The 115,343-nt window shown below is 73.1% G+C and carries 99 protein-coding genes and 3 pseudogenes (1 of these 102 running past the window's edge); 36 read left to right on the top strand and 66 right to left on the bottom strand.

Features of this window, described 5'->3' with window-relative positions; all coding sequences use genetic code 11:
- From R4Z63_RS32140 to hemA, 4 genes and pseudogenes are all read right to left on the bottom strand, one after another.
- Positions 1-453, bottom strand: the 5' portion of a protein-coding gene (locus R4Z63_RS32140; protein ID WP_491522643.1) for an acyl carrier protein. Its footprint begins 309 nt before the window's first position; the window shows 453 of its 762 coding nt (coding positions 1-453); its start codon is at positions 451-453; its stop codon lies beyond the left edge, outside the window.
- A 56-nt stretch (positions 454-509) separates the two neighbouring features.
- Positions 510-12,377, bottom strand: a pseudogene (locus R4Z63_RS32135) (type I polyketide synthase); the annotation flags it as partial.
- A gap of 159 nt (positions 12,378-12,536) precedes the next feature.
- Positions 12,537-13,811, bottom strand: a pseudogene (locus R4Z63_RS32130) (acyltransferase domain-containing protein); the annotation flags it as partial.
- Positions 13,812-14,433: 622 nt separating this feature from the next.
- The gene (gene hemA, locus R4Z63_RS32125; protein ID WP_384446407.1) at positions 14,434-15,678 is read right to left on the bottom strand and encodes a 5-aminolevulinate synthase; all 1,245 of its coding nucleotides are present in this window, start codon (positions 15,676-15,678) and stop codon (positions 14,434-14,436) included.
- Positions 15,679-15,888: 210 nt separating this feature from the next.
- Here hemA and R4Z63_RS32120 point away from each other — a divergent pair, with 210 nt between their 5' ends.
- The 7 genes from R4Z63_RS32120 (at position 15,889) to R4Z63_RS32090 (ending at position 23,291) form a co-directional block, all read left to right on the top strand.
- Positions 15,889-17,448, top strand: coding sequence for a class I adenylate-forming enzyme family protein (locus R4Z63_RS32120; protein ID WP_384446409.1), 1,560 nt, complete (start codon positions 15,889-15,891; stop codon positions 17,446-17,448).
- A gap of 7 nt (positions 17,449-17,455) precedes the next feature.
- On the top strand, positions 17,456-19,039 hold the full coding sequence (locus tag R4Z63_RS32115; RefSeq protein WP_384446411.1) for a long-chain-fatty-acid--CoA ligase: 1,584 nt from the start codon (positions 17,456-17,458) through the stop codon (positions 19,037-19,039).
- A 629-nt stretch (positions 19,040-19,668) separates the two neighbouring features.
- Positions 19,669-20,160, top strand: coding sequence for a dioxygenase family protein (locus R4Z63_RS32110; protein WP_491522623.1), 492 nt, complete (start codon positions 19,669-19,671; stop codon positions 20,158-20,160).
- Positions 20,161-20,299: 139 nt separating this feature from the next.
- Positions 20,300-20,803, top strand: a complete 504-nt coding sequence (locus R4Z63_RS32105) for a hypothetical protein (protein ID WP_384446415.1) — start codon at positions 20,300-20,302, stop codon at positions 20,801-20,803.
- A 1,129-nt stretch (positions 20,804-21,932) separates the two neighbouring features.
- A complete protein-coding gene (locus R4Z63_RS32100; protein ID WP_037917606.1) occupies positions 21,933-22,148 on the top strand; it encodes a response regulator transcription factor in 216 nt (71 codons plus the stop codon).
- A 608-nt stretch (positions 22,149-22,756) separates the two neighbouring features.
- Positions 22,757-23,047, top strand: coding sequence for a DUF6400 family protein (locus tag R4Z63_RS32095; protein ID WP_384446418.1), 291 nt, complete (start codon positions 22,757-22,759; stop codon positions 23,045-23,047).
- Positions 23,034-23,291, top strand: coding sequence for a hypothetical protein (locus tag R4Z63_RS32090; RefSeq protein ID WP_384446420.1), 258 nt, complete (start codon positions 23,034-23,036; stop codon positions 23,289-23,291). Before R4Z63_RS32095 ends, R4Z63_RS32090 begins: the two co-directional genes overlap by 14 nt.
- Before the next feature lie 290 nt (positions 23,292-23,581).
- Here R4Z63_RS32090 and R4Z63_RS32085 read toward each other — a convergent pair whose 3' ends face one another.
- From R4Z63_RS32085 to R4Z63_RS32075, 3 genes are all read right to left on the bottom strand, one after another.
- On the bottom strand, positions 23,582-24,166 hold the full coding sequence (locus R4Z63_RS32085) for a DUF4232 domain-containing protein (RefSeq protein WP_384682577.1): 585 nt from the start codon (positions 24,164-24,166) through the stop codon (positions 23,582-23,584).
- Between the two features lie 240 nt (positions 24,167-24,406).
- Positions 24,407-25,825 (bottom strand): hypothetical protein, encoded by a 1,419-nt coding sequence (locus R4Z63_RS32080; protein WP_384446424.1) that lies wholly within the window; start codon positions 25,823-25,825, stop codon positions 24,407-24,409.
- A 234-nt stretch (positions 25,826-26,059) separates the two neighbouring features.
- Complete coding sequence (locus R4Z63_RS32075; RefSeq protein ID WP_037917596.1) at positions 26,060-26,368, bottom strand: hypothetical protein; 309 nt, start codon at positions 26,366-26,368, stop codon at positions 26,060-26,062.
- Positions 26,369-26,765: 397 nt separating this feature from the next.
- On the opposite strand from R4Z63_RS32075, the gene R4Z63_RS32070 reads away from it, so the two are divergent.
- The gene (locus R4Z63_RS32070) at positions 26,766-27,470 is read left to right on the top strand and encodes a 4'-phosphopantetheinyl transferase family protein (RefSeq protein ID WP_384446427.1); all 705 of its coding nucleotides are present in this window, start codon (positions 26,766-26,768) and stop codon (positions 27,468-27,470) included.
- A gap of 281 nt (positions 27,471-27,751) precedes the next feature.
- On the opposite strand, the gene R4Z63_RS32065 is transcribed toward R4Z63_RS32070, so the two are convergent.
- On the bottom strand, positions 27,752-28,018 hold the full coding sequence (locus tag R4Z63_RS32065) for a metal-sensitive transcriptional regulator (RefSeq protein WP_384446429.1): 267 nt from the start codon (positions 28,016-28,018) through the stop codon (positions 27,752-27,754).
- 523 nt (positions 28,019-28,541) lie between these two features.
- Between R4Z63_RS32065 and R4Z63_RS32060 the strand changes: the two genes are divergently transcribed.
- A complete protein-coding gene (locus tag R4Z63_RS32060; protein ID WP_384446431.1) occupies positions 28,542-28,925 on the top strand; it encodes a hypothetical protein in 384 nt (127 codons plus the stop codon).
- Positions 28,926-28,938: 13 nt separating this feature from the next.
- Here the strand turns inward: R4Z63_RS32060 and R4Z63_RS32055 are convergent, their stop codons facing one another.
- A complete protein-coding gene (locus R4Z63_RS32055) occupies positions 28,939-29,463 on the bottom strand; it encodes a DoxX family protein (protein ID WP_037918600.1) in 525 nt (174 codons plus the stop codon).
- A gap of 328 nt (positions 29,464-29,791) precedes the next feature.
- Here R4Z63_RS32055 and R4Z63_RS32050 point away from each other — a divergent pair, with 328 nt between their 5' ends.
- Positions 29,792-30,082, top strand: a complete 291-nt coding sequence (locus R4Z63_RS32050; RefSeq protein ID WP_384446433.1) for a hypothetical protein — start codon at positions 29,792-29,794, stop codon at positions 30,080-30,082.
- A 44-nt stretch (positions 30,083-30,126) separates the two neighbouring features.
- On the opposite strand, the gene R4Z63_RS32045 is transcribed toward R4Z63_RS32050, so the two are convergent.
- The 25 genes from R4Z63_RS32045 to R4Z63_RS31925 form a co-directional block, all read right to left on the bottom strand.
- A complete protein-coding gene (locus R4Z63_RS32045; RefSeq protein WP_384446436.1) occupies positions 30,127-30,420 on the bottom strand; it encodes a WhiB family transcriptional regulator in 294 nt (97 codons plus the stop codon).
- A 166-nt stretch (positions 30,421-30,586) separates the two neighbouring features.
- The gene (locus R4Z63_RS32040) at positions 30,587-31,351 is read right to left on the bottom strand and encodes a class F sortase (protein WP_384446438.1); all 765 of its coding nucleotides are present in this window, start codon (positions 31,349-31,351) and stop codon (positions 30,587-30,589) included.
- Complete coding sequence (locus R4Z63_RS32035; protein WP_384446440.1) at positions 31,348-32,193, bottom strand: hypothetical protein; 846 nt, start codon at positions 32,191-32,193, stop codon at positions 31,348-31,350. The genes R4Z63_RS32040 and R4Z63_RS32035 overlap by 4 nt, the downstream gene beginning before the upstream one ends.
- Positions 32,190-32,738, bottom strand: a complete 549-nt coding sequence (locus tag R4Z63_RS32030; protein ID WP_236647499.1) for a ribosome-inactivating family protein — start codon at positions 32,736-32,738, stop codon at positions 32,190-32,192. The genes R4Z63_RS32035 and R4Z63_RS32030 overlap by 4 nt, the downstream gene beginning before the upstream one ends.
- A 435-nt stretch (positions 32,739-33,173) precedes the next feature.
- Entirely contained in the window at positions 33,174-34,157 is a 984-nt protein-coding gene (locus tag R4Z63_RS32025; protein ID WP_384446443.1) for an FAD binding domain-containing protein, read from the bottom strand.
- Positions 34,154-36,718, bottom strand: a complete 2,565-nt coding sequence (locus R4Z63_RS32020) for a molybdopterin-dependent oxidoreductase (RefSeq protein WP_384446445.1) — start codon at positions 36,716-36,718, stop codon at positions 34,154-34,156. The genes R4Z63_RS32025 and R4Z63_RS32020 overlap by 4 nt, the downstream gene beginning before the upstream one ends.
- Positions 36,719-37,012: 294 nt before the next feature.
- Complete coding sequence (locus tag R4Z63_RS32015) at positions 37,013-37,555, bottom strand: MOSC domain-containing protein (RefSeq protein WP_384446447.1); 543 nt, start codon at positions 37,553-37,555, stop codon at positions 37,013-37,015.
- A 153-nt stretch (positions 37,556-37,708) separates the two neighbouring features.
- Positions 37,709-38,128, bottom strand: a complete 420-nt coding sequence (locus R4Z63_RS32010; protein WP_491522622.1) for a hypothetical protein — start codon at positions 38,126-38,128, stop codon at positions 37,709-37,711.
- Positions 38,125-38,340, bottom strand: a complete 216-nt coding sequence (locus R4Z63_RS32005) for a hypothetical protein (protein WP_491522621.1) — start codon at positions 38,338-38,340, stop codon at positions 38,125-38,127. The genes R4Z63_RS32010 and R4Z63_RS32005 overlap by 4 nt, the downstream gene beginning before the upstream one ends.
- 128 nt (positions 38,341-38,468) lie before the next feature.
- Positions 38,469-38,909 (bottom strand): SRPBCC family protein, encoded by a 441-nt coding sequence (locus tag R4Z63_RS32000; RefSeq protein WP_384446451.1) that lies wholly within the window; start codon positions 38,907-38,909, stop codon positions 38,469-38,471.
- Positions 38,910-38,978: 69 nt separating this feature from the next.
- Positions 38,979-40,490: an MFS transporter gene (locus tag R4Z63_RS31995; RefSeq protein ID WP_384446453.1), complete on the bottom strand. Its 1,512-nt coding sequence runs from the start codon at positions 40,488-40,490 to the stop codon at positions 38,979-38,981.
- 230 nt (positions 40,491-40,720) lie between these two features.
- Positions 40,721-41,434: a hypothetical protein gene (locus tag R4Z63_RS31990; RefSeq protein ID WP_037917566.1), complete on the bottom strand. Its 714-nt coding sequence runs from the start codon at positions 41,432-41,434 to the stop codon at positions 40,721-40,723.
- 135 nt (positions 41,435-41,569) lie between these two features.
- Positions 41,570-42,175, bottom strand: a complete 606-nt coding sequence (locus R4Z63_RS31985; RefSeq protein WP_384446455.1) for a hypothetical protein — start codon at positions 42,173-42,175, stop codon at positions 41,570-41,572.
- 347 nt (positions 42,176-42,522) lie between these two features.
- Entirely contained in the window at positions 42,523-43,518 is a 996-nt protein-coding gene (locus R4Z63_RS31980) for an ABC transporter substrate-binding protein (RefSeq protein ID WP_384446457.1), read from the bottom strand.
- A gap of 1 nt (position 43,519) precedes the next feature.
- Entirely contained in the window at positions 43,520-45,406 is a 1,887-nt protein-coding gene (locus tag R4Z63_RS31975; protein ID WP_384446589.1) for an ABC transporter permease, read from the bottom strand.
- Positions 45,407-45,653: 247 nt separating this feature from the next.
- Positions 45,654-46,775, bottom strand: coding sequence for a quaternary amine ABC transporter ATP-binding protein (locus R4Z63_RS31970; RefSeq protein WP_384582244.1), 1,122 nt, complete (start codon positions 46,773-46,775; stop codon positions 45,654-45,656).
- Positions 46,772-48,343, bottom strand: coding sequence for a GMC family oxidoreductase (locus tag R4Z63_RS31965; protein WP_384446461.1), 1,572 nt, complete (start codon positions 48,341-48,343; stop codon positions 46,772-46,774). Before R4Z63_RS31965 ends, R4Z63_RS31970 begins: the two co-directional genes overlap by 4 nt.
- A 15-nt stretch (positions 48,344-48,358) precedes the next feature.
- The gene (locus R4Z63_RS31960; RefSeq protein ID WP_384446463.1) at positions 48,359-49,843 is read right to left on the bottom strand and encodes an aldehyde dehydrogenase family protein; all 1,485 of its coding nucleotides are present in this window, start codon (positions 49,841-49,843) and stop codon (positions 48,359-48,361) included.
- Positions 49,844-50,554: 711 nt separating this feature from the next.
- The gene (locus R4Z63_RS31955; protein WP_384446465.1) at positions 50,555-51,316 is read right to left on the bottom strand and encodes a GNAT family N-acetyltransferase; all 762 of its coding nucleotides are present in this window, start codon (positions 51,314-51,316) and stop codon (positions 50,555-50,557) included.
- 295 nt (positions 51,317-51,611) lie between these two features.
- Positions 51,612-52,214: a TetR/AcrR family transcriptional regulator gene (locus R4Z63_RS31950; protein ID WP_384446467.1), complete on the bottom strand. Its 603-nt coding sequence runs from the start codon at positions 52,212-52,214 to the stop codon at positions 51,612-51,614.
- Between the two features lie 58 nt (positions 52,215-52,272).
- Positions 52,273-53,127: an NmrA family NAD(P)-binding protein gene (locus R4Z63_RS31945; protein ID WP_384446469.1), complete on the bottom strand. Its 855-nt coding sequence runs from the start codon at positions 53,125-53,127 to the stop codon at positions 52,273-52,275.
- Complete coding sequence (locus tag R4Z63_RS31940; protein WP_384446471.1) at positions 53,124-53,549, bottom strand: nuclear transport factor 2 family protein; 426 nt, start codon at positions 53,547-53,549, stop codon at positions 53,124-53,126. Before R4Z63_RS31940 ends, R4Z63_RS31945 begins: the two co-directional genes overlap by 4 nt.
- Before the next feature lie 245 nt (positions 53,550-53,794).
- Positions 53,795-54,322: a GtrA domain-containing protein gene (locus R4Z63_RS31935; protein ID WP_384446473.1), complete on the bottom strand. Its 528-nt coding sequence runs from the start codon at positions 54,320-54,322 to the stop codon at positions 53,795-53,797.
- 271 nt (positions 54,323-54,593) lie between these two features.
- Entirely contained in the window at positions 54,594-56,072 is a 1,479-nt protein-coding gene (locus R4Z63_RS31930; RefSeq protein WP_037917546.1) for an RNB domain-containing ribonuclease, read from the bottom strand.
- Between the two features lie 178 nt (positions 56,073-56,250).
- Positions 56,251-56,496, bottom strand: coding sequence for a protealysin inhibitor emfourin (locus R4Z63_RS31925; RefSeq protein ID WP_037917544.1), 246 nt, complete (start codon positions 56,494-56,496; stop codon positions 56,251-56,253).
- Positions 56,497-56,878: 382 nt separating this feature from the next.
- On the opposite strand from R4Z63_RS31925, the gene R4Z63_RS31920 reads away from it, so the two are divergent.
- The gene (locus R4Z63_RS31920) at positions 56,879-58,000 is read left to right on the top strand and encodes a nucleotide disphospho-sugar-binding domain-containing protein (RefSeq protein WP_037917541.1); all 1,122 of its coding nucleotides are present in this window, start codon (positions 56,879-56,881) and stop codon (positions 57,998-58,000) included.
- A 409-nt stretch (positions 58,001-58,409) separates the two neighbouring features.
- Here the strand turns inward: R4Z63_RS31920 and R4Z63_RS31915 are convergent, their stop codons facing one another.
- Genes R4Z63_RS31915 through R4Z63_RS31905 form a run of 3 tightly spaced genes read right to left on the bottom strand, consistent with a single transcriptional unit; the run spans position 58,410 to position 60,115 of the window.
- Entirely contained in the window at positions 58,410-58,826 is a 417-nt protein-coding gene (locus tag R4Z63_RS31915) for a response regulator (protein ID WP_157840185.1), read from the bottom strand.
- A 48-nt stretch (positions 58,827-58,874) separates the two neighbouring features.
- Positions 58,875-59,405, bottom strand: a complete 531-nt coding sequence (locus tag R4Z63_RS31910) for a DUF3291 domain-containing protein (protein ID WP_384446477.1) — start codon at positions 59,403-59,405, stop codon at positions 58,875-58,877.
- Positions 59,406-59,437: 32 nt separating this feature from the next.
- Complete coding sequence (locus tag R4Z63_RS31905) at positions 59,438-60,115, bottom strand: helix-turn-helix transcriptional regulator (RefSeq protein WP_384446479.1); 678 nt, start codon at positions 60,113-60,115, stop codon at positions 59,438-59,440.
- A gap of 107 nt (positions 60,116-60,222) precedes the next feature.
- On the opposite strand from R4Z63_RS31905, the gene R4Z63_RS31900 reads away from it, so the two are divergent.
- From R4Z63_RS31900 to R4Z63_RS31880, 5 genes are all read left to right on the top strand, one after another.
- Positions 60,223-60,630, top strand: coding sequence for a hypothetical protein (locus R4Z63_RS31900; protein ID WP_491522620.1), 408 nt, complete (start codon positions 60,223-60,225; stop codon positions 60,628-60,630).
- Positions 60,627-61,037: a hypothetical protein gene (locus R4Z63_RS31895; protein ID WP_384446483.1), complete on the top strand. Its 411-nt coding sequence runs from the start codon at positions 60,627-60,629 to the stop codon at positions 61,035-61,037. Before R4Z63_RS31900 ends, R4Z63_RS31895 begins: the two co-directional genes overlap by 4 nt.
- Positions 61,038-61,230: 193 nt before the next feature.
- Positions 61,231-61,479 (top strand): DUF8825 domain-containing protein, encoded by a 249-nt coding sequence (locus tag R4Z63_RS31890; protein ID WP_384446485.1) that lies wholly within the window; start codon positions 61,231-61,233, stop codon positions 61,477-61,479.
- A gap of 138 nt (positions 61,480-61,617) precedes the next feature.
- A complete protein-coding gene (locus R4Z63_RS31885) occupies positions 61,618-62,421 on the top strand; it encodes a peptidoglycan recognition protein family protein (RefSeq protein ID WP_384446487.1) in 804 nt (267 codons plus the stop codon).
- A 344-nt stretch (positions 62,422-62,765) separates the two neighbouring features.
- Entirely contained in the window at positions 62,766-63,134 is a 369-nt protein-coding gene (locus tag R4Z63_RS31880; protein ID WP_037917530.1) for an STAS domain-containing protein, read from the top strand.
- A 22-nt stretch (positions 63,135-63,156) separates the two neighbouring features.
- On the opposite strand, the gene R4Z63_RS31875 is transcribed toward R4Z63_RS31880, so the two are convergent.
- Entirely contained in the window at positions 63,157-64,110 is a 954-nt protein-coding gene (locus R4Z63_RS31875; RefSeq protein WP_384446489.1) for a helix-turn-helix transcriptional regulator, read from the bottom strand.
- 86 nt (positions 64,111-64,196) lie between these two features.
- Positions 64,197-65,417, bottom strand: coding sequence for a cytochrome P450 family protein (locus R4Z63_RS31870; RefSeq protein ID WP_384446491.1), 1,221 nt, complete (start codon positions 65,415-65,417; stop codon positions 64,197-64,199).
- Positions 65,418-65,648: 231 nt separating this feature from the next.
- Here R4Z63_RS31870 and R4Z63_RS31865 point away from each other — a divergent pair, with 231 nt between their 5' ends.
- Entirely contained in the window at positions 65,649-66,176 is a 528-nt protein-coding gene (locus R4Z63_RS31865; RefSeq protein WP_037917524.1) for an NUDIX hydrolase family protein, read from the top strand.
- Positions 66,177-66,184: 8 nt separating this feature from the next.
- On the opposite strand, the gene R4Z63_RS31860 is transcribed toward R4Z63_RS31865, so the two are convergent.
- Entirely contained in the window at positions 66,185-67,252 is a 1,068-nt protein-coding gene (locus R4Z63_RS31860) for an MBL fold metallo-hydrolase (RefSeq protein WP_384446493.1), read from the bottom strand.
- Positions 67,253-67,537: 285 nt separating this feature from the next.
- Here R4Z63_RS31860 and R4Z63_RS31855 point away from each other — a divergent pair, with 285 nt between their 5' ends.
- From R4Z63_RS31855 to R4Z63_RS31845, 3 genes are all read left to right on the top strand, one after another.
- Positions 67,538-68,083: a hypothetical protein gene (locus R4Z63_RS31855; protein ID WP_236647498.1), complete on the top strand. Its 546-nt coding sequence runs from the start codon at positions 67,538-67,540 to the stop codon at positions 68,081-68,083.
- Between the two features lie 397 nt (positions 68,084-68,480).
- Positions 68,481-69,011, top strand: a complete 531-nt coding sequence (locus tag R4Z63_RS31850; RefSeq protein ID WP_384446495.1) for a hypothetical protein — start codon at positions 68,481-68,483, stop codon at positions 69,009-69,011.
- 56 nt (positions 69,012-69,067) lie between these two features.
- Positions 69,068-72,235, top strand: coding sequence for a tetratricopeptide repeat protein (locus tag R4Z63_RS31845; RefSeq protein ID WP_384446497.1), 3,168 nt, complete (start codon positions 69,068-69,070; stop codon positions 72,233-72,235).
- Positions 72,236-72,269: 34 nt separating this feature from the next.
- On the opposite strand, the gene R4Z63_RS31840 is transcribed toward R4Z63_RS31845, so the two are convergent.
- The 3 genes from R4Z63_RS31840 to R4Z63_RS31830 form a co-directional block, all read right to left on the bottom strand.
- Complete coding sequence (locus tag R4Z63_RS31840) at positions 72,270-72,785, bottom strand: SRPBCC family protein (RefSeq protein ID WP_384446499.1); 516 nt, start codon at positions 72,783-72,785, stop codon at positions 72,270-72,272.
- Between the two features lie 85 nt (positions 72,786-72,870).
- Positions 72,871-74,154: a ClC family H(+)/Cl(-) exchange transporter gene (locus R4Z63_RS31835; RefSeq protein ID WP_384446501.1), complete on the bottom strand. Its 1,284-nt coding sequence runs from the start codon at positions 74,152-74,154 to the stop codon at positions 72,871-72,873.
- Positions 74,155-74,157: 3 nt separating this feature from the next.
- Positions 74,158-74,772, bottom strand: a complete 615-nt coding sequence (locus tag R4Z63_RS31830; RefSeq protein ID WP_384446503.1) for a dihydrofolate reductase family protein — start codon at positions 74,770-74,772, stop codon at positions 74,158-74,160.
- Between the two features lie 268 nt (positions 74,773-75,040).
- Here R4Z63_RS31830 and R4Z63_RS31825 point away from each other — a divergent pair, with 268 nt between their 5' ends.
- The gene (locus tag R4Z63_RS31825; protein ID WP_384446505.1) at positions 75,041-77,179 is read left to right on the top strand and encodes an MMPL family transporter; all 2,139 of its coding nucleotides are present in this window, start codon (positions 75,041-75,043) and stop codon (positions 77,177-77,179) included.
- Here R4Z63_RS31825 and R4Z63_RS31820 read toward each other — a convergent pair whose 3' ends face one another.
- From R4Z63_RS31820 to R4Z63_RS31780, 9 genes are all read right to left on the bottom strand, one after another.
- Positions 77,180-77,887, bottom strand: coding sequence for an alpha/beta hydrolase (locus tag R4Z63_RS31820; RefSeq protein WP_052030247.1), 708 nt, complete (start codon positions 77,885-77,887; stop codon positions 77,180-77,182). It lies immediately after the preceding gene.
- A gap of 75 nt (positions 77,888-77,962) precedes the next feature.
- A complete protein-coding gene (locus R4Z63_RS31815) occupies positions 77,963-78,784 on the bottom strand; it encodes a DUF1295 domain-containing protein (RefSeq protein WP_384446507.1) in 822 nt (273 codons plus the stop codon).
- Between the two features lie 43 nt (positions 78,785-78,827).
- Positions 78,828-80,159 carry a class I SAM-dependent methyltransferase gene (locus R4Z63_RS31810; protein WP_384446509.1) on the bottom strand — a complete coding sequence of 444 codons (1,332 nt, stop codon included), beginning with the start codon at positions 80,157-80,159 and terminating at the stop codon, positions 78,828-78,830.
- The gene (locus tag R4Z63_RS31805; RefSeq protein WP_384446591.1) at positions 80,156-80,905 is read right to left on the bottom strand and encodes a DUF1365 domain-containing protein; all 750 of its coding nucleotides are present in this window, start codon (positions 80,903-80,905) and stop codon (positions 80,156-80,158) included. Before R4Z63_RS31805 ends, R4Z63_RS31810 begins: the two co-directional genes overlap by 4 nt.
- Positions 80,899-82,164 (bottom strand): NAD(P)/FAD-dependent oxidoreductase, encoded by a 1,266-nt coding sequence (locus R4Z63_RS31800; protein WP_037917500.1) that lies wholly within the window; start codon positions 82,162-82,164, stop codon positions 80,899-80,901. The genes R4Z63_RS31805 and R4Z63_RS31800 overlap by 7 nt, the downstream gene beginning before the upstream one ends.
- Positions 82,165-82,287: 123 nt before the next feature.
- The gene (locus tag R4Z63_RS31795) at positions 82,288-83,040 is read right to left on the bottom strand and encodes an anti-sigma factor (protein WP_384446511.1); all 753 of its coding nucleotides are present in this window, start codon (positions 83,038-83,040) and stop codon (positions 82,288-82,290) included.
- Positions 83,037-83,639 carry an ECF RNA polymerase sigma factor SigK gene (gene sigK / locus R4Z63_RS31790; protein WP_037917494.1) on the bottom strand — a complete coding sequence of 201 codons (603 nt, stop codon included), beginning with the start codon at positions 83,637-83,639 and terminating at the stop codon, positions 83,037-83,039. The genes R4Z63_RS31795 and sigK overlap by 4 nt, the downstream gene beginning before the upstream one ends.
- Positions 83,640-83,914: 275 nt before the next feature.
- Positions 83,915-84,379 carry a hypothetical protein gene (locus R4Z63_RS31785; protein ID WP_384446514.1) on the bottom strand — a complete coding sequence of 155 codons (465 nt, stop codon included), beginning with the start codon at positions 84,377-84,379 and terminating at the stop codon, positions 83,915-83,917.
- Positions 84,380-84,561: 182 nt separating this feature from the next.
- Positions 84,562-86,331: a DUF6777 domain-containing protein gene (locus R4Z63_RS31780; protein WP_384446516.1), complete on the bottom strand. Its 1,770-nt coding sequence runs from the start codon at positions 86,329-86,331 to the stop codon at positions 84,562-84,564.
- Here R4Z63_RS31780 and R4Z63_RS31775 point away from each other — a divergent pair.
- The 9 genes from R4Z63_RS31775 to gap all read left to right on the top strand — a co-directional run bounded on the left by R4Z63_RS31775 (position 86,330) and on the right by gap (position 95,881).
- Positions 86,330-86,569, top strand: coding sequence for a hypothetical protein (locus tag R4Z63_RS31775; protein ID WP_384446518.1), 240 nt, complete (start codon positions 86,330-86,332; stop codon positions 86,567-86,569). The two genes, R4Z63_RS31780 and R4Z63_RS31775, sit on opposite strands and share 2 nt — an antisense overlap.
- 305 nt (positions 86,570-86,874) lie before the next feature.
- Positions 86,875-87,441 carry a TetR/AcrR family transcriptional regulator gene (locus tag R4Z63_RS31770; protein ID WP_037917491.1) on the top strand — a complete coding sequence of 189 codons (567 nt, stop codon included), beginning with the start codon at positions 86,875-86,877 and terminating at the stop codon, positions 87,439-87,441.
- Between the two features lie 86 nt (positions 87,442-87,527).
- Positions 87,528-89,075 (top strand): MFS transporter, encoded by a 1,548-nt coding sequence (locus tag R4Z63_RS31765; RefSeq protein ID WP_491522619.1) that lies wholly within the window; start codon positions 87,528-87,530, stop codon positions 89,073-89,075.
- Between the two features lie 39 nt (positions 89,076-89,114).
- Entirely contained in the window at positions 89,115-89,585 is a 471-nt protein-coding gene (locus tag R4Z63_RS31760) for an SRPBCC family protein (RefSeq protein ID WP_384446523.1), read from the top strand.
- Positions 89,586-89,676: 91 nt separating this feature from the next.
- Positions 89,677-91,050, top strand: coding sequence for a carotenoid oxygenase family protein (locus R4Z63_RS31755; protein ID WP_491522618.1), 1,374 nt, complete (start codon positions 89,677-89,679; stop codon positions 91,048-91,050).
- 179 nt (positions 91,051-91,229) lie between these two features.
- Positions 91,230-91,805: a PadR family transcriptional regulator gene (locus R4Z63_RS31750; RefSeq protein WP_037917485.1), complete on the top strand. Its 576-nt coding sequence runs from the start codon at positions 91,230-91,232 to the stop codon at positions 91,803-91,805.
- 113 nt (positions 91,806-91,918) lie between these two features.
- Positions 91,919-93,643 carry an acyl-CoA dehydrogenase family protein gene (locus R4Z63_RS31745; RefSeq protein WP_384446528.1) on the top strand — a complete coding sequence of 575 codons (1,725 nt, stop codon included), beginning with the start codon at positions 91,919-91,921 and terminating at the stop codon, positions 93,641-93,643.
- A gap of 146 nt (positions 93,644-93,789) precedes the next feature.
- Entirely contained in the window at positions 93,790-94,746 is a 957-nt protein-coding gene (locus R4Z63_RS31740) for a GlxA family transcriptional regulator (protein WP_037917479.1), read from the top strand.
- A gap of 136 nt (positions 94,747-94,882) precedes the next feature.
- Positions 94,883-95,881, top strand: a complete 999-nt coding sequence (gene gap / locus R4Z63_RS31735) for a type I glyceraldehyde-3-phosphate dehydrogenase (RefSeq protein ID WP_037917477.1) — start codon at positions 94,883-94,885, stop codon at positions 95,879-95,881.
- Positions 95,882-95,948: 67 nt separating this feature from the next.
- Here the strand turns inward: gap and R4Z63_RS31730 are convergent, their stop codons facing one another.
- On the bottom strand, positions 95,949-97,493 hold the full coding sequence (locus R4Z63_RS31730; protein ID WP_384446531.1) for a glutamate synthase subunit beta: 1,545 nt from the start codon (positions 97,491-97,493) through the stop codon (positions 95,949-95,951).
- A gap of 144 nt (positions 97,494-97,637) precedes the next feature.
- Complete coding sequence (locus R4Z63_RS31725; protein WP_384446533.1) at positions 97,638-98,834, bottom strand: serine hydrolase domain-containing protein; 1,197 nt, start codon at positions 98,832-98,834, stop codon at positions 97,638-97,640.
- Between the two features lie 230 nt (positions 98,835-99,064).
- On the opposite strand from R4Z63_RS31725, the gene R4Z63_RS31720 reads away from it, so the two are divergent.
- Positions 99,065-99,565: a hemerythrin domain-containing protein gene (locus R4Z63_RS31720; RefSeq protein WP_384446535.1), complete on the top strand. Its 501-nt coding sequence runs from the start codon at positions 99,065-99,067 to the stop codon at positions 99,563-99,565.
- A gap of 122 nt (positions 99,566-99,687) precedes the next feature.
- On the opposite strand, the gene R4Z63_RS31715 is transcribed toward R4Z63_RS31720, so the two are convergent.
- Both R4Z63_RS31715 and R4Z63_RS31710 read right to left on the bottom strand, forming a co-directional pair.
- Entirely contained in the window at positions 99,688-100,896 is a 1,209-nt protein-coding gene (locus R4Z63_RS31715) for an anhydro-N-acetylmuramic acid kinase (RefSeq protein ID WP_384446537.1), read from the bottom strand.
- Positions 100,893-102,224 (bottom strand): MFS transporter, encoded by a 1,332-nt coding sequence (locus R4Z63_RS31710; RefSeq protein ID WP_384446539.1) that lies wholly within the window; start codon positions 102,222-102,224, stop codon positions 100,893-100,895. The genes R4Z63_RS31715 and R4Z63_RS31710 overlap by 4 nt, the downstream gene beginning before the upstream one ends.
- Positions 102,225-102,577: 353 nt before the next feature.
- Here R4Z63_RS31710 and R4Z63_RS31705 point away from each other — a divergent pair, with 353 nt between their 5' ends.
- Positions 102,578-103,006, top strand: a complete 429-nt coding sequence (locus R4Z63_RS31705) for a C40 family peptidase (RefSeq protein WP_384446541.1) — start codon at positions 102,578-102,580, stop codon at positions 103,004-103,006.
- Between the two features lie 164 nt (positions 103,007-103,170).
- Here the strand turns inward: R4Z63_RS31705 and R4Z63_RS31700 are convergent, their stop codons facing one another.
- The gene (locus tag R4Z63_RS31700; RefSeq protein WP_037917462.1) at positions 103,171-103,407 is read right to left on the bottom strand and encodes a hypothetical protein; all 237 of its coding nucleotides are present in this window, start codon (positions 103,405-103,407) and stop codon (positions 103,171-103,173) included.
- A gap of 269 nt (positions 103,408-103,676) precedes the next feature.
- On the opposite strand from R4Z63_RS31700, the gene R4Z63_RS31695 reads away from it, so the two are divergent.
- Complete coding sequence (locus tag R4Z63_RS31695; RefSeq protein ID WP_037917458.1) at positions 103,677-103,868, top strand: antitoxin; 192 nt, start codon at positions 103,677-103,679, stop codon at positions 103,866-103,868.
- A 123-nt stretch (positions 103,869-103,991) separates the two neighbouring features.
- Here R4Z63_RS31695 and R4Z63_RS31690 read toward each other — a convergent pair whose 3' ends face one another.
- Positions 103,992-104,597 carry a 2'-5' RNA ligase family protein gene (locus tag R4Z63_RS31690; RefSeq protein ID WP_384446543.1) on the bottom strand — a complete coding sequence of 202 codons (606 nt, stop codon included), beginning with the start codon at positions 104,595-104,597 and terminating at the stop codon, positions 103,992-103,994.
- 73 nt (positions 104,598-104,670) lie between these two features.
- Positions 104,671-105,426: a crotonase/enoyl-CoA hydratase family protein gene (locus R4Z63_RS31685; protein WP_384446593.1), complete on the bottom strand. Its 756-nt coding sequence runs from the start codon at positions 105,424-105,426 to the stop codon at positions 104,671-104,673.
- 268 nt (positions 105,427-105,694) lie between these two features.
- On the opposite strand from R4Z63_RS31685, the gene R4Z63_RS31680 reads away from it, so the two are divergent.
- The gene (locus R4Z63_RS31680) at positions 105,695-105,916 is read left to right on the top strand and encodes a hypothetical protein (RefSeq protein WP_037917453.1); all 222 of its coding nucleotides are present in this window, start codon (positions 105,695-105,697) and stop codon (positions 105,914-105,916) included.
- A gap of 81 nt (positions 105,917-105,997) precedes the next feature.
- Here the strand turns inward: R4Z63_RS31680 and R4Z63_RS31675 are convergent, their stop codons facing one another.
- On the bottom strand, positions 105,998-106,426 hold the full coding sequence (locus tag R4Z63_RS31675; RefSeq protein WP_384446545.1) for a Fur family transcriptional regulator: 429 nt from the start codon (positions 106,424-106,426) through the stop codon (positions 105,998-106,000).
- 313 nt (positions 106,427-106,739) lie between these two features.
- Between R4Z63_RS31675 and katG the strand changes: the two genes are divergently transcribed.
- Entirely contained in the window at positions 106,740-108,926 is a 2,187-nt protein-coding gene (katG, locus tag R4Z63_RS31670) for a catalase/peroxidase HPI (protein WP_384446547.1), read from the top strand.
- Between the two features lie 67 nt (positions 108,927-108,993).
- Here the strand turns inward: katG and R4Z63_RS31665 are convergent, their stop codons facing one another.
- From R4Z63_RS31665 to R4Z63_RS31655, 3 genes are all read right to left on the bottom strand, one after another.
- Positions 108,994-109,524 (bottom strand): hypothetical protein, encoded by a 531-nt coding sequence (locus R4Z63_RS31665; protein WP_037917445.1) that lies wholly within the window; start codon positions 109,522-109,524, stop codon positions 108,994-108,996.
- Between the two features lie 126 nt (positions 109,525-109,650).
- Entirely contained in the window at positions 109,651-110,277 is a 627-nt protein-coding gene (locus R4Z63_RS31660; RefSeq protein WP_384446549.1) for a nucleoside/nucleotide kinase family protein, read from the bottom strand.
- A 77-nt stretch (positions 110,278-110,354) separates the two neighbouring features.
- Positions 110,355-111,185: a class I SAM-dependent methyltransferase gene (locus R4Z63_RS31655; RefSeq protein ID WP_384446551.1), complete on the bottom strand. Its 831-nt coding sequence runs from the start codon at positions 111,183-111,185 to the stop codon at positions 110,355-110,357.
- Between the two features lie 313 nt (positions 111,186-111,498).
- On the opposite strand from R4Z63_RS31655, the pseudogene R4Z63_RS31650 reads away from it, so the two are divergent.
- Positions 111,499-112,227: pseudogene (locus tag R4Z63_RS31650) on the top strand (endonuclease/exonuclease/phosphatase family protein); the annotation flags it as partial.
- A 58-nt stretch (positions 112,228-112,285) separates the two neighbouring features.
- On the opposite strand, the gene R4Z63_RS31645 reads toward R4Z63_RS31650, so the two are convergent.
- The 3 genes from R4Z63_RS31645 to R4Z63_RS31635 all read right to left on the bottom strand — a co-directional run bounded on the left by R4Z63_RS31645 (position 112,286) and on the right by R4Z63_RS31635 (position 114,988).
- Positions 112,286-113,440, bottom strand: coding sequence for a hypothetical protein (locus tag R4Z63_RS31645; RefSeq protein ID WP_384446553.1), 1,155 nt, complete (start codon positions 113,438-113,440; stop codon positions 112,286-112,288).
- Positions 113,441-113,611: 171 nt separating this feature from the next.
- A complete protein-coding gene (locus tag R4Z63_RS31640; protein ID WP_384446555.1) occupies positions 113,612-114,295 on the bottom strand; it encodes a DUF4360 domain-containing protein in 684 nt (227 codons plus the stop codon).
- Between the two features lie 48 nt (positions 114,296-114,343).
- Positions 114,344-114,988 carry a DUF4360 domain-containing protein gene (locus R4Z63_RS31635; RefSeq protein ID WP_037917436.1) on the bottom strand — a complete coding sequence of 215 codons (645 nt, stop codon included), beginning with the start codon at positions 114,986-114,988 and terminating at the stop codon, positions 114,344-114,346.
- Between the last annotated feature and the right edge of the window lie 355 nt (positions 114,989-115,343).

The raw sequence follows: 115,343 nt of genomic DNA, 5'->3' as shown, positions 1-115,343 counted from the left end.
GACCGTCGGCGGTACGGGCAGCCCGGTCGCCTCGACCAGTACGTTCCGGAACCGCACCGCGAGCATCGAGTCGAAGCCGACCTCGGAGAAGGAGCGCTCCGCGCGGACCGGACCGGTGCCGGGATGGCCCAGGACCGCGGCGGCGTGCCGGATGACCAGGTCGAGTACGGCCTGACGGCGGGCCTGCCGGTCCAGCGGGGCCAGCCGGGCGGCCAGGAGGACGGCGGGGGTGTCCGCGTCGTCGCCCGCGGCCGCGCCCGACTCGACGGGCTCGACAGGCTCGACGGGCTCCGTTGGGGTACGGGGGACCGTGGCGGCCGTCCGGCCGCGGGGGTGGGCAGCCAGTACCGGTCGCGCTGGAAGGGGTAGGTGGGCAGCAGGAAGGGTGTGGCGTCCGGGTCGGCGGTTCCCGTCCAGGGCGTCCAGTCCACCGGGCCGCCGCCGCTCGCCCACGCTTCGGTCAGGGAGGCCAGCAGGCGGTCCCGGCCGCCGTCGCCGCGGCGCAGCGTGCCGACCGCCGCCACCTCCCGGCCGGCGTCGCCGGCCACCGCCTCGATCCCGGCGAGCAGCACCGGATGCGGGCCGACCTCCACGAACAGGGTGTGGCCCGCGTCCACCAGGGTGCGGGTCGCGCCGACGAAGTCGACCGGCTCGCGCAGGTTGCGGTACCAGTAGGCGGCGTCGAGCGATTCTCCGGCGACCGGTTCGCCGGTCACCGTCGAGTAGAGCGGGACGGCCGAGGCCCGCGGGCGGATCCCGGCGAGGGCTTCGCGCAGTTCGTCCTCGATCTCGGCGACCTGGGCCGAGTGCGCCGCGTAGTCCACCGGGATCGCCCGGGCTCGTACGCCTTCCCGCTCGCAGGCTTCGAGCAGGGCGGCCAGCTCCTGCGGCTCTCCGGCGACGACCACGGCCGCCGGGCCGTTGACCGCGGCCACGCCCACGCGTCCGCCGTCGGGCAGCAGGCGGGCGGTCCGCTCGGCGGAGGCGGCGACCGACACCATGCCGCCGCGCCCGGCCAGCCGCAGCAGCGCCCGGCTGCGCCGTGCCACCACGAGGGCCGCGTCGTCGAGCGAGAGCGCTCCGGCGACGCAGGCGGCGGCGATCTCGCCCTGGCTGTGTCCGACGACCGCGTCGGGGGTGACCCCGGTGGCCCGCCAGTGCGCGGCGAGCGCCACCATCACGGCGAACAGCACCGGCTGGACGACGTCCACGCGGTCGAGCGAGGGCGCGCCGGGCGCGCCGCGGAGCACCTCGGTCAAGGACCAGTCGGTGTGCGGGGCGAGGGCGCGTTCGCAGGCGGCGATCGTGGCGGCGAACGCCTCGGAGGTGTCGAGCGCGGCCACGGCCATCCCGGCCCACTGCGCGCCCTGGCCGGGGAAGACGAAGGCGGTACGGCCGCCGCGCGCCCGGTCCTGCACGGCGTGGGGCGCGGGTTCGCCGGCGGCGAGGGCGTCCAGCCAGCCGAGGAGCGCGTCGCGGTCGCGGCCGGTGGCGGCGGCCCGGAACGGCAGGGCGGGGCGGGTGGTGGCGAGCGCGCGGGCCGCTCCGGCGGCGTCCCGGCCGCCGTCGGCGCGCAGGTGCTCGGCCAGCCGGCGGGCCTGGCGGCGCAGGGCCGCGGGGGTCATGGCGGACAGCAGCCACGGCACGGTTTCCGCGGTGGCCCCCGTGGCTTCGGTGTCCGCGACGTCGCCGGACCGTTCGTCGGGCGCGCCTTCGGCCGGCGGGGCGCTGTCGGCGGGGGCTTCCTCAAGGATGGCGTGCGCGTTGGTGCCGCTCATGCCGAAGGCAGAGACCCCGGCCCGGCGCGGCCGGTTCCCGTCCGGGGCGTCCCAGGGACGGGCCTGCGCGAGCAGCCGCACCGCGCCGGCCGACCAGTCGACCCGGCTCGACGCCTCCTGGGCGTGCAGGGTGCGGGGCAGGACGCCGTGGCGGAGGGCGAGGACGGTCTTGATGACCCCGGCGACCCCTGCGGCGGCCTGGGTGTGCCCGATGTTCGACTTCAGCGACCCCAGCCACAGCGGCCGCCCCTCGGGCCGGTCCTGGCCGTACGTGGCCAGCAGGGCCTGGGCCTCGATGGGGTCGCCGAGTACGGTGCCGGTGCCGTGGGCCTCGACCAGGTCGATGTCGGTACCGGCCAGTCCGGCGGTGGCGAGCGCGGCCTTGATGACCCGCTGCTGTGCGAGACCGCTGGGGGCGGTCAGGCCGTTGCTGGCGCCGTCCTGGTTGACCGCGGTGCTGCGGACGAGGGCGAGGACCGGGTGCCCGAGGCGGCGCGCGTCGGAGAGGCGTTCCACGAGCAGCACGCCCACGCCCTCGCCCCAGCCGGTGCCGTTCGCGCCTTCGGCGAAGGAGCGGCAGCGGCCGTCGGGCGAGAGCCCCTGCTGACGGCTGAACTCGACGAAGACGTCCGGGCTCGCCATCACCGCGGCGCCGCCGACCAGAGCGAACGAGCAGTCCCCGGCGCGCAGCGCCTGCCCGGCCAGGTGCAGGGCCACCAGCGAGGACGAGCAGGCCGTCTCGACGGTCACGGCGGGGCCGCCGAGTCCGAGGGTGTAGGAGATGCGACCGGACGCGACGCTGGTGACGGTGCCGCTCAGCAGGTGCCCCTCGACCTCGTCGGACGGGTTCTGCGGGCCGGTTCCGTAGCCCTGGGTCGCGACGCCGACGTAGACGCCGCCCTCGCTGCCGCGTACCGACGCGGGGTCGAGTCCGGCCCGCTCCAGCGCCTCCCAGCTGGTCTCCAGCAGCAGCCGCTGCTGCGGGTCCATGGCCAGGGCTTCGCGCGGCGAGACGCCGAAGAACTCCGCGTCGAACTCGGCCGCCCCGTCCAGGAATCCGCCTCCGGTGGTGTAGAAGGTCCCGGGGTGCAGGGGGTCGGGGTCGTAGAGGGTGTCCAGCGACCAGCCGCGGTCGGCGGGCAGCGCGGCGACCGCGTCCACCCCGTCGTCCACCAGCCGCCACAGGTCCTCGGGCGAGCGGACGCCGCCGGGGAAGCGGCAGGCCATCGAGACGATGGCCAGCGGCTCGTCGTCCACTGCGGGTCCGGCCGGGCCGCCGACGGCCGCGGCTTCGGCTTCGGTGTCGCTCAGTCCGTCGAAGAGGTGCGCGGCGAGGGCGGCTGCCGTCGGGTGGTCGAAGACGGAGGTGAGGGCCAGCGGCAGGCCGGTGACCTCGACCAGCCGGTTGCGGAGTTCGACGGCGGTGAGCGAATCGAAACCCGCCTCCCGGAAGGGGCGTTCGGCCGCGAACTCGCCCGCCGACTCGTGGCCCAGCACCGCCGCCGCCTCGCTGCGGACCAGTTCCGTCAGCAGCTTGCGGCCCTCCGGCCCGGACAGCCGCTCCAGCCGCTGCCGCCACGACGGGTCGCCGCCCGTACCGGCTCCGGCGGGGGCGTCCGCGGCGGGGCCGCCGTCCGGCGGCGGGGTCTCCGCGGCGGCCGGCAGTCCGCGCAGCAGCGCACTGGCGCGCACGGATCCGAAGGTGGGAGCGAAGCGGCTCCAGTCGACCTCGGCGACCACCGCTTCGGTCTCGTCCAGGTCCAGTGCCAGCCCGAGCGCGGCGAGGGCCGCCGCGGGGTCCATCGGCACCAGGCCGTGGCGGCGCAGGCCGTCCCCGGTGGCGCCGTCGGCCATGCCCGCGCCGAACCAGGGGCCCCAAGCCACCGAGGCCGCCGTCAGGCCGCGGCCGCGGCGCGCCGCGGCCAGGCCGTCCAGGTAGGCGTTGGCCGCCGCGTACGCGCCCTGACCGCCGCTGCCCCAGGTGGCCGAGATCGAGGAGAACAGCACGAACGCGTCGAGTCCGACGCCCTCGAACAGGGCGTCCAGGTGCGCCGCGCCCCGCGTCTTGGCCGCCGTGTCCGCGGCCAGCTCCTCCGGGGTGCAGTCGGCGAGCGGGGTGTCGGAGGTCAGTCCCGCGGTGTGCACCACGGCCCGTACGGTGTCGTCCTCGGCGCGCAGTCGCGCCAGGACCCCTTCCAGTGCGGTCCGGTCGGCGACGTCGCAGGCCAGTACGGTGCTCCGGGCCCCGAGCTCCGCCAGCGCGGCGACGAGGGCGTCGACTCCCGGCGCCTCGGGCCCGCGCCGGCTCAGCAGTACGAGGTGCTCCGCGCCGCGCTCCGCCAGCCAGCGCGCCACCTGGGCGCCGAGGCCTCCGGTGCCTCCGGTGACGAGGACCGTGCCGCGCGGGGTCCACGGTGCGGGCCCGGGCGCCGCGGGTCCCGGTGCGGGGACGAGGCGGCGGCCCAGGAGTCCCGGCGCGCGTACGGCCACCTGGTCCTCGCCGTCGTGTCCGGCCAGCACCGCGCACAGCCCTTCCAGCACGGGTCCGTCCAGCAGCTCCGGCAGGTCGACCAGGCCGCCCCAGCGCCGCGGGTGCTCCAGCGCCGCAACCCGGCCCAGGCCCCACACCTGGGCCTGCTCGGGGCGGACCGGTGTGGTGCCGTCGACCGCCACCGCACCGCGGGTGGCGCACCACAGGGGTGCGTCGATGCCGCTTTCGCCCAGGGCCTGGAGCAGCAGCAGGGTCCCGGTCAGGCAGGCGTCCAGCGTGCGCAGCCGCGGATGGGTTCCCTCGGCCAGGCCCAGCAGCGACAGGACGCCATCCAGGGCGCCGAACTCCGGTAACAGTGCGGCCAGTTCCGTCCGTTCGACGGTAGCCCCGACCCGGATCACGACCACGTCGGCGCCGTGTCCGGCGAGGGCCTGTTCGCAGGCGAGCGCGGTGTCCTCGGCGCCGGGTCCGTCCGGGGTGACGAGCAGCCAGCGGCCGGAGAGCCGGGCCTCGGCGGGCGCAGTGAGCGGCTGCCACGCGATGCGGTAGCGCTGCGGTCCGGCCGGGGCCTCGATCGCCCGGCGGGAGCGCCAGGCTGCGGGGGCCGGGTCGAGGGCGGCTTCCGGCCAGAAGCGCCTGCGCTGGAAGGCGTAGGTGGGCAGGTCGACCCGTCGTACGTCGGTGCCGCTCCAACCCGCCGACCAGTCCACCGGTACGCCGTGCAGGTGCAGCGAGGCGAGTGCGGTGCGGACCGCGTCGGTCTCGGCCCGGCCGTCGCGCAGCAGCGGCACCGTCCGGTGGGCGCTGGAAGCGGAGGCGGAAGCGGTATCGGTGCCAGGGGCGGCTTCTTCGGGACCGGCTTCGGGGTCGGCGAGGCAGGTGTGCAGCATGCCGGACAGCACGCCGCCGGGGCCGAGTTCGAGGAACGTCGTCGCACCCTCGGCCCGCAGCCGGCGGGCCCCCGCCAGGAAGCGGACGGTGTCCCGTACGTGGCGCACCCAGTGGTCCGGGGAGCGGAGTTCGGCGGCCGTGGCCGTCCGGCCGGTCAGGTTGGAGATGATCTCGATGCCGGGCGCGTGGTAGGTCAGCGACTCGGCCACGTCCCGGAACGCGTCGAGCATCCCGTCCATCCGGGCGGAGTGGAAGGCGTGGCTCACGCTGAGGCGCCGGGTGCGCCGGCCGCGGGAGCGGAACACCCCGGCCAGCCGCCTTACCGCGTCCTCGTCGCCGGACAGGACTACGGAGAAGGGCCCGTTGACGGCAGCGACGTCCACCGCGCCCCGCTCCGGGTCCTGCCCGGCGCGGGCCGCGAGGCCGTCGTGCAGGGCCTGGCGCACTTCCTCCTCCGTGGCCTCCACGGCCACCATCGCTCCGCCCGCGGGCAGCGCGTCCATCAGCCGGCCCCGGGCCGCGACCAGCGCGCAGGCGTCGGCGAGGTCCAGTACGCCCGCGGCGTGGGCGGCGGCGAGCTCGCCGATGGAGTGCCCCATCAGCAGGTCGGGCCGCACGCCCCAGTGCCGGACGAGCCGGAACAGGGCCGTTTCCAGGGCGAACAGCGCGGGCTGGGTGTACCGGGTGCGGTCGAGGAGCTCCGCCCCGGGGGTTCCGGGCGCGGCGAACAGGATGTCGCGCAGGGGCAGGTCGAGGTGCGGGTCGAGCCCGGTCAGCACCTCGTCGAGGGCATCGGCGAACACCGGGTCGTCGCGGTAGAGCCCGGCGCCGGCCCCGGCCCGCTGGCTGCCCTGTCCCGGGAAGAGGAAGGCGGTCCGGCCGGAGTGCCCGGCGCGGCCGGTGAGCAGCCGGCCCGCCGTGGTGCCCCGCGCGAGGGCGGTCAGTGAGCGCCGGACGGACGCCCGGTCCTGCCCCAGGACGGCGGCCCGGTGTTCGAGCGGGGCGCGGCCGGTGACCAGCGAGTAGGCGACGTCGGCCAGTTCGAGGTCCGGGTCGGCGTCGAGCCGGCCCACCAGCCGGTCCGCCTGCGCCCGCAGCGCCTCCGGCGTCCTGGCCGACAGCAGCAGCGGCACGGGCGGGCCGGTCCGGCGGGCGGTGGGCGTGGTCGCGGTGACCGCGGCGACGGCCGCGGTGGCAGTGGCGCCATGGGTGCCGGTCTCGTCCGCGGTGCCGGTGTCGGCCGGGTCCGGGGCAGGCACGACCGCGATGACGGGCGCCTGCTCGATGATCGCGTGCGCGTTGGTCCCGCTGATGCCGAACGACGACACGCCCGCCCGGCGCGGGCCCCCGGTCCGCGGCCACGGGGTGTGCCCGGTGAGCAGCCGGATCGCGCCACCGGACCAGTCGACGTGCGGGTTCGGCGCATCCGCGTGGAGGGTGCCCGGGAGTTCGCCGTGGCAGATGGCCAGCACCATCTTCATCACCCCGGCCACCCCGGCCGCGGCCTGGGTGTGCCCGATGTTCGACTTCACCGAGCCGAGCCACAGCGGCCGGTCCGCGGGGCGGTCGGGCCCGTGCACGGCTTGGAGGGCCTGCGCTTCAATCGGGTCGCCGAGCCGGGTCCCGGTGCCGTGGGCCTCGACCGCGTCGATCTGGTCGGCACGCAGCGCCGCGTCGGCGAGCGCGGCCCGGATGACCTGCTGCTGGGAGGGTCCGTTGGGGGCGGTGAGCCCGTTGCTGGCGCCGTCCTGGTTCACGGCGGTGCCGCTGATCAGCGCGAGGACCGGGTGGCCGTGGCGCAGGGCGTCGCTGTGGCGCTCCAGCAGCAGGACGCCGGCGCCCTCACCCCAGCCGGTGCCGTCCGCCTCGGCGGAGAACGCCTTGCAGCGTCCGTCGGCGGCGAGTCCGCGCTGACGGCTGAACTCGACGAAAAGCTTCGGTGTGCTCATCACCGTCACCCCGCCCGCGAGGGCCTGTTCGCAGTCGCCGCGGCGCAGGGCCTGGACGGCCAGGTGCAGCGCCACCAGGGACGACGAGCACGCGGTGTCCACGGTGAGCGAGGGCCCCTGGAGGCCGAGGACGTAGGAGAGCCGTCCGGACAGCACGCTGGCCGTGTTGCCGGTCAGCAGGTGGCCTTCGGAGATGCCCTCGGCGCCCTCCAGCAGGGCGGAGTAGTCCTGGCCATTGGTGCCGATGTAGACCCCGACCTGGCGGTCCTTCAGTGCGGTCGGGTCCTGTCCGGCGCGCTCGACAGCCTCCCAGGTGGTCTCCAGGAGCAGCCGCTGCTGCGGGTCCATGGCCAGGGCTTCGCGGGGCGAGATGCCGAAGAACTCGGCGTCGAACTCGGGGACGTCGTGCAGGAAACCGCCCTGCCTGCTGTACGTGGTGCCGGCCCGGTCGGGGTCCGGGTCGTACAGGCCGTCGGTGTCCCAGCCCCGGTTCGAGGGCCAGTCGCCGACGGCGTCGGTGCCTTCGGACAGCAGCTGCCAGAAGTCCTCGGGCCGGGTGACTCCGCCGGGGAAGCGGCAGCCCATGCCGACGATCGCGATCGGCTCGCTGCGGCCGGTCTCCGCGGTGCGGTGCGCCCCGGTCGCGACGGGAGCGGCGGTCTCCTCCGGCGCGTCCGGGAGGCCGAGTTCGGCGAGCAGCCGGTCGGCGAGGGCCGACGGGGTGGGGTGGTCGAAGAGGACGGTGGCGGGCAGGGCGAGTCCGGTGGCGGTGGCGAGGCGGTTGCGCAGTTCCACGGCGGTCAGTGAGTCGAAGCCGAGCGCGGAGAACGCCTTGGCGGGCTGGACCGTGTTCACGTCGGGGTGGCGTAGGACCGCCGCGGCGTGGGCGCGTACCAGCTCGGTGAGGGTCCGGACTCGGTCCTCGTGGCGAGGCAGTACGGCGACCTGCTGCCGCAGGGTGTCGGCGTCGTGGGCTCCGTCGGCGGAGCCGCCGTCCCGGGCCGGCGGTGCGCCGGTGTCGGGGGCGGCCGGGGCCCCGGCCGGGTCCGGCAGCGCGTCCAGCAGGGCGGTGGAGCGCAGCCCCATGCCCGCGGTGAAGCGCCGCCAGTCGATGTCAGCGACCATCACCAGCGCGTCGTCCTCGGCAAGGGCCCGACCGATCGCGGTGACGGCCGTTTCGGGTTCCATCACCGGCATGCCGAAGTCCCGCAGCCGCGCGGCGACGTCGTCCGCGAGCATGCCCGGCCCGGCCCAGGCGCCCCAGGCCACGGAGGTGCCGGGCAGTCCGGCGGCCCGGCGGGCGGCGACAAGCGCGTCCACGGCGGCGTTGGCGGCGGCGTAGTTGCCCTGCCCGGCGTTGCCCAGGACGCCCATCACGGACGAGAACACCACGAAGGCCGAGAGGTTCAGGCCCGCGGTGGCCTCGTGCAGGTTCCGCGCGGCGGTCAGTTTGGCGCGCAGCACCACGGCGAGCCGGGCCGGGTCGAGGGCGTCGACCACGCCGTCGTCCAGGACGCCCGCCGCGTGGATGACGGCGGACAGCGGGTACTGCACCGGGATGGCGTCGATCAGCGCCGCCAGGGCGACCGGGTCGGCTACATCGCAGGCGGCGAAGGCCACCTCGGCGCCCAGCGCCGTCAGTTCCGCCCGCAGGGCGTCCGTACCGGGTGCGTCGGCGCCGCGGCGGCTGACCAGCAGCAGCCGCTCCGCGCCCTGGCCCGCGAGCCAGCGCGCCGTGTGCGAGCCGACGCCACCGGTGCCACCGGTCACGAGGACCGTGCCCTGCCACTTCGGACCGGACCGCACCGGGACGGCCGGGCCGTCCGCACGGCCCTCCGACGGCGCGGCGAGAGGGGCAGCGGAGGAAGCGGAAGGGGCGGGGCGCAGGCGCCGTCCGTGGATGCCGGTGGACCTCACCGCCACCTGCTCCTCGTCGGCTACGGCTCCCGCGAGCACCGCGCACAGGCGGCGGGCGGCGCGCGCGTCCAGCACCTCGGGCAGGTCGACCAGGCCGCCCCGGCGGTGCGGGTGTTCCAGGGCCGCGGTCCGGCCCAGGGCCGCGGACGCGGCCTGCCCGACGGTTCCGGGCCGCTCCGCGCCGCCCAGGGCCGCCGTTCCGGTGGTCAGCGTCCAGAGGCGGGCGTCGATGCCCGCATCCTCCAGCGCCTGGGCCAGCGCGAGGGTCAGCGCCGGGCCGCCGGGGAGGTCGGGGTGCTGGGGATGGGTGCGCTCCTCCCAGGACAGCAGCGACAGCACTCCGGCGATCGGCTGTCCCCCGACGGCATCCGTGAGCAGCACGGCCAGTTCCCCACGGGTGGTGCCCGGACCGGCGACGACGCACGGAATCAGGTCGGCTCCGGCATCGCGGAGCGCGTCGAGGACGGCCGCCGCGGCATCGCTCTCGGGGCGCAGGGCAAGCCAGCGGCCGGCGAGTCCGTCCGCCGGGGCGACCGACAGGGGCGTCCAGGTGACGCGGTAGCGCCAGGATTCGGCCCGCCGTTCACGGGTCCGGGCGGAGCGCCAGGCGGCCAGGGCGGGCAGCACCTCGTCCAGGGCGTCACGGCCGACGCCCAGGGTCTCGGCGAGCCGGGCCGGGTCCTGCCCTTCCAGGTCGTCCCAGCGGTCCTCGGCGGCCGGAGCGGGTACGGGGGCGGGTGCCGTCAGCCAGTAGCGGCTGCGCTGGAAGGCGTACGTCGGCAGCTCGACCCGCCGCGCCCCCGGAAACGCCCCCGACCAGTCCACGCCCACACCGCGTTCCCAGGCCCGGCCCACCGCACGCAGCACCTGATCGAGACCACCCTCACCACGACGCAGAGTGCCGAGCACCGCGGCGTCCACACCCGCGGCCTCCACCGACTCCGCCACGGCCACGCCCAGCACCGGGTGGGCGCTGGCCTCGATGAAGACGCGGTGCCCGCTGTCCAGCAGCGCACGGGTCGCCTCCTCGAAGCAGACCGTCTCCCGCAGGTTGCGGTACCAGTACTCCGCATCCAGAGCCTTCGTATCCAGCCAGCCACCCGTCACCGTCGAGAAGAACGGCACCGAACCCGAGCCCGGCGCCACCCCGGCCAGATCCGCGAGCAACTGCTCACGGATCTCCTCCACATGCGAAGAATGCGAGGCGTAATCGACCTCGATCAGGCGCGCCCGCACCCCCTCCTCCACGAACTCCGCCACCAGTTCCGCGACCGCGTCCGCATCACCCGACACCACCGTGGACGAAGGTCCGTTCACCGCCGCCACCGACAGACGACCATCCCACCCGGCGATCCGCTCCCGTACCGCGTCCACCGGCAGCGGCACCGACGCCATCCCACCCCGACCCGCCAACACCCCCACCGCACGCGAACGCAACGCCACCACCCGAGCCCCATCCTCCAGGCTCAAACCACCCGCCACACACGCAGCCGCGATCTCACCCTGCGAATGCCCCACCACCGCATCCGGAACAACACCGAACGACCGCCACACCTCCGCCAACGACACCATCACAGCCCACAACACCGGCTGCACCACATCAACCCGCCCCAGCAACTCCCCCGACCCCAACGCCTCCACCAACGACCAATCCACAAACGGCGACAAAGCCCGCTCACACTCCGCCATCCGCCCCGCAAACACCACCGACCCAGCCAGCAGCTCCACAGCCATCCCCACCCACTGCGAACCCTGACCCGGAAACACCAACACCGTGGCGTCGGTCGGCAATACACCCTCCCCGCGCACCGGGCCCGGCTCCGCGCCGCCATCGGCCAACTGCTGCAGCAGCGCCCGCAGTTCGTCGCCGTCACCGACCAGCGCCCTGCGGTGTCCCCAGACCGCGCGGCCCGTGGCCAGCGAGAAGCCCACGTCGGCGGCCTCGGCGCCCGACCCGTCGCCGACCCGGGCCGACAGCGCCGCCGCCTGCGCGCGCAGCGCCTCCGGGGTGCGTGCCGACAGGGGCCACACCACCGTCCCGCCCGGCTGCACGGACGGCCCGTCGCCCGGTTCCCCGGCCGGTTCGTCGGCCGGCGCCGCCTCCACGATCACATGGGCGTTGGTGCCGCTGATCCCGAAGGAGGACACGCCCGCCCGTCGCGGACGGCCCGTGTCGTCCCACGTACGGGCCTCCGTCAGCAGCCGTCCGGCCCCCGCCGACCAGTCCACCTCGGGCGTCGGGCCGTCCACGTGCAGCGTCTTCGGCATCACTCCGTGCCGCAGGGCCAGCACCGATTTGATGACCCCGCCCACGCCCGCCGCGGCCTGGGCGTGTCCGATGTTGGACTTGAGCGAGCCGATCCACACAGGCCGGTCCGCCGGACGCCCCTGCCCGTACGTCGCCAGCAACGCCTGCGCCTCGATCGGGTCACCCAGCCGGGTCCCCGTACCGTGCGCCTCCACCACGTCCACCTCGGCAGCCGACAACCCCGCGTCCGCCAACGCCGCCCGGATCACCCGCTGCTGCGACGGACCGTTCGGCGCCGTCAACCCATTGCTCGCACCGTCCTGGTTCACCGCAGAACCACGGATCACCGCCAGCACCGGATGCCCGTTCCGCCGCGCGTCCGACAACCGCTCCACCAGCAGCATGCCCACGCCCTCGGCCAGGCCGAAGCCGTCGGCCGCTGCCGCGAACGCTTTGCAGCGGCCGTCGGGGGCCAGGCCGCCCTGCCGGCTGAACTCGACGAGCATGCCGACCGTGGACATCACGGTGGCGCCTCCGGCGAGCGCCAGCGAGCATTCCCCCGACCGCACCGCACGTACCGCGAGGTGCAGGGCGACCAGCGAGGAGGAGCAGGCCGTGTCGACGGTGACCGCCGCTCCCTCCAGCCCGAGGATGTAGGCCAGCCGGCCCGAGGCGACGCTTCCGGTGTTGCCGGTCAGCAGGTGGCCGCCCGCGTCGGCACCCTGTTCGAGGGAGGGCCCGTAGTCCATGGTCATCGCGCCGACGAAGACGCCCGTCCGGGTGCGGCGCAGGGTGGACGGTTCGATCCCGGTCCGCTCCAGCACCTCCCAGGTGGTCTCCAGCAGGAGCCGCTGCTGCGGGTCCATGGCCAGCGCCTCGCGCGGCGAGATGCCGAAGAACTCCGCGTCGAAGTCGGCCGCGTCGTACAGCAACCCGGCCTCGCGCTGGTAGTAGCGGCCCGGTGTCCCCGGCGCGGGGTCGTAGCGCCCGGCGAGGTCCCAGCCGCGGTTGTCGGGCAGCGCGGAGACCGCGTCGACGCCGTTCGACACCAGCTCCCACAGGTCGTCCGGGCTGCCGACGCCCCCGGGGTAGCGGCAGCCCATGCCGACGATCACCACGGGGTCGTCGTCCGCGGCCCGCACCGGCACAGGCGCGTCCGCGTCGGCGTCCTCACCGGGCCGTTCACCGGAGAGCGCAGCGCACAGGTACGCGGTCAGGTCGTCCGGGGTCGGGCAGTCGAAGACGACCGTCGCGGGGATGCGCAGCGTCGTCGCCGCGCTCAGCCGGTTGCGCAGCTCCACCGCGGTGACGGAGTCGAATCCGAGGTCGAGGAAGGCCAGTCGGCCGGGGACCGGGTCGGACCGCCCGGTCAGCGCGGCGGTCTCCGCTGCCACCAGCCGGGCCAGCGCGGCGCGTCGCTCCGCCGGGTCCATGGCGGCCAGCTCCGCGCGGAACGCGGCGCCGTCGTCCCGCTGCCCGTCGCCGTCCGCCGTCCCGTGCCCGTCCGCCGCTCCGGACGCGCCCGCCGGGACGGCCTCCGTGAGGGCCGCCAGCGGGAGTTCGGGTACGAGGGTGCCCGGCCCGGCGGAACGCGCCTGCGGGTCGGGGCCCGGCGCGGCACCGCGTACGTACAGTTCACCGAGCGAGGTCAGGAACCGGCCCGGCCCGTCCTGGTTGCGGCGCAGCGTGCCGAGGACGGCGGCCTGTGTGCCGCGCTCCTGCGCGGTGTCCGTGAGGGCGGAAGTGAGCACGGTGTGCGGGCTGACCTCCAGCAGGACGTCGTGGCCGTCCCGCAGCAGGGCTCCGGCGGCCTGCCGGAAGAGGACCGTGCCGCGCAGGTTGCGGCACCAGTAGTCGGCGTCCAGGATCGGGACGTCCAGCCGTCCGCCGGTCAGCCCGGAGTAGTAGGGCAGGTGCGGGGTGCGGGGGCGGACCGGGGCGAGGTCGGCGCGCATCCGGGGGACGATCTCGTCGATGTGCGGGGAATGGGCGGCCAGGCCCACCGCGATCCGCCGTGCGTGCACCCCGTCGGCCGCGAGTCCGTCGAGGAGTTCGGCCGCGGCGTCGCGGTCGCCGGAGACGATCACGGACCGCGGGCCGTTGTGCGCGGCGACGACGAGGCGGCCGTCCCAGCGGCCCAGCCGCGGTTCGACCTCGCCGGCCGGGGCCATCACGGAGACCATGTCCCCGCGCCCGGCCAGCGTGGCCTGGGCCTGGCTCCACAAAGCCACCACGCGCGCGGAGTCGTCCAGGGACAGCGCGCCGGAGACCTCGGCGGCGGTGACCTCGCCGACACTGTGGCCGAGCACCGCGTCCGGCCGTACCCCGTGTGAGCGCCACAGCGCGGCCAGGGACACCGTCACGGCGAACAGCACGGGCTGCACCACGTCGGCCCGGTCGGCCGCGGGGGCGCCGGGCGCGTCCGGGTCGCGGAGCACGTCCATCAGTGACCAGTCGATGAAGGGTTCCAGGGCCTGCGCGCACGCGTCCATCCGGTCGCGGAACACCGGGGAGGCGTCCAGCAGGTCGACCGCCATCCGAGGCCACTGCGCGCCCTGTCCGGGAAACACGAAGGCGACCCGCCGGGCGGACCCGGCGGCCGACCCCTCCACCAGGCCGGGCATGGTCCGGCCGTCGGCGAGCGCGTCCAGCCGCTCCAGGAAGCCGTCGCGCCCGTCCGCGACCAGTGCCGCCCGCCGGCTCCCTCCGGACGCGGTGCGCGCGAGGGTGAACGCGACGTCCTGCGGACTCCAGTCGTCACGGCCGGCCAGGTGCGCGTGCAGCTCGCGTGCTCCGGTCGCCAGCGCGTCCTTGCCGTTGCCGGCCAGTGTCCACAGCAGCGGTGCTTCCGTACCGTCGGGGTGCGCCATCGTGTTTTCGGACTCCTTCACGGCGAGCAGGACCTTCCGTCACCGGACCTGGGCGGGCGCCCGCTCCCGCGGGTCCCGCGCCGGCCGGGGCGCCTTCGTCATGCCCGGCGCGTACCTCCGCCGGACCTGCGACGCCGATCTTTCCTAAGCCGCATAGCAGCCCGATAGCGCAGGCCGCGACACGGACAGGGGTACGCGTACGGGCACGTGTACGGCGTGTGTACGGGTACGGGTACGGGGGCGGGCGGGTCGCGGAGTGCGGGAGGGCCGCGCGCACCTCGGGGGCGGGTCAGCCGTGCGTCACGGCGGACCGGCGCCAGCCCGGTGCGCGCGTCACGCCCAGCTCCTCCCAGATGCCGTCCAGGGCCGCGACGAACTCCGCAACCGCGGCGGGTTCGTGGACGGCACCGGGCGCGCTCCGGAGGATCTCCTGACCGGCCCGCACGCTCGGCGCGTTGATCGACTGCACATAGATGCCGTGGCGCTCCAGCAGCAGGCCGGAGATCCGCTGGGCGAGCGCGTCGTCCCCGACGAAGATCGAGACGATGTGGGATTCGTCGGAGACGAAGGGGATGCCGTGTTCGGTGAGCAGCCGGTGCGTCAGCCGGGCGTTCTCGCGGAGCCGGTCGCGTTCCTCGTCGGAGGCGCGCAGGTGCCGGACGGCGGCGAGCGCGCCCGCCACGACCGAGGGGGGCAGGGCCGTGGTGAAGATGAAGGAGCGGGACAGACCGCGTACCGCGTCGACCAGTTCGGCGGGGCCGGCGATGTAGCCGCCGGTAGTGCCGAAGCCCTTGGCCAAGGTGCCCATGATGACGGTGAACTCGTCGGCCAGGCCCAGGCTCGCGGCGATGCCTGCTCCCTGCGGCCCGTACATGCCGACCGCGTGGACCTCGTCGAGGAAGGTCATCGCGCCGTGCCTGCGGGCGATGGCGGCGATCTCGGCGAGCGGGGCAACGTCACCGCCCATCGAGTAGACCGACTCCATGACGATCATCTTCGGCCGGTCGGAATCGGTGGCGGATATCAGCTCTTCGAGATGCGCGGTGTCGTTGTGGCGGAAAATGCGCTTCTCGGCGCCGCTGTGGCGGAGTCCGTCGATGATCGAGGCGTGGTTCATCTCGTCGGAGAAGACGACGCAGTCGCCCAGCCGGCCGGCGAGGACCGTGAGGGCGCCGTCATTGGCGGTGTATCCCGACGTGAAGAGGAGGGCGTCGGCCTTGCCGTGCAGATCTGCGAGTTCCTGCTCCAGCAGTACGTGGTAATGGTTGGTCCCCCCGATGTTCCGGGAGCCGCCCGAGCCCGCGCCGTACGCGTCGAGGGCTTCCCGGGTCGCGGCGAGCACCAGCGGGTGCTGACCCATTCCCAGATAGTCGTTGCTGCACCACACGCTGATCTCGGAGCCGATGCCGTCGCGCAGGCTCCGGGCCGCGGGAAATTTCCCGGCGAGCCGGCTGACCTCCAGAAACTCCCGTTTCGCCTCTGCGGACCCGCCTTCCTCCATGTGCCGCGAGAAGAGCTCCAAGTATTGGTTCATGACGACCCTTTTCTCCGAAGGCTGCGCCGATACGGGGCTCGGACTGGTAGAGGGGATTGTCCCAGAGCGGAATATCACTTCGATGACGCGGTCTGCGACAATTCAAGACCCCCGATGCGACCGTTTCTTCAATTCACACTCCTGGTACACCCGCTTTGCTTGTTGTAGGCTCTGCCGAAATTCCTCGACACGGCACCACTGGAGTTCTCTATGCCGTCGAACGAAACGTATGTCAGCAAGATCCTTGAGGTAATTTCCGCCGAGCCGGAGAAAGTGGTCCTCTCCTGGCGGGACCGGACGCTGACCGCGGCGCAGCTGACCGCCCTGGTCCGGTCCGCAGCGCACTCCCTGCACCGGCACGCCGGCGGAAGCGACGCGAGCGGCGGCACGGCCGGCACCGTGGTCGCCATCCTCACCGTCACCAACACCGGCCCGACCCTGGTCCTGCGCTACGCCGCGAACCTGATCGGGGCCACCGTCGTCCACCTGCACACCACCAACGCGGTCGACCCGGCCGACCACTTGGCCGCCGACGCCAAACTCAAGGTCCTCCGGGACACCGGCGCGACGCACCTGGCGGTCGACGCGGAGAACGTCGCGACCGCCCGCGAGCTGCGCGAGCGGCTGGGCACCCCGCTCGCCCTCGTCGCCCTCGGCGACCTCGGTCCGGACGTCCTGGACCTGACGGCCGGCGACGCGGACGCGCTGGACCCGTCCGCCATGGGGATAGGGCTCGACCGGCCCGCGGTGGTCACCTACACGAGCGGCACGACGGGCGAGCCGAAGGGCATCGCCTTCGACTTCCGCACCCGCAACGGCTTCATCTCGGCCGGGCTCCAGATGGGCTGGCGGTCGGTCTACCTGGCCTGCCTCCCGCTCAGCCACTCCAGCGGCGCCACGGCCGACGACTCCCTGGCGTCCGGCGGCTCGGTGGTCCTGCGGGACGGCTTCGACCCGGGTGACGCGCTGCGCTGCATCGAGCAGTACAAGATCACCCGGATGTTGCTCTCACCTCCCCAGCTCTACCTGCTGATGGACCGGCCGGAGGTGGGCTCGACCGACCTCTCCAGCCTCCAGATGGTGACGTACGTGGGCTCCCCCGCGTCCCCCGAGCGGCTGGCCGAGGCGGTCAAGGTCTTCGGCGACGTACTGATCCAGGTGTACGCGACCAGCGAGGCGGGCTTCGTCAGCATGCTCTCGCCCGCCGAGCACCTCGACCCCCGGCTGCGGGAAACGGTCGGCCGGCCGATGCCCGGCTGGGTGCGGATCACCGACCCGGACGACCACCGCGACCTGTCGCTCGGCGAGATCGGCGAGGTCTGCGTACGGTCGGCGTTCACGATGAGCGCGTACGTGGCCGAACCCGAGCTCACCGCCCGGACCGTACGGGACCGCTGGGTGCACACCGGTGACCTCGGCTTCGTCGACGGCGACGGCTACCTCCACCTCCGCGGCCGGATCGGCGAGGTGATCAAGACCAACGGCATCAAGATCCATCCGGTGACGGTGGAGAACGCCTTCCTCGCCCACCCCGATGTCGCGCAGGCCGCCGTCTTCTGCGTCAAGGACCGGGACCGGATCGAGCACCTGCACGCCGCCGTGGTGCTGCGCGCACCGGGTGCGGTCACCCCCGAGGAGCTGGCGGAGCACATCCGGGCCACCATCTCCCCCAAGCACGTCCCCGCCGACATCCGCGTCCGGCCCGCCCTGCCGCTCACCGGCGTCGGCAAGCCGGACAAGGCGCGGCTGGCCGCCGAAGCGGGCGCGTGAGACCGCCGTGACCCTCTCCGTGGCGGCCATCCTCGCCGAGTCCGCGCTACGACGGCCGGAGCACCCGGCGGTGGTGTGCGGTACCCGGAGGATCACCTACCGTGAACTGTGGGACGGGGCACGCCGGTACGCGGCGGCGCTGCGCGCGCGGGGTATCGGCCCCGACGACAAGGTGGCACTGCTGCTGCCCAGCACACCGCACTTCCCGCTGGCCTACTTCGGCGTACTCGCGCTCGGCGCCATCGCGGTCCCCGTCCACGCCCTGCTCCGCTCGGACGAGATCGCGTACGTCCTGGAGGATTCCGGGGCGGTCGCACTGGTCTGCGCCGCCCCGCTGCTGGCCGAGGGCGGCAAGGCGGCGGAGGCGACCGGCACCCCCCTGCTCACCGTCATGGAGGAAGGAGACGGGGAGGAAGGGGCGGACGGTGAGCAGGGGGGTGGCCGCCCGCCGCGGCTGGACGCGCTCGCGGCGCGCAGCGCACCCGTCGACCGCCAGGTGCCGCGCGACCCCGGTGACATCGCGGTGATCCTCTATACCTCCGGCACCACCGGCCGCCCCAAGGGCGCCCTGCTCACCCACCTCAACGTCGTCATGAACGTCGACACCACGATGCAGTCGCCCTTCGACTTCACGCCGGACGACGTGCTGCTCGGCTGTCTCCCCCTCTTCCACACCTTCGGCCAGATCTGCGGAATGAACACCTGTTTCCGGGCCGGGGCGACCCTGGTCCTGATGCCCCGGTTCGACGGGCCGGGCGCGCTGGACCTCATGGTCCGGGAGCGGTGCACCCTCTTCATGGGCGTCCCGACCATGTACCGGGCGCTCCTCGACGCGGCCCGCGCCGACCCGCGCAGACCTCAGCTCGACCGCGCGTTCTCCGGCGGCTCGGCGCTGCCGGTGGCGTTCATGGACGCGTTCCGGGAGGAGTTCGGCTGCCCGGTCTTCGAGGGGTACGGGCTGACGGAGACCTCTCCCGTGGTGTCGTACAACCAGCGGTCGTGGCCGCTCAGACCGGGCACCGTGGGCCGGCCGATCTGGGGCGTCGAGGTCGAGATCGCCCGGGCGGATGTGGAGGACCGGGTGGAGCTCCTCGCCGCCGGCGAGGTGGGCGAGATCGTCATCCGCGGGCACAACGTGATGGCCGGCTACCTGAACCGGCCGGAGGCGACCGCCGAGGCGATCGTGGACGGCTGGTTCCGCTCGGGCGACCTCGGCGTCAAGGACGACGAGGGCTACCTGTCCATCGTCGACCGCAAGAAGGACGTCGTCCTGCGCGGCGGCTACAACGTCTACCCGCGCGAGGTCGAAGACGTCCTGGCCCGCCACCCGGCCATCGCCCAGGCAGCCGTCATCGGCCTGCCCCACCCCGTCCACGGCGAGGAGGTGTGCGCCGTGGTGACGACCCGCCCCGGCGCGGCCCCGGGCCCTGCCCTCGCCTCCGAGATCGTGGCCTGGAGCAGAGAGCGCATGGCCCCGTACAAATACCCCCGCCGGGTGGAGTTCACCGACTCCTTCCCCCTGGGCCCCAGCGGCAAGATCCTCAAACGCGAGCTGGTCTCCCTCCTGACCGACACAACAGGACGGCAGTAGCGGGTCGTACCGGGCGGTGCCCGCGTACCGGTGCACCCGCGGCCTGCCGGTCCGTAGCGCGACGACGGTCACCCCGTGCCGGCGCGGAGGCGGTCTCACCGTCGCCACACCTCTCATGGGACCCATCTGCCCCTCTGTCACCCATCCCCGCATCTCGACGGAACCTCACCCCTCACCAACAAACCAACCGCAGGGAGGCCCGCGGAGGCGGGGCCGGTGGGATGGGAAGGGCGGACGAGGGCGTGTCGGTGCCCGGCGGGCCGGGTGGCCTCCGGCACGGTGAGGCCAGTTGCCGCGCCCGCCCACCCGCGCGGAACGGCATCCACGGCGTGCATGAGGGGTTCGCATGGTCGAGAACGAGAACACCAACACCATCACCCCCGAGCTCGTCGCCTCTGCCGGTGCCGGTGGTGCATTCCCGAGGCCGCCCGGCCGCCGCGCCCTGCTGCTCGCCGCCGGATCGGCCGGCGCCGCCGCCCTCCTGGGGCGGGGCGTGCGCAGCCCCGTCCGGAACACGGAGCGCAGCCGGACAGCCCACCGGCCCCCCGCCCCCGGCCGGACGGACCACCGCGGCCGCGCCCGCCTGCATCCTCGCCGTCGAGGCAGGCGCGGGGCCGTACTACCTGGACGTGGACCTGGTCCGCTCCGACATCACCCAGGGCCGAAACGGAGTACCGCTGCGGCTGGACCTCAGGGTCGTACGGGTCGCCGCCGGCTGCCGGCCACTCGCCCATGCCGCCGTCGAGGTCTGGCACGCCGACGCCAACGGCGACTACTCCACCGGCAAGGACACCTTCCTGCGCGGCACCCAGACCACGGACCGCACCGGACGGTGCACCTTCCGCACGATCGTGCCGGGCTGGTACGCCGGGCTGGCCCCGCACATCCACTTCAAAGTCCGCCCCGACTCCCGCACCGAGACCACCTCGCAGTTCTTCTTCCCGGAAGACCTCCTGACCCAGGTGTACGCCCGCCCGCCGTACGCACACCGCACCGCCCCCGACCACCCCAACCAGCGCGACAGCCGCTACCGGGCCGCCGGTAAGACCATGACCCTGCCCCTCACGCCGGACAGCGACGGCGGCGGGTATCACACCACGTACACCATCGGCATCACCTGAACCGCCCTACCCGGGCCGGGGTGGCGGCCTCCCCCGGTCCAAGGCGCCGGCTCCCAGCAGGTGCGCGCCTCGCCCGGATCGGAGAAGCTGGGCATGGCCACAGCGCCGACGGGCGCCACGGACGGGCAAGGGAGGCCTCGTGGACACTTCAGGACACGGCCACAACACCCACCACCCCCGGTCCCGGAAACGGACCGGGATCCTGCTGAGCACCACTGCAGCCCTCACAGTCGCAGCCCTGCCAGCCTCCGCCGCGCACCCCGCGCCCGCACCCCCACCCGACCCGGTCGTCGTCGACTGCTCCTCCCAAGGCCACATACGGCCCGAGGAATACCTCCTCGCCTGCGGCGACGGCAACAACCGACTCGTCGACCTGCACTGGAACACGTGGGGCCCCAGCACTGCCACAGCCACCGGCACCGACATGGTCAACGACTGCCGCCCCTACTGCGCCGCAGGCCGCTTCCGCCCCTACCCGGTAACCGTCACCCTCAGCAACCCCCAGCCCTGGCCCGACCACCCCCAAACTCAACGCTTCACCAGAATCCGACTCCTCTACACCGACACTTCGCCCGCCCCCATCCCCAAGGACATCACCTACAAACTCGTCTACGACACCCCCGCGACCACTCCCACCACCTGACCCCAGCCCCTGGGGTGCCCGCCTCAGACCTGCCCCCGCTCTCCCACTGGGATCGCCTGGCAGGTCCATGACACGGCTGGTGAAGGACCGCCCGAGACGGCCCTCCTTCTGCAGGAGCACCCTTCGCACCAAGGGGTGCCGCTCTCAGCAAGGGCCCTGCGGGCACTGGATGTCGACGAGCTCGACTGCTGTGGCGCGTGCGGCGCATCCCGTCGCGACAAGGGGATCCGGCGCAACGAGGCACCAAACGCCGCCGGTGCTCGGCCCGCATCCGGCCAGCAAGGCAGGCGCCTGCCGCTACGCGGCGCGACCGTTGCGCGACCGACCAGCGCCAGCGCCAGCGCCAGCGCCAGCGGTAGAACCCTCAGCGGGCGCCACCCGGGATCGCGCACGATCGCTACACGCCGTGACGGTGCATGCCGCCGGCGACGCAATCCAAGCGGCTCATCCGTATGTCTCCCCGGTGGGCACCTCGCCGTCTCCTGAAAGTGCTCGCGTCCCTCCTCAGCTCCCCGTTCTCCTCCCACGAAGCGGTGCTCTCCACGTCCACCGGCACACCGGCCCCACGGCCGACTCGCTCCGGCCGAGCACAACCCGTCCCGCAGAATTCGGGGTCGACGGAACGGCAGACACCTCAGGCAGCGGGCCCTCACCGGGTCGCAACCCACCGGCTCGCCACCCCTCCCCCCCCCCGGCGACACCGCCATGTGCCGTACCGGGCGCTGCGGAACCGCGCAGTTACGCGGCCTCCGCATCCCCTCCACCCGGGCTGCCCGCCCGCCCTGCCCTCACGGCGCACTCGTCACACTCGGCGCCCCCACACAGGCGCCTTCGGACCGATCCGCGCGCCGGGTGCACCCACCCGACATCCGGCCTCCCCGGTGCAGCCGACCGGTCGCAGGGCTCTTACACGGCAGAGGGCGGCAGGGACGGCAGGGACCGCGGGAACGGCGCAGGCGGCGGGGGTGGCGGTGGCCTGTCACACGGCTGTGACAGTCGACGGACAGCCCCATGAAGTCCCGAAGCCACGCTCTTCATAAGACAACAAAAGGGACATCCAGCTAGATATCCCTACTGCTTCCGAGGACGCGAGCAGCGGTGACCGAGCCGACACGGCAGAGGAAATCCCATGACTCCCACACCCGCCACCCCCACAGCCGGACTCGCCCCCCGCGAGCAGGAAGCACTACGCCACATCGCCGCCGGGCACACCTACCTCCAAACCGCCCGCCACATGGGCCTCTCCAAGCACACCGTCGACGCATACCTGCGCCGCATCCGAGCCAAACTGAACGTCAACAGCACCGCCGAAATGACCCGCATCGCCATCGCCCTCGGCCTGTAAACCCCCACCACCGGGCCCAGCCCCGCGCCCCGATCCCCATCGACGGCATGAACGCCACCCCGAGGGCGCGGAAGACCTGCCGCGCACCGTGCGCGAGGGATGCCGAGCAGCCGCTCCCGCGCAAAGGGTGAAGCGCGGACCGACGGACCGGTTCAGGTGGGTGAAGGGGGCCGGGCGACCGAGATACGCACCAGTGAGCAGGCCCAGGACCACCTCGGCCACGGCTTCTCCCCAAGTCCCGCCCAAGAAGCCGGCCACGCCGTTCGCCGCCCCCATCGGATCCCCGCCCTGGCCATCCCCCGCAGGCTCGCACCCCCGAGCAGGGCCCGGTGCCGGTACAGACGACCCCCGCCGCACCGGAACGGCCTCCAGGGCGGTCCAGAGCCGCCGACCGCCGGCCTCCGTCACGCATCGACCAAGGGCGCGGAGGCACCCCACCTGGGCCGACCGTCACACGCAGACCCCACCACCCCCACTGCGACTTCTGGTGACATATACGACACACTCCGCCACCTCTTCGCCCAGGGATCAGGACAGGCCAGGGGCTGCTTGTGACTCCCCCCACCCTCCCTTGACCGGCAAAAGAAGGGGTACCTAACTTCGAGGGCATGGCCCCCCACACCCCCTCCCCCGACGACAACGCCGACACCGCAGCCGGCTCCGGCGGGTCGGCGTCCGCCGACTTCACCGTGGACCTCACGTCGCACGAGGTCCTCCGGCGCGCCCACATCATGGAAGCCCTCGGACCCGACTGGAACCCGGTGGAAGTCCTCCTCGGTGAGGAATCCGCATACGACCTGCTGTACTCCGGACTCGACGCCGAGCAGCAACGCCTCTACGACGGCCTCGTCGCCGCCGGCGTCCTGCCCATCCGGGGAGACGGCCGTGCTGCCTCTTGACCCGCAGGCCGACCCCGGCCGCCGCGCCTGGATCCCCTGTCCCCGTTGCCGCGACACCCACGACTGCGAACCCTGCCGACAACAGCGCACCTGCCCCACGCACTGGCGCTACCTCCTGACCAATACCGGCAGCCTGCTCCACCTCCAATGCCCCCACTGCAGCCACGCATGGGTTCACGAAAGCGGCTTCGGCGCCACCCGCCACCCCTGGCAGCACACCACCACAACCCCACCGACCCACTGAAGGCACCAACCTGACAGCCCTCTGCGCATCCTCAGCGGTGCTCGTCCGGCCCTGGGCCCACAGCCGCCCGCCCGCACCACTGCTGCAAGCCCCTCACCTCGCCCCCTTTCTTCCGGGCGCGGCGGCAGGCCGGAACACGGTGGGACCTCGCGGAACACCGTCCGGGCAGGGCCCGTCGCGGACAGCCCGGCCAAACGGCGCCGGCACCTGCGACTCCGCGCCCGTACCCACCGCTTCGGGCAAGACCGCAGCGCAGGAGTAGCCGTCGGCCGGGGCCGGAGGCACGGGGTTCAGGAGGCAGGGCGGAAGGAAGTGGCACGGACGACCGTCCCGCACACCGCGAAGTTCCCGCCGTCGTCGGGCGCAATCTGCAAGCGGACACCCGCCACACCGACCACCATCGAAGGCGCGGCGAACGGCTCGGCACCGGAAGCGCAGTAGCCGTCTGCCTCCCCCAGCACCGGCGCGAAGGAGACACGGGACACCGCCGCGCCACCGGCGGGCAGCACCACCGGGCGGGCCGGGCCCTGGTGGACCACCGTGAGAGACCGGGCGTTGGCGGGCGAGCCCTGACCAGCGAGAGCGACCGTGGGGTAGCCCCGCAGAACACACGGCGCCCCGCTCTCGTTGACGACGGTGATCCGCACGGCGTCCGCCCCCAACCGTTCGGCACCCCCCGCCGCGAGCTGCCCACCGCGACACGGGGGCACAGGGGCGGCGACGATCCCGCTCCCGACGTCACCCCCGACTGCGGTTCCGGTAGTAGAGGCGGTGGCCGGGGCGGTCCCGGCCAGCAGGGCCACAGCCGCCGCCGCTGTAGCCAGGACCGCACGCGGGCGGCGGCCGGCCACGGCACTCTTCACGGTGCAGGACATGACGCTCCTTCCCACACGCCACACTGCAGCGGTGTCCGGATGGGCCACTTTCCAGCGTGACCCTGCCGCCCCCACACCGCACGCGGGAAGGCGAGGGAACCAGAGGGGCACGGGAGCACCAGGCAGCCAGGTCGGCCGCGCCGCGCACGGACGTGCTCCGCGCCCGCCGGCTGCGGCCCTTACCGCTCCGAAGCCGCCACACGGCCGGGGCCGGCACATCGCGCGTACGGAATCACGCGATCAGAAGCGCAGAGCCGCGTCCGCGGTACGCAGCGCGTCCAACCGCCGCTCGGCCAGTCGCAGATGAGCCTGATCCAATAGAGGCAGCAACCGCAGCAGGCCCACCAGGTCCGGCCCGGTCTCCAGCGCCCGGGCCGGGTGCCTGACCTGCGTCCAGCAGTACAACGCTCCCGTCGCAGCGTCCCGGACCTCGGCCGCATTCACCCCCTGCCACTCCAGCCGCACCCGACCCGCCCCCGTCCACAACCGGGTCGCCGACACGAAATCCCCCGCCATCCGCGCAAGGTCCGCACGGATCTCCGCACACCGCACCGCCTCTGCCGAGACCCGCCCCCACCGCTCCACCACCGCGCGCTCCCACGCCCGCGCCAGCGCATCCGCCTCCCCATGACGGCCCTCCACCGCCAGGGCGTGCAGACGCGCCCGCGGATCCCCCTCCACGGCGCCCACCGGCAACGCCCCGGGGACGGGTACGGGCACGGGGACCGGGCCGACTGCGGTGCCCGGCGTGCTTCCGGTCGCAAGGACGGGCACGGGCCCTGGCGCAGATGCAGACGCAGGGACGGAAGCGGAAACGCGTGCGGGTGCGGGTGCGGGTGCGGTGCCAGGAGAGGGCGCAATCACGACTGCCGGCCCCGAGACCGGAACGCCCTGGGCAGCGGACCCGGATACGGACTCCGGTCCGGACCGCGGGCGTTCGGGCACCGGCACGGCACGCGTCTGCAGTTCCCCCGCGGACGGCACCACCAGCGTCCCCGGAGGCAGCCCCGCCGACCCGGCCGCCAGTACGTGCAGCTCCACATGGGACGGCCGCACCGGAGCGCGCCTGAGCTGGTCGATCCACTGCCGGGTGTACCCGCTGACCCCGCCGTCCTCAGCCGGCGCAGCCGCACCCGGTCCGCGCACCACCCCGAAGGCCTCCACCCCCGCCAGCACGGACAGCCCCGGCAGCGTGCCGTACTCCCCCAGCAGGGGCCACGCCGCCTTGTCCGCCACCAGATCGACCACCACCGTGGTCTCGCCCCCCGTACGCGAACCCAGCTCCCCCACCAGCCACTCCCACGGCAGCGACGTGTACCGCACGCTGCCCGTGGTCGTCCCCGCCAACGCCACGAACAACCGCCGGCCGCGGCGGTCCGCGGTCAGCCGCCCCGACACGTACACGAACACCGGGCCCGCCGCCCCCACGGCCACCCGCAACCGTGCCAGCACGGTGTTCGGATCACGCACTCCCTCCAGGCACACCATGTCCGCCGGCGCCCCGCACCCCAGCAGCGCACCCGCCGGAACCATGGCCAGCGCAGCGACGTTCGCACCGGGAGCGACCAGCACCCCACCGCGGCGCACCGCGGCGTCCCCCGCCAACAGCAGCACATGCCCCCGCCGCCCACCGCCGGCACCTTCACCACTGAAACCCATGGGCCCGACGGTACCCACACCACGTCCCCCACCGCACATGCCCCAACTGCCCACCGCGGCTTCCCGGTACGAGGGCGCCCCCGGCACCCGGGCAGAACTGCGGGGGGCGCGTCACGGCGCCGGAGGAACGGGGGACGTGCGCGGCGGATCTCCGCATCCGGCCCGGGCAGCTGCAGTTGGTCCGGTGGCGGCCTACGCGGCGGCGATCGCCCGGAACGAGGCGGGGCAGGAGTGTCAGGACTCGGCGTCGATGCCGGTGACCGCGCAAGGTCCCAGGGGGGCGTCCTTCTCCGGGACGCCCGACTCCTCGAGGGCGCCCGTCAGCAGGCGGACGGCGTCGGCCTCGGCCGTCGCCCGGTCCGGGGCGTCCACTTCGAGGCGGACGGAGAAGGCGCCGCCCTCGTGGACCGTGAGCAGTTCCACGTCCTCCGACTCGCTGAGGCCGGTGTGGTGCGACGCCAGCCTGCCTGCCAGATCGGAACGGGTACCCTCGTCGATCTCCTTCAAGAAGGTGCCGGGCACGGTGATGACGTAGGTGGTCACTGCTGCCTCCTGTCGATGGGCCGGGGCCAGATCGTACGGATGCCCCGACGCCGGGCCCCGAACCCCCGCGACCGGCCTGCCCGGTTCCTCGGGCACCGCATGCGACGGCCTCGGACGGCGGCCGAGCGGCTGCGGCGCCGGGCAGAGCCACCGGTACCGGCAGCGGTACCGTTACGGACCGCCTGTGCCGCGGGGCCGGTGGTCATAGCAGTCCGGTACAGGCGGCCATCACGCCCTCCATGCCGCGATTGTCCTCCTGCCGCTGCCGGTCGACCATCCGGTTCGCGGCGTACGTCACCGCCGTGCGGGCGCGCGCGGATCCGTCACCACGGGCAAGGCACCTCGCCCGCCGCAGACCGTGGCCGGCGCGCCGACCGGCTCGACTACCCTCAAGCGCGTGATCGAGAACATCAACCAACTCGGCGCCAACCCGCCCGCTCCGGGCCCCGCGCCCACCGCCGTCGCCCCTGTGGTGTGGGCCCTCAACACCACCATCGACACGGTCGGCGGCCACCCCGTCAAAGACGCCCACACCATCCTCGACGCCGGAGAACGCGAACGCGCCGCCCGCTTCCGCACCCCCGGCCTCGCCCACCGCTACACCGCCTCACACCTCGCCCTGCGCACCGTTCTCGCCCTCTACCTCGGCGAACCCGCCCGCACCATCCGGCTCACCCGCGAGGACTGCCCCTGCTGCGGCGAACCGCACGGCCGTCCCAACGTCCCCGGGAACCCTCTCCACTTCTCCCTCTCCCACAGCGGCGACCACGCGTACATCGCCGTCGCCACCACCGCAGTCGGCATCGACATCGAAGAGCACCCCACCCCCCACACCGTCGACGACGTCCTGCACGTGCTCCACCCCACTGAGACGCAGGAGCTCAACTCCCTCCCGGCAGCCGAGCGCGTCACCGCGCTCGCCCGGTGCTGGGCCCGCAAGGAAGCCTGCCTCAAAGCCACCGGCACCGGACTCGCCGGCGGCCTCGCCCACCCCTACGTCAGCACCCGTGCCACCCCGCCCACGGTGCCCGGGTACCGCCTTACCGACCTTCCGGCCCCGCCCCGTCATCAAGCTGCCCTCGCCACCCTCACCGACACCTGACGCACTCGGTGGCCACCGGTGACGTGCCCGGCCACGTCACGGGCTCGGCGACGTCCAGCCCGGGTCCCGGTCCGACCGGCCGACCGCCCGGTCCGGCACCGCGGCGTCGCCGGAGTTCGGCTCACCCGCCACGAGACGGGACACGACCCGGGCCTGCGCCTCCGGATCCTCCTGCTCCGCAGGGCAATGGGACTGAGGGGTGGACCGGCCGGGCGTCCGGAACTCAGCGCGGCACGAAGCGTCCGGACCGTCCAGCGTGCGCCTCGGGGCGGGCCGCGGTGTCAGGCGAGGGTGAGGAACAGCTTCTCGAGTTCCTGTTCGCTCATCGGGGGTGCGCCTTCTTCGCTTTCGGCGAGGCACTGGCGCATACCACTGGCGATGATCTTGAAACCGGCCCGGTCGAGGGCCCTGGAGACGGCCGCCAGCTGGGTGACGACGTCCTTGCAGTCGCGACCCGCCTCGATCATGGCGATCACCCCCGCGAGCTGGCCCTGCGCGCGCCTCAGACGGTTGAGGACCGCAGTCGCCGCCTCTTCCTCCACCTTCACCGTTTCTCCTCGTCACCGACCGTACTGTCCTCCCCAGGGTACCCAGCGGGGTATCCGGTCGGGCGGGTGCGCTCGTCCCGCGCGAGCGGGCTCGCGCCTCCGGATCCGCGTCGGATCGGGGCGGGCCGGCCCCCGCACACTCCTGCGGCGCGGCGTCACCGCGCGTGAGCGAGTTGCGGCGTACGGCTGTTACAGGATCCATGCCCCGTTCGGCGCACAGCGCACGGCACGGCGCGCATGAGCTGCTTATCCGGCAGAACCCGCTCACGTCGACCTATCGCCGGCGACGCGCCCGCCCCGGCCCGACGACGTCAACCGGACGGTGACGTCTGCCGCGTGCAGGCAAGGGTCACAGGCATGTCCGCATGGGGAAACACCCGTCACGAGTCGTAGCGGTTTCCGCCGGCAGGGGCCAGGGTGTGGCTCCCGGCAGGACGGCGGGAACCGCATCACGCGGTTTCGCCCGGCCCGCCCGACGCCCATCCCGACCCGACAGCAGCGCATCCGACCCCGGGAGGTTCGCATGGAGACCTGGCACTACTCCCCGTCAGCGGCAACGGTCCCTCAGCTGGTCCTCGACCCCTACCGCTTCCCGGGTGCCGCGGGAGCGGAGTTCCTCACCTGCGACGCCCCGCCGCAGGAACCGACGCAACGGGAACAGCAGATCGAGATGAACGGTCCGCCTCTCCTCGACACGACCGTTCCACAGGCCGACGCGTCGTCGTCCGCACCCTGCCCGGCCTCGTCCCTGACGGCCTGGGACCGGCGGCGCCTGGATCTCCAGGCGGCACTGACCTCCGTCGGCATCCCGCCGCGTGCCGGCGACATGGTGGCCATCCGCGCCCTGTCCGCGCTCGGCGACGCGGTCAACTCCGCCCTCGTACGGTGGATCACCGCCGGTCGCTGATCGGCCCGGCGCGTCAGTCCTCGCCGCTGCCCTCCGACCGGGCCTGCGCACGCTTGGTGACCACGGCCCCCGCGGCGAGGGCGCTGGCGGTGAAGGCCAGGACGAGCATCCACCGCTGGTCGAAGGTGTGACCGGTGGCGTGGTCCAGGGAGTACCGGCCCGCCCCGGCAAGGCCGATCGTGGCGGCGGTGAAACCGAGGAAGGCCGGGTACTCGAACCCGCCGCCCTGGGCGAAGAAGCCCGCGGGAGCGTGGACGGCGACCGCGCCCGCCATCGCACCCGCAGCCGCGGCGCCGGCCGCCGGGGTGGCCAGCCCCAGTGCGAGCAGCGCCCCTCCGCCCGTCTCGCCGAACCCGGCTGCGAGGGCGCTTCGGCGACCGGGGGTGAAGCCCATGTGCTCCATGGCGGCGGCCGTCCCGTCCAGGCCGGCGCCGCCGAACCACCCGAACAGCTTCTGGGTGCCGTGCGCCATGAGCACCGCTCCGGTTCCGGCCCGCAGGGCCAGCAGAGCGAGGTCACGTCGGTTGATACGGCTCATCGAGGTCTCCCTGGAGGTGGCGGCCCGGTCGTGGTGCGGCGACGACATCCGTATCCCGTCGGAGCAGCCGTCACCCGGCGGCGGCGGGCAAGTCCGCCGAACGGGCGGGACGCGGCCGTCCCGCCGCCGAACGCCTGCCTCCGGAGGCGGGCCGGCGCCACGCGCCGGCACCCGGTGACCGGTCCGGATCTGCGCACCCCCGATGACCTGCATGTTCGGCGAGCGCGGCACGGTGGGCCGGCGCCCGCAGGGCGCGGGCGGGCCGACACGTTCACACTGACAGGACGACGAGTGCGATGCGCTGCGCGCAGTGCGGCAAGGAGGCCGGATGAGCTGGGCATCATGGACGACCCGCGGGATCTTCGCCGGCCGGGACGGCGTCATGACCGGCGAGGCGGGGCCCGTCCTCACCGGTGAGCTCGACATCCACACCACGTGGACCGAGGACGAGAAGCTGGCGCACGTCACGGTGCAGTACAGCGGGGCTTCGGACTGGCTGCCCCTCGCCGGAAGCCCCGTCCCGTGTCCGAGTGAGGAGGCGAGCCGCGCCCTGCACGACGCGGTGATCAACTCCGTACGGGCCGGGGCGACCCGTCCGCTGAGCACCGGGCTGCCCTGAGCCGCAGCCCCCGGACCCGGCCGGCCGCAGGGCTGTGCCGGCCGTCAGGCCGCCCTGCTCATGCCGCCGCGGGCTCCGAGGGCCCGGCGCTCCTCCTCGGTGAGCCCGCCCCACACTCCGTACGCCTCTCCGGTGGTGAGCGCGTGCCGCAGGCACGCGGCCCGAACCGGGCAGCCGGCGCATATCGCCTTGGCCGCCTCGTCGCGGGCGGCGCGGTCCTCACCGCGTTCTCCCGCCGGGTGAAAGAACCGGCGCGAGCCCAGACCACGGCAGGCGGCTTCTGCCTGCCACGCCCAGTGGTGCTCGGCCCGGCCCGGGAGTCGCGACACGTCGGCCATCGCTTGTTCCTTCCGTGGGATGCTGGTGACGAAGGCTCGCCTGCTCACGATCCGGCGGATGAAACGTGTCGCGCGACGGGCTCCCACCCCACTGCGGCCGGCCGGCCCGCCGGCCGCAGTGGGGTTGCTGCGGCCGGCGGGCGTCGCCTCGGCCCCGACGCGCGGCTCAGGCGGCGTCCGTCATGCGGGCGAACACCACGACGTTGCTGTCGTAGTAGTGCTTCTTCGGGTCGAAGTCCCCGCCGCAGGTGACCAGGCGAAGCCCCGCGTGGTCGAGGTTCTTGTAGACCTCCAATGTGGGGAATTCGGCCTTCGGATATTCGCCGACCCGGTCCACCGTGAACGTGACCGTCTTGCCGTCCTTGCGCGTCACCTTGATGGTGTCACCGCCCTTCATCGTCTTCAGCTTCTCGAACACGGCTGATGCTCCGTTCCATGTGACGTGGCCTGCGATCACGGCCGGTCCCTGCGAACCGGGGGTCGGCCCCGGCTCGTACCAGCCCGCGAGCGCGGGGTCCTTCGGGGTCTGCATGGTGCCGTCGGCGTTCTGCCGCAGCGTCTCCAGGGTGCTGGTCAGGCCCAGGGAGGGGATCACGATTTTCTGCGGCTCCGATCGGGCGAGGGCGGGCCCGCCCTTGCCCGCGCCTCCCGCCGGACCGCTCTGCGAGCCGTCCGCGGGTGCCGCCGCACCCCCGCCGGCGGGGGCCGGCACTCCGGCATCGGCGCCCGCTCCCCCGGCCTGCCCCTGCGGGGTGGACGGCTGCGCGGCGTTCTGGCCTCCGCAGCCCGCAAGGAGCAGCGCGCCGAGGAGCGCAGCGGCCAGGGGGCGCGCACCGCGGTGGTATGGCCGCGCGGCCGGTGCGGGAGCCGGGTCGGGCGGGGCCGTGGCGGCGGTTGCGGGGGGCGTGCCGGGTGTGGGGGTCCGCTTCACGCGCGGCCCCCGGTGTTCTCCCGGCCGGTGCGGACGGGGACGGGGACTGCGGAGGCCCGCTTCCGGGAGAGGGCCACGGCACCGGCCGCCACCGCGAGCACGCTGATCGCCACACCGTCCCGGACCGTCACCGGCACGGACGCGCTCTGCGTGCTCTCCGGGGAGCCGCCGCCGGTCTCGATGGCTCCGACCGGGAGGGAACCGACGGCCGCGCCCTTGACCTCTCCGCAGTTGGTCGGGGCCGTGGCCTCCTGGGGCAGCTTCGCATCGAGTTCGCTCTTGCCGGCACCCTCGAAGTCGTACTTGCCGTTCTTGTTGCGGTCGATGCCGTGCTGGACGACGTGCAGGTCCTTGATGTGTTCGACCACGTCCTGGCTGACGGTCATGGTCCGCTTGTAGGAGAGTCGGCCCTTCGGGTCGGCCTTGGGCATGCGCTCGACGGCGAGACCGCTGGCGGGGGTGGTGTCCCCCGTCGTGGTGAGGGAGATGTTGATGTCGCCGTAGTCGTGCGTGGCTTCGGTGTTGCTCAGGACTCCGTCGCGGTTGGTGTCGTCGGTGGCGTCCGGGCACTTGAAGTCGTGCCCCTTCGTCGAGCCGTGGAGGTGCTGGGCGGAGGGCTGTCCGGGCACCATGCCCTCGGATTCGATCTGCACGGTCAGCTGGTTGCCGTTGAGGCTGAGCATGACCGTGCCGCGCGAGCCCGACTCGTTCAGCTGCGCCAGGTCGATCTGGTACGCCTTTCCGCCTTGCGCCAGAGCTGGTCCGGAAAGACCGAGGGTCAGGAACACGGCGGCGGGTACGGCGGCGAGAACCACGTGTCGACCGGCGCGCTTGACTATCACATTCGCTCCTGTTCCGTGGATCCCCGGGACGGGAATCGCAGATCGTACGGGGTGGAAACGAGCCCCTGGAAAGGGCCTCGCTCCTTCTTCGGCGCCCCAACGCCTCTGGATGGGTTTCTGTTTGACGGATTTCCGGCGCCCACTGCTTCGGGCAGCCTTCCCCCGGTCATCCAGATGCGTGACATCGCATCGGCCAGAGCGGGGAATCGGGCGGCGTCGCAAAGCATCACCGAGAGCACGAGCATTCCGTGCGCGGTGTATTGGGGATCACGGTTGCGGTGCAGCCACATCACCGCATCGCCGAGGGGCCGACGCCCCAGGAGTATCCCGGAACTCCGCACGCCGGCGGCCGTCTCGAGGTCCCTGCGGCGGCCGCCGAACGGCAGTTCCTGCGTGCGGCGGATGCCGGGAGGCGCGGCCGCGTCCCGCACGTGGCGCACGTACGCCTCCGGCGGGGCCTGTCCGTTCTCGAAAGTGTTGCGGAATCCGACGATGCGGGCGCCTGCGCGGTACAGGCGGAGCTCGATGTAGAGCTCGATGAACAAGCCGCGAAGTTGAATGCGGAGGGGGAGGTGGAATGCGCCCGCCCCACTCGGGCCGGCCATGCTGAAACCACCGTGAGCATCTGCGGCTCTGGACCTGATGGTCGATGTCAGGAGCCGATACTCGTCCACCGATGCGTGCGCCGAGGAAAACGTCACGGGTTTCAGCATGGCCGCCTGCATCAGGTGGAGGAGCCGAAGTCCGGACCCCTCCGCGGTAATCTGAACGGAATCGATTCGACCTTGCTGTACTCACGCACGCGCATCCACCGCCTTCGACATATTCCGAGCGCCGACGGGTGACATGGTCACCGTCGCCGGATTCGGTTTCGGTTTCGGTTCGGTCTCGACCTTTGTAGTCGCCCTGGCGGCGGCCGGGCGAATAGTTGGCCTGTGATGCCAAAAAATCAGTACGGAGCCGCGGCGTGCGGGATGCGCTCAGTGGTCCCCGCGGGCAGGCGCGGCGGCGCCGACCGCCTGCTCCAGGGCCTCCAGCACGGTGTCGCGGAACAGCGTGGTCTTGTAGCCGGTCCGCGGCAGCGGCCGGCAGCGGGTCAGCACCGTCGCGGCCGCCGCGGCGAGGGTCACCGGGGTGGCTTCCCGGCCGATCAGCGCGGCCTCCACCTCCGGCAGCCGGAGCGGGACACGTGCCACGCCGCCGGCCGCAACCGCGGCGTGCGTCACCGTGTCGCCGTCGAACGTAAGCCGCGCCGTGGCCTCCACCAGGGGCCACTCCGCGTAAGCCCTGCTGGTGGCCCGGTGGTAGGCGGCGCGTTCGCCGGGCAGCGGTGCGGGCAGCCGGACCGCGGTCAGGATGCGGTGCGGCGGCAGCAGGTGGTCGCTCTGGTGGAGCCGGTCTCCGTCGCCGTACAAGTCGCCGACGCTGCACGGCTCTTCGTCGTGGATCTCGACCTCGGCGTCGTAGGTGAGCAGGGCCATCGCCAGGGTGGACGGGTGCGGGGCGATACAGGGGCCCGCTCCGGTGACGACGGCGAAGTGGTGGTCGCCGTCCCGCGCCGGGCAGCCGGCGCCGCCCTTCTGGAGGCAGCTGACGTGCGGATTGCGGAAGTACCAGCAGCGGTTGCGCTGCAGGAGGTTGCCCCCCAATGTGCCCGCGGCGCGGATCTGCGGGGTGGCCGCCGTGCCGGCCGACACCGCGAGGGCCGGCCAGCCGGCGCGCAGTTGTGGATCGGCGGCCAGCACGGCGAGGGTGGTCAGGGCGCCGATCCGCAGTCCACCGTCAGGCAGCACCGTGGTGCCGTGCAGGGCGGTGGCGCCGTCGAGGTCGGTGAACGGCCCGGTGGAGACGCCGCTGTGCTTCCGGGCGCCGGTGTCGGTGCCGCCGGCCCGGAGTTCCCCGCCGCGGGTCCGTACGGTGTCCGAAAGGGCGGTCAGGACGGTGGGATCGGGCTCGGTGCTCACGTACCCAGTCCTTCCAGGAGCCGGTCGGGGCGGATGGGCATGTCGTACGGGCGCCAGCCGGTCGCGTCGTGGACTGCGTTGGCCAGGCATGCCGCCGTGGGCAAGGTGGCGATCTCGCCGAGGCCGACCCCGCCGCCGGGGACGTGGTCGAAGCCCTCCTGGTGGAAGTGGACGGTGATCTCCGGGGTGTCGCCGATGCCGGGGATCCGGTAGTCCTCCAGGTTCTCGGTCAGGACCCGGGCGGTGACCGGGTCGGTGCGGCGCTCCTCGTACAGGGCATAGCCGATGCCCTGGACGACGGCGCCCTCGCACTGGCTCCGGGCCAGCCGGTCTTCCTGGATGCGCCCCGCGGCGATGCCGCTCCACACCCGCAGCGGGCGGATCCGGCCGAGCCGCGTGTCCACCTCGACCTCGGCGACCTGCACCGATCCGGTGAAACCGCGGCCGACGGCGATACCGCCCAGGGAGAAGGGCGTGACGTAGCCGCGGCGGTCACGGGTGCGTCGGCCGGTCACCCGTACGCCGTGCGCCGCGTCCAGCCGGGCCGCCACGTCGGCGCCACCGAGCGCTGCGCGCAGCCGGACGGCGGCGTCCACGGCGGCAGGCACCAGGGACGGTGTGGTGCGGCTGCCGCCGGAGGTGGGGCCGTGGACGGTGTCGCTACGGCCGACCTCGGCCCGCACCCTGGTCTCCGGCAGTCCGAGCGCCTGCGCGACGGCCCGGCGCAGCACGGTCCGTGAGCCCGTGCCCATGTCCTGTACGGCGCAGCGGGCGACGACGACCCCGTCCTCGACGGTGAGTTCGACCTCGGTGACGGGGTCGAGGAAGTACAGCCAGTTGGCCGCCGCGACGCCGACTCCGCGGCGGAACCGCCCGGTGCCGCCGCGACGGCCCGTCCAGACCGGAAGGGCGGCGGCCCAGTCGTACAGGACGTGCCGCTTGGGGTTGCCGTCCCAGCGGCGGCGCAGGGCGATGGGGTCCTGGCCGAGCCGGCGGGCCATCTCGTCGACGGCCTGCTCCAGGGCCCAGCACATGGTGGGTCCGCCCGGTCCGCGGAAGGGGGCGCCCGGCGGCCGGTGGGTGACGGCGTCGAAGTCGCGGAGCCTGCGGGGGGCCTTGCCGTACATGAAGCGGGCGAGGGCCGCGACGGAGCCGCCCACCGAGACGCCGCCGTCGCTGTGCGCGTCGATGGCGAGTGCGCCGAGGTCGCCGGAGGCGTCGGCGGCCATGGCCAGCCGGATGCGGGAACCGGGCCGGTATCCGCCGTCGGTGAGCTCCTCGTCCCGGTCCAGGACGACGCGTACGGGGGCGCCGTGCAGCCGGGCGAGCTCGACCGCTGCGACGACGTCCGAGGTCAGGCCCATCTTGCAGCCGAAGCCGCCGCCGACGTGGACGGCACGTGCCACGACGCGTTCCACCGGGACGCCGAAGCGTTCGGCGGCGAGCTCGGCAACGCGTCGCACGGACTGGGTGGACACCTCGATGTGAAGGGTTTCCCCGGCCCAGTGGGCGAGACAGGCGTGCGGTTCGAGGGGGGTGTGGGTCTGCGCGGCGGCGGTGAAGACGCCTTCGACGACCCTTTCGGGGGTCTTCCTCCGCGCTTCCTGGATACGGCGTACAGCCGCGGCGGGGCGCTTGTTCATGGCGGACGGGCCGCGCAGGTTGCCGCGCCAGCGGGCGGGCACCAGCTGGGGGGTGTCGCCCGACCCGGGGGCCCGCTTGCGCGCCGCCCTGTCCGCGTAGACGGTCGGCCCGTCCCCGGTCCGGGCCTGCCGTACGTCGAGGGTCGCCGGCAGCACCTCGTAGTCCACCACGACGCGGGCGGCGGCCGCCCGCGCGGCGGCCCGGTCCGGCGCGGCGACGGCGGCCACGGGCTGTCCGACGTAGCGCACCATGCCGTCGGGGGGCAGCAGCGGCACCAGCGGCAGGTCCCCGGCCTTGAGAGAGCGTACGTGCGCGTGTGCGTGGGGCGAGCGGATGATCACGCCCTCCAGCAGGCCTTCGGGGTGCAGGTCGGTGGTGTAGCGGGCCGATCCGTCGACCTTCTCGGGTGCTTCGGCACGTGGAACGACCGTGGTCGGGCCGCCGGTCGGCGTCGCGTCGTAGGCGCCGGCGCAGGCCGCGGCCACGGCCCGGAGGATCCCCTCGTAGGCGCCGCAGCGGCACAGGTGGCCCGAGAGGGCTTCGGCGATCTGTTCGCGGTCCGGCTCGGTGGTGCCGTGTCCGGCGCGCCAGCGCTCGAAGAAGGCGGCCGCCTCGACCACGAAGCCGGGGGTGCAGTAACCGCACTGGAGGGCGTCCTCACCGGCGAAGGCGCGGGCCACGGGGTGGCCCGACAGGCCCTCCGCCGTCGTGACCCGCCGACCGGCCAGCCGGGCCGCCGGGGTCAGGCAGGACACCCGGGGCTCGCCGTCGACCTGGATCGTGCAGGCCCCGCAGACGCCGCCCGCGCACACCAGTTTGGTCCCGGTCAGTCCCAGGCGGTCGCGCACCACCTCCACAGCGGCCGGGTCGCCTTCCACGTCGACCGTGCGCCGGGCGCCATTGACCTCGAACTCCACGAGACCTACTCCTCAGCCGTGGGGCGGTGACCGCCGGAGCGTCACCCTCACCGCCCCTTGATATCCCGCCGCCCGGGACCGCGCAGTCCGGGGCACGCCGGATCGCGTACGGGCCCGGCCGGCCCGGGTCGGTGCTGCGGGCCCCGGGCGCGGTGGATCGGGCGGCCGGGGTGTTGCTCCGTGCGGGGTGCGCAGCCGGGCGGGCCCGGGACGCTAGGGGCGCGCGGCTCCGAGGCGGCACGCCTCAAGAACTCTCGCGGCCGTCTTCATGTCACTGCCTGCTAGGGAAACCGGTCAGACCCGGTCCAGGGGTCGGTGCGGACCGTTGGGAAGCTCTACTTCGATGGTGTCGCCAGGGCGCACTACGCCGCCTTCCCGCACGATGCTCATGATTCCGGCTTTGCGCACACCGTTCCCCGCCTCATCGCGACCGACGACCTGCTTCAAGAGACCGTCCCGGAAGATGTTGATCTGCAGGCAGGGATTGCGCAGGCCGGTCACTTCCAGGACGGCGGAGCCACCCATGCGCAGCAATGTGCCGACCGGCAGACCGAGCAGATCGATGCCGCCCGTGGTGATGTTCTCGCCGAGTTCGCCGGGCGCCACCTTGAAGCCTTCTTCGCCAACCTCGGCGAAGAGCTCTTCATGAATGAGGTGGACCTGGCGCAGGTTCGGCTGGGTGGGATCCTGCGCGACGCGCGAGCGGTGCTTGACCGTCACGCCAGCGTGCACGTCCCCCTCCACACCAAGTCCGGTGAGCAACCTGACGCTGTCCCGGTTCGGCTTGGTGAACGCATGCTCCCCGTTGCTACTGACCGCCGTCACTCGCCCCTTCATACCTCGCCCCCCGTCGGTAACCGTGATCAGTCACGAGCCTAGCCCTCGCCCCTCACGGCACAGCATCCACGATCCTCACGGGGTGAGGCCGTTGGTGCGGAGAAGCGGGCGAGGGCCCTGGGGCAGCCCGGGGCCCTCGTACCGTCTGCGGAGTCAGTCGCGCGCCGGTCCGGCCGGCGATCGTAGGCGGCGGGCTTCGAGGAACGTGGCCAGCGCGTAGGCGCCGCCGCACGCGGTGGCGAGGGCCCAGTGAAGGCGGGGGGCTTCGAGGAAGAGCACGGCAGCGGAGGTCAGGGCGAGCCAGATGCCGAGGCAGTAGTGCAGCACGTTGCGGCGTACGGCTCCTTCGGCGAGGTAGAGCAGGCCGACGATGATGCCGGATCCGGCGGGCCACAGGACGGTCTGGAGCTCCGGCGCGTCGAGGACCGAGGTCAGGCCGGTGACGGCGAGGGCCAGGGCGGCGAACCCCGCGATCCAGGCGGTGCCGAGCAGGGTGCCGGAGAGGATTTCCGCTGCGGGGGCTCCGCGTTGGGCCCGCAGGGCGGCCGCGGCGGCCAGGACGATGCCGGTCACGAGACCTGCGCGCCCAGCAGCACCGTGGGGAGCCATGCGGGCAAACCGAGCAGCGGGCTGTCGCCGTGAGAGGCTGCGGCGGCACCGTGGCCGAGCAGGTAGGCGAGTCCGAAGCCGGCGTACGCCGCACGGTTGTCGACCTCGCTCGGTCGACGGGGGCCGGGGTCGGGACGGGCGCCGCCGGGCGGCGGGAGGGTGGCGGTACTGGTCACGGTGGAGGTCTCCGGGAGTGGGGAGGGGAGCGGACGGGCGCCCGGGGCGGGAGCGGGTGGCGCACCTTGGCGCGGAGGGGGCTGCCGGGCTGACGCCGACGCTCCCGGCCCGGGTGCGGGGGCGCTGGTCAGGCAGACTGTTCGGCGTGGGCCTTGAGGCAGTCGAGCCAGTTCTGCAGGGACGTCCTGAGGGCCGTGGTGAGTGTGTCGGGGTCGGTGGCGACGGGGGCTCCGCTCCAGGACTCCTCGGTGCGCACGACGACGCCTCCGCCGGCCGCTTCGAAGGTCCACACGTGGATGCCGGCGATGCCCTGGACGGTCCCGTCCCAGACGATCCGTTCGCCGGGGACGACCTCGCGGACGGTGGAGGTGATGCTCATGCCGTGGGTCAGCCACGTGAAGGGGGTGCCGACCGCCATCGGGCCGTCGAGGCGGGCCTGGTCGACACCGGCGTTCCAGGCCGGCCAGGCGTCGACGTCGGTGTGCACCGACCAGACGGTGGCGAGGGGCGCTTCGATGCGCGTGCTGAGGCTGACCACGACGGGGGCGGTCGTGTCGATGGTGTACATGCGGTGTCCTTTCGTTTCGCGGAACGGGTCGGGTCGGCTGCGGTGGGGGGCGGGGCGTCGGGTCCGGGGTCAGGGGGCGGGAGCGGGTACGTGCTGCGCTGCCTCGCCCTGTGCGGGCGGGGTGGTGGCTGTGCGCGGGCGGCACGGGAGGAGCGCCCGGCAGCGGCGCCGTCCCCGGCGGGTGAGCGGCAGCGCGAGGAGCGCCGAGGCCGCGAGGATCACGGCGGAGACCGCGAAGGCGGCCTGGTAGCCGGCGGTGAGGGCTTCGAGGCTGGGCTGGTGGCCGCCCGCGCTCGCGGTGACGGATCCGGCCAGGGTGGCGAGGGCGGCGAGGCCGATCGCGCCGCCGACCTGCCGGGTGGTGTTCACCAGTCCCCCGGCCAGGCCGGTGTCCTGCCGCGGGACGCCGTCCACGGCGAGGGCGGTGAGCTGGACGAAGGCGACGCTGAGGCCCAGGCCGACCAGGACACTGGGGCCGAGGATGTCGACGAGGTAGGTCCCCTCGGCGGTCATCCGGGACAGCCACAGCATGCCCGCGGCCTCGGTGAGCAGGGCCGCGACCACGGTCGCGGTCGCGCCGACACGCCGGGAGATCCGGGGTGCCGCGACGGCGCCGAGCATGTTGGCCAGGGCGAGGGGCAGTTGGCCGGCCCCGGTGGTCAGCGGGCTCATGCCGAGGACCTGTTGCTGGTAGAGCGGCAGGAAGAAGAACAGCGCGATCCACACCGACCCCAGCAGCGCCATCAGCAGGTTGCCCGCGGCGACCTGCCCGGTGGCGAAGAGCCTCGGCGGTATGAGGGCGTCCGTCTGCCGGCGTTCGACGACGGCGAAGGCGGCGAGGAGCACGGCGGCGGCGAAGAGGGCGGCGAGCACTCCGGCGTGCGTCCAGCCCAGCGCCCGTGCGCTGGTCAGTGCCCAGACCAGGCAGGTCAGTGCGAGGGTGACAGTGGCGGTCCCCAGCAGGTCGAACCGGCCGCTGCCACGGGCGGCGTCCCGGGGTACGAGCACGGCCGCGGCCGCCAGCACCAGCCCGGCGCCGAGGACGGTGATGTGGAAGACCCACGGCCAGCCCCACGCCTGGGTCAGTACGCCGCCCAGCAGGACGCCGACCGCGCCGCCCGCCCCGGAGACCGCTCCCCACACCCCGAGGGCTCTCCCCCGGGCGGGGCCGGGTGGGTAGAGGTCCATCGCCAGGGCGAGCGCGGCCGGGGCGATGACCGCGGCACCGAGGCCCTGCACGGCGCGGGCGGCGATCATCAGGCCCGGGGAGGCGGCGAGTCCCGCCGCCAGCGACGCCGCCGCGAACACCGCCAGGCCGGCGAGGAGCACCCGGCGGCGACCGAGGAGATCGGCCGCCCGGCCCCCGGCGAGGAGCAGCGCCCCGAACGCCAGGCCGTAGGCGTTGACCACCCAGGTGGTGCCGCCGTCCGACAGGCCCGCCCCGGCCCGAATCTGCGGCAGGGCCACGTTGACGATCGAGGTGGCCAGCATGACGGTGAACTGTGCGGCGGCCAGCGCCGCGAGTGCGGGCCCCGGGCGGGGCGGGGCGTCCGGGGTGTGCTTCGTGCGTGCAAGGTTCATGGCGCACAGACTCGGGCCGGGCGGTGTCCACTTTCCATGCCCGGCGGAGGCGGCGGCTGTCCACTGCTGTCCGCACCTGTGCAGGTGCCCCCGGCGGCGCGCGGGCCCGGCCGGTCCGGTGCCCGCGCGGGTGATCGGCCGCACCGGCCCGTCCTCGCCCGGGTGGTCCGGGCGGCGCTACGGGCGGTGGCACGGGCGGCGGTGACCGTACGAGCGCGGCCGGGGGGTGGTCAGGCCGGGGCGTTCCACGCGGTTGTCAGCCCGTCCAGCCAGGCGGGCGGCAGCTCGACGGCGTCCCACTCCTCGCGCAGTTCGCGCGGTGCGGCGGCGAGCCGCTCCAGCACGGCGATGCTCGTGGCGGAGTGGAGGAGCGAATAGCGGCCGTGCACGCTGATGGCGCTGCCCGGTCCATAACCGGCGAACATCCGCTCCAGCCGGTCCTTGTGGCGGGTCGCGAACTCCGTCAGCCGGCCGGCGTACCCGGCCCGCTGCCGGGGGCTCATCGTGCCGAGGACCGCGGCGAGGACCTCGTCCGTCACCTCGGGATCCAGCTCCGAGACCTCGGTGAACGACAAGTACAAAGGGGTGACGGCCACGCGGGCCCGTTCCACCTCCATGCGTCTGGCTCTGGGGTGCTCCCCCGCCGGTCCCTGCTGTCCTGCCGCGCCGACGGCCCGTACCAGGGTCCGCTCGGCGACGGCGCCGAGATCCGCCAGGACGGCTCGGGCGCCGACCCCCTCCCCGCCCTTCTCCTCAGCAGCGCGGTGAGCGGCGCTCAGCTCGTCGTGCGCGAGAGCCAGGGCGCCCGCTTCCAGAAGCCCGAGCAGCTGCCGGGCGTCATCGGACGGGACTCCCGCCCGCGCAAGGAGCTGCAGCAGCGTCGCCCTCGCGTTCTCGACGCTGACCTCGTCCGGCCACTGCCGCCCCCCGTCGGCCACGCTCATCGGTTCCTCCTCAGCCCTCGCATGGTGCGGTGGATGCGACCTTCGCACCGCTTCCCACCCTTGACCCTGCACCGCCCCGACGGCCGGGGAACAGCGATCAAGGGCACCGTCGCCCTTGATCCTTCCAGACCGCCGTCACGGCCGCAGGCCCGCTCGCCTGAGGGCGATTTCAGACAGGGCGGAAATGACCCCCCGGTCGCCGCGGCGCCAGGCATCGGCGAGGCCGCCCGGCGGGGCGGGGACCGCCGCGAGCTCGGCCGGAGGTCCGGTGAGGGCCCGCAGCGCGAGCAGGTCCGCGCCTCCGGGGGCGTCGCGCAGGCGGCGCATGGTGGCGCTGCGACGGATCCAGCGCAGTCGGAGCGGAAGCCACAGCAGGAGCACGAGGGCGACGGGGAGGACGATCAGGCCGAGTGCGGCCAGGAACGCCACTTGGCCGACGATGTCCTGGAGTGACTGTCCTGCGTCGGCGAGCCCGCTGCCGGCGTCGGCCGCGGCCCGGAACGGCGTCTTGAGGAGGTCACCGACGAGCGGTACCCGCGAGGCCGTCTCCCCGGCGTCGTCGAGGGCGGCGGCCAGGCTGTCGCCGGAGCTCTCCACCTTCCGTCCCGGCTCGGCCAGCTGCATGATCGCGCCGTGCACGGCGAGGGCGAATCTCACCGCGGCGGCGATCAGCAGCAGCGCGATCAGGTCCGCAAGGATCTGGCGGTTCCGCCGCGCGGGGATCTGGGCGTAGAGAAGCAACGGCTGCTCCTGTTCCGGTCACGTCGTCGGGGCGGGCCGGCCGAGCCCGGCCGGTCGCTCGACCGTACGTCGCGCCCGGTCCTTCCCCGGGTGTCCGCGGGGCAGGTCCGCGAGACGTTGCCGGGTTGGCGCAGCGCCGGACGTCACGGACGGCTCGTCGCCCCCGGTGGAGCGGGCGACCCGGACCGGCGCCGGCTCGTTCCGTCGGGCTCCGGCCTCCGCCACGGCACGCCTTCGGTGTCGGAGGACGGCCTGTCGTCAACGCGAGCACGGGCCCCGCGTCCTCGTCCTATGCCCGTCGGGGGGCGGGGCGGGAGGACACGGAGCCGTTGGGGCCGACAGGGCCGTCAGGCCAGCCAGGGCTTCCAGACGGATGCGTTGCGTTCGACCCACTTCTTCGCCGCCTGCTGCGGTGACAGCTTCTCCTCGGCGATCATCAGCGACACCTCGTTCTGCTGGGCCTTCGTCCAGCGGAACTTCTTCAGGAAGTCGGCCGCTTCACCGCCCGACCGGGCGAACCGCGTGTTGAGGTACTTCTGCAGCGGCGTGTGCGGGTAGGCGCAGGCCACCTTCTCCGGGTCGTCCGCGCAGCCCTCGGTGTACTCGGGCAGCTTCACCTCGGTCATCGGGACCCGATCGAAGAGCCACTGCGGCTCGTACCAGTAAGTGAGGAAGGGCTTGCGCTCCTTGGCGAACTGCTTGATCTGCGTGATCTGGGCAGCCTCGGATCCGGCGAAGACCACCTCGTAGTTCAGGCCCAGATTCTTCACCAACGCCTTGTCGTTCGTGACGTAGGACGGCGAGCCGTCCATCAGCTGCCCCCTGCCGCGGCTCTCTGGGGTGCGTAGCTGGTCCGCGTACGTGTCGAGGTTCTTCCAGTCGGTGACGTCGGGATGCGCCTCGGCGAAGTACGTGGGGACGAACCAGCCGATGTGGCCCGTCACTCCCAGGTCGCCGCCGCGGGTGACGGTCTTCTTCCCCTCCACGTACCGCTTTTCCTGCTCGGGGTGGCCCCAGTCCTCCAGGATCGCGTCGACGCGCCCCTGGCTGAGGGCGTCCCAGGCGGGCACCTCGTCGACCTGGACGGTGTCCACGCGGTAGCCCAGCTCGTGTTCGAGGAGGTAGGCGGCGACGGCGGTGTTCGCCTGGGCGCCGACCCACGACTGAACGGAGAGGGTGACCGTCTTGGCGCCCTGCGCGGCGGCGTACGGGGAGGACTGGCGGGTCATGTCGGCGGCCCCGCAGCCGGTGAGGACGGCGAGTCCGGTCGCAGCGGCGAGGACGGCCACGCCGTTCCGGCGGCGCAGATGGCGCAAGGGGCGCAGGGGGTGGGTGTCGCGCATGTCAGGCCTCCTTCGCGGGCTGGGTGACACGGTCGAGGAACAGGCCGAGGCAGACGATCGCGGCGCCGGCCACCAGGCCGGTGGCGAGGTCGCCCTGGGCGAGGCCGAGGACGACGTCGTAGCCGAGGGCGCCGCCGCCGACGAGGCCGCCGATGATGACGACGGCGAGGACCAGTACCACGGCCTGATTGACGGCGAGCAGCAGTGCGGGGCGGGCGAGCGGCAGCTGGACCTGGCGCAGCAGCTGGGAGCGGGTCGCGCCGAGCGAGCGGGCGGATTCCACGGCGGCCGGGTCCACGTCGCGCAGGCCCTGCACGGTGATCCGGACGACTGCGGGCAGCGCGTACACGATCGCGGCGGCGGCGGCCGGGGCGCGGCCGACGCCGAAGAGCGCGACCACGGGGATGAGGTACACGAACTGCGGCAGGGTCTGGCACGCGTCGAGGACGGGCCGCAGCAGCCGCTCCGCCCTGGCGCTGCGGGCGGCTCCCACAGCGATCGCGAAGCCGAGGACGAGCGTGACGGCCACGGCGGCCAGGACCTGGGACAGCGTGTCCAGGGAGGCTTCCCACACACCGAGCACGCCGACGGTGGCAAGGGCGAGGACCGCGGTCAGTGCGGTGCGCCAGGTGCCCACGCGCAGGGCGAGCGCACCGGCCAGGAGCAGGAGCAGCCACCAGGGGGCGGCCTGGAGCCCGCTGCGCAGCGGGTCGAGTATCCAGCCGGTGAACCGGGCGGCCCAGTCGGCGGTGCCGCCGACGACGGGTACGCCGGAGTAGAGGTGGTCGGTCATCCAGGCGACGGCCGAGTTCACCGGATCGGCCAGGGAGACGGTCCAGGAGTCGGGCCATACGGTGGTGCCGGCCATCCGGCCGGCGACGGCGGCGGCGACCGCCGCGAGGAGGGTGAGCAGGCGGCCGTACCCGCCGGCGAACACCCGTCGCAACAGTGACTGTTCGCCGGCCGGTACGGTGTGGGCGCCGAGTCGGCGGCCCGCGGCATCGGCGGTGCGGTCCAGGACCACGGCGAGCAGGACGATCGGAATGCCGGCGGTGAGGGCGGCGCCGACGTCGACGGAGGCGAGGGCCTGGTAGACGCGGTCGCCGAGGCCGCCCGCGCCGATCACCGAGGCGATGACGGCCATGGACAGGCCCGTCATGATGGCCTGGTTGACGCCGAGCAGGAGCTGTCGACGGGCGAGCGGGAGGCGGGCGGTCAGCAGCCGCTGGCGGCCGGTGGCGCCGAGCGAGGCGGTCGCTTCCATGACGCCCGCGTCGGCCTCGCGCAGGCCGAGGGCGGTGAGGCGGGCCATCGGCGGGGCGGCGTAGACGACGGTGGCGAGGACGGCGGCGGGCACGCCGATGCCGAAGACCAGCACCATCGGCAGCAGGTACGCGAAGGCCGGCAGGATCTGCATGGTGTCGAGCACGGGGCGCAGCAACCGGTCGGCGCGCCGGGAGAGCCCCGCGGCGAGGCCCAGGACGGCGCCGATGGCGACGGAGGCGGCGACGGCGACGACCATCAGGGCGAGGGTCTGCATGGTCGGCACCCACATGCCGAGCAGTCCGCAGGCGGCGAAGGCGGCGGCGCAGGTCAGCGCGAGGCGGACGCCCGCGAGGCGCCAGGCGACCAGGGCGGCCAGGGCGGTGACCCCGGTCCATCCGGCGGCCAGCAGGAGGACGTACACGGCGCGGACGCACACCACGACCGCGTTGCTGACGTGGCCGAAGAAGTAGAGGAACAGCGGGTGGCTGTCGCGGTGGTCGATGATCCAGTCACCGGCGCGTCCGAGCGGGCCCGAGAGGTCGGCGGCGAGGGCCGGGGGCCAGCTGCCGGAACCCGGGAAGGCCACGGCGAGCGGGACCAGGAGCACCAGGGCGACGCCCATCGGGACGAGGAAAGCGCGGCTCGCGAGCGGGCCGCGCGGGCCTCTGCGGGGACTGTCCTGAGCGGTGGGCGCGGCCGTGGAGGAAGCCGGCCGGGCCGCCGCGGGCCGGACGGAGGACGGTCGGGCCTGCGCGGGCAGCGCCGCACGGGAGCCGGCCGGCGCATGGGTCGGGGTCGGGGTCGGGGTCGCGGTCATGCGCACCACCTCCGGGGGTCGGGGACAAGGGTCGGGGGGCGTTCGGGGCAGGTCATGCCGCCACCCCCCGTCCGGTCGGGTCCGGGAGGCCGGCCACGACGGCAAGCAGCCCGGCGTCGTCCACGACGCCCAGGCAGCGGCCGCCGTCGACGACGCGGGCCGGACCGCCGCCGCGGGCGACGGTCTGGATGGCCTCGGCCACGGTGGTGGCGGGGTCCAGTGCGGGCCCCTGTTCGCTCTCCCCGGCGGCGGCGGGGCGCATCGCAGCGCGGACGGTGAGCACCTGTTCGCGCGGGACGTCGCGGACGAAGTCCCGTACGTAGTCGTCGGCCGGTGAGCCGACGATCTCCTCGGGCGTGCCGAGCTGGACGATGCGGCCGTCGCGCATCAGCGCGATCCGGTCTCCCAGGCGCAGGGCCTCGGTGAGGTCGTGGGTGATGAAGACCATCGTGCGGCCCTCGTCGTGGTGGAGGCGGGCCACCTCATCCTGCATCTCGCGCCGGATGAGGGGGTCGAGGGCGCTGAACGGCTCGTCGAACAAAAGCACTTCGGGGTCGGCGGCCAGGGCGCGGGCCAGGCCGACGCGCTGCTGCTGGCCGCCCGAGAGCTGGCCGGGGCGCCGGTCCTGCAGGCCGTCCAGGCCGACCTTGGCGAGGAGTTCGGCGGCCTTGGCCCGGCGGTCGCCGCGTGCGACGCCCTGGATCTCCAGTCCGTACGCCACGTTGTCGAGGACGGTGCGGTGCGGGAGCAGACCGAAATGCTGGAAGACCATGGCCGCGCGGTGGCGGCGCAGTGCGCGCAGCCGGGCGGTGTCCATGGCCAGGACGTCCTCGCCGTCGATGGCCAGGCTGCCGGCGGTCGGCTCGATGAGCCGGGTGAGGCAGCGCACGAGGGTGGACTTGCCGGATCCGGACAGACCCATCACGACGAAGACCTCGCCCTTGCGGACGTCGAAGGTGACGTCGCGGACGGCGGCGGTGCAGCCGGTGCGCTCGCGCAGTTCGGCGGCGGGCAGGTCGGCGGCGGCGGAGCCGGGGATCTTCGCGGCGGCCTTGTCGGGGCCGAAGACCTTCCAGAGGCCTTCCACGGAGAAGACGGAGGACCCGGCGGGGCCGTCGGCGGGCGCGGTGGTGGGGGTGGCGGGCGCGGGGGCGGTGGCGGGGGCGGTGTTCATCGGGCGTCACCCTCCCGGGCCACCAGCTCGGCTGCCTTCTCTCCGACCATGAGCACTCCGATCATCGGGTTGACCGCGGGCATCGTCGGGAAGACGGAGGCGTCCGCGATGCGGATGCCCTGGAGCCCGCGGACCTTGAGGTCCGGTCCCACGACGGCCGCGGGGTCGTCGGCGGCGCCCATCCGGCACGTGCCGGCTGGGTGATAGACGGTGTGCGCGACGGAGCGGGCGTAGGCGCTCAGCTCCTCGTCGCCGGTGATCTCCGGGCCGGGACACACTTCGCGTCCCAGCCAGCCGGCGAGCGGCTCGGTCGCGGCGATCTTCCGGGCGAGCTTGATGCCGTCGACCAGGGTCTGGCCGTCGTAGTCGTCCTCGTCCGTGAAGTAGCGGAAGTCCAGGGCCGGTTTCACCTCGGGGTCCGCGCTGGTCAGGTAGAGCCTGCCGCGGCTGCGCGGCTTGGGGATGTTCGGGGTCATCGAGACTCCGTGCGCGGGGCGCTGGTAGCCGATGCGCTCGGGGTTGTCGGTGAAGGGGACCTGGTAGAAGTGGAACATCAGGTCGGGCCCGGCCGATGCGGGGTCGCGGCGGACGAACAGGCCCGCGTCGCTGTCCATCGCGGAGTTCTCGGGCAGGGGGCCGTCGGTCTCCCATACGATCACCGATTCGGGGTGGTCGAGCAGGTTCTCCCCGACCCCGGGCAGGTCGTGCACCGGTGGGATCCCGAGGGCTTCCAGGTCCGCGCGCGGGCCAATGCCGGAGTGCAGCAGCAGCCGCGGGGTGTCCACGGCTCCGGCACACACGAGTACCTCTCGGCGTGCGGTGACCAGGGACTCCGTGCCGTCCGAGGCGCGTACGCGGACTCCGCGCGCCCGGGTGCCGTCGATTTCGAGGCGGTGGGCCCAGGTCTCCAGGAGGATGTGGAGGTTAGGGCGTTCGTCCATGACGGGGTGGAGGTAGGCCACCGAGGCGGAGGACCGCTTGTTGTCCTCGGGGTGGTAGGCGAGGTCGAAGAAGCCGACGCCCTCGTGGAAGGGCTTGCGGTTGAAGCCCTCGACGTGCGGGACGCCCAGGGCGGTCTGCGCGGAGTCGACGAAGTCGCGTGCGATGGCGTTGCGGTCCTTCTCCGCCACCGGAACGATGTTGTTGAGGAGCTTGTCGAAGTACGGGTCCATGGCGGCCGCGTGCCAGCCCTCGGCACCCGCCTCCGCCCACTCGTCCCAGTCGGAGGGGAGCGGCTTGAAGGAGATCAGGGTGTTGTGCGAGGAGCAGCCGCCGAGAACGCGGGCGCGGCTGTGGCGGATGTGCGAGTTGCCGCGGGGCTGCTCGGTGGTGGGGTAGTCGTAGTCGAGGTCTCCGCCGAGCAGGCCCATCCAGCGGCGCAGGGTGAGCACGTCGGGGCGGTCGACGTCGCTGGGGCCGCCCTCGATGACGGCCACGGTCACGTCCGGGTCCTCGGTCAGGCGGGAGGCGATCACCGAGCCGGCGGTGCCGCCGCCGACGACGACGTAGTCGTACTCGTGCTCGGGCTCGGGTGCCGTGGGGGTGGGGACGGGTGTGGGGGTGGTCATGGTTGTGCTCCTCCTTCAGCCCGCGAACCAGCGCACGGGGCGCGGGGCGAGGTTCTGGTACACGTGCTTGGTCTCGCGGTACTCGGCCAGGCCCGAGGGGCCCAGTTCCCGTCCGGTGCCGGACTTGCCGAAGCCGCCCCACTCCGCTTGCGGGAGGTAGGGGTGGAAGTCGTTGATCCAGACGGTGCCGTGGCGGAGCAGGCCCGCCACACGGCGACCGCGGCCCGGGTCGGAGGTCCAGACGGCGCCCGCGAGGCCGAATTCGGTGTCGTTGGCGAGTGCGACGGCCTCGGCCTCGGTGTGGAAGGTCTCGACGGTCAGGACGGGTCCGAAGACCTCCTCCCGTACGACGCGCATTCCGCGGTGGCAGCGGTCGAGTACGGTCGGCCGGTAGAAGTAGCCGGGCCCGTCGGGACGTTCGCCGCCGCACCGGAGCACTGCGCCCTCGGCGAGGGCTGAGGCCACGTACTCCTCGGTTCGTTCGCGCTGGGCGGCGGAGACCATCGGCCCGCACTCCACGCCAGGGTCGGTGCCTCGGCCGAGGCGGATCCGGTCGGCCCTGCGGGCGAGTTCGGTGACGAAGCGCTCGGCGACGCCCTCTTCGACGATGAGCCGGGATCCCGCGGAGCAGACCTGGCCGCTGTGCATGAAGGCAGCGTTGAGGGCTTGGTCGACGGCGGTGTCGAAGCCGTCCTCGGTGGCGCAGGCGTCGGCGAAGACGACGTTCGGATTCTTGCCGCCGAGTTCGAGGGCGACCTTCTTGACGGAGTCGGCGGCCGCGCGCATGACCTTCGTACCGCTGGTGAGGCCGCCGGTGAAGGAGACGAGGTCGACGCCGGGGTGTGTGCTCAGACGGGCGCCGACCGGGTCTCCGGGGCCGGTGACCAGGTTCGCGACGCCGGCCGGCAGACCGGCCTGGGCCAGCAGGTCGATGAGGGCCACCGTGGACAGCGGCGTGATCTCGCTGGGCTTGAGCACGAAGGTGTTGCCCGCGGCGAGGGCGGGGGCGATCTTCCAGGAGGCCTGGAGGAGCGGGTAGTTCCACGGGGTGATCAGGGCGCAGACCCCGACGGGCTCGTGGACGACGACGCTGTGGACGTCGGGGGTGCCGGCGTCGACGACGCGGCCGGCGCTCTCGCCGGCGACGAGGTCGGCGAAGTAGCGGAAGGCGTCGGCGACGCAGTCCACGTCCACGCGTCCCTCTTCCAGGGTCTTGCCCGCGTCACGGCTCTCCAGCAGGGCGAGGCGTTCGCGGTCGCGCTGGAGCAGGTCTGCGGTGCGCCGCAGGAGCGCGGCCCGCTCCAGGACGGGGGTCTGGGGCCACTCCCCTCCGTCGAAGGCCGCGCGGGCGGCGCTGACGGCCGCGTCGGTGTCTGCGGTGCCGCCCTCGGAGACGACGGCGAGGACCGTGGCGTCCGCCGGGTCGAGGACCTCTCGGGTGGCTCCTGACACGGCGGAACGCCAGGTCCCGGCGATGTGGATGGTCGGCTGCTCGGACACGACGCGCTGTACCTCCGATTCCGGCCACCGCGGCCTTCCCGCGGTGGTGCTGCTCGGGCGCGCCTGCCCCGCCCCTCGGAAACCATGTCCCATTCGTCACTGGAAGTGACGGGAGTCACTCCCCGTTGCCTCACCGGGAAATGGAGCAAAAATGGATATATGGGGCAGTCCTCGACGGGACGCCCTGGGGACGGGCCGGTCGGCCGGGCTCGCCGACGGGACCGCACCGCGGGCATCGGGGCCACGACGGGCGCACACCCGGAGAGGCGGCCTGAGGCCGCGTCCGGCGGGAGGAATCGTTCACGCCGCCGCATTCGAACCGGCAGCCAAGGACCCGGCCAGCGGCTCGCCGGTCAGCGCCCTCGCTCCAGGCCGGCCTCGCCAACGCCCGGGCCCGCAAGACCCGCTTATCCGCCCGTGTTGAGCAGCTGGAGAAACGGCAGTCGCACACGCTGGGAGCACAGGGCATAGCAGGTATCAGGGCCCGGAGCCCCGACCGACGTCGACGAGTTCCAGCGGAAGATCACGAGGCTGGAGCGGCACAACGTTGAACTGACATCCGCGTGGGAGGAGGCCCCAGTCCGATCTCGATGCCGCGAGGGAGGTCAGCCGGGACTTGGCCAGAGCACTGAACCAACGCGGCCGCCGCCTCGTACGGCCGTTGTCAGTGCCGGCTGAGAGGATCGTCGGCACGCCACCGCTACGTTCCAATCAGCCGCGTTCGAAGCAGTGCGCGTGGCCGATGGTGGAGAAGCCGCGACGCTCGTACCACTGGCGCGGCCAGTCTGACGCATCGGCGGTCAGGAACCGGGTACTGCAGCCCTCATCGGCAGCCATGCGCAGGGCGACGGTCAGGACGGCGTCGGCGTAACCGCGCCTGAGATGGTCCTCTGAGGTGATCAGGTCCTCGATCTGGGCTGTGCCAGTGACCGGATCCGCATAGAGGTCAGCCCATGAGGCGACCTCGCCTTCCTCTGTGCGGGCACTGATGAAGCGAACGATGTCCGCCCCGCGCCGGCGAGCTTCGCGTCGGTCGACAAGGTGGCGTATGACCTCGTTGTCGACGTCCGGAAGGAGGCCCCGCCATCGCCGGGTAAGTGGATCACGTAGCACATCGAGGTCTGCCTCATCCGCGGGTCCGCCAGCCGGCACTGGGCCTTCGTGCAGCATGACCGCATAGATGGAGTGGGCGTACCCAGCCTGGGTCAGCGGCTCTGCACACGCCAGTCCTGCTTCGTTGTCAAGGACGGAGATCAGTCGGTGTGGCAGATGGCCCAGTGCTTCCTCCGCGATAGTGGGCAGCGCCTCCGGGTCGACGGCCGTATCGATGATCACCTGGTTGTTCGCGCGGGAATGGAAGAAGGCGTCGTCATATACAGCGAAGCCGCCGGGGAGGTCGACGACGCGCGTGGCCTGCCGACGGGCGAAGGCGGATACGAAGGCGTTGATCCGCTGCAGTTCTGAACTTGGCATGGAGGGAGCCTATGCAGTGCTGACCACGGCCGCCGTTGACTTGTGTCGCGGGAAGAACCTTGCCCAGGGCGCCCTCCGGCCACCCGCTTGCCCCGCGGAAGACCCCATGACCTTTTCGTTCACACGCCGTTCGAAGACCTCCCGCGCCCCGGAGCGGCACGGTCCATCGAGCGGCGCATCGTGGCGGGGGCCGAGGGGCGCGCGTACGGGAGAGGGGGTCACGCCCGCGTTCCTTCCGGCGGGGGTGGTCCGTCGTGACCGCCCGTTCACCCACGGATCAGTGGAAGGATCCGGATCACGCGGGTCCGAGGACGTCGGCGAGGTGGCCGGCGAGGCAGGAGCGCACGTCTTCCGGGGTCATCCCCTCCTCGTCGATCAGGTGCGCAACGAGGTCGGCGCGAAGGGCGGCCAGCAGGGCGTGGGCGGTGAAGTCCGGTGCGTGGACTCCAGGCACCCGCTCGAGCTCCGTCCGCAGGGTTGCGTGCCACCAGCCGTAGTGCTCGGCCCGGTACGGGCTGCTGATTCCGGCCTCTTCCGCCGCCGACATCAGGTTCCGGTTCTCGATCTTGAAGTTCAGCGAGGCGTCGAGCAGGTCCGCGACCCGCTGCCGCGGCGAGGATCCCGCAGCCTCCTGCACCTCCCGCACCGTGCGCTGAAGGGGTTCGAGGCGGGAGGTAATCACCGCGGCGATCAGGCCGGCGCGGTCGCCGAAACGACGGAAGAGGGTGCCCTTGCCCACACCGGCGGCTGCGGCGATGTCGTCCATCGACACGCCGTGGGGGCTGGTGCTGGTCGCGAAGAGAGTGTCCGCCGCCGCCAGGACCGCTTCCCGGTTGCGCTGGGCATCCGCGCGCTCCGTGCGCTCCGTGCGCTCCGTGCGCTCTGCTCGTCGGGCCACGGGTCCTCCTCGGTCTGCGGCCTCTCCGGCCCCCGGAATGATATGTGCCCGGTCCCTGTCAGTGGCCGGCGGCCGCCCGGACCTCCCGTTCGACGAAGGCGCGAAGGGTACCCGGAGGGCGTCCGGTCAGGAGCTCGACGGTGTCCGAGGTGCGGTCCTCGGCGCCGTCGGCGATGGCGCGGTCCATGGCCGCCAGCATGGTGGCGAACTCCAGCGGGATCGCGGCCGCCCAGCGGTCGCGCAGTTCCTCGAACGTCAACTGCCGGTGCACGACGGGGCGGCCGGTGACCTCGGCGATGATCGCGGCGGCATCGGAATAGCTCAGCGCCTGCGGTCCGGTGAGAATCAGGTCGGTGTCGGGGGCCTGTTCTGTGGTCAGGGCGTGTACGGCCACGGCCGCGATGTCCTCGGCGTCGACGAATCCGACGCGGCCGTCGCCCGAGGCCGTGAAGATGGCGCCCTCCTCGCGGATGGTGCGTGCGTGAGGGGCGGAGCCGGCGAAGTTCTGCATGAACCAGGAGGGCCGCAGCACCGCCCACTCCTCGAAGAGGCCCGGCATCTGCTCGTGGACCCGGCCGGCCGCCGGACCGCCCGCAGGAATCGCCGACGAGCTCAACAGCACCGCACGGAGTACCCCTGCTGCGCGAGCTTGACGGAGGAAGGGCAGCATGACCGCGGCCGGGTCCGGGGAGCCGGTGGGCGGGACGAGGTACACCCGATCCACGCCGCCCAGGGCCCCGGCCCAGGTCGCGGGTTCGTGCCAGTCGAAGCGGACAGCCTCCGCGCCGGGCAGCGCAGTGGCGGTCCGGCCGGCCGTCTTGACGCGACGGCCCTTGGCAGCCAGCCGGGCGGTGACGCGACGGCCGGTAGTACCGGTGGCCCCGATGACCAGGGTGGCGTGGGCGGTCGTCATCGGTTCGCTCCGGTGAAGTCGGCGCCGGGCAGGGACGCGGCGAGGGGGTTCCAGTAGTCGCGGTAGGAGGCGATGAGACCGTCCGCGACCGTGACCACGGCGATGTAGCCCATGTCGTAGGGGGTGTCGGTCCGCACCAGCCTGCCGACGCCGCGCATCTCGGCCACGACCGTTTCGGCGACGGTGGTTTGATGGATCGTCACCTCGGGGAAGTCGTGCAGGTCCACGTGATCGGGGTAGTGGCGCATGTAGTCGCCGATCGCGGCCTTGCCCTCAAGGCGCCGCGGCCAGCCTTCGGGGGCGAAGGGGAATTCGAGTACACCGTCGGTGTGCCACAGGTCGACCCAGGCTGTGATGTCCTTCGCCAGCAGCAGGCGCAGGCCGTGGCGATACAGCTCCTCGGCCGTCATGGAGTTGGTCATGTTCGAGGCTTCCGTTTCCGCTCGGGGTGGCAGCGACGCCCGGCGGCTCGCGCGAACGCGGCAGCCGAAGTAAACGGACCGGCAGTCCGCATGATTCGAAGCATATGGACCGTCAGTCCGTTTAACAAGTGCGCTGCCGCGCGGACCGATTGGATGGCGCGCTCAGCCACCCCCCGCGCGACCGGGGACCTCGCTCCACACCGCCGACCCCCACACAGCCCCTCCCCCACCACCACACCGCACGGTCAGGCGGCCCGGCAGAGCTCCGCGGACTTCGCGCCCGCCGCAGCCCGGGCCACGGCGGCGGGCAGGCATCCGGCGCCACGGGAGGCTCCCGCGGCCTGCGCGTGGCCCCGCGCGTGGACGACGAGGCGGAGCAGCGCGAACCGTGCGACACCGGCGAGCGCCGAGGCCGACAGGTAGACGACCTGCTCCAGCAGCGGATCGGGAGCCGCCACCAGCTGCCGCAGACCCAGCATCGCCATGCAGGTCATCACGTACGCCGCGACGGCGGAACCGGCCGATTGCGCGTGCTGACGGCGGCTCGCGCGACAGCCCGCGCCGAAGGTGAAGCGGGCATGGAGCTCGGTGGCGAGGAGCGTGGAAACCGCGGCGATCAGGGCATTGGCGAGAGCCCAAGGAAGCCGGGCGACCAGGGCGCCCACGGCGAAGCTGGAGGCGACTCCCACCCCGCCGCCACACAGGACGAAGCGGGCGAAGGCGGTGACGACGCCGGGACGCGCCGCCTGCCGCCGACTCTGCACCGCCTCCATGACCCGACCCCTTCGACAGCCCGCCCTCGACAGCGCGCCGACATCCGCGGAGCAGACGGGCGCACCACCCTTGGCGCCATGACGGCCCATCCATGGCGCCACATCGAGCCATGTCGACGTCACATTGACTTGAATTCGGCAACATCGCAGGTCAAAAGCGGTGCCAGTATGGTCACTCGTTTCGAACCCGGGCTGCTCGCGAGCGGAGGCCGGGCGTGACGGAGGCGCCAAGGCGGAGATGGGGGCGCGTGGACCGGCACCCGAGGAACGGTCACCCCCGTGCGTGCACCAGGCTGAAGAGGACCCGTCGGTTCCTGTCGGGGAAGGCGGGATCGGCCCGCTCCAGCCTGACCCGGACACCGGCCCCGAGCTCGAGGTCGGCGGCATCCGAGGTGACTCTGCCCAGCACGGCGGGCTCCGCCAACTGGGCCTGCCCCTCCCGCGGGTTCGGCTGTGCGAGTTCCGCGTCCGTATCGATGATCACGGCGTCGAAGGTGCCGCCCACCCGGTCCATCAGCAGCGCCGCCTCGACCAGGTCCACGGACTGCCGGTCGACGGCGTTCCCTTTCGCCTTCTCCATCCGGCTGGGCAGGTCGCCCAAGGCCGCCAGCACCCACTCGGGCGCCGCGCGGCCCGCCGTCGCGGCCACGCAGATTTCGCCGGCGTACCGGTCGACCAGGCGGCGCAGCGGTGCCGTGCAGTGGGTGTACGGTGCCGCGATCGCCGCGTGGACCGTCTGTGCGGGGACGTGGTCATGGTCGGGGAAGGACGTGTAGACCGATTTCAGGAGCAGGGCGCCGGCCGCCTCGTGGAGGAACGCCGCGTGTTTCCGGTCGTGCGGATCGAGGGAGCGGATCAGCTCGGCGTACGAGACGTGGTGCGGCCAGCCGATGCCCAGGCCCTGGGCGATGCGGTGCAATCGGGTGACTTCGTGGGTCGGGGCCCGGTCCTGCGTCCGCAGGATGCCGGGGCCGCCGTCGAGCATCATCCGGGCCGCGGCCATCCCGGTCATGAGGGAGATCTGTTCGTTCCAGCCGTCCACGGGCAGCGCGGCCCGGTAACCCAGCCGGAAGGAACCGTCCTCGAAGGTCACCTCCTGGTCCGGCAGCCTGAGCGAGATGCCGCCCCGCTCGGCCTCGACCGCCTCGCGCAAGGTGCCGATCTCGCGCAGCAGGGCGAGCGGCTCCTCGGCGGTGCCCGAGTCGACGGCCCGCTGCACGCCCGCGTAGTCCAGTCTGGCTCTGCTGCGCACCAGGGCACGGCTCACGCTCGACCCGGTCAGCTCGCCGTGGGCGTCGAGGTCGTGCTGCCACAGCAGGGCGGGGACGTCCTGGTCCGGCAGCAGGCTGGCCGCGCCCTCGGAGAGTACGGGCGGGTGCAGCGGCACCTTACCGTCGGGGAAGTACAGGGTGACGATCCGCCTGCGGGCCTCGTCGTCCAGGGCATCTCCGGCGGTGACGAAGGCGGCCACGTCGGCGATGGCGTAGTGGACGCGGAAGCCGCCGCCGGGCCGCCTCTCCAGGTACATGGCCTGGTCGAGGTCCTTCGCGTCGGGCGGGTCGATCGTGAAGAGCGGCAGGTCGGTGGCGTCCCTGTCGGGGAGCCGGGGCGCCCGGGCAGCCGCTTCGGCCGCCGCGAGCACGGGTGCGGGAAAGCCCGAGGGAGCCTGCAGGTCGGTCCGCAGCTTCTTCAGGGCGGTGGCCAGGGCGGCCTTGGCCGCGTCGGACATGCGCATCGGGCGGCGTGGCATGCCCCGAGCGTAGGGCGGCGGGCGGTCACCGGCACGGCGGGCGATCCGTCCGGGTGCGGCAGGGCGCCCGAGCCCCGCCGCACCCGCGCCCCCGTCACCAGGCGGACCATCGAACGGCGCCCGCGGCGCGGCGCCCGGCCCTCGCCGCCCTCGCCGCCTTCGCGCCTTCGCAGGACGGTCAGGCGCCGGTGCCGAGGACCGTACGGATCAGCGTCCGCTGAGCCTCCGACAGGCAGGGGTCCTGCAGGTCGAGCACCTCATCGTCGACGGTGATCCGGTAGCGATAGCCGTCGGGCACGGGAGCGACGGCCCGTTGGGCCAGCTCCTCCAGGTCCGCCGCGTCAGGACGTCCGGAGGTGTCGAGCGCGCTGAGCTTCTCCAGGCCCCCGGCGAAGCCTCCGGAGCGGGTGACCGTTATCAGCATGGCCGTTCCTTCCTGTTCGCTGGTGCGTCACACGGTCTGCGGTCGCAGCCATCGGTGCGCATGCCCCGAACGGCGGAGCACGGTCACGGAGCGGGCGCCGAACCGTAAGAACGTCCGGAAAGGACCGCCCCGGGGCGGTCGAGCCCGCGGGGTGTCGGCGCGGTCGCTCCCCGCGCGAGAGCCCTCGTGAGCCGCTCGGCGGGGAGGGCGCGCGGGAGTTCCGGGCGGGCGGGGCGACGGAGCCCCGAACCCGGGCCGGAATGTCCGGTTTTCGATCCTGCTGGGGGAATACCCCCTCTGTTGCCGTCAGTTCATCCGGATGGAACCGGGGGCGGGCCCGCACCGCCCGTCCCCGACCGGCTCACATGGTCAAGGAGAAATCGTGCGCATCCTCTTCACCGGCCCGGCCTCGGCCGGACACCTCTTTCCCATGGTCCCGACCGCACAGGCCTTACGCGGCGCCGGACACGACGTACTGTTCGCCGGCTCGCAGCCGCTTCAGCAGCTGCGCCAGACAGGTTTTCCGGTGGTCGAGATAGGCGACGGCCGCACCCTTCAGGACGTTTTCGAGCAGGCCATGGGGGAGGAAGTCCGTTACGTCACCACCGACCTGACCTCCGACCAGATCCTCGACCGTGCGGCCCGCGGCTTCGCGTTCCTCTCCCGTCCGACCGTGGACGGTCTTCTGGAGGTCGCCGAGGGCTGGGGCGCCGACCTGCTCGTCTACGACTCCTTCCAAGCCTCGGCACCGCTGGTCGCGGCCAAGCTCAAGATCCCTTCGGTGATCCAGAACTTCGGTGTCACCTCCGGCCACGACATGGTCGGCCGGCTCGCCGCCCACTTCACCGAGACGTACGAGGCGTACGGGGTGGAGGGCCCCGCCCGGTCCACCGCACTGAACATCGTCCCCGCCTCCCTGGGAGGCGACCCCGGCGGTCTGCGCATGCGCTACGTCCCGTACAACGGCGGCGGCTTCGTCCCCGCCGGGCTGCTCCGCCGCGGTCCCCGCCCGCGCGTGGCCGTCACCCTGGGCACGGTGCTCAGCGAGCTGGACGGGGTCCGGGCCATCGTCCGCCTGGTCGAGGCCGCCGCGTCGGTGGACGCGGAGTTCCTGCTCGCCGTGGGCGATGCCGACCTCGCACCGCTCGGCACCCTCCCGGACAACGTCCGCCCACTGCCCTGGGTCCCGCTCGCCGAACTGCTGACCACGTCCGACGCCCTGATCCACCACGGCGGGTCCGGCACCCTGCTCACCGCCCTCCAGGCCGGCCTGCCCCAGCTGCTGCTCCCCCAGGGCGCCGACCACTTCACCAACGCCGACGCCCTCACCGCGACCGGGGCCGCCCTACGCTCCGCCTCCGACGACGTCGACACCGCTCTCCTCACCCGACTCCTCTCCGACCCGGCCCTGCGGGAGGCCGCCGACCGCCTGCGCGCGGAGAACGCCGCTCTGCCGACGCCGGCCGCGACGGTCCCGGCTCTGGAGGCGCTGATCACCTCCTGACGCGTCCGCCCGGCGTCACGCGAGCCGCGCGCGCCGGGACAGCAGCCCACGGCTCGGGGCCTGGAGCCCGGAGCGGGGACCTGCCGTCCGGGCTCCGGCCGTCCGCCGGGGCGCGGACGGCCGGGTGGACCGGGGCGGGCGGTCGGCCGCGGCTGCCTCAGCGCGGCCGCCACCAGGCCTTCGAGCGGCACCGGCGCGGGGCCTGTCCGTTGACTCGCTCGCTGCCGGACACGAGGTGCGATGGGATGTCAGCGGGTGTCGGCCCCTGCCGAGGCCCCGTAGGGACCGTACGCAGAGAATGATCGTCCAGCCCATCGGTACGGCGTCCTGCGGTCGGCATCGGGCTCGGCTTCCCCTACGCGGGGCACCCGGGCGGCGCCCGGCCGGCGGGAGGACGGTCGGCCCGCCGTCAGGGCATACCGTCGGGGTCGCAACTGGCCCGCCGCAGCCCGATGGTGCGCAGCGCCCGCATCAGGGCGTCGAAGTCCCCCTCGCGCACGATGTGGACCGCCCCCTCGGCCGTGAGTCCGGACACCGCGCGGGGCACCCGGTCGGCGGCCGTGCGCAGCACCACTCCGCTCGGCGGGTCCAGATCCCGCACCCCGCGGAACACGCGCAGGACGGCCGGATCCGAATCGATGCTGTCGAGCCCGGCCGGCAGGGACAGGACGGTGATGTCGGGCAGTAGGACGCGGGCGTGCGCGAGGGCGACGGCGGGATCGTGTGCGTGCGACACGACCCGGAAGTGCGGGCTGCGCTGGATGCCCGAGCGCAGCAGCTCCAGTTGCTCGCCCTCGGGCACGCCGACCACCAGGATCGTCATCACCCTCCCATCGTGGTTCCCCGCGCGCCGGGGGGCGACCCGGGAGGGTTCTCAGGGCCGTGCGGAGGACACCGGGGCCCGGTGTTGCCCGGCCGACCCGGCCGCCCGGTCCGCCTCGGCCGCTTCGGCCTCGGTGTAGGCGGAGGCGAAGGTGAAGGCGCGCGGCGAGGGCCCGTGCGCCCGGAGGTCGTCCAGCCGCTCCAGCGCCTCGTCGACGGTGGGCAGTCGGCCGGCGGGGATCCACCAGAGCACCAGGTGCGCCTCGACGTGCCGGTCGAACCACTCACGGCGGCGCCGCATCGCCTCCAGGTGTCCGCTGCGGTAGGCGAAGTCCCACAGGGCCTCCCTGCTCTCCCAAACGGACAGGTTGACGATGACGCCCTCCCCCGCCGGACGCAGACCGGTGGCGTCGACCTCCCCCTCCTCGACGAGCCGCCACACGAAGCCGGGGGCTCCGTCGGCGGCGGAGTTGACCGGATCGAGCAGCTCGACGAACGGCGCGATGCGCGGGTCGTCGAGGGGGTGCAGGAGTGTGGCGACGTTGAACTGGGCGAGGTGGGCGGCGTGCGCGGGTTCGGTCATGGCCTCATCCCAGCACGGCCCCCTTTTCTATGTCAATGCTCATTGTTTTTAGAAGCTTCGACCACCACGCAGCACTCCCCCGGCTTGGCGTCCATACGGGCACGAACCGGCCCGTCGACGCCGAACAGCCCTTCCAACAGCGCGAGGTTCATGCCGCAGACCAGGGGCGGGAAGCGCTCGGCGACCGCATGGAACGGGCAGTTGCGCATGCGGACGACGCCACCTCGGCCCGCCTCCCCCGCACCCTCCTCCAGGTGCGGTTCATAGCCGCGGGCGGCCAGCAGTTCCATCGCGTCCTCGATGCCCCCGCAGGGCGCCGCCGCCCCGCGCAGCAACTCGCCCCGGCGGCGCGCGGCAGCGCAGAGCCCCGCGTCCAGCCCGGCCTGCTCGGCCGCCTCGGCCAGCAGTTCGGCGGCGGTGCGATAGTCGCGGGCGGGCAGCGAGACCGACCGCTCGACCCGCGCCCGTGTGTACACCTTGGCCGGCCGCCCCGCCCCCGGCCCCGAGCGCCCCGTCAGGCGGCGGCTCCCGCTCTCCAGCAGGCCCGCCTCGGCCAGCCGGTCCAGGTGGTGCGCGGCGAGCGTGCGCGCCACACCGGTCGCCTCGGCCGCCTCGTTGCGACTCACTTCGTGCCCCTGGGCCGCCACGTACTCGTACAGTCGACGGCGCACCGGGTCCTGCAGCACCGCGATCACATCGATGTCCTTCACCCGGCCATTCTAGAAACAACGCGGGTCGGAGATAGAAGCGCCGACAGCGGGGGCCCACGGGATGGTCACACTCCCGGCCGACCGCGGTCGAGGACGACCATCCGCGGGTGCTCGCGGTGCTGGACGCGTGGTGGGGCGGCTTCAAAGGCGGGGCGGGATCGGCGGAACGCGCCCTACTGCTGCCCCGGCTGCACTTCCAGCACTTCACCACGACCAGCCTCCTGGTCGAACACGACAGCGGCGAGATCGCCGCGTTCCCGGTCGGATTCCTGTCACAGACGGCGCCCGAGGCCGCGTACGTGCACTTCGCCGGCATCGACCCGACACTGCACGGGCAGGGGGATTTCGGTTGGCGCAAAAGAGGAACAATTGACATCAAGATCAGCTGTCCGCCGTCGCCCCTGCCGACATCATCAGGAGAAGCCGAGGTGCCTCTCAGCCCGGGGGCCCTGCCGGGCCAGCCCACCTCCTACCGTGGAGAGTCACACACAAGCGCGAAGGGGTGGGGAGTATGACGATATGGGGACTGGTCATCGAGACGACCGTGGGTGTCGGCGAGCGCAAGCACACAGAGGCGCACGTGGTGGCGCACATCTCCGGATCCCGAGCGGAGGCGCTCACAGAGCTGGAACGGCGGGCGCGGAGCCACACTCCCGAGCACCCCAGAAGCCCCAGGCGTCGTCGGCTCCTTCGAGAGAGCGACGGATTCCTCCTCGTCGTTGACGGGGCGTGGCAGTCGTTCGTCACGCGGTTCACGGTGGCGGAGGTGCTGGAGGACTCTGCCGCGCCCGCTGTCCCGGAACCCGTGGAGGTGTCGAGCGAGCCCGTCACGTCACCTGGCGAGTCGGTCGGGCAGGTCGAGCGGTACGCGGACGGCGTACCGGTCAAGCCGGCGTGGCTGGGCCGCGACGACCTGTCGTGAGCGGTGGCGCGAGGCCGGCTGTGCACGCAGCATCCGACCAGCGCGATCAATCTCGGATGATACAAACTCGCGTCCGTCGCGATGGGATGGCAAGCGGTCAAAGTTCGGTGGCACCGGACACCGGGGAGCGTGACGGAGGGGACGGCCCGCATGGCACTCGCCCATTGAATCGAACATGTGTTGCAATAGAGGGGTGAGACCTACGCCCCGATTCCCCGATGATCTCGTCGCGCTCCAGGAGGCGTGGCTGCGTACGTATGCCGAGCTCGCGCAGGTGGCCGCCGGCGGCGGGACCACCCTGCTGCGGCGGCGGCTGATCGCGTTGTCCGGCCGGCTGTGCGCCCATCCGCACTGGCCCGCTCCGGCCGGCTGGCGGGACGGCGGCGTCGAGCTGCGGCGGACCGCGCGCGGGCAGGCCCGGACGCATCGCGAGGCGGCCTGACGATGCCCGCGCCCGGACGCCGGGGCGGGGCGGCGCGGCGGCCGGTCGGGGAGAGTCCGGTGGCTGTCCGGTGTGTCTGCGCGGCACGTGCGGCCGGGCTCCCTTGAATGGGCAGCCTCCTACGGAAACGGGCACCGTATGACCCTCCCCTCGCCCCACCGGGCAGCAGCCCCGGCCGCCGCCGCGGCCGGCTACACCCGCCGGTCACTCCTCACGGGCGCCTTCGCCCTGGCCGGCGCGGCGGCACTGCCCGTGGCCGCGGCCGGGCCCGCATACTCGGCCGCCGGCCCGAACGTCATCGCCTGCACCACCTGGGGGGCGCGGGCCGCTTCCGAACCCGTCGTCGTCCTCGCCAACCGCCCCGAGCGGATCGTGGTCCACCACACGGCGACGGCGAACGTCACCGACTATTCCCAGCAGCGCGCCTACGCCCTGGCCAAGGCGATCCAGAACTATCACATGAACGCGCAGGGCTGGATCGACACCGGTCAGCACTTCACCATCAGCCGCGGCGCCTTCGTGTTGGAGGGCCGCCACCACAGCCTCGCGGAGCTGAACACCGGCAGGCGCCAGGTGCGCGCGGCGCACTGCGTCGGACAGAACACGGTGTCGATCGGCATCGAGAACGAGGGCACGTACACCTCCCAGGCCCCTCCCGCGGCGCAGTTCGCGGCGCTGGCGGACCTGTGCGCCCGGGTCTGCAGCCAGTACGGCCTGCCTGCGTCGGAGATCTACGGCCACCGCGACTTCAACGCCACGTCCTGCCCCGGCGACCGTCTGTACGCCCTGCTGCCGACCCTCCGCAAGGAGGTCGCCACCCGCCTCGGCACGCCCCTGTCGCAGCCGGAGGCGGAGGATCCGGTGTGGGACTTGGTGCGCCAGATCACCGACCGGCCGTCCGCCACGCTCGGGGAATACCTGCCCGCGGGCCTACTCCCCTGACGGAGCGTCTTCCAAGAAACGGTCCGACGGGGGAGCCGGCCCGATCGCACACGGCGATACCGCGAGCGGCAGGCTGCCGGGCGGACCGGGAAGGCCTCGGGGCTGCCGCGCCTGCCGGTACGCACCCGGGAAACCCGTCCGACCCGTACGTAGGACAGGCGCGGCGCACGGCGCCACACGGATCCGCGTGGTGCGGCGGACGCCACGGCGCGGCCAGGGCCTGTCCGCAGAACGAACACGTCCACGGCTTCGTCCACGAGGCTGTACGCGCCCGCCGGCCCGGATAGCGTCGGCCCTTGCGGTCACCGCCGAGGTCCGCCCGTGCACCCGAAGGCAGGAACGAGATGAACCCCCTGGCCGCCCGCGGTCCGCACAGCGTCACGCTCGCCACCCGGGCCGACCGCAGCGTCATCACCCTCACCGGCGATATGGACCTCGACCACGTCGAGCCCTTCCTCGCGGCACTCCGGGAAGCCTGCACCGCCGCCGGTGCTCCGACGCGGGTGGTCGTCGACCTCTCGCGCCTCGACTTCTGCGACTCCACCGGCCTCAACGCCCTGCTCCACGCGCGCTCACTGTGCGAGTCTCACGGGCGAACGCTGACGCTCGCCGACCCCGCCCCGCAGTTCCACCGCCTGCTGCGCGTCACGGGCGCCGACGAGGTGTTCGACGTCTCCGTCTCCGACGCGCCCGGCGCGGGGCCGGTACCGTGACCGCGGCCTCGACTCCGCCCGCTCAGCCGGACCTGAGCGTGACCGAGGGCGCGACACCGTACTCCTGGCGGTAGGCAGCGGCGAAGCGGCCCTGGTGGGCGAAGCCCCAGCGTCCGGAAATGCCCGCAACGGTAGCGGAGCCCGACGGGTCGGCGGACCGGAGCTCGGCATGGGCACGGGCCAGCCGGACCCGGCGGAGATGACCGAGCGGCGTCGTACCGGCGTGGCGGGTGAAGGCGTACTGCACCGCGCGCGGAGTGACAGGGATCGAGGCGGCGATGTCGGCGAGCGTGATGTCGCGGTGAGCGTTGGCCTCGATGAACGCGACGGCGCGGCGCAGGGTGTCGCTGTGCGCGTCGCGGGTGTCGCGCGGGCCCGGCCGGTCCGCCCGGGCGGTGTTCGGCAGCGTGTTCAGCACCGTGGCCGCCAGGTGCTGGGCGGCCGTCGAGACCAGCAGCGCGTCCGGGTCGGCCGATGCGGCGCTGTCGTCGAGGACGTGGTCGCGGAGGTAGGCGACGGCCGCGCCGAGCCGCCGGTTCTCGGCGGGGCCGACGGCCCGGGGCCCGGTGATCCGTACCTCCCCGCCACGCGGAACGGAGGCGACCCGCCCCAGCAGGCGGGGATCGAACATGGTGATCGTGTACCGGGCTTCGCGGACCTGCCCCGCGTACGGGCGGTCGTGGGGGGCGATGAGAAAGGTCTCGCCGGGCCCGAAGACCTCCTCGCGGCCCCCGGTGGTGTCCACGATGGTCCCGCTGTGCATCGTCACCAGGCACACCTTGCCCAGGCAGCCCGCGTCGTAGCCCATCGTGTAGCCGAAGGACACCCGGTCGACGCTCAGTCCGCCGACTGCGGTGCGGGAGATCCGGACGCGGGTGTCCGTGGGACGCCCGCCGATCTGCATGGGGGTGTAGGCGGCGGACAGGAAGGCTTCGGTGGCCTCCAGGTTCCCGCTCTCGAAGAAGAGGTTCGTCATCGGGCCCTCCCGCGCCCCACCCGCTCATCGGCACGGCTGCCGACGGCGGGCTCCCCCAGTATGCCGTGCCCCGCCGACCGGACCGTCTACGTGACGGGGCGGAAGGTCACCGGGAGGCTCAAGGGACCGCGCAGACCACCCGGGCGCCAGCGGATCTCCTGCGGCTCCACGGCCAGGGCGAGTTCGGGGAGCCGACGCAGCGCGGTGCCGATCGCGACCTGCCCCTCCAACCGGGCCAGCGGCGCGCCGAGACAGTAATGGACGCCGTGGCCGAAGGCGAGGTGGGCGTTGTCCTGGCGGGTGATGTCCAGGCGGTCGGGGTCGGGGAACCGGGCCGGGTTGCGGTCGGCGATGGCCGAGGCGATGAGGACGGTCGCACCGCGCGGGACGATCGTCCCCGCGATCTCCGCGTCCACGCGGGCGAAGCGGGCGATGCCGGGACTGACCGGCCCGTCGTAGCGCAGGAACTCCTCGATCGCGCTGCCCAGGAGACCGGGGTCGCCGCGCAGGAGGTCGAGCTGGTCGGGGTGGGCGAGCAGCATGGCGATGCCGCCACCGATCAGGTTGACCGTGGTGATGTAGCCGGCGGCGAGCAGCAGGAAGACCATCGCGATGAGCTCGTCCTCGCTCAGCCTGCGTTCCTCGTCCCGGGCGGCGATCAGGGCACTGAGCAGATCGCCTCGCGGGCGGGCGCGTTTGTCCCGGATGAGGTCGGTCACGTAGGCGCGCATGTGCCGCCAGGCCTCGTCCACCGCGGCGGGGTCCGGCGGCTCCCCGCCGCGCATGATCATGCGGTCGGTCCAGTGCTGGAAGTCGTGCCGGTCGTCCGCCGGTACGCCGAGCAGTTCGCCGATGACGGCGACGGGCAGCGGCAGCGCAAAGTCCGCGACGAGGTCGGCGCGGCCGGCCGGGGCGATCCCGTCCAGGAGGCGGTCGGTGATGTCCTGGATCCGGGGCCGCATCTGCGCGACTCGGCGGGCGGTGAACGCCGTCGAGACCAGGCGGCGCAGGCGGGTGTGGTCGGGCGGGTCGCTGCGGAGCATGTTGCTCAGCATCGACTCCCGATCGGTCGCGGGCAGCTGGGCCAGGAGCCGGGGGTCCGAGGCGTCGCGTACGTCGCTGCTGAGACGGGGGTCCGAAAGGGCGGCAAGTCCGTCCTCGTAGCGGGTGACGAGCCAGGCCTCCAGCCCGCCCGCGGCGACGACGCGGCGTACGGGGCCTTCCTCGCGAAGTTCCCGGTACAGCGGGAAGGGGTCCGCGAGGAAAGCCGGGTCGGCATAGGGAAGAAGGACCGGCCGCTCACTCATCGTGCGCCCAGGAATACGACGCCCCTGCCATGGGCAAGGAGGATATGCGTCCGAGTCTCCACGAATGCAGCTTTTCGGTCATGCGGACGAGCGGTAACCAGTCGTGACGGGCGTGGCGTCGGTGCGTCGACTTTTCGCCGTCAAGGGCATGCTGATGGCCCGTCGATTTCCGATGCACGCGTGATCTGGGCCAAGGACCACTCCGGAAAGTATGATCAAGAAATGGCTGACATGACCGAAACTACGCCAGGCTGGCTGACCCGTGACGAGCTGGACGCGGCCAGGGCCCAGATGCCGATCCTGTACGTCGAGGCCGTTCCCGTGCGCGTGGACGACACCGGCGAAGTCACCAGCGTCGGGCTGCTCCTGCGGATCGGCCCGGACGGGACCATCAGCCGGACGCTGGTGTCCGGCCGCGTCATGCACCACGAACGGGTCCGCGACGCGCTGCTGCGCCACCTGGAGAAGGATCTGGGGCCGGTGGCCCTTCCTCAGGTGCCGGCCTCGCTCCAGCCGTTCACGGTGGCCGAGTACTTCCCGACGGCCGGGATCACTCCCTTCCACGACCCCCGCCAGCACGCGGTCTCCCTCGCCTACGTCGTACCGGTCACGGGTGACTGCCGTCCGCGGCAGGACGCCCTGGACCTGGTGTGGTTCAGCCCGGAGGAGGCGTGCTCGGCCGCCGTGCAGGGCGAGATGCCGGGGGGCCACGCGGTGCTGCTGAAGCAGGCCCTGGCGCACGTGGGACGCGCCTACTGAGGCCGTCCCTACGCGCCGCGGTCACCGGGGCGGGGCGGGATCGGGCGGTACGGGCGGGACCAGGGCGCGTCGGCGCCGGCGTCGGCGCCGGAATCCGGGCGCAGGCCGAGCTCGCCGAGCGCGTTGAGCGCCATCATGGCGGTGAACACCGGATTGGGGTTGGCGCCGCCCACTCGGCGCTCGGCGATGGCCCGCGCGTAGCGGGTGGTGAACGTGCTCGGGCGGACCGGCCCGTCCCCGCCGGTGAGGCCGAGTGCCGCGCCCTGGAGGGCCATGGCCTGCTCCAGCAGTCCGTCGAGGTGGGACACCGCCTCGGCTCCGCGGCGCAGGGCGAAGCTGTGGCCGTCGGTGAGGATCGTGGCCTCCCCTTCCTCGAAGAGGCCGGCGACGGCGCCGAGCACACTCTGGATCTTGAGCTGGTCGGCGTCGTACATCGCACCGCAGGCGCCGTTCCCCTCATCGGACAGGTGGAGGACCCCGCAGTCCCGCAGGTGCACGATCACGTGCCCGGCGCAGTGGCCCTGGCTGCGCAGGACGCGGACGGACCCGTCGGCGAAGGTCCAGCCGGTGAAGCGCCGTGAGCCGATGCGGATCAGCTCCGGCGGCCGCTCCTCGTAGGTCCGGGTCACCGCGGCGAAGGGCCGCAGCGGCGCGAAGAGCGCCACCACCTCGGCGGCCAGTCGGGCCGGCGGCAGCGGCACCGCCCAGGCGATGCGCTCGAAGGACCGCAGCCAGTAGGACTCCGGGTCCCGCATCTGGTCCAGGTCGCGGGCGGGGACGCAGTGCTGGACGGGCACGCCCAGTTCGTCGGCCAGGTCGTTGTTGCCGATGTGGTCGGGGTGGCCGTGCGTGGTCAGCACGACCGCCCGGGACCAGGGTCCGACCCGGTCGGCCGCCGCGCGCAGCGCGGCGCGGAACGCCGTCGTGACGCCCGTGTCCACCAGCACCAGGGTGTCACCGGCCCGGTGCACGAGGGCGTTGGCGACGTCCGGCCGACCGTGTGCGAGATCGAGCTCCCGGCCGAGGACCAGTACGGTCCTGTCGTCGATCCCGATCAGGTCTCCGAGCGCGGTCATGGATCCTCCCTCGGTCCGTTCGGGCCGGGCGGGGCGGGGCCGCGGCCGCTTCCGCCGACCGTGCAGGACCAGTCTCCCGCCGCGGCGGGTGCGCCGCACGGGCACCCACGTGGCGTACCGGCCGTGGGGTTCCCCGGCGGGCGCACGGCCGGGCCGGAAGGGGCACCGTCGAGACCGGAAAGCACCGGCACCCGTCAGCGGTGCCACGTACCGCCGGTGGGTAGGGAGCTGACCGTCGCGGCCCGTTCAACGCGGCACGCCAGGTGGACGGTTCGGGGAGGGACTGTGGCACTGCTCGATCAACTGCCCGCACTCATCGGGGTCGTGGTCGGCTCGTTCGGCTCCTACGCCGTCCAGACGCTGACCGAGCGCCGCCGGTGGAGACGGCAGCGGGAGGAGCGGTGGGACGAGAAGCGCTTCGAGACGTACGGCCGCTACGCCAACGCCTTGAAGGCACAGCTCCGCCTCACCCAGCGCATCGGCGCCTCTCTCGGATACTCCGACGTGGTCGACCCGTTGGCACCGGCCGACGGTCTGCCGCTGCTCGCGGACGCCGAGTCGCACCGTGCGACGGAGTGGGAGGCCGTCCTCCTCGTGGGTGACGCGGCGACGGTTGCGGCGGCACGGCGCTGGCACGAGACGATCTGGACCATACAGCTGCTGATCCGGGAGGACTCGGTCGACGGCGAGATGTGGACCAGGGCGCACCGGATGGCGAGCGCGGCGCGTGACGCCTTCTACGAGAGTGCGCGGCGCGACCTCGGCATCGAAGGCGCTCCCCCGCCGCCGGGACAGTGGCCCCGCGAGTGGCGGGCCGAGCTGTCCGGCTGAACGGGTCCCGACCCGTGCCCTGGCGGACCGCTGCCCGGTAGCGGCCACACCGTGGGAGCGACAGGCGCGTGGCCCGTAGAGGGCGGCCCATGGGCCGCCCTCGGCGGACGTCTCGCGCCACTGGGCACTGGACCGGAACCTACGCGTCACGACCATCCTCCACCGGGGTTCCACCCCACGAAGAGGGCAGAACCCAGCACCTGCTCACGACATCACGCAGGCCCCCATCCTTCGGTCTCCAGGCAGGCCCGGAGCTCCTGGCGGCCGGGTCGGACGCCGTTCCCGCCGGATTCCGGCGTTCTCCCCCAGAAGATCCATGGGATCTCTAGGGTGGTTGCGCTGTCTTTTCGCGCGGTCGGCCCCCCTGGGGCCGGCCCGTCACACAAGGGGGAGAACGGTGCTGGTCGAGACGTTGACAGCGTTGGCCGCCGCGGGTGGCGGCGCGGTCGTACAGGCTGCCGGGACGGACGCCTGGGACGGAGTACGGCGCCGGGTGGCGGGGCTCTTCGGGCGCGGCGACGAGCAGCGGGAGCGGGCCGAGCTGGAACGGCTGGACCGGACCTCCCGGGCGCTGGAAGCCGGCGCGTCCGCGGACCCGGAGCGGGAGCGTGACCGGCAGAGCGGCATGTGGCAGGGGCGCTTTGAGTCCCTGCTGGAGAACGCGGACCCGCAGGATCAGCAGCGCGTGGCCGACGAGCTGCGGGCGCTGCTTCGCTGTGGCGCCCTCCTCGAGGGCGACCTGGCCGTGTCCACCGGAAAGGCCACGGCCACGGACGGGGGCCACGCCGTGACCGGTGTCGAGCGCACCGGCGGAGTGGGCGGGCGGCCGGCGCGCGCGGTGAACACCGGGGACGCGCAGGCCACCGGCCCGGGCTCCCGCGCCGTCAGCGGCATCACTGATTCCCGCCATGATCCACGAGGCGCCTAGGCACCGGACACCGTCCGAAGGCCGGGGAGCGACGAGGCGAGGGATCGGGAGCGGCCATGGCGAAATGGCACTGGGGCAGGCGACGTGACGGGGGCGGGCGCAGCCTGGCCCGGGGCACCGCCGTCGAAGGGGTGCGCGTGACGGGGGACATCCCCTCGTCGCCCCCCGCCCAACAGGTGACAGGGTCCGGGAACGCTGTCGCCGACAACGGCGGCATCGCGGTCTCGGGTATCTACAACGACCATTCCAGCGTGCTGCTGCCTCCCGAGGTGTTGCGGGCGGCGGCCAAGGTGAAGGCCCCGCGGGGCATGGACGATCTGCCCTACCTGCCCGGTCACTTCGTGGGCAGGGAATCCGAACTGCAGGCCCTGGACGCGGCGTTGAAAGGGTCAGGACAGGTGCGCCTGCAGGCGGTGCACGGACTCGGTGGAGTCGGAAAGAGCGCCCTGGCCGCCCACTGGGTGGCCACCCGGGCCCACTCCCACAAGCTGAGGCCGGTCCGGTGGATCACCGCCGACAGTCCCGCCGGCGTCGAGCAGGGGCTCGCCGCCCTGGCCGTAGCACTGCAGCCGGCCCTGGCCAAGGTGCTCACCACGGCAGCCCTGGCCGAGTACGCCCTCCAATGGCTTGCGGGACACACTGGCTGGCTGCTGGTCCTGGACAACGTCACCGACCCGGCTGACATCGCCGCACTGCTCGCGCGCGCCCCCGGCGGCCGCTTCCTGATCACCAGCCGGCTCGCCACGGTGTGGACCACCGCCACCACCGTCATCCGACTCGACGTCCTGGACCCGGCCGAGTCCCTGACCCTGCTCACTCGCGCCACCACCGCAGCCGGGCCCCGGGACCTGGACGGCGCCGCCGAGCTGTGCGCCGAACTCGGCCATCTGCCCCTCGCGGTGGTCCAGGCGGCCGCTTACCTGGCGCAGAACCCACTCCTCACCCCAAGCAACTACGTCGGCCTCCTGCGCGAGGACCCGGCCGGGACCTATCAACAGGGAGGCGAGGGCCGCACCTCCGCCGAGCGCACCGTCGCCCGCGTCTGGCGCGTGACGCTGGACCGGATCAGCGAACTCCAGCCGTACGCGGCCCGCGTCCTGCGCGCCCTGGCCTGGTACGGCCCCGATCGCATCCCCGTCGGCCTCCTTGACCGCATTCCCGACCATCCCTTCGAGTCGATGCCCACGCCTCGCCAGGTCGCCGACGCCGTCGGCCTCCTGAACGCGTACAGCATGATCGATGTCGCCCCGGCCACCCGCACCCTCGGCATGCACCGTCTCGTGCAGGGGCTGACCCGCACACCCGATCCCGCCGACCCCCACCGCGACCCGGTGCTCATCGAGATGGCCCGCATCCACGCGACCCTCGCCCTGCACGAGGACGTCATCCCCCTGTCCTGGCGGGACCCGGCCTTGTGGCCACAGTGGCGCAGCCTGATCCCGCACATCGATGCCCTGGCGAGCAACACGCCGACCGCCGATGACTCACCGCAGATGGCGGCACTGCTCAACCAGGCGGGGGGCTACCTCCACGGCCAGGGGCTGGCGGGCCGGGCGGTCCCGCACCTCGAACGAGCCCTCGCGTATCGGGAGCGCAGCCAGGGCCCGGACCATCCGGACACCTCCGACATCGTCAACAACCTCGCCGCCACCCGGCTCGCGATCGGTGACCTGGCCGGGGCCGTCGCCCTGTCCGAGCGGGCCGTCGCGGCGACCGTGCGGCACAGGGGCAGGGATCATCCGCTCAGCATCGGAGCCCAGGTCAATCTCGCGGTGGTCCGCCTGGAGGCCGGGGAGGTGGACCGGGCGACGGCCATGATCGAGCAGGCCCTCGCCGACAGTCTCCGCCTGGGAGGTGAAGCGCACTACGCCACCATCATGGTCCGTTCCCATCTGGCAACCGCCTACCTGGCGGCCGGGCACTTCGACCGGGCGCTGGAACTACAGACGCGGAACGCCGCCATCAGCGCCCGGGTGCTCGGGGAGGACCACCCCGACACCCAGGCCGCCCGCATCATCCTCACCCAGGCCGCCCAGGCGGCAGGAGACCCGGCCAGAGCCGTCCCGCTGTACGAACGGCTCCGCCGACGCCAGGAGCGGGCCCTGGGCGAGGACCATCCGCACACCCTCGCCACCCGTTCCAACCTCGCCTCCGCCCACCTGGCGTCCGGAAACCCAGGCCGGGCGATCGAGGAATACGAGCAGGTGGTCGAAGACCGGATGCGCGTCCTCGGCGAGGACGATCCGCACACGCTTGCCGCCCAGGGCCTCCTCGCCGACGCCTACACCGAGGCCGGGGACACCGAGCGGTCGATCCCGCTCAGCGCGCGCGTCCTGGAGGACCGGCTGAGGGTCCTGGGAGAGGACCACCCCGACACCTTCACCGCCCGCGAGAGTCTGGCCGGGGCACACCGGGCGGCGGGAGACCTCGACCGGGCGATCCTGCTCTGCACCCAGGTCCTCGACGACAGGCTGCGTGTACTCGGCCCGAACCACCCCGACACCCTCAACGCCCGGAACAACCTCGCTCTCCTCCAAGGGGGGCAAGGGGCAGAAAACAAGGCGATCGCCCTGCTCGAACACACCCTCGCCGAGAGCGTGCGCGCGCTGGGCGAGGACCACCCGCACCTTGCCGCCACCCGCCACAACCTGGCGGCCGCGCACTTGGAGGCGGGAAACCCCGGCCGGGCGATACCCCTCCTGGAGCAGGCCGTCGCCACGAACATCCGCACGCTGGGCCAGGACCATCCCCGCACGGTCGACTCCCTCCACGGACTGGCATCGGCCCACCGGGAGGCGGGGAACGCGGCCCAGGTCGCCCTGCTGTGCGAACGGATCCACGCCTCCCACAGCCGCACGCTCGGCGAGCACGACGCCCAGACCCTCACGTCCGCTTCCCACCTCGCGCTCGCCCGCCTGGAGGCGGGAGACCCCGAGCGCGCCCTCCCCCTGCTGAAAGCCGCCTTCCGCGCGCAGAAACGTCTCCTCGGCCCCGGGCACATCGACTTCCTCACGACCGCCCACAACCTGGCCCTCGCCCACCACGCGCTTGGACACCTGGGCAAGGCCCTCCGGCTCTACCGGAAGGTCCTCATCCTCAGCACCTCTGTCCTGGGCGAGGACGATCCCCTGACGCAGTCCGCCGCCGCGCACCACGCCGCCGCCTCCGCTGCGCGGGGCGCCCCTGAAGACCCCCGCATCGATCACGCCCCCAAGAGAAGCTGAGGATCGGATCGGTCCGACCGCCGCTGCCGAGGTGTCAGGCAGCGGTGGAGCGGGCCTCCAGCTGTGACTTCAGGTTGCGCAGGGTCGTCCGGATGTTCTTCCGCTGGAACTCGGCGAAGGTGTGTCCCCTCGTCGCGATCCGGTCGAACGTGTTGGCCACCGCATCGGGCCAGCTCCGGCGGTCGTCGGTCCACGTCTCGGTCACCTCGGTGCCCCCGGGCACGGCGGCGAAGCGGTACTCCCAGGTGGCGATCGGGCCGGGCAGCCACGGGCGGCGGAAGCCTATGGCGTGGACCCTGAACCGGAACAGCCGGTCCGGGTCGGCGGCCGTCACCGTGCAGCGGGTCGTCCAGCGCAGCGGGCCGCGTTTGTTGCGGCCGTCGAAGGCCATGCCGACCCGGGTCCGGGTGCCCGGCCCGTCGACCGGGGTCCCGCCGAGGTTCTCCGGGCTCCAACGCCCCATCAGGGCGGGGTCGGCGACGTGCTGGTAGACCGTCGACGGGTCGGCGGCGACGAAGACGGTGTCGTGGACGCTGAACGTACGGGGCATGTGGCTCCCTCCTCGGAGCACGACGGTAGCGGCCGCCTCGCGGCACGGGTCCGGCGGGCCCCTCTCCAGCCGGCCCCCGCACCCGTCAGGCCCGTCCCAGCATGCGGCGGCGAAGAGTGTCGTAGAGGGGTGCGCTCCCCAGCCGGTCCGCCGTCACCGCCGCGGCGAAGCAGGCCGTCAGCAGCGGCAGCAGAAGCGCGCCGGTGCCGGTCATCTCCGTCACCAGGGCGACGCCGGTGAGCGGTGCCCGCACCACGGCGGTGAAGACGGCGGCCATCCCCACGGCCGCGAACGCGGCGGGACCCGCCGTGCCGGCCGGCAGCAGGGGGAAGGCGGCCGCGTGGGTGAGCGTCCCCCACAGGGCTCCCAGGGCCAGCAGCGGTGCGAACAGCCCGCCGGGAGTCGCGGCAGCGTAGCTGAGCGGGCCGGCCACGAAGCGCACGACGAGGCAGACCACCAGCGCCGCGCCGGTCAGGCTCCCGCCCGCCAGCAGGCGCTCGCTCAGCTGGTCGCCGCCGCCCGTGAGGAGCGGGTCGAAGGCCATCAGGGCGCCGACCAGGGCCCCGATCACGGCGGCCCGGACCACGAGGGGCACCTGGGTGAGCCGGTCGCACACCTCCAGAGTCCCCACGACCAGGGCGCTGTACCCGGCGCCCAGTGCCCCGGCCGTCACCCCACACAGGAGGAAGACCGGGAGCATCCACAGCGGCGGGGCGGGAACGGCCGGCATGGGAAGGACCAGCCCGTCGCCCACGATCAGCTGGGAGACGGACACCGCGGTGACGGTGCCGACGATCGTCAGCAGCACCAGGCGGGGCCGCACCGTGCCGGTCACCTCTTCGCAGACGAACAGCAGCCCGCCCAGCGGGGCGGTGAAGGCCACCGCAAGACCGGCCCCGCCCAGCGCGGTGTGGAGCATGCGGGCGTCGCCGGCGTCCAGCCGGCCGCGGCGGCCCGCCACGGCTCCGATGGCGGCACCCATGTGGACGATCGGTCCCTCCCGTCCCAGGACCAGGCCCGAGCCGATCCCGACGACTCCGCCCGCGAACTTCGCGGGTAGCAGCCGGGCCGGGTGGCCCTGGGACTCCCCCCGCCACACGGCCTCCACGTGCTGGATGCCGCTGCCCGCGGCGTGCGGTACCCGCAGGGCGATCGCACAGGCCGCCGCCGCGCCCGCCGCGGTGAGGGCGACGGGGAGCAACCGGCCGGCCCCGCCCAGTGCGGCGGCCTCCTCCACGACCGAGGTGCGCAGCAGGTCGGCGTGTTCCAGGCACCACCGGAACGCGCCGCCGACCAGCCCGACCAGACCCCCCGCCAGCGCCGCCACCAGGAAGGCGCGGCCGTCTCCCCACCTCCGCCCGGATGCCATGGCTCAGTGCTGGGGCAGGTGGGTCTTGGCGTCCTCGTACGTCGCCCCGCCGGGTGCGGGAGCCACGGCGTAGAAGAGGTTCAGCACACCGGTGCGGAAGGTCTCGGCGGACACCAGCTCCAGCGGCACCGCTGTGGGCTCCTGGTCGAACAGGCGCATGCCGCCGCGTACGGCGATCGGGTGCAGCAGGAGGTTCAGTTCGTCCAGCAGCCCGGCGGCGATCAGCTGGCGCACGACGGAGACCGAGCCGCTGATCCATACCGGCGTGTCCGTCCCCGGCTGCTCCTTCAGGGCGGCGACGGCGGGGGCGAGGGCGCCGCCGAGCTGTTCGCAGTTGCGCCAGGTGAAGTCGAGCCGGCTGTTCGACACCACGATCTTGCGCGCGTCACCCAGCACCTTGGCGAACGGCGCGTCCTCCCCGCCCTCCACCTCCCGCTGCGGCCAGGCGCCCGCGAAGCTGTCGTACGTCCTGCGCCCGAGCAGCAGGGTGTCGGCCCGGCCCAGGGTGGCATCCACGGCGGCGCCCATCTCGTCGTTGAAGTAGGGGAAGTGCCAGCGGTCGGGCGCCTCGACGACACCGTCGAGCGAAATGAACAACTGCGCCTTGATCTTCCTCATGCCGGTCTCCGGGAGCTGGTGGTCGGTCCGTCCGCGTACGGGCCCATCCAAGGGCACGCGGGGGTCTGTACCCGGTGCATTCACCCGCACGGCGGCTGCGTCGACCGCTTGCGGACCCCGCCGACGGCGTGCGACTGCGGATCGGCGGCCGGGAACTGCAACCCGATCGGACCCTCGGCCGGAAGTGGGGATGAGGGGCCGCCGCCGCGGACCCCCGGGCACGGACGCTGTTCGCCCGACCTCCACCCATCACGGCCAAGGACTCTCGTTGAGAAAGACACCGCGCGCAAAGGCATCGCGCCGGGCCCGCTGGATCGTTCCGCTCGCCCTGCTGGTTGTATGGCTCGGCATCGGTGGAACGCTGGGACCGTACGCGGGCAAGCTCCGCGAGGTCGCCACGAACGACCAGGCGGCGTTCCTGCCGCGCAGCGCCGAGTCGACGCGGGTCCTCGAAGCCCGCGGGGCCTTCGAGGAAGCGCAGTCCGTACCCGCCGTCGTGGTGTGGACGGCGAACGGGCCCCGGGTGACCGTCGGGCAGCAGGAGGCGGCCGCTCGGGCGGTCGGGGACCTCGTGGGACGGCCCGGGATCGCCACCACGCCCTCACCGCCCGTCGTCTCCGCCGACGGGCGGGCCCTGCAGGCCGTCGTACCGCTCGCGCCCGACCTCGGCGAGGAGCTCCCGGCGGTCCTGGACGAGGTGCGGCAGGCGGCGCAGCGGGTGCCGGGCACCTCGGTCGGGATCGCCGGTCCGGCGGCCACCCAGGTGGACCTGTCCGAGGCGTTCGCGGGGATCGACGGGCTGCTGTTGGGAGTGGCCCTGGGAGCGGTCCTGCTGATCCTGCTGCTGGTCTACCGCAGTGTGCTGCTGCCCTTGGTGATCATCATCAGCGCGGTGTTCGCGCTGGGCCTGGCCTGCGCGGTGGTCTACGCGCTGGCGGCCCGGGGCGCCGTCCGCGTGGACGGCCAGGTGCAGGGAATCCTGTCGATCCTCGTGATCGGCGCCTCGACCGACTACGCCCTGCTGGTCGCCGCGCGCTTCCGGGAGGAGCTCGCCGTACGCGGCGACCGGGCGCACGCCGCGGCGGCAGCCGTGCGCCGGTCGGCCGGAGCGGTCACCGCCAGTGCGGCGACCGTGGCCCTGGGACTGCTGGCCCTGCTGGCGAGCGACCTGACGAACAACCGGGCACTCGGGCCCGTCGGCGCCATCGGGATCGTCTGCGCGGTGCTGAGCTCGCTGACCTTCCTGCCGGCCGTCCTGGTCCTGCTGGGCCGCACCGCGTACTGGCCGGCCATGCCCGGCCCGGCCGATGCCTCGGCCGAGGGGCACCGCGTGTGGCGCCGGATCGCCGCCCTGATCGACCGCTCTCCCCGCCGCGTGTGGGTCTCCACCTCCGTCCTGCTGGTGGTGCTGGCCGGCTTCTCCCCCGCGCTGTCCGCCAAGGGCGTGCCCCTGGACGAGATCTTCGTGAACGACGCGCCCTCGGTGGGCGCCCAGCAGACGCTGGCCCGGCACTTCCCCGGCGGCTCGGGCAATCCCGCCGTCGTCATCGTGAACGCCGACCGGGCCGCCGAGGTACGGGTGGCCGCCGAAGGCACCGACGGGGTCGCCTCGGTCGCACCCTTCACCGCGGGTGGCGGCAGGCCGGGCCCGGGGGCTCCGCTCGTCGTGGACGGCCGCGTCCGTCTGGATGCCACGCTGGACGCGGCGACCGACAGCGACGCCGCCAAGAGGACGGTCCAGCGGCTGCGGGAGCGCGTGCACGCGGTGCCGGAGGCCGACGCGCTCGTCGGGGGCTACACCGCCCAGCAGTTCGACACCCAGCAGACCTCGGCCCGTGACCGCGCCGTCATCGTCCCGGTCGTCCTCGGCATCATCCTGCTCATCCTCGTCGCGCTCCTGCGCTCCGTGCTCGTGCCCGTCCTGCTGGTGGCGACGGTCGCACTGAACTTCCTCGCCACCCTGGGGGTGTCCGCGCTCGTCTTCGGACACCTGCTGGGCTTCAGCGGCACGGACGCCTCCGTACCGCTGTACGGATTCGTGTTCCTGGTCGCCCTCGGCGTCGACTACAACATCTTCCTGATGTCCCGGGTACGCGAGGAGAGCCTCGCGCTGGGGACCCGTGCGGGCGTGCTGCGGGGGCTCGTCACCACGGGCGGGGTCATCACCTCCGCCGGGGTGGTCCTCGCCGCGACCTTCGCCGCGCTGATGGTGATTCCGCTGGCGTTCCTCGTCCAGATCGCCTTCATCGTCGCCTTCGGCGTCCTGCTGGACACCCTCGTCGTGCGGTCCCTGCTGGTACCGGCCCTCATCATCGACATCGGCCCGCGCGTCTGGTGGCCCGGTGCGCTGGCCCGCCCGGGCACGCGGGTCGGCCCGCGGACCGCACCGGCGGCGCGGACCGGGTGATCACCACTGCGGCCCCGGCGCGCCGGTCGCGTTCCCGTCGGCTCGCACCGGACCGAACGGACCGTCGCCCCCGGGGAGGCCGCCGGGGAACGGGGCGATACCGAGGAGCGCCGCGGTGGCTTCGGCCGTGATCCGGTGCCACAGGCCGGCGTTGCCGATCATGGCGTGACCGCCGCGGGGCATCCTGATGCCGCGGACCCGGGCTTCGGCCTTCCGGGCGCGTTCGAGGTAGGCCCAGGTGTCCGCCGCCCGGGTGACACGGTCGTGTTCGTCATGGAGGGCGACAACCGTGCGAGCGCGCAGATGGGCGGCCGGTTCGGCCGGCGGGCACCACGGAGCGAGCGCCACAACCCCCTCGACCTGGGGATCGTCTGCGGCACGCAAGGCCGCACGCCCGCCCATGGAGTGCCCCACGAGGACGACGGGAACCGGTCCGGCGACGGCACGGAGCTCCTCCAGGGCGCGTCGGACGTCGGCGACCGGATGCGCGTGGTGGCCGTTCCAGCCCCGGTGCCGGTAGCGGACGTGTGCGACGAACACGCCGGCGTGGGCGGTGGCGCGCGTGACGGCCGTCGCAAAAGGTCGCATGCGCAGGGCCGGCAGGTTCAGCAGGGGCGGCGGCCGCAGGGCGTCCGCCCGACCGCCGTGCAGCAGCAGGACGGCCGCGGGCACCCCTTGGGACAGCCGGTGGGCGGGGGCGGGGATCAGGGCGGCCGGTACGGGCCGAACCCGGTGGGCGCCCCCTCCGGGGTGGTCGGCGGCCTCGGGCGAAGGGTCCACACGTCACCTCCTGGGCTTCGAGGAGTGGTGGCGGGGCGGGAGCGGAAGGAATCCGCTGGTGCGGGCGGCGTACTCAGCGTAACCGGGGCGGTCGGCCATGTGTCTCTCCAGCAGCCGCTTGCCGCTGCCGACCGTCAGCAGGGCCGTCATGAGGACCGGGGAAACCAGGCTCAGCAGCGCCGAGGACACGCTGGTGCAGGCGAACAGGTACAGGCCCCACCAGACGAGGCTGTCGCCGAAGTAGTTGGGATGGCGGGTCCAGCCCCACAGCCCCCGGTCCATGATGCGGCCCCGGTTGGCCGGGTCCTCCTTGAACCGGGCCAGCTGGTGGTCGCCCACGGCCTCGAAGCACAGTCCTGCGGCCCACAGGGCCAGTCCGAGTGCGCCGAGCACGCCCACCGGGGCCGCCGCGTACGAGGCGGCCTTGACGGGCAGGGAGACGAGCCAGACCAGCGCGGCCTGGAGGAGGTACACGGTGCGCAGGGCGTACCAGGTCCGGTTTCCGGGTGCCTTGTCCAGGAGCGCGGTGTAGCGCGGGTCCTCCCCGTGGCCGCGGGCGCGCCGTGCGATGTGCGCCGACAGCCGCAGCCCCCACAGGATGGTTGCCGCGGCGACGAGCAGCCGTCTGACGGGGTCTCCCTGCCCGGCGGAGAGGACGTAGGTCGCGACGGCGACGGCGCTGAAGGCGACACCCCAGGCGACGTCGACGACGCGGTGCAGGCGCAGGCGTGTTCCGACGGCGAACGCGACGAGCAGTACGGCCGCCGAGACGGCTGCCGCGACCGCCAGGTTGGTGCCGAACGGGCCCCAGGCGGTGCCGTTCACGGCCCCTCCCCGGCGGCGGACGCCCCGGCGGGCCCGACGGCCCTCACCGGAAGGTCCCGTCGGTCAGGACGATCTGGCGGACGTCCAGGTAGCGGGAGCGGAAGCCGGCTTCCGAGTAGGCCAGGTAGAAGTCCCACAGCCGCTGGAAGACGGTGTCGAAGCCGAGTTCGGCGACGGTCGCCTGGTTCGCAGTGAACCGTTCCCGCCACAGCCGCAGGGTCTGCGCGTAGTGCTCGGCGAAGCCCATATCGGACTCGGTGCGCAGGCCTGCCGCCGCCGCGTGCTCGGTGATGGCACGGCGGGAGGGGATCAGGCCGCCGGGGAAGACGTACTTGCTGATCCAGGTGTGGGTGGCCGCGGTGTTCAGCATCTGCCGGTGGCCCATGGTGATGGCCTGGAGGGCGACGCGGCCGCCGGGATGGAGCGCGGTCCGCAGGGCGGCGAAGTAGGAGGGCCAGTACTCGGCGCCGACCGCTTCGATCATCTCGACGCTGACCACGGCGTCGTAGCGGCCCTCCACGTCACGGTAGTCGCACAGCCGGACCTCGACGCGGTCGCCGAGCCCGGCGGCGTCGATCCGGGCGCGGGCGAGGGCGGCCTGTTCGGCGGACAGGGTGAGGGTGGTGACGCGGGCACCGCGGGCCGCGGCGCGCAGCGCGAGCTCTCCCCAGCCGGTGCCGATCTCCAGCAGCTCGGTGCCGTCCGTGACGTGGGCGAGGTCCAGGAGTCGGTCGATCTTGCGGTGCTGGGCGGCAGGGAGGTCCTCGTAGCGCGCGGGGAAAGCGGTGAACACGGCGGAGGAGTAGGTGAGGGTCGGATCGAGGAAGGCGGCGAAGAGGTCGTTGGACAGGTCGTAGTGGCGGTGGATGTTCTCGCGTGCGCCGCGCCGGGTGTTGCGGTCGCGGCCTGGGCGGTGGGACACCCACAGCGGGCGGAGGCCGCGCAGCGGGGCCGGGACCAATTCGTCGACGTGGGTGGCGAGGACGGTCAGCAGGCCGGGCAGGTCGTCGCTGTCCCATTCGCCGGCCATGTACGACTCCCCGAAGCCGATCAGGCCGGCGTGCCCGATGCGCTGGAAGAAGGCGTCCGGGTCGTGGAGGGTGATGTCCGGCCGGGGGCCGGTAGCGGCGTCGGTTCCGGTGCCGTCGCGTACCTCCAGGGGGAGCCGCTTGAGAGCCCGGCCGACCAGGTGTGCGGCGACGGCGGTCCGGGCCGGACCGGCGGCCGGCGGCCGTGCCACGTCCGGCCAGCGTGCGGGGTCCGCGCCCCGGCCGGCAGCGGGGGTGCGGCCGGGCATGCGCCGCTGCTCCGGCATCAGCGGCGGACGGCCGGACGGTGGTGCCTGGTGGTCGGGCGTGATGGCCGGGCGGGTCACGGGACCATTCCCTTCTGCGGTATGTGCCGGGGGCGGGGTTGTAGGGGCAGGCCGCGCAGGAGCAGGCGGATCCCGTGGAAGCGGATCCCGGCCCAGACGGCGGCGGTGGACCAGGGCCTGCGGGCGGCGGCCCGCAGGAGGGCGCGGGGCGTGGCGGGGCGGGCACGGCCCCGTACGGTGGCGGTGAACGGGCGGCCGGTCTCGGTGTGGAGGTGCACCGTCAGGTCGAGGCGTTCCCCGGGGCACGGCAGGCGCATCCGGTAGTGGCCCTCGATCGGGAAGAACGGCGAGACGTAGAACCGCTTCTCGGCCCTGGCCCGGCCGCCGGCGTCCGGATGGAGGAGGTAGCAGTGCCGCTGTCCGTAGGTGTTGTGGACCTCCGCCACCACGCACACCAGGTTTCCGGACCGGTCGTGGCACCAGTAGACGCTGAGGGGGTTGAAGACGAACCCGAGGACCCGCGCGTGGGCGAGCATCAGCACGCGCCCGCCCGCGAGGTCTATGTCGCGCGAGGCGAGGAACTCCTCCAGACCGGCGCGGATCGTGGGGGCGCGGCCCGCGAAGTGGTCGCGCGGGTCGAACCGGGCCAGGGGACGCAGCGGGCGGGGCAGGACCGGCAGCCGGTCGAGGTCCACGCACCACAGGTAGGTGCGGTGCCGGAGGTCGTGGCGCAGCGGCGCGGTGCGGGCGTGGACGACCAGGCACTCGTACAGCGCGGCGGCGGGGGCCGCCTCCCCGGTCACCAGCGCACTCCCAGGGAGCGCGCGGCGGCCGCGCCGGAGCGGCAGCCGTCCTCGTGGAAGCCCCAGCCGTGCCATGCTCCGGCGTAGGCGGTCACGCCGGTGTTCAGGCGCGGCAGTTCCTTCTGCGCGGCGACCGAGGCGGGGGTGTAGACCGGGTGCTCGTAGAGCATGCGGCGCACGACCCGGTCCGCGTCCACACGGTCGTCGGCGCCCAGGGTCACCACGTAGTCGGCGCCGTCGGGGAGCTTCTGCAGGCGCCGCATGTCGTAGCTGACGCGGACGGCCTCGGTGGAGGGGGCGCAGGCCGGCATGTGGTAGTTCCAGCAGGCCCGGGCGCGGGGTGAGCGGGGCAGGATCCCGGTGTCGGTGTGCAAGACGGTGGGGTTGGGCTCGTAGGTGAAGGCGCCCAGGAGCCTTCGTTCGTCCTCGGTGGGGTCGGCGAGCAGGCGGAGGGCCTGGTCGGGGTGGGTGGCGATGACGACGGCGTCGTAGCCGTCGGTGGCTCCGTTCTCGGTGGTTATCCAGGCGCCGGAGCCGCGTCCCGCCCGGTGGACGGCTTGCACGGGGCTGTCGGTACGGACCCGGTGCACGCTCTTGGCCGCGGCCTGCACGTAGGCGGCGGAGCCGCCGGTGACGGTCTTCCACTGGGGGGAGCCCGTCACCGACAGGAGGCCGTGGTGGTGGAGGAAGGTGAAGAGGTGGGCGGCCGGGTAGGACAGCGCAGTACTCGCGGGACACGACCACACCGCGGAGACGAGCGGGAGGGCGAAGTGGCTGACGAAGTAGGGGGAGAACCGGCCCGCGCGCAGGAAGTCGCCGAAGGTGACGTGGTGGGAGGGCGGATCGGCGAGCAGCCGCCGGGCCCTGCGGTGGAAGACCGGAACCTGCGCGAGCAGGGCCAGGTAGCGGCCGCGCAGTGCGGGCCGGCCGGTGAAGAGGCCGGACGGGCCGCGGGCGCCCGCGTACTCCAGTCCGCAGCCGTCGCAGCGGACCGACATGCTCATCTCGGCGTCCTGGGTGGTGATCCCCAGCTCGCGGAAGAGCCTCAGCAGGGTGGGGTAGGTCCGCTCGTTGTGGACGATGAACCCCGAGTCCACACCCATGAGCCGCCCGTCGGGGCCGGGCAGTTCATGGGTGTGGGCGTGGCCGCCGAGGCGGCCGTCGGCCTCGTAGAGGGTGACCTCGTACGAGCGCGCGAGGATGTGGGCTGCCGTCAGGCCCGCGACCCCGGCGCCGACCACCGCCGCTTTCCGGTGTTCCACCTCAGCACTCCCGTCACTCGACGCGCCGCTGGGTGCGGTCGCTCACCCGTACTTCGCAGCGGGCGGGCGGGCGGATTGGTGGCGGATGATTCCTGATGCGTACGGGGCGGGGGCGGTCCGGCGTCAGGTGGGCAGGGCCATGAGGAGGAGGGGGGCGGTGGTGGGGCTGGGGGAGCCTCCGGCGGGTTCGAGGGTGAGGCCGACGGCGCCTGCGCCGGCAGTGTCCCCGTCGATGAGGACGGTGCCGTCCTGGTGGATGAACCCGGCCGGGCGCATGGTGCCGTCGTGGTCGAGCCAGAGCTGGTAGGTCCTGCCGGGTGCGGGCGCGGGCAGTCCGGCGGCGGTGAAGGCGGCCCTGTTCTGCCGCTCGGAGGCGACGACCGTGGTGGTCGCTCCGTTGCTCGCCCGGCCGTGGACCGCACGTGCGTCGGGTGCCGCCAGGACGGCGCTGACGTCGTCGAGCCGCTGCTGGGCCTGGATCGCACGCTGCCGGTACTGGTCGCTCTGCTGGTTCTGCCAGGCTGCCAGACCGGCGAACGAGGCGGCCGCGGCCACGCTGGCGGCGAGGGCGAGGGGGACGGCCCGGCGTCGCAGCACACTGCCGAAGCCGGCGGTCGGCGCGCTGTCGGTGACCCGCGGCGGCAGTTGGCGGACGCCGTCGACGGCGGCCAGGACGTGCTGCTTCATCCCCGGGGGCGGGCTCTGCGCGGCGGAGTCGGCCAGGCGCGCGGCGGTGGCCTCGAACTCGGCCACCTGCTCGCGGCACGTCGGGCAGTGCGGCAGGTGGTCGCCGAACGCCCGGCGCTCGGCGGGGTCCAGGGCGTTGAGGGCGTAGGCGGCGGCGAGGGCGTGTACGTCGGAGTGGTGTTGTTTCATGTGGTCACCCCCATGCAGTCGCGGAGCCGGATCAGTCCGTCGCGCATGCGTGTCTTGATGGTCGGAAGCGGTGTGCGCAGGGCTTCTGCGACCTCACGGTAGGTCAGGCCGCGGTAGTAGGCCAGGGTCACGGCCTGGCGCTGTAGTTCGGTCAGGCCGCGCAGGCAGCGGCGTACCTGTTCGCTCTCCAGGCGGGTCTCGACCTGCTCGGAGACCTCGTCGAAGGCCGTCTGGTGCTCGCGGGCGGCCTGGGCGTGTTCCCGGTCGGAGGACGCCTGGGCGGAGCGGACCCGGTCCACCGCCCGCCGGTGGGCGATCGTCCCCGCCCACGTGGTGACGGCGCCGGACTCGGGCCGGTAGCGGGCGGCCTGCCGCCACAGGTCGATCATGACCTCCTGCGCGACCTCCTCCGCCTGGTGCCGGTCGCGTACGACCCGGACGACGATCCCGAAGACCATGGGCGCGAGTGCGTCGTAGAGGGTGGAGAAGGCCTGTTTGTCTCCGTGGGCGACCTTGTCCATGACCTCGGCGAGGTCGCTGCGGCCGGCGTGACTCGCCCGGCCGGTACGACCCGGCCCGAACGGGAGGGGTTGGTTCACTGGTCGGACCCCGGCTGCGGCGACAGGGGGCTGGGGCTGGGGCAGCCGGTGCCGGCCGGCCGGGGTCGGGGTGTCCGTCGCATGGTGGTCCTTGTCCTCGTCCTGGTCCTGGGTCGTGCTCTCGGGTTCGGCGCGGTGCCTGTGGTGTGTCCGAGGTTTCTTCGTAGCGGACGCGCGTACGGATGGCCGGAAATTTGCCAAACGGATCAGATGAGCGGGTCGGCCGCGGCCCCTGATGTCCAGGGGCCGCAGCCGTCGTACTGCCCGGGCAGGCGCTACCACGTGTCGTGGCAGCTCCAGTGTCCGGGAACCCAGTGGTTCACCGGGTGTCCGGGCGCCCGGTGATCCTTCCCTTGGCCCTTGCTCCACCAGCCGTCGTGCCATGTGCCGTGGTGGTCGCGGTAGCCGTGGTGCCGGGTGCCGGCGTGCCACGTGCCGTCCCAGTGGCCCTTGACCCACGTGCCGGTGACCCAGTGGCCCTCGACCCACGTGCACCGGTCGTGGTGGCGACGGTGGTGCCGGTCGTCCCGGTCGTGACCGCGGTCGCGGTCCCGGTCGCTGGTGAGCGTGGGGTTCGGCGTGGCCGGCGCCGCCGTGGCGGCGCTCGCCGTACCGGACAGGCCCAGCAGCGGGCCACCGGCCAGCAGCCCTGCGGACACGACTCCGACGACCAGGCGCTTCTTGTGTGGTGAGGCGGTCATCGGGTTCACCTCCTGCCTTTCGTAGGGTTCGTCAAGCATGCGGTTTCACCTGCTCCTTCACCGTCTGGAGCGTCACCACCTATTCGTGATGAACGGGGTGAAGGATTGGCAAGACACTCAAACCGTCATGTCTCTCTCCCTTCGGAGTGCGTGCAGTGAACCCTGTCGCCCCTGCGCGGACCACCGTGCGCCGTGCGGCACCGGCTGCCATGTCGGGTGCGCTACCTGAGCAGCGGCCGCTCCTCCCGGCTCCCCGAGCCGTCGGTCCGGCCCGACTGCCCTGGCCGGACCCCCTCGTCCCCCGTCTGACGGCCGGACTCCTGCCCCGGCCCGCGCCCCGGCCCGCGCCCCGCCCCCTCGTGACCCGACCGGACCGGACCGTCACCGCTGCCGGCGCCCTTGCCCGTCGCCTTGCCGGTCCCAGAGCCCTGGCCGGAGCTTTGGCCGGAGCTTTGGCCGGATCCCGTGCTCGTCTCCTCCCCCGAGCCCTGGACCGGTGCCTGGCCCGTGCCGTCGCCGGGGCCGCCGCCCGCGTCCTGCTGGGGCGCCTTGCCGGTTCCCGTGCCGCGGCCGGACCCTTCGACCCCGCCTTGGTCGTCGCGCCGGCCCGCACCCTGGCCCGGTACCTCGCCGGTGCCAGAGCCGGATTCCCGCCCGGGAGCCTGGCCCGTGTCGGCGCGTGGACCCCCATCCGTCTGCCGTCCTGGCTCCTTGCCGTCGCCGTCGCCCCGGCCGGACCCTTCGCGCGTCTGCTGACCCGGCGCCCTGCCCGGCTCCTGGCCAGAGCTCTGGCCCGGTGTCTGGCCCGTACTCTTGTCGTGCCCACGGCCGTCCTTTCCGCCTCCGCCCTGGCCGGCCTCCCGGCCCGAGCCCTCACCGGTCTCCCGGCCGGGGCCGCCCTCGTCCGGCTTTCCACCGGGCTCGCGCTCCGGGTGCTTCGCCCTTGACTTCTGCTCCGGCGCGCCGGGGGCGTGGTCCTGGCCTCTGCCCGGCTCCTGCGCCGGGTCCTTCCGCGGTGTCCGGTCCGCGCCCCGTGGCTTCGCAGGCGTGTCCGGCGCCTCGGTCGTGCCCTGCTCCCCGTGCCCCTCGCGGCCCGGGTCCTGAGCCGGGTCCGGCTTGCGACCCGGTGCGACACCCGGCGCCGGGTCCGGCACTTCGGGATTCCGCTGCCGCGTCTGCGCGTCGTGTCCGGTCCGAACCGATCCCTGGCGGGCCGGTGGCAGAGCCGGGTACGGCGAGCCGGACGGGCGGCCCGGCGGCGGCTCGACCTCGCGGTCGGACCGTGCCCGCACGAGGCCGCTCGGGCGCTCGAACCACGCCTTGCGGTCCTGATCGAAGACCGTGACGGCCTTCACCGGTTTCGCGGCAGGCTTGACCGCGACCAGTTCGGCGGACCGGAACGAGGACCACTCCCCACCGCTGAGCCTGGCCTTCCCCGGGACCGCAACCGGTGGCGTCAAGGGGTTGCCGCACGCGCACCGGACCCGCGGCACACCGCGCCCGTCGACCAGTACGGACGTACCGGCCTGCAGGATCGCCTGGTAGCCGGTCGGCGCGCTGTTGCGGTACCCGTGGTTGGTGACCCGGGTGTCCCAGCCCAGCCGGACCGGTGTGAGCGACCGCAAGTATGCGGGGATCCCGGCCCGGCGGACGCCGAGCGCGGCGGCGAAGGCGTTCCCCTTCTCCGCGTGCTCCGTGAGGAACGTGATCTGCTTCTCCACGTCACAGCTCGCGACGTTCCGGGTGCCCCCGTAGAGACCGGGGTGACCGCCGTCGACCTCCAGGGTGCGCCCGCCGCCCGTATCGCCCCGCGGCGCGCCGGTATGCGCGGCCGGCACGGCGGCCCGGTTCGTCTCGGTGGCCGTCGAGGGTGTGAACGGATCGGGCCCGGCGGCCGAGGCGGCCTCCAGGAACACTTCGCCGCCGGCGGCGGTGTTGCCGCCGAGCACGGTGAAGCCGAGGACGACCGCCGAGACCACCACCGCCGCCATGCTCGCACTGACCGCCGCCCTGCGGGACCGCCAGCGGTGTTCCGGCCGCCCCGCTCCGTCGGCGGGTGGCAAGGTCGGCGCGGACGGGTGGGAGGGGGGCGGCGGCGGGGGCACTGGTGGCGGCGCCTCGGACGCCGGCGGTGCCTGGGGTCGCGGCCCCCTGCCCGAGAGCGGACCGGGCGGCGGCCCCGAGGGGTGCCCGGAGGAGGACAGGGAACTCATGACCTTCGCCCCCTGACACGGGGCCCGCGGAAACCGTTGGTGGCTTTCATGCGCTCGCTCCTTCTGGCCGTCGACTCCTCCACATCCCGGAGGGGAACACCGCAACCGGTGGCACCGATGGGGTCACGCAGCGGGCGTGAACCGTGCCTTGAGTAAGCCCCCCGATGCCCGGCCGCGTCATGTCGCGACCATTCGGGACTTGACAGAGCCCTGCCGCAGACCGCTTCCACGCCCGGGTGCGCCGCCGGGCGGGGGTCGGGAACCACCGGCCGGATGACGCCGGGCATTGACAGCCAAAAGTGTGAGTGGTTTATTACACACATGAACACGGAACGACGACGCCAGCTCTCCTCGGCCGAGGAGCGCCGCGAGACCGTCCTGCGGACGGCGGTCGGAGCCTTCGCGGCCCGCGGTTACTTCGGCACGACGACGACCGAAGTGGCCAAGGCCGCCGGAATCTCCCAGGCCTACGTCTACCGGCTGTTCCCGAACAAGGAGGCGCTCTTCACCGCGGTCGTCGAGCACTGCTTCACCCGGGTGCGGACCAGCCTCGAAGAGGGCGCCGCGCAGGCCCGGGGCAGCAGCCCCGAGGCGGTCCTGCACACCATGGGCGACACGTACGCCCACCTGATCGCCGACAAGGACCTGCTGCTCGTCCTGACCCACGCCCAAGCGGCGGCCGTGTCCGAGGTCGCCGTACGCGGGGCCGTGCGGGCCGGGTACGCCCGCATGGTCGAGTACGTGCGGGGCGCGTCGGGCGCGACAGAGGCGGACGTCCAGCAGTTCTTCGCGACGGGGATGCTCTGCCACCTCCTCGTATCGCTGGATGCGCACGAGGTGGACGCACCCTGGTCCCGGACGCTCTCGGCCGGCATCCGGCACTACTGACAGGCGACGACCGCCGGGCGGACCATGTGGTCCGCCCCGCTTTCGAACCAAACAGTGAGTGGTTAACCACACACAGGAGATCGCGCATGCACGCCCCACCGTCCGACCAAAAGACCACCGGGACCACCGGGACCACCGGGACCACCGGGACCACCGGGACCACCGGGACCACCGGGACCACCCTCGCGACGCTGGCCGCGGCCCAGTTCGCCGTCACCCTCAGCACCTCCATCGTCAACGTCGCCCTCCCTGCCGTGCGCGACGGGATCGGTCTGTCGGACACAGGCCTGTCATGGGTCGTCAACGCCTACGGCCTGGCCTTCGGGGCCCTGCTCCTGCTCGGCGGCCGAGCGGCCGACCTCCTGGGGCGGCGCCGCGTGCTGGCGGCCGGCCTCGCGCTCTTCTCCGCGGCGGCCGTCGCCGCCGGGCTGGCGAGCACCCCCTGGATGCTCATCGCCGCCCGTACGGCCCAGGGCGCCGGTGCGGCTGCGATCGCCCCCGCTGCGCTCTCGCTGACCATGCGGCTCCATCCGCCTGGGCCGGCCCGCGCCAAGGCCCTCGGTGTCTGGGGTGCCGTGTCCGGTGCGGGCGGAGCGGCCGGAGTCCTGCTCGGCGGAGTCCTCACCCAAGGCCCCGGCTGGCCCTGGGTGTTCCACGCCTCCGGCATCGGCGCGGCGGCGGTCCTGGCAGCGACCCTGCGCCTCGTCCCCGCCGACCCGAAGGAGGCAGGCGGGCCCCGTCCGCGGCTCGACCTGGCCGGGTCCCTCACCGCCACGGCCGGCCTGGTCTCGCTCGTGTACGGGCTCACCGCCGCGGGCCGCGCCGGCTGGACCGACCCTCTGGTACTCGGCACCCTCGGTGCGGCGGCGGCCCTGCTCGCCCTCTTCGCGCTGGTCGAACGCCGCCACCCGGCGCCCCTCCTGCCGCCCGGACTCCTGACCCGGGGAGCCGTGGCTCCGGCCAACCTCGTCATGGCGCTGCTCGGCGCGGTCTGGGTGGGCTTGTTCTTCTTCCTCCCCCTCTACCAGCAGCAGGTCCTCGGCGTCGGCCCGCTGGAAGCGGGACTCTCCCAACTGCCGCTGGCGGCGGCGAACATGCTCGGGTCCGGCCTGGCACCCGTACTCGCCCGGCGCATCGGCCCGCACCGGACCCTGCTCGCGGGGCTGGCGACCCAGGCCGCCGGATTCCTGTGGCTGGCCAGGATCCCGGCCGACGGCACCTTCCTCATCCACCTCCTGGGCCCGGTGCTCCTGGTCGGGGTCGGCCTCGGCGTGGCCTTCGTCCAGCTCACCGGCTCGGCCGTGAGCGGGGTGGAGCCCTCCGATGCGGGACTGGCCGGCGGCCTGGTCAACACCACCCGCCAGATCGGCGGCGCCGTGGGCCTCGCCGTACTGGGCACCCTCGCCGCCGCCCGCACCGGGTCCGCCCCGCCCGGCCTGCCGCACGCCGCGGCCCTCACCGAGGGATACCGCGCCGCCTTCCTCCTCTCGGCCGCCGTGCTGGCCCTCGGAGCGACCCTCACCCCGCTCCTCGCCCGCGGAACCCGGCGCGCGCCGGAGTCCGTCCCCACTCCCCCACCGTTCGCCGCGCCCCGCCCGTCCCACCGAACCCACCGAACCCACCGAACCCGCTGATCAGCTGATCAGCTGATCGCACCATCGAAGGAGCACCCCATGACCACGCACCCCACCGCCGTCGACGCCGAGGCCCCGGTCGTCGTCCGCCTCGAGACCACCGTGCACGCCCCGCTCGCCACCGTCTGGGACCTGCACACCGACGTCGCCGCCTGGGCCGACTGGAACGAGGGCGTCGACCGCGTGGAATACGCCGGTCCGCTCGCCCCCGGCTCCTCCTTCCGCTGGCTCACCCACGGCCTGGACATCACCTCCACCGTCCACCAGGTCGTCCCCGGAGAGCGGATCGTCTGGGGCGGTCCGGCGCACGGCATCGACGGCATCCACGTCTGGACGTTCCAGGAGACGGCGCAGAACACGGTGACGGTGCGCACCGAGGAGTCCTGGAGCGGCGAGCCCGTGGAGGCACGGCCCGCGGAGCTGCAAGAGGTGCTGCGGCAGTCGCTGGAAGCCTGGCTCGCCGCCCTGAAGGCCCGCGCCGAGACGGCTGCCGGGACCGGACGCGTCTGACCGGACGGTGCCGACCGCCCGCGAAGCCCCACACCCGCACCGCCGCCCGCCCCCTCGTGCCGCCATCGTCGAAAAGGTCCAGGACATCGTTATGAGCAGCCCCGCCAAGCCCTACCTGACCGGCCACTACACCCCCGTGGCCGACGAGATCACCGCCACCGGCCTCACCGTCGAGGGCGCCATTCCGCCCGAGCTGACCGGCCGGCTCATCCGCAACAGCCACAACCCCAAGCCCGGTGTCACCCCCACCCACTGGTTCAAGGGCAGCGGCATGGTCCACGGCATCCGCCTGCGGGACGGCCGCGCCGAGTGGTACCGCAACCGCTGGGTCCACACCCCCGCCCTCGACGGCGCCCCCTACATGACCGAGAAGGGCCCCGACCTCACCGCCAGCACGGCGGGCACCCATGTCATCGAGCACGCCGGCCGGCTCCTCGCCCTGAGCGAAGCGGCGTTGCCCTTCGAGCTGACGGCGGATCTGGAAACCGTCGGGGCCTACGACTTCGAGGGCAGGCTGACCTCGGCGATGACCGCCCACCCCAAGGAGGATCCGGTCACCGGCGAGCTCCACTTCTTCGCCTCCTCCCCCTTCCCCCCGTACCTGGTCCACCACGTCGCCTCCGCCGACGGGAAGGTGCTGGAGAGCCAGGAGGTCCCGGGCGCGAGTGCGGCACTCAAGCACGATTTTGCGATCACCGAGCACTACGTGGTGTTCCTCGAAGGCTCGGTGACCTTCGACCCGGCCGAGCACTCGGGCATCCCGTACCGCTGGAACGACGAGCAGATCTGCCGGATCGGCGTCATGCCGCGCACCACGGCGGGCTCGGGCGGCCGGGCCCACGCGATCCGCTGGTTCGAGATCGGGCAGGGCTACGGCATGCACTTCGCCAACGCCTACGAGGACCCGTACGGGCGGATCGTCGTCGAGGGCCCCTCCGTGGGCCGGGACGGCTGGCAGCGCTCCTGGAACTGGTGGGTCGGTGCCGAGGACCGCGGGGCCGAGCCGAACTGCGGATCGCGTAGCACCCGCTGGACCGTCGACCTGGCGGCCGGATCAGTCAGGCAGGACGTGACCGACGACCTCACCGTGGAATTCCCGACCGTCAACGACGCCTTCCTCGGCATCGAACACCGCTACCAGTACGCCCTGGCCTTCCCCGACGACAGGGGGATCGACGCCCACACCCTCGTCAAGTACGACCGCACCACCGGCGCCCGACAACTGCTGCCGTTCGGGGCCGGCCGGCTCCCGAGCGAAGCCGTGTTCGTGCCCGCCGACGGCGCGAGCCCGTCGCAGGAGGACGCCGGGTACCTGCTGACGGTGGTCAGCGACGTCAGGGCGAACGCCTCTCAGCTGCTCGTGCTGGACGCCTCCGACCTGACCCTCCCGCCGGTGGCCACCGTCCACCTGCCACGCCGTGTCCCGGCTATGATCCACGGCTCCTGGATCCCCGACGCCGCCTGATCCCGCCCCCTCGGGCAGGCGGCTCCTTACGAAGCCCCGAACGCGCGACCCCGCGCGCTCGGGGCTCGCGGCCGCTCGGGCCCCTGCGGGCCACTCCCCCGACGCCCGCGGGGGTGAGCCGCGTCTCACCTGTGGACCACCGCTTGTCTATGCAACAAATTGCATAGCAGGATCGAAGCATGGCGCTCGAACACGCGATCCTCGTCTCCCTGCTGGAGAAGCCGGGTTCCGGCTATGAGCTGGCCCGCAGGTTCGAACGGTCGATCGGTTACTTCTGGACCGCGACGCACCAGCAGATCTACCGCGTGCTCAAGCGCATGGAGAACGACGGGATGCTGGCCGTCCGTACGGTCCCGCAGCAAGGCCGTCCCGACAAGAAGGAGTATTCGGCCGCGGCCCCCGGCCGGACCGCGCTCGCGCGGTGGCTGCACGAGCCAATCGAACCGGAGAGCCTGCGGCACGATCTCGCCGTGAAGATCCGCGGAGCGGCCTTCGACGACCCGGCCGCCCTCATCCACGAGGTCGAACGGCACCAGCAGGCCCACCGGGACCGTCTCGCCCGCTACCTCGCCGGCGAACTGCGCGACTTCACCGGCCCCGACGCCCCCGCACCGCTCGACCCCGGTCAGGAACTCCAGCACGTCGTACTGCGCGGGGGGATCGCGCAGGAGCGGATGACGATCGCCTGGCTCGACGACGTCCTGAGCACCCTCCACCGGCTCAGCCGGCCGGCACCGCCGCCCGCGACCGCCTGAGCGTACGGCCGTCCCGGGCCCGCCGTACGGTCCGGCGCCCCCTCCGCTCCCCTCCTCCTCCCTCCGCGCACCCGCGCGGACTTCGACCCCGACCCCTCGGAAGGTGATCCGCCGTGTCCGACCCCCTGCTGTTCCACCCGCACACCTACGACCCCGCCCACTTCGACCCGGAGACGCGCAGGCTGCTGCGCGCCACCGTCGACTGGTTCGAGGCCCGTGGCAAGCAGCGGATCATCGAGGACTACCGCACGCGTGCCTGGCTGGCCGACTTCCTCGCGTTCTCCGCCAAGGAAGGTCTCTTCGAGACCTTCCTGACCCCCGCCTCCGCCGCCGGTGAGGCGGAGCCGGACAAGCGCTGGGACACCGCACGGATCGCGGCCCTGAACGAGATCTTCGGCTTCTACGGCCTCGACTACTGGTACGCCTGGCAGGTCACCATCCTCGGCCTCGGCCCGGTGTGGCAGAGCGGCAACGCCGCCGCCCGCGAGCGTGCGGCGCGACTGCTGTCGGAGGGCGAGGTGTTCGCCTTCGGCCTGTCCGAGAAGACCCACGGCGCCGACATCTACTCCACCGACATGCTGCTGGAGCCCGACGGCGCCGGCGGCTTCCGCGCCACCGGCTCCAAGTACTACATCGGCAACGGCAACGCCGCCGGGCTCGTCTCGGTCTTCGGCCGCCGCACCGACGTCGAGGGGCCCGACGGGTACGTCTTCTTCGCCGCCGACAGCCGCCACCCGGCGTACCGGCTCGTGAAGAACGTCGTCGACTCCTCCAAGTACGTCAGCGAGTTCCGCCTGGAGGACTACCCGGTGGCGGCCGAGGACGTCCTGCACACCGGGCGCGCCGCCTTCGACGCGGCGCTCAACACCGTCAACGTCGGCAAGTTCAATCTCTGCACCGCCTCGATCGGCATCTGCGAGCACGCGATGTACGAGGCCGTCACACACGCGCACAACCGGATTCTGTACGGCCGGCCCGTCACCGCCTTCCCGCACGTGCGCCGGGAGCTGGCCGACGCCTACGTCCGCCTCGTCGGGATGAAGCTGTTCAGCGACCGCGCCGTCGACTACTTCCGCTCCGCCGGCCCCGACGACCGCCGATACCTGCTCTTCAACCCGATGACCAAGATGAAGGTCACGACGGAGGGCGAGAAGGTCATCGACCTGATGTGGGACGTCATCGCCGCCAAGGGCTTCGAGAAGGACAACTACTTCGCCCAGGCGGCCGTCGAGATCCGCGGGCTGCCGAAGCTGGAGGGGACGGTCCATGTCAACCTCGCGCTGATCCTCAAGTTCATGCGCAACCACCTGCTGGAGCCTGCCGAGTACGCGCCCGTCCCCACGCGCCGGGACGCGGCCGACGACGACTTCCTGTTCCGGCAGGGCCCGGCCCGCGGTCTGGGCTCCGTACGCTTCCACGACTGGCGCCCGGCGTACGACGCCTACGCCGCCGTGCCGAACGTCGCCCGCTTCCGCGAACAGGCCGACGCGCTGGCCGAGTTCGCCGCCACCATCGCGCCCGACGAGGCCCAGGGCCGCGACCTCGACTTCCTCCTCGCGGTGGGGCAGCTGTTCGCCCTGGTCGTGCACGGACAGCTGATCCTGGAGCAGGCCCGCCTCACGAACCTGGACGAGTCCGTGCTCGACGAGCTGTTCTCGGTGCTCGTGCGGGACTTCTCCCAGCACGCCGTCGAACTGCACGGCAAGGACTCCAGCACGCCGGAGCAGCAGGCCTGGGCCCTCGCCGCCGTCCGCCGCCCGGTCGTCGACGAGGCCCGCGCGGCCCGCGTCTGGGCCCGCGTCGAGGCCCTCTCCGGCGCCTACGAGATGGCGCGGTAGCGGCACCCCGCCGTCCCGGCGGTCCGGACCCCGACACCGTACGGGCCGACCGGGACCTCGCCCGCCACCAGGGCGGCCCGCAGGCCGCGCGGGACCGGCCGTCCCGGCGGGACCCCCGCCGCCGCCCGCCGCGTAGGCTCGACCCCGTGCAAGCCTCTCGTCTCCACCGCGTCGCCGTCCTCGTCCTCGAAGGTGCGAAGCCGCTCGACGTCGGCATTCCGGCGCAGGTCTTCACGACCCGTGCGAGCATGCCGTACGAGGTGCGGGTGTGCGGTGCGGCGCCCGGGCTGGTGGCCGGCGGCGACGGCCTGTCCTACCACGTGACGCACGGGCTCGACGCGCTGGCGTGGGCCGACGTCGTCTTCGTCCCCGGCTACCGCTTCCCGGACCGTGAGGACCCACCCCGGCCGGTCCTCGACGCGCTGGTCGCCGCCCACGAGCGCGGGGCGCGGCTCGCCGCCATCTCGACGGGTGCGTTCGCGCTCGCCGCGACGGGCCTGCTCGACGGCAAGCGCGCCACGACGCACTGGCACTACGCCCGGGCCCTCGCGGCCAAGCACCCGCTGGTCCGGGTCGACGAGAACGTCCTGTTCGTCGACGAGGGCAGCGTCCTCACCTCGGCCGGCGCCGCCTCCGGCATCGACCTGTGCCTGCACATCCTGCGCGGCGACCTCGGGGTGGCGGCGTCCAACCACGCGGCACGCCGCCTGGTCGCCGCCCCGTACCGCAGCGGCGGCCAGGCCCAGTACGTTCCGCGCAGCGTGCCCGAGCCGCTCGGCGAGCGGTTCGCCGCCACGCGGGAGTGGGCGCTGATCCGGCTCGGGGAGCCCCTGACCCTGGAGTCGCTGGCCCGGCACGCCGGGGTGTCGCCCCGTACGTTCTCGCGGCGGTTCGCGGAGGACACCGGGTACACGCCGATGCAGTGGGTCATGCGCGCCCGCGTCGACGTGGCGCGTGAGCTGCTCGAACGCTCCCAGCGCGGCGTCGAGCAGATCGCCGATGACGTGGGCCTGGGCACGGGGGCGAACCTGCGGCTGCACTTCCAGCGGATCCTGGGCACCACCCCGACCGAGTACCGGCGCACCTTCACGAAGGGCGAATAGGCCGGTGGGAGGCGCGCAGGGGCCGTGAGGATCCCGCCACCCCCGTTGGCGAGATCCTTTTGAACAGTGGCGATCACGCCGCTGTCGTGGGTGGGCGCGGGCGGCGAACCTGATGGCGAACGAAAGGGACTCGCTCATGACTCGCATCGCCATCAACGGATTCGGCCGCATCGGACGCAACGTGCTGCGCGCGCTGCTCGAACGCGACAGCGACCTCGAGGTCGTCGCCGTCAACGACCTCACCGAGCCGAAGGCCCTCGCGCGGCTGCTGGCGTACGACAGCACCTCCGGCCGCCTCGGCCGCCCGGTGAGCGTCGACGGGAACACCCTGGTCGTCGACGGCCGCCGCATCACGGTGCTGGCCGAGCGCGAGCCGAAGCAGCTGCCGTGGGCCGAGCTGGGCATCGACATCGTGCTGGAGGCCACCGGCCGCTTCACCTCGGCCGACGCCGCCCGCGCCCACCTGGCGGCAGGAGCGAAGAAGGTCCTCGTCAGCGCGCCCTCGGACGGCGCCGACGTCACGCTGGCGTACGGCGTCAACACCGACGCCTACGACCCGGCCGTGCACACCATCGTCTCGAACGCGTCGTGCACCACCAACGCGCTGGCCCCGCTGGCCGCGGTCCTCGACGAGCTCGCGGGCATCGAGCACGGCTTCATGACGACGGTGCACGCCTACACGCAGGAGCAGAACCTGCAGGACGGTCCGCACCGCGACCCCCGCCGTGCCCGCGCCGCCGGCGTCAACATCGTCCCGACCTCGACGGGCGCCGCGAAGGCGATCGGCCTGGTACTGCCGCAGCTCGACGGCAAGCTGTCGGGCGACTCGATCCGCGTGCCGGTCCCGGTCGGCTCCATCGTGGAGCTCAACACGACCGTGTCCCGCGAGGTGACCCGCGAGGAGATCCTGGAGGCCTACCGCGCCGCCGCCGCGGGGCCCCTGGCCGGTGTCCTGGAGTACTCCGACGACCCGCTGGTGTCCTCCGACATCACGGGCAACCCCGCGTCGTCGATCTTCGACTCGGAGCTCACCCGGGTCGACGGCCGCCACGTCAAGGTCGTCGCCTGGTACGACAACGAGTGGGGCTTCTCGAACCGCGTGATCGACACCCTCACGCTCCTGGCCGCGGGCTGAGCAGCAGCCCCGCCGTCAGTGACCCGCGCTCCGGCCGGCCCCTCGGGCCGGCCGGAGCGTGCCGTTGTCAGCGGTCCCCGTAGCGCATCCGCCCCAGGGCGGTCATCGGCCGGTCGTGGGCCGCGACCGGGGCCGGCAGGCACGTGGAGCCCGTGAGGTAGCGGTCCACTGCCGCGGCCGCCGCCCGGCCCTCGGCGATGGCCCACACCACGAGCGACTGGCCGCGGCCCGCGTCGCCGGCGACGAACACCCCGGGTGCCCGCCCACCGCGGGCGGCGAAGCCGGCGTCCCGTGCGTAGTTGCCGCGCTCGTCGTACTGCAGACCCAGCTGCTCGCACAGGCCGCCCGCCCGCTCGGGGCCGGAGAAGCCGAGGGCAAGGAGGACCAGCCCGGCCGGAATGACCCGCTCCGTGCCCGCCAGCGGGCGGCGGCCCACCGGTTCGACGGCGGTCAGGTGGAGGGCGCGTACCCGGCCCGAGGCGTCCCCCTCGAAGCGCAGGGTGGCGCAGGCGAACAGCCGGGGGTCGCGGCCCTCGCGGCCACGGGCTTCGTCGTGGGCGTGGGAGATCCGGTACGTCCTCGGGTACACCGGCCAGGGCTCGTCGTCGGTGCGGCCCGGTCCGGGCTCCGGGTTGATGTCGAGCTGGACCACCGAGACCGCGCCCTGACGCAGAGCCGTGCCCATGCAGTCGGATCCGGTGTCGCCGCCTCCGACGATGACCACGTGCCGGCCCTCGGCGGTGATGGGCGACTCGGCCCAGTCGCCCTCCCGCACCCGGTTCGCACAGGTCAGGTACTCCATGGCCTGGTGGATGCCGTGCAGCTCACGGCCCGGGACCGGCAGTTCCCTGCGCTCCCCGGCCCCGGTGGCGACGACGAGGGCGTCGCACGCGCCACGCAGCGCGGCGGCATCGGTTTCGGCCGCCGCACCGGTGGCGGCCGCGGGGCCGCTCGTGCCTCCGACGTCGTGGCCCGTGACGAACACCGTCCCCTCGGCGCGCATCTGCTCGATGCGCCGGTCCAGGTGCGCCTTCTCCATCTTGAACTCGGGAATGCCGTAGCGCAGCAGGCCGCCGATCCGGTCGGCCCGCTCGTGGACCGTGACCGCGTGCCCGGCGCGGGTCAGCTGCTGGGCGGCGGCGAGTCCGGCCGGTCCGGAGCCTATGACGGCCACGGCCCTGCCGCTGTGCCGCTCCGGGGGACAGGGCCGCATCCAGCCTCGGCGCAGGCCTTCGTCCACGATGGCCTGCTCGACGTTCTTGATGGTCACCGGCTCCGCGTTGATCGTGAGGACGCAGGCATCCTCACAGGGGGCTGGGCAGAGCCTTCCGGTGGCCTCCGGGAAGTTGTTGGTCGCATGGAGCCGCTCGTACGCCGCGCGCCAGTCGGCGTGGGCGGCGTAGGCGTTCCACTCGGGTATGAGGTTGCCGAGGGGGCAGCCGGTGTGGCAGAAGGGGATCCCGCAGTCCATGCAGCGGTCGGCCTGCCGGGAGACGAGCGGGAGCAGGGCCTGCCCGGCGTGGACCTCCTGCCAGTCGCCGAGCCGTTCCTCGACGGGCCGGGCCGGGACGGGCTCGCGGGGGATCTTGAGGAAGCCGAAGGGATCGGTCACTCGCCGCCTCCCTGGATCGTTCGCGGCGGGGTGTGCGGGGTGCGCACGCCGGCCCCGGCGCGCGCTGTCAGTGGCGGTCCGACCAGGTTACGCCGCCCGTGTCGCGGGCGCCCGAGACCGCGCGGCCCCGGGCGCCGGTCGTGGTCAACCGCGGAGCAGAGCGCAGACGAAGTCCTCCTGGACCTCCCGGACCCGCTCCAGCAGCCTGGGGTTGTCGGTCAGGGACGTCTGGGTGGTGAGGGAGAAGGTCAGCGAGCGCCGGCCGTCGGCCGTGGCGGCCGCCAGCTGTGTGTAGCCGGGTGTGTTGCCGGTGTGGCCGTACACGGTGCCGCAGCGGGTGGCGTAGCGGTAGACGGCGAGGCCCGCCGAGGTGCGGCCGGGGCCGGGGGGCTGGGAGAGCGCGCCCTGGATGAACCGGAACTGCTGGCGGCGGGTGCGGTCGGAGACCAAGGCTCCGCCCGCGTAGCCGCGGATGAAGGCGGTCAGGTCCTGGGGGGTCGACACGATGCCTCCTGCGGCCCAGGCTCCCGAGGCACTCACCGCCTCGCTGACGTCGACGGGGCCGGCCTGCGGGTCGATCTGGTAGCCGTGCAGGTAGGGCTCGGGAAGCCGGTAGCCCTGCGGCAGGCTGGTGGCGGTGAGGCCGAGCGGCCGGTACACGAGCTCGCGCAGCAGCGTCTCGTATCGGCGCCCGGTGGTGGCCTCGGCCATCAGGGCGACGGCGATGTTGTCTGAGTTGGAGTACTGGTAGCGGCTGCCCGGCCGGAACGCGAGGTCCTCGTCGGCGACGAAGTCCAGCAGGTGCCGGGAGTCGAAGTGGTGGCGGGGGTCCGCGGAGACGATGTCGAGGAACCCTGGGGAGGCCGAGTAGTCGGGCAGCCCACTGGTGTGGTTCAGGAGTTGACGTAGCGTCACTTTGCGCCACCGGTACGGCTGGGCGGGCAGCACCTCGCCGATCGTGGCGTCCAGGCTCAATCGGCCCCGGTCGACGAGGCTCAGGGCCACCGCACCGCTGAAGGCCTTGGCCACGCTGGCGATCCGCATGTGGTCGGTGGCGCCCGGCGGCCTGCCGCTGTCCACGTCGGCGACGCCTGCGCGGTAGACCTCCGTACGGTCCCCGTCGCGCAGGACGGCGATGATTCCGGGGGGCCCGTCGGGGCGCTCGACGAGTTCCCGGAGCTCCTGGCGGAGGAACGCTGCGCGGTCCGGCGGCGGGTTGCGGTCCGCCGCCTGCGCGGGCAGTACGGAGGCGCCGAGCAGGGCGCCGCACACGGCGGTGGCGGCGGCCAGGCGCAGCAGCCGGCGGAACCGGCGGGATTGGCCGTATGGGCGTGGGGACACGGCGGAACCTCCAGGAGACGACACGGAGCGCGGCGGCCCACGATGGCAGGGGGCGCCGCGGTGCCGGTGCCGACACGGCCGGGAGCGGGCGGCCCGTGGCCCGTACGGCCGTGGCGGGCGTCCTCGGAGCGCGCCCAGGATCGCGTCCGCACCCGCCGGACGGCAGGTTTCAGGCCTCGGCGAGCGAGCAGGCGCCAGGTGACGGAACCCCGATCGAGGAGGCGTGCCGCATGGCGGACGAGGGCAAGGACCAGGACGTGGTCGCGGTGATTCTCAAGGACCACCGGACGATGGAGGAGCTGCTGCGCCGGATGCGCAGCGTCGAGGCCGACCGAGCGGCCGCCCGGGCGCAGTTCTCGGCACTGCTCGTCGCGCACGGCGAGGCCGAGGAGGCCAGGGTCTACGGCGCGCTCAAGCGCTTCAGGGACATCGACGACGACGAGGTGGAGCATGGTGAGGAGGAGCACGCCGAGGGCAACGAGGCGCTCCTGAGGCTCCTGGAGGTCGACGACGTCGGCTCCGGGCAGTGGGACGAGCGCCTGGAGGAGCTGGTCAAGGCGGTCACCCACCACCTGGACGAGGAGGAGCGCACCATCCTCAACGGTGCCCGGGAGAACGTCCCCGACGAGCGCAGGGCCCAACTGGGGGCCGCCTTCCTGGAGGAGCGGGAGAAGCAGCTCGCGTCGGACTGCGGCAGCATCGGCAACGTGCGCAGGATCGTGGGCGGGTAGGATCGGGGACCCGCCGCGCAGGCGGGACGGCCGGCGGAGGAAGGCTCGGGAGGTCCCCCGGAGCCCGCGCGGGGCCGGAGGGTCGTCCACCCGGATGATCCGGCCCGCGCGGCCGAAGGTACCTACGGGCTGGCGCATGTCCGCACGTCGGCGGCGTCCGCCCGCACGGCGAGGGAGCGCGGGGCGACCGGCAGCGGCCCGGGCAACCGGAGCGGGCGGCAGCCCGGGGTGATCGATCCCAGGACGCGGGGGCCGACGGCGCCGGTGCAGCCGGGAGCGTTGCCCGGAAGGCCGTGCAGGGTGAGGTACCCGAGCACCGCGAAGGCGTACGCCTCCTTCGCCGCGGCGGGCAGCCCGAGCTCGTCGGAGGTGCGCAGCGGCGTACCGGCCAGCTCGGCCCGGAGCATCGCCGTGAGGACCGGATTGCGCACCCCGCCTCCGGAGGCGAAGACCTCGGTGGCGCCCAGCGGCCGCAGCGCGTCGGCCACGGTCCGGGCGGTGAGGCGCGTGAGCGTGGCGACGAGGTCCTGGGGCGGGAGTTGCGCGAATTCCGCCAGGTGTGAGCGGAGATATCCTTCGTGGAAGAGTTCCTTGCCGGTCGTCCTCGGTGCGGGCAGCCGGTAGTACGGCTCTTCGAGCATCCGCCGCAGCAAGCCTTCGTGCACCCGCCCGGCGGCCGCGAGCGCGCCGTCCTCGTCGTACGCGAGCCGGCCGGCGCTGAGCTCGCGTACCGCGGCGTCGATCAGGGCGTTACCCGGGCCGGTGTCGAAGGCCACGGGGTCCGCGCGCCGGGGCACGACGGTGACGTTGGCGATTCCCCCGATGTTGAGGGCGGCCGGTACTCCTGGACGGCCGCGCAGCAGCATCAGGTCGACGAGGCCGACCAGTGGTGCGCCCTGCCCGCCCGCCGCGACGTCGCGCGGCCTGAAGCCGGAGACGACCGTGCGACCGGTGGCCTCGGCGATCCAGGCGGGTTCGCCGAGCTGCAGGGTGCCGTGGACCTGTCCGCCCGCCGCCCAGTGGTACACGGTCTGTCCGTGCGAGGCGACCAACTCGGCTCGGCCACGGCACAGTTCGCGGTCGGCGCGGACGGCGATCCGTCCGAAGGCCTGCCCAATGCGGGTGTCCAGGCGGCAGACGTCGGCGAGTGTGGTGCGGGCGGGCGGCAGGGCCTCGGCGAGCTCGGCCCGCAAGGGCTCCGGATACGGCTCGCTGACCATGCCCAGCGGGATCAGGTGCAGTGCGCCGTCCGCGGGCCCCTGGACGAGATCGCACGCGGCGGCGTCCACGGCGTCGCAGGAGGTCCCGGACATGAGGCCGATCACTCTCATCTCAGCGGCTCCCGGTGGTCGTTGCCGCGCAGGCTCAGCAGCGCCGGCACGCTGAGGGCACAGGCCGCGGCGGCGTAGTGGGCGGGTACGGCGGTGTCTCCGGTGCGGGCGGTGAGCGCGGTGACGATGAGCCCGGCACAGCCGGAGAAGACGGCGTTGGCCAGGGCATAGGAGAGGCCGAGTCCGGTGCAGCGGACGCGTCTTGGGAACATCTCGGCGAGCATGGCCGGCCCCGGTCCGGCGAGCAGGCCGACCAGTGCGCCCGCCGTGAGCACGGCCGCGACCCGGGCCGGTGCGGGCGCACCCGGCGCTTGGAGCACATGCAGGAGGGGGATGGCGAGCACGGCGACACCGGCCGCACCACCGAGCATGACGGGGCGCCGCCCGATGCGGTCGCTGAGCAGTCCTGCGGGCAGGATCGCCGCGGCGAAGCCGAGGTTGACGAGGGTGGTGGCCAGCAGCGCGTCCCGGAGGGATGCTCCCCGTGCGGACTGGAGGTGGGACGGCAGCACGACCAGGAAGGCGTACCCGGCCGCCGACCAGCCCATGATCCGCCCGATGCCGAGGACGACGGCGCGGGCCTGCTCCCGCAGGCCGGCCGTCGCGGCGCGGCACGTCGCGACGGGCTCGACCGGGGGCTTGGCCGGCGCCTCCTCCAGCGCCGTACGCAGCCACAGCGCGACCGCCCCGAGGGGCAGGGCCAGCAGGAACGGGATCCGCCATCCCCACGCGTTGAGGGCCTCGGCGGGCAGGACCGCGGCCAGGGCGGCCGCGGTGGCGGCGGCGGTCAGCAGGCCGAGGGCGACGGTGAAGGACTGCCACGCGCCGTAGAGGCCTCGGCGTCCGGGCGGCGCATGCTCTGCCATCAGGGACACCGCGCCGCCGAACTCGCCGCCCGCGGAGAGTCCTTGGAGCACGCGCAGCAGCGTGAGCAGCCAGGGGGCGGCGACGCCGATGTCGGCGCGCGTGGGCAGGAGTCCGATCAGCGTGGTCGCCAGCGTCATCAGGCCGATGACCAGGACGAGGACGGGACGGCGCCCGAACCGGTCGCCGATGCGCCCGAACACGAGGGCGCCGACGGGCCGGAAGAAGAAGGCCAGGGCGAACGAGGCGTACGTGGCGACCAGTGCTTCGGCACCGCCCTGGGGTCCCGCTCCCGGGGCCGTTCCCGCCTGCGGGGTGAAGAAGTTGGCGGCGATGACGGTGGCGAAGCAGCCGTAGACGCCGAACTCGTACCACTCGACCAGGTTGCCGGCCGAACCGGCGAGCAGGGCCCGGCGGGCCGCGGCGCGCGAGGCCGGCACCGGGAGCAGGTCGGTCGTGGTCACCTGTGCTGCGTGCCCGTTCCGCGGCGCGCCGATACCTGTCGGTGCGCCGATTCAGCACATCGGCGGTGGCACCGCCGCCGAGCCGTGGCCGGTGCGTACATCATCCCTACTTATCATCTCGAATCGAACGCAAAATCGGGACAAATCACTCCGTGTCCGATGCGGCTACGACGGGACGTCCGGGAAAACTGGTCCGCCGTCAGAGCCAAGACGACTGCCACCGAGAACAGGACCAGGCCGCTGAACTGAACTGTCGCCTGCCAACCGATTGCGGAGGTGTCACGATGTCCTGCTCCAGGACCGACTTCCGAAAGGCCCTCAAGGGCACTTGTCCGACGTGCTGTTGCCCGAGAGTGCGAGCCGTCTTCCTCATACTGCTCCTCGCGGCCGGCGCACTGACCGGCCCCACGGATCCGGCTCACGCGGCACCGTCGTACGGCGAGAAGGCCGTCGCGGTGGCCGCCTCCAAACAGGGCGCGCCGTACGCATACGGCGCCACCGGCCCGAAACGCTTCGACTGCTCAGGACTGACCCTCTACGCCTTCCAGAAGGCCGGCAAGCGCCTCCCGCGCACGGCCGAGCAGCAGTACAAGCACACGCGACACATCCCCAAGGCCGCTCGCACGGCCGGTGACCTGGTCTTCTTCCCCCGGGGAGCGACCATGGCACACGTCGGTATCTACGCCGGCGACAACAGGATCTGGCACGCTCCCCGTCCCGGCACGAGAGTGCGTCTGGAGCGCATCTGGAGCGAAGCGGTCCGCTACGGACGCGCCACCTGATCGGCAACCATCCCCGTCCGCGTCCGCGCTCACCGCCGGACCGTCAGTGGCATCCGCACGCGCGCGTGCCGGTCGGCCGTACCCGGGTCACCGGTCCCTTCTCGGTGGTACGTGTGACCCGGAAGCGGGCGACGGCACCGCGCGGCCGCCCGGCACGGCCCTCCCTAGTGCAGCCGCCAGGTGAGTTTCCCGCCGCCGACCCAGCGGACGGCGTCCGGATCGTCGAGGTCGTGGATGGTGATTCCCGCCTCCGCGGCAGCCAGGATCACATCGGTCATGGACGTCGCCATGCGGACCACCTCACCGTCGATCTCGACGATCCGGAAGGGTGGGTCGCCGGGCTGGACCCCCAGGACGGTGACCCGCGGCGAGGACATGTACGGGCTCATGCTCTCTGTCATGCGGAGATCGTTCCATGCCGAGCCCCGTGTCCCGCCGATTGGCAGCGCGTCGGTCGTCCGCAATGACACTCCCGCGGGGTGCGCGCACCGTCGCGGTGCTGCCGGAGTCCCGGGACGGGATCGTCCCTGCCGTACGTCGGGGTTCGCCCCGCGCCGGCCTGGGACCGCGTCGATGTGACCGGCGTCCCCGCAGGTCCGAGGCTCGCGGATGCGCCCTGGGCGATCATCGGGAACCCTTGCCGTGGGGGACGGACGCAAAGGAGACCGTCGTGTCGATGATGGACAAGCTCAAGCAGATGCTGCGCGGCCACGAGAGCCAGGCCGAACAGGGCATCGACAAGGCCGGCGACTACGTCGACGGCAGGACCCAGGGCAAGTACAGCAGCCAGATCGACACCGCCCAGGACAAGCTGAAGGAGCAGGTCCGCCGCGACCAGGGGAACCCGCCGCCCACCGCCTGACTCCCCCGTGCGCGCCGCCGGCCGGTGCCGTGCCGGCCGATCCGCCGCCGGGGCGGACCGGCCCCCCGCGTTCCCCGGGCGTTCCCGGCCCGGCGGCGGGGCTCGCGCCCGGCGGAAACGGGATCACGGCTCCGACCAGGCGGCGGTTCCCGTGCCCAGGCCGATCACGGCACGCGGCCGCATCGGCCCGTCACCCCGACGGGACAGCAGTACGACCTCGTCGACCCGTGCCGCCGTGCTGCCCAGCCGGGCCGCGCAGGCCGCGGCCAGTCCCTGCGGGTCGTGCGTGCGGCCGAGCGAAAGGTGCGGGGTGAACTCCGGGTACCGGCCGCGACAGGCGGGGAAGGGCTCCGCCAGGCTCTCGTGGAGGGCCGTCCACGGGGCGAGGCCGCCCGCGGCGGGGTCCAGCCACACGGTGGCGCGGACGCCGTGGCGGAAGGCGCGCACCCCGCTGAGCCTGATGGCGAAGGGCTCGCTGCCGCCCGCCGCCGCGGCCAGCAGCGGGAGGGCACGGTCGAAGTGGACCTCCGGGACGAAGCCGAAGATCAGGTTCACGTGCGGGGGCCAGCGGCGGATCTGGGGATCGTGTTCGGCACGTATGCCCTGGATCTCAGGCCACAGTCCGTCCGGCGGAAGCCACACGACGGCGGTCCGGGGCGTGGGGGCCACGGCGAGGAATCCGAGTGCGGCTCCGGGTCCGCCACCGGCTGTGGCCGAGGACGCGTTCACAGGGCCATGATGCCTCCGAACACCCCCGCAGCGCCCCGGCCCTCGCCCCCGCCGACCGGCCGGCCCCGCTGCCTCAGCCGGTGAAGCGGCCGTGGCGGCCCGCTCCGGCCACGAACCGGTCGGCACCCGCCCGGGTCTCTCCGGCCGTGAGCGGAACGAGCCCGTGCCGGTACTCCGCGGCCAGCCCCTCACGCTCTCCCAGACCGTGCTGTTCCCGGACGGAGAGCCGGTCGTGCCGCAGGCACAGCTGCGGGAATCCGGCCGTCTCGTGCGCCAGGCGTTCCGCCGCACGGCGGGCTTCGCCGGGCGGCACGAGGCGGTTGACCAGACCGATCGCATGCGCTTCGACGGCGGCGACGGGACGGCCGGTGAGGATCAGGTCCAGGGCGCGGCTCTCGCCGATGAGGCGGGGCAGCCGTACCGTGCCGCCGTCGATCAGGGGCACGCCCCAGCGGCGGCAGAACACGCCGAGGACCGCATCCTCCTCGGCCACCCGCAGATCGCACCACAGGGCCAGTTCGAGGCCGCCCGCCACCGCGTGACCGCTGATCGCGGCGATGACCGGCTTGGTCAGCTCCATCCGCGTCGGCCCCATGGGTCCGTCCCCCTCGGCCGACACCCGGTTGCCACGCCCGGTCCCGACGGCCTTCAGGTCCGCGCCGGCGCAGAACGTACCACCCTCGCCCCACAGGACGGCGACGGACGCGTCATCGTCCGCTTCGAACGCGCGGAAGGCCTCGGCGAGCAGGGTCGCCGTCGGCCCGTCGACCGCGTTGCGGACCTCTGGGCGGGCGAGGATCACCGTGGTGACGGGTCCGTCCCGTTCGATCCGTACGGAGGCCGGTTCCGCCGGCGGGGTCGCAGAGGTCGTACCGGGCGGTTCGGAGGTCGTGGGCACGTCGGATCTCCTTGGGACGGGCGGGCCTGTCGGATGCGCGGAAGGTACGGACGACACTCTGGAGCAATCACGGCACGAGCACGAGGGGGCCCGACCCACGGGACCGACACCCACCCGGGGCACACATGTTCGGATCGGGGCGAACCGGGTATACGCCCTGTCCGGACCCGATGAAGCGACCCAGGCGGTGAGACCCGTGATGTCCCAGTGCAAGATCCCCGACTACCGCACCGGCCACCGCGGCCGCCACTGGACCCATGCGCTGCGCAGTGCCCAGCGGGCCGGGGCCGTGATCGTCACCGACGACTCCCGCGAACCGGTGACCTACGCCCACGACGGCACCGGACCCGGTCGCTTCCGGCCGTGGATCACGGCCGCCGGAGACCGCTACGACAGCCACGACGTCCACCCGGAGTGGTAGCCCCGGGGCGGGAGGCCCCTGTCACCGCGTCCAGGCCGCCGCGCTCGGGCCGCCAAGGCTTGAGCGTTCAGGCCCCCGCGTTCAGGCGCGCGACGGTTCGGCCGTACAGGAGGAGCACAGGCCGCGGTAGACCACCTCGACCCCGGACACGGCGAAACCGAAGCGCTCCCGCGCCGGAAGGCCGTCCAGGAGGTCGCCGGTGGGGTGGACGTCGCGGATGAGCCCGCAGCCGGAGCACACCAGGTGATGGTGCGGCCGGTGTGCGTTGGGGTCGTAGCGTTTCGCCCGCCCGTGCGCGGCGAGCTCGGCGACCTCGCCCAGGGCGACCAGCTCGCCGAGGGTGTTGTACACCCCGGCCCGGGAGATCTCCGGCAACCGCCGGGCCGCGCGGGCGTGCACCTCGTCGGCCGTCAGATGCACGTGCTCGCCGTCGAGGACCTCCGCGACGACCCGCCGCTGGGACGTCAGGCGCCAGCCGCGCCCCCGCAGCCGTTCCAGCAGCTCACTCATTTCGGCTCACCAGTTCACGCTCGGCGGGACACAAGGGCTTCGGCGGACCCTGCCACAGGCCCGAAAAGCGAGCTACAGATTACCCGGCGGACCACGACGGCCAATGCTTTCTCGTCGGCGCAGCGATAACGATGATCGTACGATCTCTCCTTTTCCTGTCTTTCCCGTACGGCCTAGATGTCGGGAATGGTGGTTGGGCGGGTATGCCCTGCGTGTTCTCTCAGTCTCCCGGTGCGCGGTGCGCGACCATACGGACGCCGTCAAGAGCGAGCGGTCAGCAGATGGAAGCACCGAGACAGGAAGAAGGACGGACGTGTCCGGCAGCGAAAGCGAGAACCCCGCAATCCCCTCCCCGACGCCCGAGTCCACTCGTCCCAGGACGAACCGGGACTGGTGGCCGAACCAACTGGACCTACAGGTTCTCCACCAGAACTCGCCCCAGGCCAGTCCGATGGGCGAGGACTTCAACTACGCGGAAGAGTTCGCGACCCTGGACGTCGACGCGCTGAAGCGGGACGTCTTCGAGGTGATGACGACCTCGCAGGACTGGTGGCCCGCCGACTACGGCCACTACGGCCCGCTCTTCATCCGGATGAGCTGGCACGCCGCCGGGACCTACCGCATCGCCGACGGCCGCGGCGGCGGCGGTTCCGGCGCGCAGCGCTTCGCCCCCCTCAACAGCTGGCCGGACAACGCGAGTCTGGACAAGGCGCGCCGTCTGCTCTGGCCGGTCAAGCAGAAGTACGGCCGGAAGATTTCCTGGGCGGACCTGCTGGTGTTCGCGGGCAACTGCGCCATGGAGTCGATGGGGTTCAGGACTTTCGGATTCGGCTTCGGTCGGGAGGACATCTGGGAGCCCGAGGAAGTCTTCTGGGGGACGGAGGACACGTGGCTGGGAGATGAGCGCTACCGGGGCGACCGGGAACTCACCGGGCCTTTCGGCGCCGTGCAGATGGGACTGATCTACGTCAATCCCGAAGGCCCCAATGGAAATCCCGATCCGATCGCCGCGGCGAAGGACATTCGCGAGACGTTCGGCCGCATGGCGATGAACGACGAGGAGACGGTCGCGCTCATCGTGGGCGGCCACACCTTCGGCAAGTGCCACGGCGCGGTGGACCCCGAGTACGTCGGTCCGGAGCCCGAGGCCGGGCCGCTGGAGCAGCAGGGCCTCGGCTGGCACAACTCGTACGGCAGCGGCAGGGGCGTGGACACGATCACCAGCGGGCTCGAGGGCGCGTGGACGAACGAGCCGACCCGATGGGACAACGGGTACCTGGACAACCTGTTCCGGTACGACTGGGAGTTGACGACGAGCCCGGCCGGGGCTCACCAGTGGACCCCGAAGGATCCTGCGGCCCAGGACACGGTGCCGGACGCGCACGATCCGTCGAAGCGGCACGCCCCGATGATGCTGACGACGGACCTCTCGCTGAAGCTGGATCCGATCTACGCGCCGATCTCGAAGAGCTTCCACGAGAACCCGGACAAGCTCGCCGAGGCGTTCGCCAAGGCCTGGTACAAGCTGCTGCACCGCGACATGGGGCCGGTCTCGCGGTACCTCGGCCCCTGGATCCCGGAACCTCAGCTGTGGCAGGACCCCGTTCCGGCGGTCGACCACGAACTGGTCTCGGCCGGGGACGTGGCCGCGCTCAAGGGCCGGATCCTCGCCTCCGGGCTGACCGTGTCCCAGCTGGTGACCACGGCCTGGGCGTCGGCGGCCAGTTTCCGCGGCACGGACAAGCGCGGCGGGGCGAACGGCGCCCGGATCCGGCTCGCGCCGCAGAAGGACTGGGAGGCCAACGACCTGCCCGAGGTGGCGCAGGTGGTACAGACCCTCGAAGGGATCCAGCAGGACTTCAACGGTCAGGGCGGCGGCACCAAGGTTTCGCTGGCCGACCTCATCGTCTTGGGCGGGTGCGCGGCGATCGAGCAGGCGGCGAAGAACGCCGGGCTCGACATCACCGTCCCGTTCGCGCCGGGGCGCACGGACGCGACGCAGGAGCAGACCGACGTCGAGTCGTTCGCCGTGCTCGAACCGCGGGCGGACGGCTTCCGCAACTACCTCCCCGCGGGCGAGAAGTTGTCGCCGGAGACGCTGCTGCTGGACCGCGCGAGCATGCTGGACCTGACGGCACCCGAGATGACGGTGCTGATCGGCGGCATGCGGGCGTTGGACACGGGCTTCCGGCAGTCCCGGCACGGTGTGTTCACCGACCGGCCGCAGACCCTGACGAACGACTTCTTCGTCAACTTGCTGGACATGGGTACGCAGTGGAAGGTGTCGGCCTCGGACGAGAACGTCTTCGAGGGCCGGGTCGGCGGCGAGGGCGAGCCCCGGTGGACCGCGACCGCCGTGGACCTCGTCTTCGGCTCCAACTCCCAGCTCAGGGCCCTCTCGGAGGTCTACGCCTCCGGGGACGCCCGGGAGAAGTTCGTCCGTGACTTCGTGGCGGCGTGGAACAAGGTGATGAACCTCGACCGGTTCGACCTCGTCTGACGCCGGTGTCCCGGCCGGCCTTTCACGGAGGCCGGTCGGGACACCGGACGGTGCGTCAGGAGGGGTGTCAGAGTGCGCTCTTGGACGCGGTGGAGACGACGCACTCCTTGTACTCGCTGCCGTCGCCCTTGGCGGTGTACAGGGCGGTGGCCTCGGTCTGCTGGGACGCGCCGGCCTTGACCTTGAGGCCGTTGACCCTTGCGGTGGCCGCCACCGCGCTCGACCCGGCGGCCGGCTTGAACGTCATGGTGATGTTGTAGGTGTACTCCACCGAACCGCTGTTGGTGACGGTCAGGCGGGCGACCAGGTTCTTGCCGGCACCGTCCAGCTTGCAGCTGTCGATCTTGATGTCGCGCTCGGCCCTGTCCCGGCCGGAACCGCCCGTGGTGGTGCCGCCGGTACCGCCGGTCGTGCCGCTGCTGCTGTGGCCGCTGTCGCTCCCGCCGGTGCCGCTGCCCCCGCTGCTGCCACCCGAGCTGCTGGAGCTCGAGCTGGAGTGGCCGCCGCCGCAGCTCCCGCCGTGGGAACCACGGGCACCGGTGAGCGCGACGATGGCGATGCCGAAGACGGCTATCGCACGGACATGACGAAACTTCACGTTCTACCCCGTTGGAATGTCAGGAAACGAAGAGCGCCCGTTTTGACGAGCACACGTCACCCTAACAGCGCATTCGGACAACCCGATTCCGCCACGCCGACCGCCCTTTCGGACGACGGGACGACCTCAGCCGGGATCGACGACGAGGTCGGCGCGGTGGCGGCCGGGCGCGACGAGGCGGGCGTTCGCCTCGTCGGAGCGGCCCACCCACTCGCGTGCGTGGGCCGGCTCGCTGCCGTACCGCACGTGCCGCTCGACCAGCCGCCGGATCCGGGTGTCCTCGTCCGGAGCGCAGTACCAGGCCTCGTCGAGCAGCGGCCGCACTCCGGCCCACTCCCCCTCGTCGTGCAGCAGGTAGTTCCCCTCGGTGATCACCAGCGGCACGTCCGGATACACGGGAATGCGGCCCGCGATCGGCTCCTCGATGCTCCGGTCGAAGGCGGGCGCGTAGACCGCGGCGTCCCTGGATCCGGGCGTGCGCAGCCTCGCCAGCAGGGACACGTAACCGGCCACGTCGAAGGTGTCCGGGGCGCCTTTGCGGTCGGCCCGGCCGAGCCGGTCCAACTCGGCCTGCGCGAGGTGGAAGCCGTCCATCGGGACCACCACGGCCGTCCGCGGGCCGAGCGCATCGGCCAGCCGGTCGGCCAGGGTCGACTTTCCCGCGCCCGGCGGCCCGGCCACGCCGAGGATCCGCCGACCGCCCCGGACGGCCAGCCGGGCCGCCCTCTCCACCAGCTCCGTGGTCGTCCGCACGGGCGTATCTTGCCCGACCGACACGTACCGCGGGAGACGGTCCGGGCCGGGGGCAGGCGGGAGGTTCGCGACACGCCTCAGGCAGGCGACTTCCAGCCCCAGGCTGTGAGCATGCCCGGCGACAGCCCGGTGCACCGGGACGACGCCAGACAGCGCACCGCTTCGTCCAGCTCTGCGTCGTCGACGAGGCCGGTTCCCACCATCGCCCCGCGGGCCCGTTCCCAGGTGTCGGCCCAGAACCTGCTGATCGGGCTTCCCGGCAGGAGGGGTGGTACGTGGATCTCGGCGGCCACGCCTTCCAGCCCGGCCTCCCGCAGGAGCTCCGGATGCCGCGGCACCAGGGAGACGTCCGTGCCGATGCTGTCGCGCAGTCCCTCCCACATGGCCCGCATGGCACGGGTGTACGGAGTGCGGGGCGCGGAGGCCGTGGTCAGGTCGACCGCGTCGCTGACGACGAGGACGCCGCCGGGGGCGAGGAGGCGGCTGAGCCTGGCGACCATGCGCTGCGGGGAGGGCAGGTGCATGAGGACGAAACGGGCGTGGACCAGACGGAAGAGGCCCGGGGCGAAGTCGCCGGCGGTGACGTCCGCCTGGAGCACGGTCAGTCCGGGCACGGGGTGCGCGGCAAGGAACCGTACGTCACGGTCCACCGCGAGGACCCCGGCTACTTCGGCTTCCGCCAGCAGGCGGCGGGCCACCGTGCCCGTTCCCGCTCCGACGTCGAGGCAGGTCCAGCCGGGGCCCGCACCCAGTGCCCGCAGCCGGGCCATGGTGGTGTCGTCGTAGGCGAGGGCGCCGAGGTCGATGCGGTCGGCCTCGCCCTGCCGGTCGGGCCGGAAGACCTGCTCGCCGTAGCGTCCCCTGCCCGGCGAGCCGGCTCCGTCCGGCGAAGGGACGGTGTCAGCCATGGTGCCATTGTCCCCTCGATCGGCCGCGCCCGCGTGGCGCCCCGGGCCGGCGGGCGAGCGGGCGGTGAATCGCCGCCCACGCTCGTCCGGCCCATCCGGGGCCGGTGTCGCGTTGCCGGGGGCTCCCCGCGGGAAAGCGTCACGGGTGTGCGCCGATCCCCTGCCTCCCTGGCCGTTCTGGCCCTCACTGCCGCCCTGTCCTGCGTCCTCGGACCGGCCGTGCCTCGTGCGGCCGCGGCCGGGACGGTCCGGCTGACGAGCTACAACATCTGCGGCAACATGTGCGCCGCTCCCCCCATACGATCGTGCGCGCAGGATCGCGGCCGTGGTCGCCGAGGCCGACCCCGGAGGCTGGGCCGCCGACCAACTCTTCCTCCAGGAGGTGTGCGAACACCAGTACCGCGAGGTCCTCGACCACCTGGGCCCGCTGGGCTACACGGGGTCCCACTCGGCCACTCTGCCCGGCGGGAACCCCGCCGTCTGCGAGGGCCACGCGTACGGGAACGCCGTCCTCGTGCGCGGCACGGTCTCGGACACGGCCGAACTGGTCCTGACGGTGGGTGGCGAGCGTGAGCCGATCACCGCGCCCTGTGTCCTGGCACCCCTCGCGGACCGGCCCACCTGGTCCTGTTCGATCCACCTCTACTGGGACGACGGCACCCTCGCGATGCCGGAGGCGGACGCGTTGGCGGCGCAGGCCCGCCGGTGGCTGGACGACGGGTTCGCCGTCGTACTCGGTGGCGACTTCAACCACTCCCCGCGCACGGACACGTTGTCGCGCTTCTACCTGCCGGAACGGGGTGACGGCGCCCACGGATCCTTCATCGAGGCCGACGAGAGCGATGCGGAGTTCTTCGACCCGGCCGTCTGCCCGCCGACGGCCACCGTCGCCTGCCGGTCGGGCGAGACGACTTTCGGCCCGAAGAAGCTCGACTACGTCTTCCTCAGCGCCCGGCACGTCCGAACGGCGGCGGCCGACGCCCTGCCCCTCGACACGGCGGTCTCGGACCACAGCCTCCTGCGGGCCACGGCCACCACCTGACCCGGAACGGCCGGAGGCGATCCGCCGAGCCGGGGGCGGCGGGATCAGCCGGCCGCTGTCACGGCTGGTCGGGCGACGGTGCCTCGGCCGGGGGCGGGGGCGGGATGGGAGTCGTCGCAGCACCGGCGGCGGTCGGAAGCGGGGCCGGGGGCGCGGCGGCGATCAGGGTCTCCGCGAAGTTCTCCTTGCGCATCCGGAGGTCGACGTAGAGCAGCGCGCAGAGCAACGGTGGGAAGCCGAACTGGAAGAGCCCGCTGATCAGGCCGCCGACCAGGATGCAGATCAGGTACACACCGAGTCCGGCGATCGCCGCGCCCGGGTCCGGGTCAGCCCCGCCCGCATCCAGCATGGTCGGAAGGAACGCGGCCATACCGACGAGGGTGAACGGCATCTGGATGACGTAGCCCACGCCCGCCGCCACGAAGTAGCCGAGCATGGTGACGCCGAAGACGCGCCACCAGCCGTCCTTGACCAGGTGTGCGGAGCGCCGCAGCGCGGCGACGGCGCCGAGTTGCTCGCACACCGCGGCGGCCGGCGCGAGGCTGAGGCGCATCGCGAGCCAGACCGAGACGGGCAGGCAGACCAGCACGCCCAGGAACAGCACGAACAGGGCGGCCGGCGGTCCGGATCCGTCGGCGGACATGAGGACGAGCGGGACACAGATCGCGTAGACCAGGACCATCGGCCCCCCTGCGATCAGCCCGGCGAGCAGCACGGTGCCGAGCACCGAGGGCAGCCGGGACCAGCTGCGGCGCCACATCGCGCCGAACGTCGTGGGACGCCCCAGCACGGCCTCCTGGACGACGGCCGGACCGAGCGCGCTGATCAGCGCCGCGCCCACCAGCACCGTGAGCAACAGGAGTACCGCGGCCGGCACGAAGGCGAGGAGCAGGGCGAGCACGTCCTCGGCGGCGACGCTTTCGCCCGGTGCAAGGTCGAAGACGGCGGAGAACCGGTCGGACACGACCACGACCGCGATGCCGATCGCAAGGACCACGAGCAGGATTCCGATGCCCTGTACGGCGAGCATGATCCCGACCAGGGGCTTCCAGTACCGGCGGAACGACGCGAACGCACCCCCCAGCAGGTCGCCCACGCTGAGCGGCTGGAGGGGTATGACCCCCGGTTTCGGCGCCGACGGCGGCACCCAGCCGCCTCCCCACTGTGGCGTGGGCTGTCCCGGGTGGTGTGCCCACCCCGTGTTCTGCGACATCTGTCTCCCCCTCGGATCAGGGGATACCGTAGCCCGCCGCAGGTCGCGGCCGTGCACGGGCCCCGGCCCGGCCGCGACGCATCCCTCGCAGGTCGGCCGGCGGGTCCCGGCTGCCGGAGGCCTCCGCCCCACCCTCCGGCTCGGCGGAGCCTCCGACAACGGGCGCGCGTCCTAGTGGGGGCGCGGCCGGGGGGCGGGGCAGGCCTGCCAGGCGAGGTGGTAGAGCGTGCTCACGCTGGCGTCGGTGGAGTCCATCGTCATGAAGCTGGTGACGGCCTGCGGGTTGGACGTCCCCGCGTTCACCCGCAGTTCTGTGTTGATGTTGAAATTGCGTTTCTCGCCGCACGGCGCCCAGACGAGATCCGCGTACTCCGTCCTGTCGTTCGCCTGCCAGTTGTCATTGAGCGGACCGTTGAACGTATGGGTGCGCTGGGTGGTCGTCGGCATTCCCTGGAAGTAGTAGTTCGCCTTCTCCTGGCCCCATGCGCCGGGTTGGAGGAATGCGAATCCGCGGTAGTCCGCCTGGACAATGGCATAGGTGAATCCCGAAGGAACGTGCACCCGAAGGTTGAGCTGGCAGTTCTTCCGGAATCCGGTCGGCGGTGCTCCCGGCCCCACTTCCGCGAGGTAGTCACTGTAGGTCACGGTGAAGGCCGTGTTGTCGGGTGCGACGGCCACTTCTGCGGTGCCCTCCCGACAGCCTGAGCCGTTCACCGTGGCGAGTTCGATCACGATCTTGTCGGGCGGTGCGGTGATCTGCGGTGTGGGGCCGGCGGCTCCGGCCGGGGTTGCGGTGACCACCAGGGCAGCGGCCGCGGCTCCCGTGAACAGAGCGCGGGGCAAGGAATGGGACATCGTTGTCACTCCTGACCGTGAGGTGCGGGTTGCGAGGCTCACGCCGTGTCAGACCGCAGGACACTCCTTCCACGCGAAGTGGTAGACCGTGCTGACGCTGCCGTCCGTGGAGTCCATGCTCATGAAGCTCAGGGCCTGTGGGCTCGACGTTCCGGCGTACACCCGCAGTTCGCTGTTGACGTTGAGGTTGCGCTCCTCGCCGCACGGCGCCCAGACCAGGTCGGCGTACTCGGTCTGGTCGCTCGCCTGCCAGTTGTCGGAGTAGGGGCCGTTGAACTGGTGCGTCCTGCGGGTGGTCTGGGCCATGCCCTGGAAGTAGTAGTTGGCGCGCTCCTGGCCAAAGGCCCCGCGCTGGAGGTGGGCGTAGCCGCGGTAGTCCGCCCGGGCGATGGCGTACGTGAAGCCCTGCGGCACGTGGATCTGCAGGGCCAGCTGGCAGTTCTTGCGGAATTCGGTCCCGCCCGAGCCGGCTCCGGTCTGGGCGAGATAGTCGCTGTAGGTGACCGTGAACGAGGTGTTGTCGGAGGCAGCGGCGACACTCGCCGTCCCCTGGGGACATCCCGAACCGTTCACGCCGACGACGTCGACGGTGATTCTCCCGGGCGGATACGTGGCGTTGTGGGCTTGTGCCGGCATCGCCAGGGAAGACAGCGCCACCACCGCCGCGCCGACTGTGAGCCTGCGGAGCAACATCCTTCTCTTCTCCATTCATCGGGGCCGCCGATCGTATTTCGGCATGGACATGCCACCACGCGTCCACCGCCGAAGAAAGGACGGGATACGGACAACCGCCCCGGAACCGTGCGCGCAACCGTTCACTGGCCGAATTCCGTTGCGCCCGCGAGGCGCCGGCGCCCACCGCCGCTCCGGTGGCGCGACCATCGACGCAACCTGCCCGCGATGGACCGGAAAGGCCGGTTTGGGTGGAGCAGGCACCGGCCACCCCGGCCTCACCGGGCCCAGCGGACCCTGGAGTTCCACGCCCTCCCGGTCCGCACCCGTCGCCCCGGCCCCGCACCCGCAGCCGGTATCGCGTCCGCCTCCGAGG

The sequence above is a fragment of the Streptomyces sp. PL-29 genome (genome assembly GCF_058344425.1).
Note: the sequence above shows the minus strand (reverse complement) of the source record. Positions and strands in the feature narration are given on the sequence as shown.

Bases quoted from the DNA above. Each gene is read 5' to 3' on its own strand.
- R4Z63_RS31885 (WP_384446487.1), top strand. From the start codon at position 61,618: ATGACCCTCCCCTCGCCCCACCGGGCAGCAGCCCCGGCCGCCGCCGCG.
- R4Z63_RS31945 (WP_384446469.1), bottom strand. From the start codon at position 53,127: ATGACGACCGCCCACGCCACCCTGGTCATCGGGGCCACCGGTACTACC.
- R4Z63_RS32085 (WP_384682577.1), bottom strand. From the start codon at position 24,166: ATGTCCTGCACCGTGAAGAGTGCCGTGGCCGGCCGCCGCCCGCGTGCG.
- R4Z63_RS31865 (WP_037917524.1), top strand. From the start codon at position 65,649: ATGACCGAAACTACGCCAGGCTGGCTGACCCGTGACGAGCTGGACGCG.
- R4Z63_RS32050 (WP_384446433.1), top strand. From the start codon at position 29,792: ATGAGCTGGGCATCATGGACGACCCGCGGGATCTTCGCCGGCCGGGAC.
- R4Z63_RS32015 (WP_384446447.1), bottom strand. From the start codon at position 37,555: ATGAAGGGGCGAGTGACGGCGGTCAGTAGCAACGGGGAGCATGCGTTC.
- R4Z63_RS31840 (WP_384446499.1), bottom strand. From the start codon at position 72,785: ATGCCCCGTACGTTCAGCGTCCACGACACCGTCTTCGTCGCCGCCGAC.
- R4Z63_RS31795 (WP_384446511.1), bottom strand. From the start codon at position 83,040: ATGAAACAACACCACTCCGACGTACACGCCCTCGCCGCCGCCTACGCC.
- R4Z63_RS32095 (WP_384446418.1), top strand. From the start codon at position 22,757: ATGGCCCCCCACACCCCCTCCCCCGACGACAACGCCGACACCGCAGCC.
- R4Z63_RS31910 (WP_384446477.1), bottom strand. From the start codon at position 59,405: ATGACCGAACCCGCGCACGCCGCCCACCTCGCCCAGTTCAACGTCGCC.
- R4Z63_RS31870 (WP_384446491.1), bottom strand. From the start codon at position 65,417: ATGAGTGAGCGGCCGGTCCTTCTTCCCTATGCCGACCCGGCTTTCCTC.
- R4Z63_RS31880 (WP_037917530.1), top strand. From the start codon at position 62,766: ATGAACCCCCTGGCCGCCCGCGGTCCGCACAGCGTCACGCTCGCCACC.
- R4Z63_RS31765 (WP_491522619.1), top strand. From the start codon at position 87,528: ATGCACGCCCCACCGTCCGACCAAAAGACCACCGGGACCACCGGGACC.
- R4Z63_RS32060 (WP_384446431.1), top strand. From the start codon at position 28,542: ATGGAGACCTGGCACTACTCCCCGTCAGCGGCAACGGTCCCTCAGCTG.
- R4Z63_RS31935 (WP_384446473.1), bottom strand. From the start codon at position 54,322: ATGGAGGCGGTGCAGAGTCGGCGGCAGGCGGCGCGTCCCGGCGTCGTC.
- R4Z63_RS31715 (WP_384446537.1), bottom strand. From the start codon at position 100,896: ATGAGAGTGATCGGCCTCATGTCCGGGACCTCCTGCGACGCCGTGGAC.
- R4Z63_RS32080 (WP_384446424.1), bottom strand. From the start codon at position 25,825: ATGGGTTTCAGTGGTGAAGGTGCCGGCGGTGGGCGGCGGGGGCATGTG.
- R4Z63_RS31770 (WP_037917491.1), top strand. From the start codon at position 86,875: ATGAACACGGAACGACGACGCCAGCTCTCCTCGGCCGAGGAGCGCCGC.
- R4Z63_RS31980 (WP_384446457.1), bottom strand. From the start codon at position 43,518: ATGCGCGACACCCACCCCCTGCGCCCCTTGCGCCATCTGCGCCGCCGG.
- R4Z63_RS31970 (WP_384582244.1), bottom strand. From the start codon at position 46,775: ATGAACACCGCCCCCGCCACCGCCCCCGCGCCCGCCACCCCCACCACC.
- R4Z63_RS31875 (WP_384446489.1), bottom strand. From the start codon at position 64,110: ATGACGAACCTCTTCTTCGAGAGCGGGAACCTGGAGGCCACCGAAGCC.
- R4Z63_RS31680 (WP_037917453.1), top strand. From the start codon at position 105,695: ATGTCCCAGTGCAAGATCCCCGACTACCGCACCGGCCACCGCGGCCGC.
- hemA (WP_384446407.1), bottom strand. From the start codon at position 15,678: ATGAACCAATACTTGGAGCTCTTCTCGCGGCACATGGAGGAAGGCGGG.
- R4Z63_RS31845 (WP_384446497.1), top strand. From the start codon at position 69,068: ATGGCGAAATGGCACTGGGGCAGGCGACGTGACGGGGGCGGGCGCAGC.
- R4Z63_RS31750 (WP_037917485.1), top strand. From the start codon at position 91,230: ATGGCGCTCGAACACGCGATCCTCGTCTCCCTGCTGGAGAAGCCGGGT.
- R4Z63_RS31925 (WP_037917544.1), bottom strand. From the start codon at position 56,496: ATGCTGATAACGGTCACCCGCTCCGGAGGCTTCGCCGGGGGCCTGGAG.
- R4Z63_RS32055 (WP_037918600.1), bottom strand. From the start codon at position 29,463: ATGAGCCGTATCAACCGACGTGACCTCGCTCTGCTGGCCCTGCGGGCC.
- R4Z63_RS32000 (WP_384446451.1), bottom strand. From the start codon at position 38,909: ATGTACACCATCGACACGACCGCCCCCGTCGTGGTCAGCCTCAGCACG.
- R4Z63_RS31700 (WP_037917462.1), bottom strand. From the start codon at position 103,407: ATGACAGAGAGCATGAGCCCGTACATGTCCTCGCCGCGGGTCACCGTC.
- R4Z63_RS31675 (WP_384446545.1), bottom strand. From the start codon at position 106,426: ATGAGTGAGCTGCTGGAACGGCTGCGGGGGCGCGGCTGGCGCCTGACG.
- R4Z63_RS31655 (WP_384446551.1), bottom strand. From the start codon at position 111,185: ATGGCTGACACCGTCCCTTCGCCGGACGGAGCCGGCTCGCCGGGCAGG.
- R4Z63_RS31965 (WP_384446461.1), bottom strand. From the start codon at position 48,343: ATGACCACCCCCACACCCGTCCCCACCCCCACGGCACCCGAGCCCGAG.
- R4Z63_RS31895 (WP_384446483.1), top strand. From the start codon at position 60,627: ATGACGATATGGGGACTGGTCATCGAGACGACCGTGGGTGTCGGCGAG.
- R4Z63_RS31780 (WP_384446516.1), bottom strand. From the start codon at position 86,331: ATGGCGGCGGTGGTGGTCTCGGCGGTCGTCCTCGGCTTCACCGTGCTC.
- R4Z63_RS31640 (WP_384446555.1), bottom strand. From the start codon at position 114,295: ATGTCCCATTCCTTGCCCCGCGCTCTGTTCACGGGAGCCGCGGCCGCT.
- R4Z63_RS31720 (WP_384446535.1), top strand. From the start codon at position 99,065: ATGGCGGACGAGGGCAAGGACCAGGACGTGGTCGCGGTGATTCTCAAG.
- R4Z63_RS31775 (WP_384446518.1), top strand. From the start codon at position 86,330: ATGCTCGCACTGACCGCCGCCCTGCGGGACCGCCAGCGGTGTTCCGGC.
- R4Z63_RS31830 (WP_384446503.1), bottom strand. From the start codon at position 74,772: ATGAGGAAGATCAAGGCGCAGTTGTTCATTTCGCTCGACGGTGTCGTC.
- R4Z63_RS31835 (WP_384446501.1), bottom strand. From the start codon at position 74,154: ATGGCATCCGGGCGGAGGTGGGGAGACGGCCGCGCCTTCCTGGTGGCG.
- R4Z63_RS31940 (WP_384446471.1), bottom strand. From the start codon at position 53,549: ATGACCAACTCCATGACGGCCGAGGAGCTGTATCGCCACGGCCTGCGC.
- R4Z63_RS31645 (WP_384446553.1), bottom strand. From the start codon at position 113,440: ATGTCGCAGAACACGGGGTGGGCACACCACCCGGGACAGCCCACGCCA.
- R4Z63_RS31635 (WP_037917436.1), bottom strand. From the start codon at position 114,988: ATGTTGCTCCGCAGGCTCACAGTCGGCGCGGCGGTGGTGGCGCTGTCT.
- R4Z63_RS32100 (WP_037917606.1), top strand. From the start codon at position 21,933: ATGACTCCCACACCCGCCACCCCCACAGCCGGACTCGCCCCCCGCGAG.
- R4Z63_RS31785 (WP_384446514.1), bottom strand. From the start codon at position 84,379: ATGCTTGACGAACCCTACGAAAGGCAGGAGGTGAACCCGATGACCGCC.
- R4Z63_RS31760 (WP_384446523.1), top strand. From the start codon at position 89,115: ATGACCACGCACCCCACCGCCGTCGACGCCGAGGCCCCGGTCGTCGTC.
- R4Z63_RS31975 (WP_384446589.1), bottom strand. From the start codon at position 45,406: ATGGGCGTCGCCCTGGTGCTCCTGGTCCCGCTCGCCGTGGCCTTCCCG.
- R4Z63_RS31990 (WP_037917566.1), bottom strand. From the start codon at position 41,434: ATGAGCGTGGCCGACGGGGGGCGGCAGTGGCCGGACGAGGTCAGCGTC.
- R4Z63_RS31755 (WP_491522618.1), top strand. From the start codon at position 89,677: ATGAGCAGCCCCGCCAAGCCCTACCTGACCGGCCACTACACCCCCGTG.
- R4Z63_RS31860 (WP_384446493.1), bottom strand. From the start codon at position 67,252: ATGACCGCGCTCGGAGACCTGATCGGGATCGACGACAGGACCGTACTG.
- R4Z63_RS32045 (WP_384446436.1), bottom strand. From the start codon at position 30,420: ATGGCCGACGTGTCGCGACTCCCGGGCCGGGCCGAGCACCACTGGGCG.
- gap (WP_037917477.1), top strand. From the start codon at position 94,883: ATGACTCGCATCGCCATCAACGGATTCGGCCGCATCGGACGCAACGTG.
- R4Z63_RS31995 (WP_384446453.1), bottom strand. From the start codon at position 40,490: ATGAACCTTGCACGCACGAAGCACACCCCGGACGCCCCGCCCCGCCCG.
- R4Z63_RS31930 (WP_037917546.1), bottom strand. From the start codon at position 56,072: ATGCCACGCCGCCCGATGCGCATGTCCGACGCGGCCAAGGCCGCCCTG.
- R4Z63_RS31955 (WP_384446465.1), bottom strand. From the start codon at position 51,316: ATGCCAAGTTCAGAACTGCAGCGGATCAACGCCTTCGTATCCGCCTTC.
- R4Z63_RS32120 (WP_384446409.1), top strand. From the start codon at position 15,889: ATGCCGTCGAACGAAACGTATGTCAGCAAGATCCTTGAGGTAATTTCC.